The sequence below is a fragment of the Photobacterium angustum genome, from assembly GCF_002954615.1.
GTDB classification, from domain to species: domain Bacteria; phylum Pseudomonadota; class Gammaproteobacteria; order Enterobacterales; family Vibrionaceae; genus Photobacterium; species Photobacterium angustum_A.
Map to the genome: position 1 here is coordinate 1,441,789 of NZ_MSCJ01000001.1, position 115,343 is coordinate 1,557,131.

Sequence of the window (115,343 nt, forward strand, 5' to 3'; positions counted from 1 at the left end):
TGGCTAAGCCAAGGTAATTGTTGGCACAGAAATTTAAGACTTCTTGACCCGATTGGATATATACCGCTGCTTTTTGTGGTGATGTGATCACACGCTCAGATTTGTATAACCCTTCACTTTTTACATCTTCAATTTGTTTTTGGATTTGGGTATAGAATGCAGAAGTCATGATGTCCCTCACAGTATTATTATGGTTTATGTTAGTTAGCAAAAATTAGCTAACAACATTCTCGTCACATGATATAAACAACTATCATAGCGACCCTGTCCGAATAAAAATCGTAGCTATGCCTTGTTTTAAGCTATTTGTATTCCTAAATCACAATTAATCCAATACAGATAACTACAAGATAATATTGCCATTCTAAATCATGCTAAAAACAACTATTATCCCCTGCGATGGAAAATGATTAATGAACTGTAGGCACAAATAAATGGATACACATAAGCTCATCGCACTAATGCCAGATTTAGCTACCTTCATCGTTATTGTAGATGAAGGCAGTTATACTGCGGCTTCACGCAAGTTAGGTGTTACGCCATCCGCACTCAGCAAGCAAATCGCACGGTTAGAAAAAGCCTTATCAGTAAAGCTATTAGAACGTACAACACGTAAATTGATGATCAGTGAGTCGGGTAATCGTATTTATAAGCAATGTACCCAGATGATTGATGCGGCTAAACAAGCGATTGAAATATCAAGCTCTGAGCATACTGTGCCCTCAGGGACTGTCACAATTGCAGCCCCAAAAGCCTTTATGAACATTCTTCTTCAACCTTTAGTTAAACCTTTCTTAACACAATATCCTGAAGTAAATTTAAAACTAAAAGCCTGTGATGGTGATATTGATATTATCGCTGAAGGTATTGATGTGGTATTTCGTTTAACAGAAAGACCTTCTGAAGGCTTAGTGTTAAAAAAAATTGGCAAAGTAAATCTGACTTTGTGTGCCAGCCCTAATTATATTGCCCAGCGTGGTATGCCAATACACCCCCGCGATTTAAAACACCACGACTGTTTATATCTCGCTGAGACTAATATCGATCACATATGGGATTTTGATAAGAACGGGGAACAAATAACCGTTGCTGTTTCTGGTCGATATGCCGTCAATCACTCTCAGATGCGATTAAAAGGTGTAAAAGATGATTTGGGCATTGGTATCTTTCCTGACTTCGTGATCAAACACGATCTTATTGCTGGTAAGGTGATTCAGGTTTTACCGGATTGGACTATTCGAGGTAATTATCACGGAGACATTGCACTACAATACGCGCAAAGTAAGTTTATGCCAGCAAGAATTCGTGCAGTCATTGACTATTTTACGGCTCATTTGACTCTTTAATGAAAATTAAAGTTTAGTAATTTGCTCAATATCTCCTTTTTAGCGCTAGAATCATTATTTTAATAACAATTCATCGATTATTTCTTTGTGATGGTTGATACTCTATTAACACTAAGTAATTATAAATAAAAGCATTTTTATACAATTAGACGTTAAAAAATGCACTAATACATCAAGGATAGAGCATATGAATGCTAAAATTATCGAAAACCACGATGAGTTGATGTACTGGATGAATTTAGTTGAAAAAGAGTATGGACACTCAATTTTGATTAATACTTCGATTCATTTTGTATCTGGTACATATGAAGATGGCACCACAGGCCACGCGATTGAAATCACGAATGATCAAGAAGAGCTTATTGCACGCTCTCCAGTTAGCCTAGAACTAATGAATTTTGCTAATAAAATGCAGTCTGTAGTTTCGAATCAAGGCGTACAGAGTTTAAAAGGCAATACGACTAGATTACATTAATAATAAATTCATATTACCTTTTCTAATGAATTATAAAGAGCCACTAACCCAGTGGCTTTTTTGTTAGATGTAAAGCATGATTCAATTACTGATATGAAGTGATTACGATCTTTCAATTAGAAAAGTACGTATTAAGCAATTTATAACGAGGTTTCTTTCCCACACAATGAGTAAGAATAACAACAAAAGGCTCAGTATCCTTTTAAAGCTTAACACCTACATTACACCGTATAAGTGGCGTGTAGTTGCTGCTTTAGCTGCACTTCTCACTACAGCAAGTCTTACACTTTCAATTGGTTACGGGGTTCGGATTTTGATTGATCAGGGTTTTGCCCAACAGTCATTAACCGACCTTCGCCATGCCATTCAATTTATTATTGGCTTGACTATCTGTATCGCAATTGGCACATATTTCCGTTTTTATCTCGTCTCTTCCGTTGGTGAGAGAGTGAGTGCTGATATCCGTCTTGCCGTATTTAACCATGTGATCTCACTACACCCTAGTTACTTTGAAACCAACAGTAGTGGCGATATTATGTCGCGACTAACGACTGATACTACTTTATTGCAAAGTATTATTGGGTCCTCATTTTCAATGGCTATGCGCAGTGCATTATTATGTTTCGGCGCCATAATCATGTTGTTTGCGACCAACTTTAAACTGACATTTATTGTCCTTATTTCTGTTCCCTTTGTATTAATACCTATCTTATTTTTCGGACGACGTGTACGCGCATTATCAAGAAAAAGCCAAGATACGATGGCAGATATTGGCAGTTATGCGGGAGAAGCCATCGAGCATATTAAAACAGTACAAAGTTTTAGTGCTGAGCAGTATGAAAAGCAAGCTTTTGCAGATGAAGTGGAAAAAGCCTATGACGTGGGGCGACAACGAGTAAAACAACGCGCTATTTTAATAGCCGGTGTCATTGCCATCGTTTTTAGTGCAATTGCAGGTATGCTGTATGTCGGTGGCAGTGATGTGATAAATGGTGAAATGTCAGCTGGTGATTTAGGGGCTTTCGTTTTTTATGCCATCATGGTTGCATCTTCAATGGCAAATATTTCAGAAGTGCTTGGTGAGTTACAAAGAGCCGCTGGCGCGACGGAAAGACTCATAGAGATCCTTCAAGTAAAAAGTGATATTTGTACGCCACATGATCACGAATCAATTGACTGTTCTCACCCATCAGACATTCGCTTTAACAATGTGAACTTTTACTACCCTTCTCGCTTAAATCATCCTGCTATCAATCAATTAAACTTAGTTGCTGAACAAGGTAAAGTTTTAGCTCTTGTAGGACCTTCAGGTGCCGGTAAAACAACGCTTTTTGAATTACTTCAACGCTTTTACGATCCACAACAAGGTCAAGTTTTAGTTGGTAATAAAGATATTCGCCAATTTGCGCCAAATGAACTTCGTCAACACATGGCACTCGTTCCTCAGCAACCTGCATTATTCAGTAATGATGTATTCCATAACATTCGTTACGGCACCCCAGATGCAACAGATGAAGAAGTGATTGAAGCGGCAAAAAAAGCCCATGCCCATGAGTTTATTGAAAAACTACCTAATGGTTATCATAGCTTCTTAGGCGAGCGAGGCGTGCGTTTATCTGGTGGTCAGAAACAAAGAATTGCGATTGCGCGAGCTATCCTTAAAAACCCTAAAATTCTTTTACTTGATGAAGCAACCAGTGCGCTAGATAGTGAGAGCGAACACTATGTACAGCAAGCACTTGAAGAACTAATGAAAGATCGCACTACATTAATCATTGCTCACCGACTATCAACGATACAGCACGCAGATAAAATCGCTGTATTAGAGGGTGGAGAACTTATTGATGAAGGCGATCATGAATCATTACTTAAAAGCTGCGAACTCTACCAGCGCTTAGTTCATCTTCAGTTCAAGCATTTAGAATAAGACTATCTCGATTAGTCAATATTCACTCGTAATAACTTAAATAGCCGACACTCCGTCGGCTGTTTTTTACATCAATTTAAGACACTTTTAGTTATTCATCTGTGCATTGGCTTCACTTTTAAAATATAAGCCAATCACTTCGTTAAAATCTATTTGATTATGAAACAGTAAGCTCTAAAGTATAGCTATAGCTTTGTAATGTGTATGGAATTTGTGATGGAAAAATATATTGGCCTAATGTCTGGCACTAGCATGGATGGCGTAGATGCCGTTCTGGTTGAAATGAATGATCACAATATTAAGCTATTAGGTAATCATGACTACCCTATGCCAAGTGATTTAAAACAAGCCCTATTGGATGTTTGTATCGGTCAAAGCACAAACCTTCAACAAATTGGCGAGCTTGATCATCGCTTGGGTCAGCTTTTTGCCGATGCCGTTAATGCCTTACTAGAAAAAACACAGACACCTGCAAGTGCGATTAAAGCTGTCGCTAGTCACGGTCAAACCGTTTTCCATGCTCCAGATTCACCCTATCCTTTTACCATGCAATTAGGTGACGCCAATATCATCGCTGCTAAAACAGGGATTACCACCGTTGCTGATTTTCGCCGTAAAGACATGGCATTTGGCGGTCAAGGCGCGCCATTAGTGCCTGCATTCCACCAGCAGCTATTTAGCGATAAAAACATTAATCGTGTCATTTTAAATATTGGCGGTATTTCCAATATAACCGTTCTGACACCGAATAAACCTGTGATAGGTTTTGATACCGGTGTAGGCAACATGTTAATGGATGCATGGATCAATCTGCATCTTCAACAAAGCTATGATAAAAATGCACAATGGGCATTATCAGGCACAGTGAATGTAGAGCTATTAGCTAACCTACTCAGCGAACCTTACCTATCATTATCTGCACCGAAAAGTACCGGACGAGAATTGTTTAACTTGCCTTGGTTAGAGCAACATTTATCAGGTTTAACCATTAAGCCTGAAGATGTACAAGCCACCCTCGCAGAATACACTGCAGTAACCATTGCCAACGATGTAAGACAAACAGCGCAAGATACGCCCAATAACATGCCTAATGAGTTATTAGTGTGTGGTGGCGGAGCCCATAACCCATTAATAATGCGTCGTTTAACACAGCTGCTAACTGATTGGACAGTGACGACCACCAATGAGCGTGGTGTCGATAGCGATAATATGGAAGCAATGGCATTTGCATGGCTTGGCTATCGCACACTCCATGGTTTATCCGGTAATTTACCCGAAGTGACTGGCGCATCGCAATTAACCACATTAGGTGCGATTTACCCTGCACAGTGATTTATGACGCTGACCTAAAATAACGAAGAAACAATCTGTTATACTCATTGCCATCATTAAAAGCCACTTTTTTCAGTGGTTTTTAACATGGCACACGCTCAATTGAAGACAGATCTAATATGAATACAATGAACAATAATGCGTTAGATTCCGATCATATTTGCGCAAAAGATTTGAACCAAATCGCTCTAATTTCATGTTCAACTCAATATGATGAACAAAGCGTCAATAACGTGGTTGATACTTTTATTGCCCAGGGCTACATGGTTACCACCAAATATTTAAACCAAGTAATTTCTGACATCGGTTATGTGAATACAGATCAAGAACGAGCAAATAACCTTATCGCCGCCTTACTGGATCCAACGATTGATGTTCTATGGTTCTTCCGTGGTGGTGGTGGTGCATTAAACCTCTTGCCCTTTTTACACGCTTACAAAACACAGTTGCTGGAAATAAAACCAAAAATGATTGTTGGTTTTAGCGATGTTACGGCTATCCATAGTTTTATTAATAACGAATTAGGCTGGCAATCGGTACATGCTGTGAACGCTTCAACCAATCAAGCGACCAACGGCGGTAATGAGCAACCTATTCCTGATTTAAAAACCTTAATAAATGACGGTGTGAGCTACAACAACGTATTGCCTCTCAATGACTTAGCTAAGAGCGCATCTGTATCGGGTCAGCTTATCGGTGGCAATCACACATTAGTTTCAGCCACCTTTGGCACAAATTACCAACCTGATTTTTCAAATAAAGTCTTATTGTTGGAAGATATTGGCGTCACTTACCGCCAGCTTGATCGCTATCTTCAGCAATTACTGTTCTTAAAAGACTTTGACGTTAATGCGATTGTGTTTGGACAGTACTACAACATGGATCCTAACGATCAAGACCGTCTAATGTATAAACATGTGCTTGAACAATTTGCTAAAAAACTTGGCAAACCCGTGTATTACTTCCCTTTTATCGGTCACGGTAAATATAACCAACCGGTTATTTTTGGTCGTCAAGTTTCGTTACAACGTCACGAGATTAACGAGCATGGTATGCCATCTGATTACTGTAATTTGACGCAAAATTAAGACATAAAAAAACGGTGAGAGGCTATCAACCTTTCACCGTTTTTTTCTAAGCGAGAATGAATTACTTCGCTTGTGCCTTCAAGAATTTCTTCACTTTCTTCATTGCCATTTGGCGCTTAAGAGGTGATAGATAATCAATGAAAAGAATACCTTTCAGGTGATCAATTTCATGCTGTAATGCAATAGCAAGGAAATCATCACGCTCAAGGTGAATATCATTACCATCACGATCAAGCGCTGTTAATTCGATTTTTTCAAAACGCTCTACATCTGCGTAGTAATCAGGAACAGATAGACAACCTTCTTGACCAACAACAGGATTTTCACCACGAACAATCTTAGGGTTTACGAATACCTGTGGCTCGTTGCGCTCTTCAGATAAGTCGATAACAATGATAGATTCTTTACGGCCAACTTGAGGTGCCGCTAAACCAATACCATTACCCGTTTCGTACATGGTGTGAAGCATGTCATCAATTAGCGTTTGAATGTGCTCAGCTTTTACGTCTGCAACATCTTCTGCTTGAACGCGTAGCTTTGGATTTGGTTCGGTTAAAATTTCTAAAACTGCCATTTTCTCTCTACTTACTTAATGGTGTTAAATACCTTGCTGGGTCGTAACTTATCAGATAGGCGCTAACTCTCAAAGTGATAATTCATATCGTTACTTTATGATTAATAAATTACAGAAAATAGCGTGTAAAAAACAATCGTTTTTTTCAATTAGACTGATAGGCAGAATTTATAGGTAGGATATTTTTAAATATTGGCAGCCCAATATTCACCATGTTCATTATCAAAAGCACGTTGTAAGCTTTTATAAAGCATTATTTTTTCAATCGGTTTAGAGACATAATCATCCATACCGACACTTAAACAACGTTTCTTCTCTTCCTCCATAACGTTTGCTGTTAAGGCTATGATGATAGGTCGTGACATTGATGGCATCTCTCTAATTAATTCAGTTGCCTCTAACCCACCCATATTGGGCATTTGGCAATCCATTAATATCACATCGGCGGTATTTTCTATCATATACTCAACCGCCTGTACTCCATCATTAACAATGGTGATATTTTTTAAACCAAATGCTGTTAAAAATGCCTTAATTAATTGTTGGTTAACCATACTGTCTTCAACCACTAAAATCTTACGATCTTCATACATGCTAAGGTTGGTAATTAATGCATGATCTTCGCCATTTTCTTTTCTCTGAATATCCGACTGTTTTAGTGGTATATCAAACCAAAACTCTGTGCCATTACCAATAATGCTTTCGACCTGTAATTTTGCTGACATTAATCGACACAAGCTGTTAGATATGGATAAACCAAGCCCTGTTCCACCAAATTGACGAGAAATAGATCCATCAGCTTGTGTATAAGAATCAAAGATAAAAGCGAGTTTTTCTTCAGCAATGCCAATCCCCGTATCTTTCACTTTAAAACGCAGCCATTGAATATGTTTATCGTTATATTTTTTTAATTCTTCGCACTGCTGCTCAGGCGGATCTCGCTTTTCAACCACTAATTTCACAGAGCCTGTATGGGTAAATTTAACCGCATTACCAATAAGATTAATCAGAATTTGTCTTAACCGCCCTTCATCTGCGGTGTAGCTATCCGCCAGCCCCTCACCTATTTCTGTTGATAACTGTATTTTTTTTATCTTGGCTTGATGGATAAACGGTGTCGCACAACTATGTACAAACGGCTTTAAATTAAATGGCGTCATGTGTAATTCCACATTACCCGACTCTAATTTAGAATAATCCAATATTTCATTGATAATAACTAACAATGAATAAGCTGATTCTTTGATATAACCAATTTGGCGTTGTGATTCTTGATCTAAATTTCGTTCTTCTAAACATTGTACAAAGCCAAGTACTCCATTCATTGGCGTTCTAATTTCATGGCTCATATTCGCCATAAATTCAGCTTTTATTTTTATCGCTTCGCTTAAATCGTTGGCCTGCTCTCGTAATTTTCTATTTAAACCTTGTAGCTTACTTTCCGTATTATAAATACACTCATCAGCTTTTTTTAGCTCGCTGGCTAATAAGGATACTTCCCCTTCGGCATCTTCAACTTCTGTAATATTCACACCACCCGAACCAATTTTGGGAAGTTGACCAATCAAAAACGTTAGTGGTCTTGTCACTTTGCGGTACATGTAAACTAAAATGAAGATAATAAAAAACAAGAATGGGAGAATAAAAACAAAAAGCTGTATTAGTATCGTCCGAATAATGTCAGCCGAACTGTAATATATAACGTAATTAAAAATATTATCGCCATTAAAAGATACCGGATAAGTAAGTGTATAGTTTCCCTCATAAATAGATAAACCCGGTGCTTGTGCTAATGGTGTGTAACTGTTGCCATCATTTTTCTCATAAAAATGAATTAAATTTCCATCCAAGTCATACAGTGATAAAGAGAGTATTTTTTTATGGGTTTCCAATGAGCGATTTAATTCTATCGACGTTTCTGTATCTTTATAAATAGCAGCATCAATAATTAATGGTGAAAAGGTATTCATCATTACTTTGATGTCTTTGACGACCCGCTGGGTATTATTGTAATAACTAATATATAGCGCTGTTAACATAACACACAGTAGAACACTGCTCATTACCAGCGCTATTTTGCTGAATAAGCTCGTTTTATGGTATAAATGATGCACATCAATATCATGTGATATCTTGGCGTTTAATCGCTCATTCTTTCCATTTTTAAGACAATTATCGTCCAATTTATTTTTCATCATTAACCCTCTAGATAATATTACTTCTCTATGGGTAGTCCTTTTTCTGACCAATCTAACCACGAACCATCATAATGAGCGACATTAAATCCAGCTTGTTTTAATAAGAAATAAGATAATGTTGAAGCAGTGCCTTTATTACAGTATGTGATTGTTTTCTTGTTATGATCTAAATTACTTAGTATGTCAGACAATTCTGATTTAGTTTTTAAGGTTTTTTGACCATCTGAATTAGTTGTAAAAAACTCACTCAGCTCGATATATTTAGCTTTAGGTATCCGACCGTATTTATCAGTCACAGATTTTTTCCCTAAATATTCATCATACGTGCGGCTATCATAAATCTCATAATTAGGGTTATGGACAGCGACTTTTGCTACAGTCGTACTCGCATAAATATTTGATTTCAAGACAGGAACAAAATCAGATTTAGGTAATGTATTTACTGTTTGAGACAACGGATTATGTTGTTGCCATGCATTGAGTCCGCCATTAAGTATTGCGACATTTTTCACGCCATATAACTCTAATACCCAAAATAAGCGTGAGGCATGCATAAGCTCGCCTTGATCATAAACAACTATCGTAGCGTCTTTTGTTACCCCTTTCTCACGTAAAAGAGGGGCAATTGTGACCTTATTTTTAACGTAATAAACGCCGTCTTTAATAGCATAAGTATCATCAACAGGAAAACTGATTGCGGTAGGTATATGCCCTTTATCATAATCTTCTTTTGAACGAGTATCGAAAATCACAACAGGATGTTTATCTGCAATCTGCGCTTTTAACCAATCTGGCTCTGCTACCATATCTTGCTGTGCAAAGGCATTACTACTCAATAATGCCCAAGTTACAAACATAAAATACGCTACGAACTTCGATAGATCTCGCCATTGAATCATTCTTCCCATCCTTATCACCCTGCAATACTGAATTTTATCAACACACAATCAAGTGACTTACCTAAAAACACAGCAATTAACCAGCCAGTTTATTAAATAGACAAATTATTGATTTATCAGGTAGTTAAACCTTGTTAATTAAAACTGCTATTCCCAAAATGCATTTTGCAAAGCAAATTAGCGCTTTATGACTGTTTTTTTAGACATTGCCATTGCATAAAAATAATGTTTTATATCAATACGATATTTATCCATATCTTCATTTCATTACCTTTCATTAGTATAGGATGATTACCAATAGATATTTGTTTTATGCTGTTTTAGAATGCTGTTTTATCAAAAGTCTTTATGATGAATAAGAAGCCCGACCGTAAAACGGCGATGTTGAGTATTATCAGCCAAGTGAAACAACAATTTCCTCTTTATGACGAAAGTACTTTTGTCTGTGGTCCTGATAACAAATGCGTCGGTTGCCCTAAAAAACTGTTAGAGCTCGTTGATACTGATTTAACCTATTGGGAATCCGCTATTTCACGAGGTGAAACACCGCAATTTGACGAGATCCGTCGATTTGGCAAACTTTGTAATAATGTCCGCCGCGCATTAGTGAGAAACAACATCATTAGTAACTAGTTGTTTTTGTCTTCTCTGCCCGACTACATACAGCCGATTGTTAAGCGTGGTATAATCTGCACGTATTTGCGTTAGTTAGTGCGCCGCATTAGCTATTTAATGATTTATTTTGAGATTCTACATGCCATTCTCTAAGCTTGGATTAAACGATTCTATCGTTAAAGCCGTAACCGAAATGGGTTACACCTCTCCTACTCCTATTCAAGAAAAAGCCATTCCTGTTGCTCTAACCGGTAAAAACTTGATGGCAGCAGCACAAACAGGTACGGGTAAAACTGCCAGTTTTGTACTGCCTATTCTACAAATGCTAGATGATGGCACCAAAGTTCGCGCAAAACGTATACGTGCTCTCATTCTTGCACCTACTCGTGAATTAGCCGTTCAAGTAGAAGACAATATTAAGCAATACAGTAAGCACTTAAATTTAACGTCAATGGCAATGTACGGTGGTGTTGATTACGAACCGCAGAAACGTCGCTTAATTGAAGGTGTCGATATTCTTGTCGCTACCCCTGGTCGTCTATTAGATATGTACACTAAGCGTGCAATCCACTTTGATGCCATTGAAATTCTTGTACTTGATGAAGCTGACCGTATGTTAGATATGGGCTTTATTGAAGACATTAATAAGATTGTTGAGCGTTTACCTGTTGATCGTCAAAACATGCTGTTCTCTGCAACGCTTTCTGATCAAGTACGCTTTCTTGCAAAAACAGCGGTGCGCAATCCCATTGAAATCTCAGTAGCAAAAGATGCTTCTGCTGATCCAAAAATCGATCAATGGCTTGTTACTGTTGATAAAGACATGAAATCGGCTTTGCTGAGCCATTTGATCCAAGAACAAAAATGGGATCAAGCATTAATCTTTATCGAAACTAAACATGGTGCAGCAAAACTGGTTACCCAATTAGAAAAGCGTGGCATTTCCGCTGAATCTTTCCACAGTGGTCGTAGCCAAGCCGTACGTTCTCAATTACTGGAAGATTTTAAAAACGGTAAATTGCAATATCTTATTGCCACTGGCGTCGCTTCGCGTGGTATCGATATTGAGCAACTGACTCGTGTTGTTAACTACGATCTACCGTTCCCACCAGAAGAATATGTGCACCGTATTGGTCGTACAGGTCGTGCAGGAGCATCGGGTGAAGCGATTTCATTTGTTTCACGCGATAACTTTAAAAATCTATGCATGATTGAAAGCCTACTTGGCCATTTGATCACACGTAAAGAAATCGAAGGTTTTGTACCGAAAAAAGACGTACCCGTTTCGGTTTTAAACTACAAGCCTAAGTTTAAAAAACCAATGACACCTCGTGACAGTGATAGCGAAAATTCTGAGCGTAAACCTCGTCGAGATACACGCTCGAAAAACAATGCGCCACGTGGTGAAAATACAAAATCAACTAAGCCTAAACGTCGTAAACCAATTACTGATCGTGATACGGGCATTCCACGTAACCCACGCAATAAAGCGAAACCGGCTCAGTAAACACAGCGTTAAACTTTAAACAAAAAATGGCGAGATGGACTGAATATACTTTCTAATAAAGTGTATTCAATACATCCCGCCATTTTTATATCTGTCGTTATATTACGCTTTTGCTGTATCTAATGTTGTTGCCGAATTTTGCTCTGGACGCTTTAATATAGCGTAAGAAATACCCGTTACTAATGTACCTGCAATAATTGCAACAAGGTAAAGTAGTGGCGGTGTGATGGCGTTAGGGATCAACAGTACAAACAGACCGCCGTGTGGAGCCATTAGTTTTGCACCAAACAACATCGATAATGCACCTGTTAATGCGCCACCTAGCATACAGCATGGAATAACACGCATAGGATCACGCGCTGCAAATGGAATCGCACCTTCAGAGATGAAACATAAACCTAATACGAAAGAGGCTTTACCTGCTTCATTTTCACTTGCCGCAAATTTACGTTTTGCAAGGAACGTCGCTAAGCCCATGCCCATTGCTGGCACCATACCTGCAGCCATAACCGCAGCCATTGGCGCATAAGTATGTGACGCTAATAAACCCACACCAAAGGTGTAAGCTGCTTTATTCACTGGACCACCAAGGTCAAAGCACATCATACAACCTAGAATCACACCTAAAAGCACAGCATTTGCAGAACCCATCGTATTTAGGAAGTGGGTTAACCCTTCCATTGCTGCCGATACTGGACCACCAACAATGTAGATCATTACAAGACCGGTAATTAAACTCGCCACCAGCGGAATGATTAAAATAGGTTTTAATGCATCCATTGATTGTGGCAGTTTCACTTTTTCAGCTAAGAATTTTGCACTGTAACCTGCGAGGAAACCTGCAACAATACCACCTAAGAATCCCGCACCTGTCGCACTTGCTAACATACCGCCAATTAAGCCAGGTGCTAGACCCGGGCGGTCTGCAATGGAGAAAGCGATAAAGCCAGCTAATACAGGAACCATCAATGCAAAGGCAGATTCACCACCAATTTTCATTAAGGCCGCCGCTAATGTGCCCTGCTCTTTAAATGCCTCGATACCAAAAACAAACGACAGTGCAATAGACAAACCACCCGCAACAACTAATGGCAGCATGTAAGATACACCTGTCATTAAGTGTTTATAAACGCCTGCTTTTTCTTCTTTCTTCTCACTATTTTCTTTAACGGTATGTGTATAAGGCGTTGCTTGTTCAAACGATTTCTCTATTTCTTGAGCTGTTTTCTTTAGTGCCAATCCAGTACTGGTTTTATACAGCGCTTTGCCATTAAAACGAGATAAGTCGACATCAATGTCGGCGGCAATAATTACTAGATCAGCAGCTTCAATTTCCTCGGCTGTTAACTGGTTTTTAGCGCCTACTGAACCACGTGTTTCAACTTTAATTTCATAACCTTGACGTTTGGCTTCCGTCTCTAGCGCTTCTGCTGCCATAAACGTATGCGCAACACCTGTTGGACACGCGGTGATTGCTACAATCTTTTTCTTGGTCGATATAGCTTGAGATGCCACACTTTCAACAGTCAGCTCTGATGCCTGTTCAACCGCTTTTTGTAACCACGCGGTTGGGTTTTCCATGCAAGCGGTAACATCAGCACGAAAGACTCGCTTACCAACAAAACGTTGCTCATCAATAGCGAGATTTTCATTGGCGGCAATCACAATACAGTCAGCTTGTTCGATCTGTAGTTGTGTTAGCAAATTGGTTGCTTTTAACGAGGAATGGCGCTCAATATTGGCTTGCCATTTTAATTCGGCGGCAGCTTTTTCAAGTAAACCTGCAGCAATTAAACTTGTTGCGATACCGCTTGGACATGCGGTAACAATACTAATATTCATTATTCGACCCCTACACTTTTCACGTTATATTTTTATGAGTTATGAAAGTTGAACGTTATCTTCGATTGCTTTGACTGCGCTAATATCATCAACACCAACACCCACTTGTGTTACTGCATACGCCGATAGCGCCGTTGCAAAACGTAATGTCTCTGATTTTGTCCAATGCTGTAGGTGCCCCCAACACATACCAGCAACTAAGGTATCACCCGCACCAACAGTACTAACTACCGTCATTTTTGGCGGCTCGGCACGTAACCAGCCTTCAGAATTGCGCCACATCACTCCTTTCGCACCCAGTGACACCACCACATTTTCAATGCCTTTAGTAGCAAGTTGCTCTGCCACTTCAATGATTTCTTCATCGCTGTGTAATTCGCATTTTGCCCAGTCAGCTAATTCTTCATCATTTGGTTTAACCAGCCATGGTTTTGCGTCTAACCCTTCAGCAAAAGCCGCTTTACTGCTATCAAACAACACTTGCTTACCTTGCTGTTGAAGCTGCTCGATCCATTTCGCGCATTGCTGGGTTGAAATTCCACGGGGTAAACTACCTGCGATAACAAAAACGTCATGGCTATTCGCAAGTTCAAATAATGTCGCTTCAAATTTCGCAATGTCAGTAGCATTTACTTCAACACCGGGGAAGTTTATGTCGCTGACGCGACCATCTTGCTCTACCAATTTAACGTTGATACGTGTTGCGCCTGCGACCCTGACAAATTTATCAGTGACACCGATCTGTTTAAATAACTGACAAAAACCGTCTTGATTTTCACGCCCTAACAATCCCGTTACCGTTACTTCTGCACCTAATTCAGCGAGCACTTTTGCAACATTAACGCCTTTGCCTGCTGGGTGAAGTGAACCTGAATCCACCACATTTACTGTACCAGCAGTAAGAGATGATAAGTGCCCTGTTAGATCCAACGCAGGATTTAACGTCACGGCGACAACTTTAAGTGACGGTTTAATTACTGTTTCGCTCATTATCTTTACCCTTAAAGTTTCTCGCCTAAACCATCGGCAATAGCTTGGCCAATCGCCGTTAGTGCTTGTTCAGCATCACTACCACTGGCTGTAAATTTCAATTCGTTACCACATTTCACACCAAGCCCAATCACCTTCATTAAGCTCTTTGCATTAACCGCTTTGCTACCGCCAGAAACATTAACGACTTGTATATCTGCATCAAACTTCTTGGTGGTATTCACTAGCATTGCCCCCGGACGAGCATGTAAGCCATGCGGGTTTTTAATCGTAAATATTGCGCTATTGCCCTCTAATTGAGTTTGAGAAAGCACTGAACACATTTGCTCTGGGCTTGATGACAAAAACGCATCAACCGTTTGGCTATAAATTACCTGAGTCAATCGTTCAATATTGGCAACATAGCTACTGTTATTCGCCGCAATAACGATTAACCCTTTAACTGGATGACTCTGCTCTTCAAAGATTGCAGACGGTGTCACAACTGAAATCGCTGTTCGCTCAACCTCTTGATTACTACTTATTAGCCACAACCCCTGACCTAAATAACTCGGCTGTTTTGCGACAACATCCGCCACCATTTGCTTGTTAGCAAAACCTTGATGATTTATTAAGCCAGCACCAACCGCACTTAACTGCAATAAATCGGTTGCTGGAAAGTCTTTTAAAACAAGTTGAGCATTGCATTCTGCTTCCGACTGCTCTGAGCCCATTAAAATCGTAATAACTTCATCTGCTGAATCACAACGCTTTAATTTCTCTTCGATACCATCTGCTGACAGCACTTTGGTTAATTGCTTTAAAATCTCAAGATGCTCATCGGATTTAGCGGCGATCCCAATGGCTAAATAAACAATTTGCCCCTCGCCCCAATCTACGCCTTGAGGAAAATGATGAACTTTTACACCTGTTTTATTTACAAGATTTCGCGTCTCTGTTGTACCGTGAGGGATCGCTATACCATTACCAAGATAGGTTGAGTTTTGGGCTTCACGAGCCAACATACCATTCACATAACCCGTTTTAACTAAGCCCTCAGACTCTAACTCTGATGCCAGTACTTTGATTGCATCTTGTTTATTGTTTGCTGATTTACGCAAAGCAATATCGTGTTTTGATAATGACAACATCTCTAACTCCGATAGTATCGAATCTTATCCGTATTAGCTGAATCGTTTCAGCAAATGGTCAAATTAAAAGTTTCAGTCGAATTATAGGATTATTCTATACCTATAGATTCTGCTGAAACCTTTCAGCTTGAATACTGAATCGTTTCAGCATAAATTTCAATTGATCAACGCATAGCGATTATCAGATCTATGATGAAACGCACAAATTGGCCTTAAATCTATACCTAGCATTATGAAACAAGGATAGGAATTGCTATTTATAGCAAAAGGCGCTGCACAAACAGCTTTAAAGAGAAGTATCAACTGATGACATTAAATGAAATTGCCAAGCTTGCTGGTGTATCAAGAACCACGGCTAGCTATATTATTAACGGTAAAGCTGAGCAATATCGAATCAGTGAGAAGACACAACAAAAAGTCCTCGAAGTGGTCAATGCACACAACTATCGCCCAAATCATGCCGCTTCTTCCCTTCGTGCTGGAAGTAGTCAATCATTGGGTTTGATCATCCCCGATCTCGAAAACACGAGCTATGCAAAAATTGCTAAGTTATTAGAATTGAATGCTAGAACCGCAGGTTATCAAGTTATTATTTCGTGTAGTGATGATGATCCTGTCACTGAAATGGACGTAGCCAATCTGTTATTAAGCCGTAAATTAGACGCACTTATTGTTGCGAGTGCCCTTCCTGCTGATAATGAGTTTTACAAAACAGTACAGGCTAAAGGTACGCCAGTTATTGCCATTGACCGCGCGTTAGATGATGAGTACTTTGCATCCGTAATTAGTGAAGATCTTGAGGGTGCCTATGCATTAACTAACGCATTGTTAGATCAGCCTATTTCATCGATCGGATTAATTGGTGCAGTTGCGGATCTGGGTGTTTCAATTGAGCGAGAGCAAGGTTTTCAAGCAGCGATCAACAATCACCTCAAAACAGTGAATGTTAGCCTTGCCTATGGTGAGCAATTTAGCCAACAGCAAGGTGCATTGATTGCTCAGCAATGGATTGATGCTAATTGCTTTCCTGAAGCTATCCTTGCCACTTCTTATACCTTGTTTGAAGGTGTTTTAGATTGTTTATTAAAGCATCCAGAGGTGATGGCAAAAACATACTTGGCAACCTTTGGTGATAATCGCTTACTTGATTTTTTACCCAATAAAATCCAATCACTCCCACAACAATTCGATTTAATTGCTGATCATGCGCTACGACTCGCCCTCTCTGCGATTCAAGGCCATTATCAGCAAGGCGTTGAAGTCGTACCCAGAAAAGTGATCCGCCGATAAATAAGCGTGCATTACAAAATAACAGCATGATTTTTAGTAACTCGTTAGATATTCGATACCTACAGCACATAAATGGGTGGATACACTGTGATTTTAATCGCATAATCACAGAATGTAACTAACTAACCACTATGGCACGCTATGTATCTACGTTTTAAAAATTTGCTGTTAACGCACGCACAATTTGCTCATTCCCTTCGTGTCACTATGGCTATCGCATTTAGCTTGGTCTTTTATCACTTTATTCCTGTGCCTCATTCAATGTGGGGACCTGTTACGGTAGCTGTGGTGTTAATGCAGCCCTATGCAGGCGTGATCAAACAAAAAGGCTTTCAACGTGTAGGCGGCACTTTACTCGGTGCCGTTCTAGGTTTAGTTACTGTCTTTTTTCCACAAAACCTCGTTGCGTTCATTCCTGTTTGGATACTCACATGGTGCTTTTTGCTGTCACTCAAGTCGTATGGCAAGCATACTTATATCTTTTTCTTAGCGGTAATGACGCTGATCATCGTGGCGTATCAAGGTAACAGCGCACAAGAAGTCTCTGTTGCACTATGGCGAGTCACCAATATTATTATTGGTAGTTTAATCGCGATGTCTTTTTCAATGCTCTTTCCTATTCGTGCTAAATATTTATGGGATAAGCTATTTAATCAAAACATGCATGATTTACGTCAGCTTTATCAAGCACATGCATCTGCTCATATACCAAGTATTAAGATACTGGCACGGATCAAAAACCAAGTTAATGAACGCCAAATAAAAATGATCAGTTTGTTGCCGAATGTACAAAAGGAAAACCCAAAGTCAGCGGGACACTATAAAGCAATTGTCACCATTCAAAGTTCGATGATTAGCTTAATTGAACAACTCATTGAAACCCATTGGAGCTCTGATATCGGTCGCCGTAAGTTATTAGAGCAAACAGGATTGAAAAACTATCAGCAGCAAATAGTGCTGATTTTAAATCGATTAGCCGATGATAAAGATCTTAATATTGAATTGCCTGATATTCAGCAACTAAAACAGATGGCATTACAAATATCACAACCAAAAGACTCGATTTTACTGGGGCCTTATGGTTATCTATGGTTAACGCGTCAATTGGTTTACCGTTTAGATGAGTTAATTGTGCAATTGAAATTAATCAAGAATACAAAACGTTATCAGCATAACGATACGAATGGTGATTAATTTATACTAATGATTATCTTGACAATTACATTATGTATAAATAGTTATCGCATAAATCAAGAAAGAAATGCCAAACGGTAAACAACAACGTAAACTGACTCAATAATATATTTACAGCTATGTCGGGAGAATCAGCAATGACTCATAAAACGAAAACAATGGAAGTACCTGTAGCCATCGCCGATCGAGTACAGGCTTTAATTGATGCTTTTGAAGCCAAGCAAAAGTTTAATGCCGAGCAGAAAGTAATAGTAAACAACTTCCTTGCTATGGATGGTTTAAGTTGTGAAATGGCTGTATATAGCCTACCTCAAGCAGAATTAATGGATACATTACGCTTTGCTTATGAGCTATCAGGTACAAACAGTAAATTTGTCACCAGCATTTTGACGCTAACCCGAGAGAACCCAAAAAAAGTTTTATCTGACGCTCAACGTGCTTCGGCAAAAAGCTTGTTATTTAACCTAATAAACGATCCTTCTGTTGTTTCTGCTATGAAAGAAATGGACTAATTCAGCCTATTCTCTTTATAAAAGACAAAATAAAACGGCATGGTTAAAATTAACCATGCCGTTTTTAATTCTATAGCACTCACTATTGGCAGTAACTTAACTGATAACGTGAGTTACACCTTGCTCTTGTAACCATGAACTAAATCGTGGTGAGTCTTCAATAAAACGGCTATACACCAAACAGGGTTTATGCGAGCTTTCTACTGACGTTAATAACATTTTCACTAACAAAAGTAGGGCGTCATTTTGTGCATCCAACATGTAGTTTAGCGAAGTATTCTCAATATCTTGACCAAGTGTGAATTGCGCTAGTTGCTCAACATCAACAATAAAACCATCAAAATACTGCAAGAATGTTTCTGCTAGTAATGCATTTGAAGGGACGCTACACATCATAAAGACTTTTAAGTCATCAGCACCACGACATAAACCTTGCTCAGCCAATAAATCAATCACTGTTGCCGCTTCACTGAACGTACGAACAAACGGTACAACAAGTTCAATATTCTTCGCATCAAGGCGTGCGCGTTTAATCGCTTCACATTCTAGCTCAAACGCTTTTCGGTAATCCGCATGACCTAGTCGAGATGCGCCACGTAACCCCATTGCTGGGTTAATTTCGTCTGGCTCTACTTCCGCACCTAATAAATGGCTACGAGAATATGAGTTATCACTGGTTAAACATACTTTTAACGGTGCATCGCCTTGAGTGGCAGCCACTTCAATCAATAACTGGCTGAGTTTGGTTACAAATAATTCAGCGACAGGCGTTTGATTATCCGCTTCTTTAAGCGCATCAAAAATAGCAGCTGTTGTTTCAGTAGAGAGTGATTCAGGCTTTGTAACAGCACAAGGATGAACACCAATATCATGAGCAATAAGATCATCGAGTGAGACAATCCCCACCTCACCTTTTTCAAGTCCAGTTAACTGCACTGATGACGTCAACATTGCAGTTAACGTTAATTCATTTTCAGTTGTCATAAAGCACCAATACTTCCTTGTTAATAAGACGAGTATTTAAATAAATCGTCATCTAAACCCTGTGTATTCAAAAATACATTAAACACCATTACAGTATATCGACCTTACTTTGTGTTGAATTATGAGGCAAGAACTAAAGCTAATTAGTGATAACTTATTCATATCAATCAAACTTTAAAGCTTAATCATTTCTTGATTATAAAAGCATCATTAGCCTTCAATCGTAGTAATGGGATGGTTAAAAACCTAAGTGATATCACAAGTTTGGTTTATTAAAATCGATTTTTGGGCTATCTTAGCGGTGTTATTACAGAGATCCCCAAGGTAGGCAAACATATTATGCCAATGAAAACAGATGAACTTCGCACCGTGAGTTTAGGCTTGATGCCAACTCCTGCTGAAATTGAAGCAACATCACCAATGACTGATGAAATTGCGGCGCATGTAGACCACTCCCGCAAACAGATTGAGGCGATTTTAACGGGTCAAGACTCCCGTTTACTGGTGATTGTTGGGCCATGTTCTATACATGATACCGATGCAGCAGTTGATTATGCGAAACGCCTTGTTGCTGTACAAGAAACATATAAAGACCAATTGTTTATCGTAATGCGTACCTATTTCGAAAAACCACGTACCGTGGTCGGCTGGAAAGGTTTAGTTACTGACCCACATTTAGATGGCAGTTTAGACTTAGCAACTGGTTTAAAAAAAGCACGCAAACTATTAATTGATATTAACTCGCTAGGCTTACCCACTGCGACTGAATTCCTCGATATGATCACTGGTCAATACCTTGCTGATCTTATCAGTTGGGGTGCCATTGGTGCGCGTACTACAGAATCTCAGATCCACCGTGAAATGGCATCAGCCTTGTCGTGCCCTGTTGGCTTTAAAAACGGCACTGACGGTAATACCAAAATTGCGATAGACGCTATTCGCGCCACACGTGAATCTCACCTTTTCTGCTCACCGGCAAAAAATGGACAAATGACGATTTACCGTACTTCAGGTAATCCTTACGGTCATATTATTTTACGTGGCGGTAAGATGCCAAATTATCATGCTGAAGACATCGCAACAGCATGTGAGGCATTAGCCGAGTTTGAATTACCACAGCGATTAATTGTCGATTTTAGTCATGGTAACTGCCAAAAACAGCATAAACGTCAATTAGATGTTGCTGCTGAAATTTGTGAACAATTGAAAAGTGGCAGCCAGTCAATTGCGGGTATTATGGCAGAAAGCTTTATTGAAGAAGGGAATCAAGCAGTTATTGAAAACAAACTTGATGAGCTTGTTTACGGTAAATCTATTACTGACCCTTGTATTCACTGGAACGACACGCTTAAGATGCTCGATATGCTAGCGGATGCCGTTAAAACAGCACAACGCTAAAATATCAATAAAAACAATTTGATGATATATAATACCGAGATAAAAGAGAGGCATAGATTGCTTCTCCTTCATTAATAAGCGGTATACTATACGTGCTAATGTAGATGGGAAATATTCCCTTAGACTTATGATAAGAGGCCATAAACATGCCATCTTTTGATATTGTTTCAGAAGTAGATTCCGTAGAAATCAAAAATGCGGTAGATAACTCAAAGCGTGAATTAGACACGCGTTTCGACTTCCGTAATGTTGAATCAAGCATTGAATTAAACAAAGAAATTGTAAAAATCACATCTGAGTCTGAATTCCAAGTAGACCAAATCGTTGCTATTTTACGTAGTAACCTTGCTAAACGTGGTGTAGATGCTAATGCGCTTGAGCGTAAAACAGTCACTTTCTCAGGTAAAACTGCATCTCAAAATATTGAATTTAAGCAAGGCGTAGAAACCACAAACGCGAAGAAATTAGTGAAAGCAATTAAAGACGCTAAACTGAAAGTTCAAGTTTCTATCCAAGGTGAGAAACTGCGCGTAACGGGCAAAAAGCGTGATGATCTACAAGCGACTATGTCACTTGTGCGTGAACAAGAGTTAGGTCAACCATTCCAGTTTGATAATTTCCGCGACTGATTTTATCCAAATAGCTAAAAAAGGAAGGCTCTTTGCCTTCCTTTTTTTTAAACTTTTTTTGCGTACATTAAAATAATATTGTAAATAATATACTCGAGGTGTATTATTCAAAATATAGTTTAAAATTCATTTTAATCATACAAATTGCATATTTCACCCGCTATATACAGTTTTATTACATAAAAACCCCACCTTTCTCACTGCATAATAATGTTATTAATATAGTGTTAACGCACTTGTATGCTTTGTAAGCAAACGCAAATTTTTTCTCTGCAAAATTTGTTGAACCCAATATTTTTCCCCTATAATGCGCGCTCTTCGATAGGGGCACTATTTACAAGGTTATTGAACAGAGAGAATCACAGCAGACATTGTTTATAACTTGCTTGATGTAAGTATGGAAACACAAGAATGACAACGGACCCGTCACTGAATATAGAATGTATATCCTATATTTCACCATCAAATCGCACGTTCACTACTTCTTATTTTTTGAAGCTTTATCTGTTGCTCTTCGCATATGCGACCAAGGAAGATCAGAATAACTCAGCCCTTTGAAAGTTAAACATAATACTTATAAAGGAGATGTCCATTATGGGCACCGCACAAAATTTAACGGCGACGACTTCTGCACAAAGCAAAAAATTAGGGTGGAACAAAAGCGATACATTATGGATGCTTGGTCTATACGGTACAGCCGTAGGCGCAGGTACTCTATTTTTACCCATTAATGCGGGTGTTGGCGGTTTAATTCCATTACTTGTAATGGCCGTTCTTGCATTTCCAATGACATTCTTTGCCCACCGTGCGATGACACGTTTTGTGTTATCAAGTTCGAATCCGGGCGCTGATATTACAGAAGTTGTTGAAGAGCACTTTGGTAAGGGCATGGGTAAAGTGATCACATTACTTTATTTCTTTGCTATCTACCCTATTCTATTAGTTTATAGTGTTGCACTAACAAATACTGTTGAAAGCTTTATGCTTAACCAGTTAGGTATCGAGCCACCAGCACGTGCAATTTTAGCGTTAGTATTGATCCTTGGTTTAATGGCAATTGTTCGTTTAGGTGAGCAGTTAATTGTTAAAGCGATGAGTATCTTAGTATTCCCATTCGTTGCTGTATTATTAATGTTGGCACTGTTTCTTGTACCGTACTGGAATGACTCTATCTTCCACAACGTTATCCCAGCAGACGGTGGCTTAAACTCAGTAATGCTTGCAGTATGGTTAATTTTACCGGTAATGGTTTTCTCGTTTAACCACTCTCCTGTTATCTCATCATTTGCTGTAGCAACACAAAAAGAGCATGGCGAAAACGCAGAGCGTCAAAGTTCACGTATTCTAGCGCGTGCACACATTATGATGGTATTAACCGTAATGTTCTTCGTTTTCAGCTGCGTATTAAGCTTATCACCTGCAAACTTAGCTGAAGCTAAAGCGAATAACGTATCGATTCTGACTTATTTAGCGAACCACTTTGATACACCGATCATTGCTTACGTTGCGCCAATTGTAGCAATTATTGCAATTACTAAGTCTTTCCTTGGCCACTACTTAGGTGCCAGTGAAGGTCTAAATGGTTTAGTTATCAAAGTTACTCGTGATAAGAATAAAGAGATCTCAAATAAGGCATTAAACCGCTTTACTGCAATATTTATGCTAGTGACCACATGGGCCGTAGCGACATTAAACCCAAGTATTCTAGGTATGATTGAGAGCTTAGGTGGCCCTATTATTGCGATGTTGCTATTTATTATGCCAATGTACGCAATCAAAAAAGTACCATCAATGAAGAAATACTCAGGTGCAATCAGCAATGTATTTGTGACGGTTATCGGCCTTGTTTCTATCTCTGCAATCTTCTACTCATTATTTATGTAATTTATAAACAATGAGTTAAAAGGCTAGCTTAGTGCTAGCCTTTTTTATTTTTAACTCTTACCACTCTCAATATTGTTAAAAATTTGCTACATTATTCATAACGTATGCCATTTTTATGACTTAAATATTGGGTAGCCAATGACTAATCAGCCAATTGATTTTCAACTCGAACACGAGAACCCGCTTATTTGGCCGATCCTGTCCTTACTGCAACACCAACCAAAAAACTGGATGATCCACACCCTTAGTCAAGCATTACGTGAAAAAGAAATGTTAGATACGCTTGATAGTGACAGCAATAAGGATCTCTTCAAACGTAATTTCTTATTAATGAATGCACTCTACCAACTCCAGATTTTATTGTTTCCAAAACAGTGGCTACAAGTTCAAGCAATGGATATTCAACTGCTTAATATTGTTTATCAAACCCACCATTTAGAACAAGAAGATCCACTACGGGAGTATTATTTAGACTGGAAGAACTATCATGCTGATGGCGATGCGATAGAGCAACTACTGAGCTCTTTTTGGCGACGATACCAGCAACATATTAATAACCAAGCAATTAATATTACTACGACATCCATTGATGATGATTTTGATTTGTTTTCTTTATCCAATACAGCAACACTAGCGGAAGTTAGAAAACAGTGGCGTCGATTAGCACTACAATGGCACCCTGATCGTGAAAATGGCGATAGTGAAAAATTCAAACTACTTTATAACGCTAATCAACGATTAATTAGTTACTTAAAAAATAAGTAGTCGCACTGGTAATCATACGGCTGATATTTCACACATAGCTATCACACAGTTCTGACAGCACATTAACCTTCATCTCCTACATTGTCCGCGACATTTATTTTTGGCTGCAAGACAATGAAACGATACTCTATATTGCTACTTTCCCCCCTTTTGTGTCAGATGGCTTTCGCAACAACGTCATCAAATACAGCGCAAAGTACCCCCGTCTTTGATGGTTCAGCAAAGCTGGGCTTTATCTATTCAAAAACCACCAACACTTCTATGTCGTTAAATTCCGGTACTGATTTGAATTACGATAAAAATAATTGGTCTAATAAATTATCATTAAGTTCTTTTTATACTGATAGCACTAAAGAAGAAGATGGTGTTAATAAATACCAAATCGCGCTAAAGAATGAATATGCTATGGGCCCCCATTCTTTTACTTATTTAAGTAATACGTATAACCACGACCAATTTGGCACATACCGCACTGAGTACATTGTATCTACTGGTTTAGGCTACAAATTTTATAACACCAAAACAACAAAACTAACGGTTGGTGGTGGTCCGGGTTATCGTCATAGTCGTCGCCAAAAAAATGATCCAGATTATCCAAATCAAACTGAGAAAAACATGATTGCCAATGCATTCTTGCGTGCAAAAAAACAGTTTACCCCTACTTTTTCTGCTGGGCTTGAAAGTAATATTGACTATGGTCATTCAAATACAACCTATGATGTAAAAGGCTTTATAAAGAACCGATTAATTGATCATATTGCACTCATGTTAGATACCCAATATATCTACAATACAGAAGTGGCAAGTGATAAAAGTAACGATGAGATATACAGCACGGTCAGTATTACTTACGATTTTTAATCTTTTGTTGATATAAAAGAATCGGTCAGATATAAAAAAGCCGAAGATTAATAACCTTCGGCATTTCTATTCTCTCTTTATATATTCGCTATCTTTGTCTTAGCTACTTATATAAAGATGGTTCACCCTCTGGGCGGGTTTTAAAACGATGATGTAACCACATATATTGCGAAGGTGCCGCCAAAATAGAGTGCTCTACCGCTTTATTAATATAAGCCGCAGCGGCATCTGGGTCGTTGTGTGGAAACGCTTCCAAAGGTGGAAATATTTTCAACGTATATTGACCGCTATCAGTATCACGGATCATCGCAAAAGGTAATGGAACCGCATCAGTGTTATCTATCAATAAACTGGTACCTGTCGTTGTACACGCTTGCTCTACCGCAAATAAAGGTGCGAATGTGGAATTTCGGCCACGACCATAATCATGATCCGGCGCATACCATAGCATTTCACCCTGTCTTAAATCCTGAAACATACCTTTTAAATCTTTACGATCACGCATATGTTTATTTGAACGGACACGTCCTTTAAATTGAAAGTAATCAAAACAAGGATTGTTATTAGGACGATATACGCCGACACCAGGCGTATGTAAACCAAAAGCACGCGCACCTAATTCAAGGTTCAGTGAATGAACAGCAATCAACAAGATCCCTTTTCCTTGTTCTTGCAGCTTATAAACATGCTCTAAACCTTCAACCTTAACATGACGCTCAACCCGTAAGTTAGGCCAAAACCATGCCATACTGGTTTCAAATAGCGCTAGGCCAGTGTTATCGATATTTTGTTTAATAAGCTTATTACGCTCATTAATATCCATATCTGGAAAGCACAACTCTAAATTACGCTCAATCGTTTTACGTCGGTCACGCATAAAATGCATCACCAAACGTCCAACACCTTGTCCTAGGCGAAATTGTATAAAGTAAGGCAACCAACTAATTAAATACATCACAGCCATAGATATCAAAACAGGCCAATATCTAGGATGTAAAAAAGATGAAGTAAACGTTGGAGCTGTGAATTTTCTCATAGCGACGATAATCCCGTTACAATGTATGGCTGCTTAGTGAAATGTAAATTTCTAATTATATTGATAGTATTTCTAAGCAGTTAGTAACAGTATTTTATGTTGAGTTATGGAATAGTTGCAAGTTCAAGTGTGACCATCATCGCAAATAGACAGCTTGCATTAAGGTTTAAAATAATAAAAAGCCTGCAATTTTGCAGGCTTCAAAGTATTAATCAGCTCGTTTAGATTATTTATACAAACACTCTTGCCCTTCAGGGCGAGTTTTAAAGCGACGATGAAGCCACATATATTGGCTAGGCGCAGCCATAATCGATTCTTCAACAATTTTATTGATGAAGACTGCTGCAGCATCAGGATCTTTTTTCGGAAAACCTTCAACCGCTTTACGTAAGGTTAGTGTGTAATGTCCTTTATCATCTCGTACCATAGTAAAAGGTACGATAACGCAATCGGTATTATCAACTAACAAGCTTGTACCTGTTGTTGTACACGCTTGATCTACCGCAAATAATGGCGCAAATGTTGAACGACGACGACCATAATCATGATCCGGTGCATACCATACTCGCTCACCCGTTTTCAATGCATGCAACATTGATTTTACGTCTTTACGATCTATCAAAGTACGGTTTGAACGTGAACGACCTAAATACTGAAAGTAATCAAAACAAGGGTTACTATTAGGGCGGTAAACCCCCATACCTGACATTTTAATACCAAATGCACGCGCACCTAGTTCAAGATTCATTGAATGCACGGCAACCATTAATGCCCCTTTGCCTTCTTTAGCAAGTTGTTCCATTTGTTCAAGGCCAACGATTGTCACATGGCGATTCACACGTTCATCAGACCAAAACCATGCCATCCCAGTTTCAAACAGTCCCATACCTGTATTATCAATATTTTCTGCGATTAAACGTTGTTTGTCTTCTTCTAGCATCGTAGGAAAGCATAGCTCTAAATTACGCTCAATTGTGCGGCGACGCTTTTTCATCAATTTAATCGCTAAGCGACCGATATTTTTACCCATTGTTAATTGCCATGAGTATGGAAGACAACTCAGTAGGTACATTACGCCAACAAGAATAAGCGTCCCCCAATAACGGGGATGAAGAAGAGATAGCGTAAATTTTGGAGTGTTATTTTTTGTCATATTTATAGCCTTTCTGCCTCCTATCGTGCAAAAAGACAATAGAACGCATAATCATGTAGACGTACATAATAAGCGGTTAATAGCTAATGAGATAGTAAAATAATGTAAATAAATTATTTTCTCCTAATTCATTTGATATACATCTCAATATTTACTATTTACATCACACAAAAAGAATCATTTTTTTAAGTTAGCATTATTTAAAAAATCGTTAACCAATTAAAAAATAACTGTTTATTTTTGAAATTTGGCTCATAATTAAAGATATAAGTTCATTTTATTTTAAGTTCAATTTTTTACGTAAATAGAACATTAGTTTTTTGACTCATCCCCCAGAATAACTTTTCAAACCAAGGGAATACTTATATGGAATTAAGCAAAACCAAATCGAGTTTTTATCGTCGTCTTTATATCGCTTATTTAATCGAAAATGGCATTGATAGCGTCCCTAAAATTATTGCCTTTTCAGGTATGCCTCGCCGTACTGCACAAGATACTATCAAGAGCTTGATTGAACTTGATATTATTTGCCAATTTACCCAAACCAAGGGTGAGCGACATCAAACAGGTCATTACACCATTGAACAATGGGGAGCAATTAACAGAGACTGGCTTAACCAGAATATTGAACAGATAAAAGTAGCGCTAGATTATCCATAACTCGTTACACATTTACGCTATAACATTGTGCTTTTTTCCGTATAATTTTCTTATTCACCTTAGATAGACAGGTAACGCATTGGAACTGCTTCAACTAGATGATTTTTTAGGTAAACCGCTTCGTTTAGAAGGTTCACTTGCAGGCTGGCAACAGTTGTTCTGGGACAACACGCTAGTTTCACAAAAAGATGCTTCAGCATCAGACGATAATGAGTTTCACCACCAATTCGCACTTCAAAATGGCGATGAAACCATTGAATGCCAGCTATCAGGCAACCTTTCATGGCAACCTTTTTTGATCAGTTACCAAGCGCAAGTGAATAACCAAGTTATCGCGCAGGGTGAGCGCAACGAAAAAGATATAGAGCGCCAAACCCCACATACACCGATTGTTGCTGAAAGAAAATTTAGTTTAATTGGTCTAGTTTCACTCGGTATGAAGGCTCTAAAAAGCGCTAAGCTGATCAAAGTGGTATTAGCTTCAGCCAGTCTTGCTGCCTATTCTTGGCTTTTTTCATTTAAGTTTGCTTTAGCACTTATCGCTTGTTTAGTTTTTCATGAATACGGTCACGTCCGTGCCATGAAATATTTTGGTATGAAAACCAAAGGCATTTATCTTGTCCCATTCCTTGGTGGTCTTGCGCTAAGTGATGAAAAAATAAATACTCGTTGGCAAGATGTGGTTATCTCAATTATGGGGCCACTCTTTGGTTTGATCATGTCTTTGATCTGTATGGTTGCCTATTGGATCACTGGCGAGATGTTCTTTGCAGGTCTTGCGGTATTTAATGCTTTACTGAATTTATTCAATCTACTGCCTATTTTACCGTTAGATGGTGGGCATGTTCTGAAAAGTATCAGCTTTTCTATGAACAGTAAGCTTGGCATTATTCTGTGTGCAGGTGCGGCTATTGGTGGTGTCATTCTCAGCTATAAACTAGGGTTAACCCTCTTTGGTTTTTTACTTATCATGGGCTGTATTGAAATTATTTTTGAGTGGAAGCAGCGTCATCATAGTCATTTGCTACCACTTGATCGCTATGGACAGATTTTCTCTTTTGTATGGTATGTCGGTCTTGTTTCCTCACTAATGGCAATTATTTGGTACTTTGCAAGCATGGGCGATACCTTGCTGAGCTTGCCATTGCAGATTCTAGGCACCTAATAGATTTTCCTAAGCGATAGATACAATAAAGGGACGAATTATCGTCCCTTTATCTTTCCTAACGGATACAAGCAAGCTATTACTTTTTGCCTTTTTCCATCATTGCTTTTAAATCTGCAAATGGGTTGAACGTAGCAGCTTCATGCTCATTTTCGCCAGCACGGATCACACTACTTTGACCGTTATCCGCATCAGTGTATTTCTCATGCTCATGATCGTGACAGAACAAACAAAGTAGTTCCCAGTTACTGCCATCTTCTGGATTATTAGTATGATCATGATCTACGTGGTGAACGGTTAATTCACGCAGATTTGAATATACAAATTCACGAGAACAACGACCACATACCCACGGGTAAATTTTTAATGCTTTTTCACGGTAACCCGCTTCTTTACGCGCATAAGCGGCACTGGTGCCGTAGAAATCAGATGACATATCTTGACCTATTTTCTAACACAACAGCCCATACACTTAAGAGCTATCATGCTTTAGTACTAATTTTGCTGTATTGAACCACCACCAAAGTGGTTATATCAAGCAATTATTTTAAGATTAATGACCTTGTTATCGGAATTTAAACCATACCTTTTTAATACAATCAGTTAGCTTGAAAACGTCACCTTGCATCCCCATTTTAGCTACATGTCAGATCATCGATGTGTCAAATACGCTAAATACACTAGTATTTAACGTAATATATTGATTGCAAATTAGGCTAAGAGACCGTTTGTTCAGGCTTTTAAGCAAAAAAACACGCTCTTATAGGCATCTTTTGCATACGTCTATGTTAATATTCGACTAATTATTTGAAGCTGATTCACACTTAATATTTAACCGAATCGCCCTTTAACCGCTAAGAGTAAACAAATATGGCTTTTGATTTTTCTAAGATGCACGTTGATTTGTCGGCTGTGCCAACTACTATCGACATGGGTCACGCATGGTTAGGCGCTCTAGTTCTAATTCTATTGGTTATGTACCTAACGAAAAAAGGTAAGCCAGTCGAAGTTGAAAAGATTATCGAAAAAGAAATCGAAGTAGAGAAAATCGTCGAAGTTGAAAAACCGGTTGAGAAAATCGTTGAGAAGATTATCGAAAAACCCGTCGAAAAAATTGTCGAAGTTGAAAAAGTTGTTGAAAAAATCGTTGAGGTTGAAGTTGAACCTAAGCTAAAAACATCGACGCCTGATGCTGCATTGCAACTTCTTTCTCTGCTTCAACAAGAAGCTCGCTTTATCGACTTCATGCAAGAAGATCTTAAAGGCTATGCTGACGCAGATATCGGTGCCGCAGCACGTGTTATTCATGAAGGCGGTCATAAAGTATTAAATGAATACTTCAGTTTTGCGCCAGTTCGCACTGAAGAAGAAGAGACACGTATTACCCTACCACAAGGCTTCAACGCATCTGAAGTTCGCCTAACAGGTAATGTGGTTGGTGAAGCACCATTTAACGGAACTTTGATCCACCGTGGCTGGAAAGTAACAGAAGTTAAATTGCCTAAATTGGCAGAAGGCCACGATGCACATATCATCGCAGCCGCTGAGGTAGAATTATAATGCAAGACACACAACAACACCGTTACAGCGTTGGTATCGATTTAGGTACAACACACTGCGTACTTTCTTATGTTGATCTTCAAGATGAGAATGCTGATGTAACGGTTATGCCTATCCCACAATTAACTAATCCGGGTAATGTGGAAGAAAAGAACCAGCTCCCATCATTCATGTATCAAGCACATGAATCTGAACTGGCTGAAGGTGATACTGCACTTCCTTGGAATGCAAAACCGAATGCGATTGTGGGTGCAATGGCACGTTCATTAGGCAGTAAGACTCCTATCCGTCTTATCTCTAGTGCGAAAAGCTGGCTATGTCACGGCGGCGTAAACCGTCGCGATGCATTTTTGCCATTGAATAGCCCTGAAGAAGTGATCAAAGTATCACCTCTTGAAGCCACACAACAATATCTTGAGCACATGGCTGATGCATGGAACTTCCAGCATCCTGAAACGCCTATTTTTGATCAAGACGTAACGATTACTGTACCTGCTTCGTTTGATCCAGCAGCGCGTGATTTAACCGCAGAAGCAGCACGTAATGTTGGCTTTAAGCACCTTACATTGCTTGAAGAACCACAAGCGGCAGTATATAGCTGGATTAAAAACAACGATGAAAGCTGGCGTGATCAAGTATCCGTTGGTGATATCATCCTCGTGGTTGATATCGGTGGTGGTACAACAGATTTATCGTTAGTCGCTGTAACTGAAGAAGACGGCAACCTTACTCTGAATCGTGTTGCTGTTGGCGATCATATCCTGCTGGGTGGCGACAACATGGACTTAGCTCTGGCTTATCGTTTAAAGATGAAGCTAGCGCAAGAAGGCAAACAGTTACAACCTTGGCAAGTATTGGCGATTACGCATGCATGTCGTGATGCTAAAGAAGCATTACTTAATGATGCTGAATTACAAGCAATGCCAATTGTTGTTCCTAGTCGTGGTTCTAAACTACTTGGCGGCACACTTCAAACTGAACTGACTCAAGAAGAAGTACAACAGACACTTGTTGAAGGTTTCTTCCCACAAACATCTGTTGAAGAGCACCCAGTTCAAGCAGCACGCGGCGCATTAACCCAAATGGGCTTACCTTACGCACAAGATGCGGCGGTATCTCGCCATGTAGCAAGTTTCCTTAGCCGTCAAAGCCAAGCGGTTGATGAGCTTTTTGAGCAATTTGAACAAATGCATGACGGCTTCATCCGTCCTACTGCAATTTTGTTCAACGGTGGTGTTTTAAAATCTAACCTATTATCTGATCGCCTACTAGGTATCATTAATAGTTGGTTAACTACAGGTGGTTCAGAGCCAGCTAAATTACTTCAAGGTTTAGATCTTGATTTAGCTGTTGCAAGCGGCGCGTCCTACTACGGCTCAGTTCGCCAAGGTAAAGGCGTTCGTATCCGTGGCGGTATCGCAAGTAGCTACTATGTCGGCATTGAAAGTGCTATGCCTGCAATCCCAGGCATGGAGCCGCCACTTGAAGCGCTATGTGTCGCACCATTTGGTATGGAAGAAGGCTCTCAAGCTAACGTACCAAGCCAAGAGTTTGGCTTAATCATCGGCCAACCAGTACAGTTCAAGTTCTTCGGTTCTACAGTACGCCGTGATGATGTTGCTGGTACTCATCTTGATTGGTGGCAACCTGAAGAGATGGAAGAATTACCATCTATTCAAATGACACTACCAGTATCTGATGGTCGTACCGTAGGTGAAGTGGTTCCTGTTAAGCTAGCATCACGCGTAACAGAATTAGGGACACTTTGTCTTGAAGCAATTTCGACTGATAACGGTCAGAAATGGCAAGTAGAATTCGACGTTCGCGAAAGCTAATATCGAACTAACGGCGCATCTTTTGATGCGCCGTTTATCTATATACATACTTGTGGGTTTATAGTTATAACAATACACAATCATCTACCTTCTGTAGGGCTTTCATTTATTCCCACTTGTCTATTTTCCTATTTTACTTTGTGGAGTCGTCATGCCTTCATCTTCCCCTCGCTATTTAGTCGGTATCGACCTAGGGACAACGCACACCGTTGTAGCTTACGCTGAAATTACAGATGATCTTGAAAATAGCCCAATGCATATTTTCAATATCGATCAACTCATTGCACCGGGCGAAGTCGCTCGTAAACCTCTACTGCCCTCTTTCCGTTATCACCCCGCTCAAGGTGAAATGGATGCTACGCAACTAGTCTTACCATGGAACCCTGAACCGGTTAACGGCGAAATTGATACCGTGATCATTGGTGAATTAGCGCGTGAGCTGGGTGCAAAAGTTGAAGGTCGCCAAGTGGTGAGTGCTAAGAGCTGGCTATCTCATCCCAACGTTGATCGTAACGAAGCTATTTTACCTTGGTCATCAACCGCATCTAAATCAGATGTTAAGAAAGTTTCTCCTGTCATTGCTAGTGCCAGTTACTTAAACCATGTTCGTCAATCATGGGATTATCACCATAAGAATGCCAAGCTTGCCGATCAAGAAGTAGTGATAACTGTGCCTGCATCATTTGATGAAGCCGCACGTGCGTTAACACTACAAGCAGCAGAGTTAGCTGGATTAAAAAAAGTCTTACTGCTAGAAGAGCCGCAAGCAGTATGTTACGACTGGTACGCGCAAAATAAAGATAACGCTGATGAATTATTAAAAGACATACCACTCTTAATGGTATGTGACGTAGGTGGTGGTACAACCGATTTAAGCTTAATAAAAGTCGGTAGCAAAGATAATAAACTAACCCTTGATCGTATAGGTGTTGGCGATCACTTAATGCTTGGTGGTGATAACCTTGATTTATCCCTTGCTCATGTTGCCGAGCAGCGTCTGAACGGTGAATCAAACAAACTCAGTCAATCTGCTTTATCAAAGCTTATCCAGCAAACACGTAAAGTGAAAGAAAGCTTATTATCAGGTAATGCGCCAGATACAGCAAAAGTGACTATGCTTGGTAGCGGCTCACGATTGATTGGTGGTGCCAAAAGTATTGAGTTAAATCGTGACGAAGTGCATCGCATTGCGCTTGACGGTTTCTTCCCTATGACAGCATACAGCGAGCAACCAAGCCAACGTCAAGCTGCGATGGTCGAATTTGGTCTACCCTATGCGGCAGATCCTGCTATTAGTAAACATATTGCACAATTTATCGATCTTCACGATCATGTTTGTCGTGATGCTTTTAGCGAAAACGGCATTACTATAAGTGCGGATCAACCCGCGATCCCTGTTGCAGTTCTGCTTAATGGCGGTGTCTTTAACAGCCCATTACTGACAGAACGCACACTTAGCGTAATTTCATCATGGCGCGACGATAACAATATTACAGAGCTTAAAAACCTACACCCCGATCTTGCGGTTGCATTTGGTGCTGTTGCTTATGCCAAAGCACGTCATGGCGCACAGCTAAAAATTGGCGGTGGCTCTGCCCGTTCTTTCTTCCTTGTTATTGGCCAAAATAAAGATGTTAAGCAAGGTATTTGTTTACTACCTAAAGGTATTGAAGAAAGCACTGAAGTGAATTTAACCCATCGTAAGTTTGCTTTAACTTTGGGTGAACCCGTACGCTTTAATCTTGTTTCTACTACCGATGAGAAATACTCAGAAGTCGGTGAACTGGTTGATATTATCGGTGATGGTTTTGTTACTTTACCGCCGTTTATTGCGACTCTTGATAGTGAAAGAGATCGTAGTGAATTAGCAGCAAACCAGAAAGATCGTGAAGAGGTAACCTTAGCATGTCAGCTAACTGAAGTCGGCACGCTTCAGATCGAAGCGGTTAGCATTGCGGATCCCCAAAAACGCTGGAAAGTTGAATTTGCGGTCCGAAAAGATCTCGCGAAATTACATCGTGGTGATGTCGACAGCACCCTTGCTGAAAGTGAGCTTCCTCCACGAATGAATGACGCCATTGATGCTATCAAAAAAGTTTATGGTGGTAGCAAGAATAGCGATAACAGTAAAGCGGCGAAAACGTTGCGTAACGATCTGGATAAAATGCTGGGAAAACGTGATAACTGGGAAACCCCATGTTTACGTGAATTAGCAAACGCTCTGTTAGAAAGTAAAAAGCGTCGACGTCGTTCAGATCTTCATGAGCGTAACTGGTTAAAACTTATAGGCTTTACCATGCGTCCAGGCTTTGGCTACCCTGCCGATGATTTCCGCATGAATGAAATTTGGGCGTTGTACCAGCAAGGTATTCAATTTGAATCTAATACCCAAACTTGGTGTGACTGGTGGACCTTCTGGCGTCGTGTTGCCGGTGGTTTAACCCAAGAGCAACAATTAGTGATCTACAAAGACATTGCTAAATACATCACTCCTGGTGCAAGTCGTAATGCCAAACTGAATAAAGAACTTCAAGAACGTAGTTATGAAGACATGGTTCGTTTAGCCGCTTCGCTTGAACATTTGCCCTTTGACAAAAAACTTCAGCTTATTGAGTGGCTATTTGGGCGCTTACAGAAAGCTCAATACGCACAAGCACATTGGTGGGCGATTGGCCGTATTGCTACACGTACGCCTTTCTATGGTTCAACTCATAATCTTCTATCGGCAGAACATATCTCATTCTGTTTACCAGAGTTGATGGATTATGATTGGCGTAAAGAACCCTATATTGGCTTTGCGGCTGTTATGATGACACGTAAAACAGGTGATCGTAACTTAGATATTAATGATGATTTACGACAGCAAGTTATTGAGAAGCTTAAAGCAAGTCGTGCACCTGAAAGCTGGATTGAAATGGTATCAGAAATTAAAATATTAACTGAAGATGAAACCAAACGCGTCTTTGGTGATGCTTTACCCAATGGTTTAAGGTTAATTGGCTAATCTACTCATTAGTAAAATTGAACCTTAGTTTTAATTAAAAGGATGAGTTTTTTACTCATCCTTTTAATCATTTTTGAAATATAACATCTGTTTTTTATTACTTATTCGTTGATAAATATAAATAAACAAAGAGAATCCATTAAAATTCTGAATCAATATCTACTTTTAATAACGAAAGCCTAACCTATTAATCTTCTGTTAAGGTTAATCTTGTTATTGTCTTATTAACAGCATTTGTTTGCTTGTTTTATTAACAAGTAAAGCTTATTGAGGTCTGCTTTTAGCCCCTCAATAAAGACATTTAAATATATAGAAGAGTAGAAGTCGCTATGAATAATTCTCAATTCCACATCATCGCACAACGTATTTTTAAGTCTGAAAATCAACGTGTTGCTGTAGCTGCCGTTGTTTTTGATGGCCTATCAAGCTATGAGGCTGAAAAACGTTACGAACTTCCTAAAGGCACATTATCACGTAACGTGCGCAAATATAAAAATGAAGTAAAGTACATTGAATCTGTAACAGCAGCTTAATCTGCATTATAGAAATAATAAGCTTTCCCATACATATGTCTGTATAGATAAAAAAACAAACGAAAGCTTAATACCGGTGAGTATAAAAAAGGAGAGTATCAACTCTCCTTTTTTATTGCTCACTCTTTATTTACCGGATCTAAATCTGACAGTAAGAACAAAGAAACTAACCGCAATAATGAATAATCCCATTAATGTTGGGGTACCTATTGCCAATAATGTTCCCCATGGATGATCACTCATTAATATATTAATTGACAGATTGTTGACTTGACTTATCCAATCACCAATGGCTGTTGAATTAAAAACAATAGATCCCATTATTTTAATAAGTATGATAATCACAAATATTGTAATTAAGGGATGTTCATTAAATTGAGAAATAAAGAATATAATACAAGCGACAGGCAATAACGCTAAACTCATGGCTGCCATTGTCGATATAAATTCAACATAATGCTGACCCAATGCCACAAGATTAACTGAGTAATCCGCTAATAAACTTTGTGGAATAAACCATTGTCCGACAAACCAAACGGTTAGATCAGCAAACAACAATAAGAAAGAAGCAATGATCGGTATAATAACTAAGGCAAAAACAAGTTTGACAGCTATCGCTTTAGCATCCGTCACCGGCATTGAATGCCAAAAAGCTAAACTGCCCTCTTTTCTCTCTTTCGACAATGTTCTTGCTGTATAGGTAAAAAAGCAAACTAACGTCACCAACCCTGCCAGCATAAAATTAATTACCCCAACAATACCCGCAAATGAATCGCTATCAGTAAAATTTGGCGACCAATTTTCAAGCCCAGATGTTTGCACATTAAATGATAAATTGTGGCTATTACTTATAATTAATACGATGCAAATAATCGAAAAAGCAGCAAGAAACAGTGGCAAACGAGTGACAAGCTTATGCTCAAGCAATTCTTTAGTTAACAATGCTTTTATTGGGTTCATAAAGCCTCCTGTTGCTTGGCAATAAATATATCAGCAAGACTTGGCTTAGTAACTGTACCTAACATTGCTAATTCAGTTGGTGAAATATTTTCAAACAATAAACGGTGTTGGCCTAAACCTGCTTTACAGCTAATCGGTTTTAACTTTTTAGCTTGATCAATATGTTGATCTTCAACCGAAAGGATATCAAAACGCTCGGATAAATCGCTAAGTTGTCCTTGTAATACAGATCGCCCTTTTTTCAACACCAACACATCTGTCAGCATATGAGCTATTTCATCAACTTCATGACTTGCAATAATCAACGCTCTTTCACCGTCATGGAACCATTCCATTAAATAACGATAGAAGGTTTCACGGTACATTAAATCAAGACCTAGCGTCGGCTCATCAAGAATTAAAACATTCACATCTGTCGACATTACTAGCGCAAGGTGCAACTGTACTTTCATTCCTTTAGATAACGCAGCAATTTTACTTTTTAATGAAATATTGGTCTGGGCTAAATACGCTGTCATCTTTTGTTGATCATAACAAGGATGCACACCTTGTACATATTTCATTACTTGCTTAACGGTCATCCATTCCGGTAATACTGCAACATCAGATATATAGCCAAGACGCTCTACAATTTTTGCCCGTTGTTTTTGTGGTGATAAACCAAAAATAGTTAATTCACCGCTATGGTTATGCATACCCAGCATAGCTTTAATTAATGTCGACTTTCCTGCGCCATTATGACCAAGTAAGCCTAAAATCTGTCCCGATTTTAGCTCAAAGCTAATATCACTCAATACTTCATTATTTTGGTACGTTTTACTGATGTGTTGGGCTGAGATAAATGTAAGATCTACATAGCTTTTATTCACGTCCGTTTCCTTTGGAAATACCTAATAACGGTTATTATTGGCTTGTTTGTAGTAAGAGTAACGAGAAGATCGGCAAGGAACAACTGTTATAAAGAGAATGGCTTTGTATAGTTACATTTTTATAAAAAACCGGCAAAAACTGAACAGTATTTGTATTTAGGTGACATATATGAGGATAAAAGGTTGATAGAACTCAGGTTAGTAATAAAAGATCTCACTTATGCAAAGTGCTAAATATAAAACACTTTCATAAGAGTAAATAGCATTAACAACTTAGAGCTATTCTTTTCTCGATTATTTAACTAATGCGGAATCATCTTTATATTAAAAGAGATATCGCGATAATAGCAGTTTAAAGCAATATATAGGCTTATAGACAGCATCAACAAGCGTACACAGAGTATTGAATAAGAGCACACTCTGTATACGACAGCAATTTTAAAGTAATAAAGCAATCTATTAGGAATGCGATATATAATTTACATATAAAAGACGATACAAACCTTGTTGTATATTCTATATATAATTATAATTCTGTTTATAAATCAATAAACTGCTTGTTACTGTTTAATCTTCATATTCATCATCTAATAGCTCATAAGGAGAAACATTATCTTTTTCCATCATGGCTAATATTTCAATCATACGCGTATGGCGTGATTCTTGTTTAAATTCATGCAGAACAGCAATAAGATTGTTTATTTTTTGGAGTGGAATTCTTTTAATCACTGCTTTTTGACGACCAGGGACTTCATCGGCAAAATCAATCAAAATCTGACGGTAGTCGACACGTGTTTCTTTAACAACGCCCGTCTCTTCTACACTTTTTAACATTGCACTCAGCGCTTTTTCTGCAGCTGCGAAACTATCCATTAATTACCTCGAGGACACAAATTCGCTACGGTAGAAAGTACCGTATCATTTATTCGTAAAATTACTAATACCAAGCTTGATGTTGCATTAGTTTCTACATATTTAGTCTTAATGATATTAACATCCCAACAAAGAATCGTGGGCTGATAACTGTAAACACCAATGAGTTGTTCACCAAGTAGGTCTGATTCTTTAATTATAATTGAAATTTACAATTTCGTATAACAGGGAGTGTTACTTGGACAGATATTACTCTCTGTTGTGATGATTGTGAATACATAATTAAGTAAAAATTTAATTCGGAGCCTAGAACGAACAGACCCTTTATCGAATTGTACAAAAAAAAAAGGCACTATAATGACTCTTAACTCATATTTATAACCAAAATCACATATTCATATTTTTCACTATCACAATGTTTCAATTGAAATTTGTCTAAGAGGGCTTGTAGATACCTAAAATCTGACTTTTACAACTGCAAAAAGTCACAACTATTAAGGTTTATAAAATAATAGACTATAGTTAGCGCCATATCATCTTTGTTATAGGTTTTACTGTGCGTAAACATCAACAAACACTAACAGCACTTTGCTTAGGTACACTTTTCTCTTTCTCAAGTTTTGGCTCTTATGCCTCTATTTCAACATCTGGTGGTTTTACTGCATCACAAAATTGCGAAGCCTTCCAATCCTTTCGTAAGCAAACGAATCCTGATGACACTAAACTTATTGTCGGTAAACAATATCAAATAAAAGCACTCAATGAACGCGACTATAGCTGGGTTCATATTCTTGTGCCTGATGCTAAGCCTGCTATTCGCTGGGTAAGTAAAGACTGTGGTACTGTTAATTTAAGCCAAAATCTCACCGAGCCAGCCAAAAAGCATGACAACAAATATTCGAACTCACGTAAAAGTTGCAGCACTGTGGGAGATTTTGATTCTTATGTCTTAGCTCTTACTTGGCAGCCAGGTTTTTGTGAGCACTTTAGCTATAAAGGTACAAAGCCTGAATGTAATGCAATTAACGATGGTAAGTTAAAAATCACCAACCTAACATTGCACGGCCTGTGGCCGAATAAAGCAAGTTGTGGAACCACCTATGGTTACTGTGATCGTTACGCTCGATTAGACCTTTCTCGTAATACCATAAACCAAATTGCGCCGTGGATGCCTAACTTCTACTATCAAACAAAATTTGGTGAATATGAGTGGAAGAAGCATGGTACTTGTCAAACACGTAATGCTAACGACTACTTTATAACAGCAACGAAACTGGTTGAAAAAGTAGACGCCTCTCCTATCGGACTATTTATTAAAGATAATATTGGTCGTAATGTCTCTGTATCTAGTTTCAAGAAAAAACTCGTTTCCAGCTTTGGTAGTAATGCCGTCGATCGGATCAGCTTATCTTGTACTCAGGGTAAATACCTTAATGAAGTACGTCTTAATTTAGGAAAAGACATCGATTTGAGTAAGCCGATTGTTGATTTACTCAATGCAGGTCCTAAAGGCAGAGCATTTTACGGAAACTGCCGTAAAATGATTTATATCGAAGATTCTGGTAAGTAATATAACAAGGGATAAACATTGTTTATCCCTTACTTTTTTGTTTCTATTTTTAAGCTGTGTAAATACTATTCAATATAATAATGTAATGACTATTTATCTCCGTTTAAAATCATCTCAATCAACTGTTAATTCTCTTATCTCGCGTTTTATAAAAATATAAAATACCAACTGAAAAGTTAAAAACACTTGAATATTCTTAACCTATAATAATGCACAGCGTTTATTTGAGTAAGTTCAACATGACCGAGCATAAAAATATAACCAATTGATTTAAAGAACAAAAACACTATAATAAAGCACGGAATGTAACACGTTACATAGATTTGATTCTTTTTTTGTGATATAAATCCGCTTGGATTTTTAGTGATTCGTGCTACCTTGCATCGCCTTTAGAGCAGCTAAGTCGGTGAGATGTTAGATGGTTGTGATATGTTCATAATAGAATATTCATTCAATATTAATTATAAAAAATATCATCATACAAGCCGATAAATTAAGAACACTCACTAAATATGAATGTTCCTATTCACTTAATTATCTTGATGATTAAGTTTTATTTACAGGAAAAATTATGAATTCTACGAATGAAAATTTGCTTACAACTATTAACGATAGTCTGTTAGCAATCATTGGTTCAATCAATGGTGTACTGTGGGGACAGGTATTAGTGTACTTACTCGTAGGTGTGGGTATTTATTTCTCTCTACGTTTAGGGTTTATACAAATCCGTCAATTCGGACATGCGATTAAGGTACTTAAAAGTGGTCGTGAACTTGAAAATGGAATCAGTTCATACCAAGTATTTTGTACATCAATGGCTGCGCGTGTTGGTACCGGTAATATGGCAGGTATTGCAGTAGCCTTAAGCATTGGTGGACCTGGTGCTATTTTCTGGATGTGGGTTATTGCTTTATTTGGTATGGCAACCGCGTTTATTGAATCAACGCTTGCGCAAGTATACAAAGTAAAAGACGTTGACGGTCAATACCGTGGCGGCCCTGCTTATTATATGGAAAAAGGCTTAGGCAAGCGTTGGATGGGAACGCTATTTTCTATCTGCTTAATTATCGCGTTTGGCTTTGTATTTAACGCAGTTCAAGCAAATACGATTACAGATGCGCTTCACCACTCTTTTGGTTTTAATGAAACAACTCAAGGCATCGTACTCGTCATTTTTTCTGCTTTCTTTATTATGGGCGGTCTTCGCCGTGTTGCTTCAGCATCAGCTAAAATTGTTCCAGTGATGGCAATTGGTTACCTCGCTATTGCTGTTATCGTCGTAATAATGAATATCACAGAAATCCCTGCTGTTCTTTCTCTTATCGTAAAAAGTGCATTTGGTTGGCAGGAAGCTGCTGCTGGCGGTGTCGCATTTACAATTTCACAAGCAATGCAAACAGGTATTGCACGTGGTTTGTTCTCAAATGAAGCAGGTATGGGCTCGGCTGCTAATATCGCAGCAAGTGCAACACCAAACCCTAACCACCCTGCCTCACAAGGCTTCGTGCAAATGCTCGGTGTATTTGTTGATACCATTGTTATCTGTACTGCATCTGCTGCAATGATCATGCTTTCAGGTGTAATGGATATGCCAAATGCGGGTCAAGGTATTAGCTTATTACAAACCGCACTTTCTAACGAATTAGGTAACTGGACAACATACTTTATTGCCGCAGCAATCTTGTTATTTTGTTTTTCATCAATTATTGCAAATTACTCATACGCAGAAACAAACATCATGTTCCTAAATGGTAATACCAAAAAAGGTCTGATGCTTTTCCGCTTGTGTGTACTAGGCATGGTGATGTTTGGTTCAGTCGCTTCTCTACCAGTGGTTTGGAACTTAGCTGATGCATCGATGGGCTTAATGGCGTTCGTTAATATCGTAGCGCTAATTTTCTTATCAAAATTAGCTATCCGCGTTATTAAAGATTACGAGCACCAGCTAAAACAAGGAAAAACACCTGAGTTTGACCGTTCTAAATTCCCAGAGCTTGAAGATCTTGATGGTGCATGGCACCCAGATACAATTGCGAAAGCGCGCCGTAAACACGGTAACCATTTCGCTAAATAATCTGTAATCATTTTTAAAAGCCAGTATTGATATTCAATCCTGGCTTTTTTATGGATACGGTATTACATCTTCAATTGTTGCTTAATTGCAGCAACCATCTCATTACTTGTTGGTGATAGGCTTGATGGAAATACGCCTACTACTTGCCCTTGTTTATTTAACAAATACTTTTGGAAATTCCACCCAACCGACTTACCAGACTGTGCGATTAAATGTTTATATAATGGATTGGCCTTACTTCCCTTAACACTTGTTTTTGTCATCATAGGAAACGTTACGCCATAATTGCTATAACAGATATTAGCCGTTTGCTGATCGCTGCCTCTATCTTGTTTAAAATCATTAGATGGAAAACCAATAACCACCAATCCACTGTCTTTATACGTTTTATATAATTCTTCCAGCTGTTTAAATTGAGGTGTAAAACCACATTGGCTAGCCGTATTCACCACTAATACCACTTTCCCAGTTAAATGTTGGCAAAAGTCATAATACTCATCGCTGTTGAGTTTTTTTAAAGAAGATTGATAGAGCGTTGGGCAACTCGAAGCATTCGCGGATGTCGTAACGAGAGAAGTAAAAAGGATCGAACTGACTAATAAAATAAGTCGTAAGATAAAACGATTATTGCTAACCACTTGCATGCTATTTCCCTTCTATTTATCAATTAATTATTTTGCTAATTGACCAATAATACGAAAAAGGGCTAAAGAAAGTTTATTTCTTTAGCCACTATTGAAGAGAATAAAACATTAGATATAACCGTTTTGAAATTTCCACGCCTCACTCATCTTGTCAATAACACAAGCAGGCAATGGTCGATGTGCTTTAGCTGGCTGCGTAGCAATATTTCGATAACCGCACCGTTTTAAGCGCAAATCAAACGCACGATCGATTTGCATTCCAGCACGAGCGAGATCCCAACGAAATACTCGGAGTGCTAAATATTCATGTTGCTCTAATTCACCTCCAAATGGGTATTTAAGCACTTTATTGTACGCCGTTTTTGCTAAATCGAAGTTCACTTGAATCATAAGTTCCTCCTTAGCTTTCAGCCATTAATATAAATTATCGGCTAACTTCAAGCTAAAACGTTACAGTGTCGCAAGCAAGCTTTTTCACAATAGAAATGACAAGAAAGTGCAAATTAATATAAATAATGTGATGTAAATCTGCTAATAATTGGTTATTAATAGCAAATATGGCTAACAATCAAACAAATCAGAAAGAGATCTACCATCGATTTTGCTTTTAGGTAAGAAAGGCTTTTATCCGTAATTAAGCTGAATTATTATGCTTTATCGAACAACGCTAGGAACTCAATATGCAACAAATTAAAATCGCCGCTAATTCGCAGATTGCCGTTATTTTTAAGACTTGGTCATCTGAATGGGAATCGGAAGTTGAAGCAGATAAAAAAGATGCTGCGAACAAATTCCATACAGTTTATAACATTGCAGCTGAGTTGTTCGCAAAAGGCGGTGAAATTGAAATCTCTTTTATTTCTGCGCTATTTAATGATTGTAAGCAAAAAACTGAAATGGCAGAGCAAATGATCAACAAGATTAAAGCTAGCCTAAAAGATGATCCAGAACGAGCTGAGAAATACATAGCTAAAGTTAATACCGCGGCACAAGATGCTGCATTTTCGATGAACTACCTTGGCCAACTACTCTTAAAATCAGCTTAACCTCACCAATGTCTAGAGCCCTTGTATCAAGGGCTTTATTTGCTGCTATATTCAGCAATATTTAACTAATAAGCACTAAATCTACTTTATACTGTAAATCTTCTTGTCAGCTTTCCTCTATAGGCATACATTACGCCTAATATACCCTTTGCGAATACTTTGGGTTTTATACTGACTCATTTCTATATTTCTTGCGTTTGTACTGTAACTAATGAAAAAGCACTCTCTTCGCTCTCTATGGTCTCGTTGGTTTTCTAACGCGGCAGATATACCTGACTCTATTCGCATTACCATTCCAATGGTGATGTCACTCGGCTTATTCTATTTTTTTGGTTTTACCGCCGCAGGGATCTCAGGACTCATCACCGCTTGGTTACTCGGCACTCAAGCACGCGATCTCCCCTATTTAAAGCGCTTACAAATTTTATCGATCTCAGTCCTTTTAACCGCTTTATCAACCTACCTAGCTTTTAGTGTCTTTGATAACTTATGGCTTAGCTCTCTTACATTATGTAGCATTGCAATTGTATATGGCTTGATGTCTAACCAACGTCCGCATATTCGTTCGTTTGGTTATAATTTTGGTTTTACTTACATTATGTCCATTCACTTTGCGAGCACTGAAAATGCCTTTTTCATTATTCTGATCGCTAACCTGTTTGCGGCGGGAAGTGTAATACTAACGTCACTGACCTTATGGCCTTTTTTCAAAGGACGTATTTTACAAAATCATATAAATTCAGTGACGTTAACTCTTGCTGACTGGCTAAATACAGTACGTTTAACGAATGATGAATCTGTTTTAGAAGAGAAACGACAGCAGTTTTATCTATGTGCACGTAAGGTTGCTTATTACAGTAATTCAATTACTTCAGCTAAACGCACAGAACAAGTACGAATGGATTTACAACGCTCACTTGAAGTTGCTGAATATGTAATTAGTCTTGAGCGTATTTTAAGTTTCAATTTACAAGAAAATACGCGCAGCCGTTTATCTAATTGGATTGAACAAGCTGCGAGAGAAATCAAACAACATCAGCAAATTACAGCGATCTTTGATGTCAACGAGCATAAAAATAACCAATACATTGTTGATTTATTAGAACAACTTAAACGCTGTTATAACTTTTCAACCTTCTCTACACTCGATTACAGTAAAAATATTTATCTTTTCACCTCAGATACGGTGTCCTTTTTACGTAATTTTAAACATGCTTTACACCTTAAATCTAAAGAATGGCGACACGGTGGTAAAATAGCCATTACATTAGCGATTACGCAATTTTTAACGATTTTCTATCAAATCCCTCAAGGCTATTGGATCTCATTAACAGCCTTTATTGTATTACTCACCTCGTCAATAGGTGTAACTAACCACCGCATTTGGCATCGTTTTTATGGTACTGCATTAGGCGGTTTATATAGCTTTGTGTGCTTATATTTTTTCCCGAATCAACACTTGATTATACTAACCAGCATCTCTGTCTTTTTTGCTTTTACGACATACCATAAAGAGCGCTATGACATTCACGTATTCTGGTTAACATCGATGATTGTATTCTCTATCAGCTTACTCTCACCGGATAATACCTATGTGACGTTTTATCGTATCATTGATACCTTATTTGGAGTGACTATTGCCTTTTCTATTAATTATTTTGTCGCGCCAAGTTGGACAATGCGTTGGTTAGATCTCTATATAGCACGCATGATACGCTCACAAATTTTGTACGTAACAGTACTAAATAAGCCTCTCTTTGAGCAGAAACTAAACCTGTATAAAGCACAGGACAATTATTATGTCCTTAAAGGTGAGATATTTAATTTGCTCAAAGAGCCGAATCTTAGCCCTCGTACCTCTCAAGATTGGAAAAGTTTGTTGGTTATCTTACGCCGTTTAAGTGATTCGCTTTTATTGGCAACCAAACTTGGACTGAATACACCTGATGATAATAATTATACCCAGAAGTGGATTAAACAGCTTTCTGATATAGAGAAACGATTCCCACATCGTTATGAGATAAATCAACCAATTGAAATTGATACTGATAATTATGAACATTCAGCTGATATGCTATGTTCATTAATTGAAGAAGATATTAATCAATTAGAGTTGTGGCTATGCTATCAACAAGCATTTCCATTAAAGTAAGCTAGGTTTACCGTTCAGAAAAAATCTACTCTCACTGTTTATTTTGATAGTCATTCACCCTTCTTACGCTGCCAGTCGCAACATTCACTGCTAAGTAATGTTGCTGACTGTTAGCATTATCAAGTTCTTCATAACTAAATAAATAGCAGGTTTGACAATCAAAAATCGGCTGGTTGTAATCAAGCTCTAAATTAGTCCCGTTAGCTTGATAATATTCACTATCTATTGCTAATCCTACGGCTTCTAATGCTTGTGCTTTATCCGTATATTTAGGTGCTGTCGTTATCTTTTCATTATAGGTTTTATCTACATATTTAATGAGATACGTTTGATTATCAGATGTTAATAAAATATCTTTCCAACCGTTATTCGTATCATCACCTACCAACACAGGTTGTTGAATTTTTTCCCACTTTGCCATTATTTTATATTGGTCATCAAACAAATACGCTTTACACTCATTATTCTCACAATAGCTTTCGCTCTGCATAAGCACAAAGGTTTCTTCTTTACCGTTATTATTTAAATCCGCTCGCCCGTAGAGGTAATAAGGTAATTTCTGATCAGTATTAGGTAAGGTTTTATCTGAGGGTAAGATCTGTTTTTTTATCGCGGACGCTAACTTCTCGTCAATACTTTGTTCATGTACTTCCTGTTCTCTTACCCCAAACACAACAAGAGCAATTACAGTGATGACAATAGAATAAAATACAATGTGGCGGTGTCCCATAATGCCTTCCTATTGATAACAACACACTCGCTCCTATTAGTGTAAGTCTAATTCAGCATCCTTGCTTTTATTGCTATATGCACAGTTGCAATAATCTATCCATTCAACTGTTTTTTCTCATCAATACGTTTACGGTGCCAGATAGAATAATGACGTAATCCTGCTGGACCATGGGCAATAAAGACTGAAAGTAAAATCACTGTAATATAAATATGTGCTTGATGTGCAGGAAGCCAAATAATAGATAACAGCATGAATAATTTAACAAATGTTAAAATACCCTTAAGCTGAATGAGCCATAGTTTTGAACGATAAATTTCTAGCGACATCATAGTAACACCGCTCATCATGGCTAATAGCCACCAATTGAGCCAAATCGATTTATCAACATCAAACATAAAGCCAGCACTAGACACTGCAACTCCTAAAATATGCAGTGCTCTAATCGCTGTTTTTGCTAACCGCTGGCACCAAAATCGCGTTTCAGAAATAGTATAAGGCTGGCCTTTATTTGGGTGCGGTTTATGTGTTCCGCGTTGATGCGTTGATTTTTTATCAGTCATAATCGTCGGTATTAAACTAGTAGGCGCGCAAGCATAACTGATCTTCAGTTAACACTACATATTTACAGAGCGGAATTCTTTCATTTCTCCACCAGCCACTAGATAGCAGTCCATGCCTGCTGCTTTAGCTGCTTGGCAACCTAATTCAGTATCTTCAAACACCACGCAATCTTGTGCCGCAATACCTAACTTTTGTGCCGCTAATAAGAACGTTTCAGGAAGCGGTTTATGCTGTGTAACATCATTGGCAGTGACAATAACATCTAGATACGGCATTAAGCCTGCGCTGGTTAAAATTTCTTCTGTGTGGCGACGCTGACATCCTGTACCTATCGCGGTTGGAATACCTTTAGATTTTGCATGTTTTAATACTTCGAAAGTTCCCGTTATCACCTCACCTTTATGTGTAATATCATCAAAGTGATGGAGTTTTGATTCAGCAAGATAAACAGGATCTACATCTAACTGATACTTTTCAATGAGGGCTTTTGCCGTATTTAAGGTTGGTGATCCGCCCATGGTATAAAACCAATCGTGATCAAAAGGAATATTGTGTACTTCACACGTGAGTTGCCAAGCATAAATATGTGCTGGCATAGAATCCACTAAGGTTCCGTCCATATCAAAAATGACTGCTTTGTATTTACTAATATCCATGAGTTACAAATCCCTTCTCTATCATTACTTTGTTGCAGCGTAACCTGTCATAAACAAATCAACACAGCTTTCAATATAAGCATCATTTTCTTGCTCTGTCATATCACAAGGTTGACCTAGTTGCGCTAGAAATACCATCCGGCCATGTAGCATTAATAATAGCTGCATCGCTGCATCAGAGGCTGAAATTGGAAAACTCAACACACCTTGTTGTTGTTGAAAAGATAAGTATTGAGCCAACATTTCGATGGTAGTTTCAGGTCCGGCTGAGACAAACACTTTAGCCAGATCAGGATGCGATTCTAACTGACGAATCGCCGTTCTGTAGGTCAGGATAGCTTCTTCTGTTCGTAAAATCGATTGAAAACGTTTGGCAAAATCACACAATACATCTCGCGGCCTTCTTCCATCATCCAATGGTAAATTATCCATCTGGCTTTCCATACATTTAGCACGGATACAAGTTTCAAACAGATCATCTTTAGTTTTGAAATGCGCATAAACCGTTTGTTTAGAAACATTCGCAGCTAATGCAATGCTATCCATAGAAATCGCATAACCATGTTGAGTAAAGAGCTCAGTAGCAGCATCTAATATTTGTTGTTTCTTTAATTGACTTCTTGCTGTTAGCAACTTTCCACCTACGAGCACATAAATGCTAATTATTTACATAAATACACACAATCAAACTAGACAGTCCAGTTTGAATGGTATACTTTTTAATCATATGGACTTGTCAGTCTAGTTTAATATTAGGATAGCCAGTAATGCAACGGATAACCAAATCTTCTTTAGCGTTATATGTAATAATGAGTACAGCTACGCTAACTGGATGTGATGCACCAGCAAAAGAGGAAAATAAAGCATCATTACAATTGCTTAATGTAGACACTCATCAACTCAAGCAACAACAAGATTTTTCGATTGAGCGTGAATACGTCGGCTTTGTTCAAGCAGGTCAACAGGCCAACCTTGGCTTTGAGCTTAGCGGTAAAATTGACAGTATTTATGTCAATGTGGGTGACACGGTTAAGCAAGGTGATCCTCTTTTAGCACTTGATACTTTATTACTTGCTACTGAAGCCGACCAATTAAAAGCCCAACAAGCTCAAATATCAGCGCAACTTGAATTAGTTAATGCTAATTTAAAACGACAAAAATCACTTAAATCCAAAGGCTTTAGCGCGGCATCGGATATAGATAGCCTGACAAGCCAACGCAAAGAGCTGCAAGCGAATTATCGTCAACTCTCAGCGACCCTTGCTGCAAACCAACTACGGTTAGTTAAATCCACTATTATCGCACCCTACAGTGGGGTCATCAGCGCACGCCATGTTTCCCACGGTGATGTTGTAAACGCTGGCTCTCCTACTGTTACCCTGCTGGCGAATAAAAACAAAGAAGTACATATCGGTATTCCTATCGACAAGGTACAAAGCGTGACCCAACAAAAAGCATGGACAGTAAGAGTGGGCAAAGACACATACCCTGTCACCTTGCTCAATCCGGGTGCTACCGTGAACCTTAATAGTCGTGCAATAAATTTCCGTTTTTCATTACCAACGAATGCCAATGTTATTAATGGTGAACTGGCGTATCTCAATTACAACGATACACAACAGCAAGCAGGGTTTTGGGTTCCCTTATCTGCGTTAACTGATGGTATTCGCGGTACATGGAATATTTTTGCGGTTGTTGAAAATGGTGCGGGGCCGGAAGTTGAACGACGCTCAGTACAACTCCTCTATGCTGCAAATGACAAAGCCTACATTCAAGGTGCCGTTGATGAAGGCGAACAGATTATCGCAACGGGATTACATCGTTTAGTACCAGGTCAAATCGTAACCATAACCCCAAGCGTAACACCGAAACAAAAAACAGCCACCAAGCCAGCATTAACTGATGATAATGGGGCTTAAAATGAAACGTATTCTTTCTAATACCCGCCTACTGGTTTTGGCTGTCGCTTTATTGATCGTGAGTGGTCTTTCTGCTTTATCTTCGTTGCCAAGAGCTGAAGACCCAATTATTAATAATCGTAACGCTTCAATTATAACCCATTATCCGGGGGCAACTGCTGAACGTGTTGAAGCGCTCGTTACCGAAAAAATTGAAAATAAACTACGACAAATAGATGATATTAATAACATTACATCGGTTTCTCGTCCGGGTATTTCGCTTGTCAGTATAGAACTAAAAGACAGCGTTACCGATTCAGAACCAGTATGGTCTGATGCAAGAGATAAACTCTCTGATATCACACCGAACCTACCAGAAGGTGCTTCTGTTCCTAATTTAGACAGCGATCATTCTTATGCCTTTACCGTCATTACCGCGCTTACTTGGCAAGGTCGCTCTCCCACAGATTTACTCACTCTACGCCGTTATGCCATTGAACTAGGTAACCGCCTACGTGCACTTAATGGTACAGAGTTTGTTGATGAATATGGCTTACCCGAAGAAGAAGTGGTGGTAAAAATTGATCCTGTTGCTGTTAGTGCATTAGGACGCTCAGCTATTTCTATTTCTTCTGCCATACAAGGTGCAGATGCAAAAAATGCTGCAGGTGAACTGGTAAATGGACAAAGCCGATTTAGTTTAGAAATTGCCGATTCTTTAGACTCACTCGACCGTATAAGACAAGTACCTATCACTATTGATAGTAACGGTCATCTTGTGCGGTTAGAAAATATTGCCACCATTCAACGTCAGCAAACAAATCCAGCAGCTGAGATAGCTGTTATCGATGGAAAGCTCGCAGTTATTGTTGCTGCGCGTATGCAGCCTCATCTACGCGTTGATCAATGGACAAAGAGCGTTAATCACTTTCTGACTCAATTTGAACAAGAGCTTCCGAGTAATATAAAACTCAATCGTATCTTTGAGCAACAAGGTTATACCCAAGTTCGTCTTACTGATTTAGCCCAAAATTTATTGCTCGGCTTCTCGCTTATTTTAATCGTATTATTTATTACGCTTGGGATCCGTTCTGCGTTTATTGTGGCACTATCATTGCCACTTACTTGCTTATTCACCCTCGCTTTAATGCATTTTACGGGGTTACCGATGAACCAAATGTCGGTAACGGGGTTAATTGTTGCGCTTGGGATCATGGTCGATAATGCGATTGTAATGGTAGATACTATTCAACATTATCGTAAGAAAGGTCTTGAACGAATCGATGCAGCCTTAAAAGCTATTCAGCATTTATGGATACCATTACTCGGTTCAACACTAACAACCATTCTTGCCTTTGCCCCTATTTTCCTAATGCCAGGTCCTGCCGGTGAATTTGTAGGTGCTATTGCTATCACCGTATCTTTTTCTCTAATCGGTTCTTATCTTATTGCTCATACTCTGGTTGCAGGATTCGCAGCGCGTTGGCTTCCTAAACAAACCCAACATAATGCATGGTACCAAACAGGCTTAACCCTACCTTGGCTTGCGAATGTATTTGGCAATACCGTAAAAATGGCAATTAAGCGTCCGTTATTAGCGCTCATTACAATGTCAGTATTACCTTTTGTTGGTATCTGGAGTGCATCTCAGTTAACCGAACAATTTTTCCCACCTTCTGATCGCGATATGTTCGAGATCCAAGTTTTCTTACCGCCACAAGCGAGTATTAATGCAACGGAAGCAACCACGAAAAAAATCGATCGCTTGCTTAATGAATATCAGGATATCGAACAAGTTAATTGGTTAATTGGAACTAATTTTCCCTCGTTTTACTACAACATGGTCGCTAACCAACAAGGCACACCTAACTTTGCTCAGGCGATGATCAAAACCAATAACTTTAAAGTTGCTAATACGCTGATCCCTAAACTGCAAAAGCAATTAGATAAAGCGATCCCAGAGGCACAAATTTTAATACGTAAGTTAGAACAAGGCCCACCGTTTAATGCGCCACTTGAAGTACGTTTATACGGCAATAACCTTGATAAACTAAAAACCATTGGTGAAGATATCCGTTTATTGATGGCGAGTACGCCAAATGTCACGCATACCCGTGAGACATTATTATCAGGTTTACCGAAAGTTAGTGTGGATGTAAATGAACAAGCTAGCCAATTAAGTGGTTTAAACCTCACTGAAATCGCGGATCTCTTGCAAGCATCACTGATTGGGATCACTAACGGCAATATTATCGAAGGTGCAGAAGCAATCCCTATTCGTGTTCGAGTGGATAACCTCTCCCGCGAAAATATGACGAACTTAGCAAACCTTCATATTCCTGTAGTTAATAACCATGCAAGCGATCAGTTTTCAGGTATTGCTATTTCATCCATAGCTGATCTATCACTGACCCCAACACGTGGCGCAATACCGCATCGAAATGGTCAACGAATTAATGTTATTGAAGGTTATTTAGAAGCAGGTGTTTTGCCGCAAACAGCATTGAATGCATTTAAAGTAAAGCTCAATCAATACATGACGACATTACCCGCCGGATATACCGTTGAAATTGGGGGTGAATCTGCGGAGCGAGATAAGTCTGTTGGTAACCTCATCGCCAATCTATCCATGGTGTTTACACTGATGATCATGGTGGTTGTGATCTCATTTAATTCCTTTAGATTAAGTTTGATCATTTTTACTGTTGGCTTTATGGCATCAGGGCTAGGACTGCTCTCAGTATGGCTGTTTAATTATCCGTTTGGCTTTACGGTCATTATTGGCTTACTCGGTTTAATTGGTTTGGCGATCAATGCAGCTATTGTCATTCTTTCCGAGCTAAAAGCAGACCCTAACGCATTAAATGGTGATAAACAGGCTATTCATATTGCCGTAATGAGTTGTACGCGACATATAACATCAACAACGATTACAACCGTTGGTGGATTTATTCCTCTGATGTTAGAAGGTGGTGGTTTTTGGCCTCCGTTTGCCGTTACCATTGCAGGCGGTACAGTATTAACAACATTACTTTCTTTCTACTTTGTACCTGCTGCTTTTACACTATTAATGAAGCGTAAACAGCAACATGTAATGCCATTACAAACAGCCTAATAAAAACAAAGCCCAATGCTTATCACTTCAAGTGAGGCATTGGGCTTTATTTATAAGCCGTTATCACAACGCTGTTGCAGTATTTTATTAGTATTTAAAAAAGAGGTATTAGAAAAATACTCTCTATTAATTTTAATACTTTGACTATTTACCCAGTGATCCCGTTCTGAACCTATCCCATATGCAATGTTATAAACCAAAAAATTCTGCTGCTGGTACATAAAACGTAAATTAGCGGGCAATGCCGTTCGTTGCTGAGTCATATTGACATAATAATAAAAATGACGATCACAGCGCTGCACAATGTAAGAACCTACTTGATTACGTATTGCAATGTAAGGTGGTTGATCTGTTGGTTGGAATAAAGTCCATTCTCCGACTACTCGCGTTAGCTCTATTGGTCGATGTGTCGTTAATTCTTGCATAGGAGGAATGAGCTCTTCAGAAACAACTTTTTGAGCAACTACAGGTGGCTCTATCAACCTATTTTCTCTCTTTGATATTACACTTTCAGTATCATTAGAATTTAAAAGTGTTATTGCAGCGACAGCTAATCCAATATTAAATGCAACAGAAGATATAAATAATCCATATTTAATTATTCGATATCTGTTTTTTCTCATCTTATTTTCATAAGGAAGAACCGTACTAACAATATTTTTTCTTTGTTCCCTTTCTAACGTTTCCGTTAATCGTTTATTCTCACTCGATTGATAATCTAATTTTTTTCTTAGTTCTAAGACTTGTTTTTCTAATTCGACATTATTTATTTGTTGAAGCTCTAACTCTTACTTTAATTTTTGTGCATATTTCTTTGTTAATAATATTTTTTCATGGTTAACATTGGTTAATTTGCAAAGATTATTACCATTACCGCATAATATTTCATTATATGCATGCGAAATTAATTGCATTAGAATAACAGAACCTGATTTATCAGGATGCAGCCGATGAGATAACAATTTATAACGTTTTTTGATATCAGTGGTTGTTGAGTATTCTGTTGTTCCCAGAAGTTCATGGTATGTTGTCATTGTAAATATTAGTAACGGTGACGTTAAAATACTCTGCAATGAAGATGTTCAATTAGCAACTATTAATTAAACATACTACAAAAAATTTCATTTTTTTTGACGACTGGCACGAAATTCACCAGGGGAACAACCAATATGCTTTTTAAATACTCTCGAAAAATAAGACACATCTTTAAATCCGGCAGATGAGGCAACGGCTGATATTTTTTCTTGATCTGAACTTAGGAGTCCACAAGCTAAATCTAACCGCTTTTTTATAATGTACTGCTTTAATGTCACTCCCATTATATTGTGAAATAAACGAGAGAAATATGTTGATGAAAATTGACAAGCACTCGCTAATTCTTCTTCCCGCAGAGGAGCACTGATGTCTTTGTCGATAATTGTTAAAGCAGGAAGGATCGAAAGTTCACGCTGAGAAATATCTTCCACATTTATCATATTATCGTCATGAGTATGTAAACGTGTTAAACAGGCATCAACTTTTTGACGAACTGCGTTACTCGACAAAATATCTTCAGCACCCGCTCGCAAAGCAGACACCGCCAATTCGGCATCTAAGTCATGATAAACAATAACAATTTTCACATCAGGAAAGCGCTGTTTTATGGTACGTAATAATTTAAAACCATTTGATTGTGAATCTTGTATTTCAATGAAAATTAATTCAAAGCCAGTCATTGTTGATAGTATTTCAAATGGCGATACATCAACGAGATTATGATACTGCAATAGAATATCTTTGGTACTAGTATGTTTTTCTTTATGACAACAATTAACCCAAATCACATCATCACCTGTTGGTTATTCTCTTGATAGGTTTCTTTGATGATCATCCTTTATCACAAAATAATATAGTTCCTAATTTGTTCAAACATTAATTATTATATACTTATTAATATGGCTAATAATGGTTACAAACACTAATTTATCCAGTCACATTATATGTTCTTAATTATTAACAACGAGACAATTATTTTAGTCTACCCCTAATTAATTGATAGCCACATTGGTATATTCATCAACAATGACAACTCTTTTATAACATAATGAATCTCTAGATATTATTTAAAATAACAATTAAGTATAAAAAAAACGGAAATAGTTTGTAGCAAAAAAAAAACAAATACCGTATTTCTAATACAAATTTTTACATATAAAATTTGCGTTTTAGTGTATCTTTGTGATCATTGTCATAATGTATAACAATTCACATAACTCAATAAAAACAAACAACGATAGTATACTTGTTTTATATTAATTTATGTTTCGCGATTAGGGATCTATCAATGCGTTATTTCTCACGGAATTATTATCTTTCCGTTATTACCGCAACTCTTGTTAGTTGTTTTTTTTCCAATCAAGCTGCAGCTCAGCCAATAACGCATTCATCACCTGTTATTGCAGCCTATTATCCAGATTGGAAAGTGTATACCCCTAAAACGCCCTACAGTGCCAACATGCTTCCTGTTAATGATTTAACGCATGTTATTTATGCCTTTCTTGCTGTTTGCGGACCTGTTGATGCCTCTCCCGACAACATAAAAAAAATAATGAAAACCCAATGTAAAAATAAACCAATAGGTACAGCTATCGTCTTAGATGACTATGCCGCACTTCAAATGAACCTAAAAGGTAAGACATCAAGTAAAGTCAGTTACCGTGGTAACTTCGGTCAACTAAAGTTACTTTCAGACGAAAATCCAAATTTATCTATTCTTCCTAGTTTTGGCGGCTGGACATTATCAGAGCCTTTCCATACTGTGGCGTTAAACGATGAATACAGAAAAACATTTGTTGATAGTGCTATAAAATTAATCCAAAAATATGATTTCTTCGACGGCATTCAAATCGATTGGGAATACCCCGGTGGACATGGTTTATCAGGCTTAGGCAATGATAATGTGGAAAGTGAACGTCTTGCATACACAAAGTTAATTCATGAACTTCGTACCCAATTAAATACGTTAGCTATAAAAAATAATCGCACCTACCAACTTTCAGCGGCAGTAAATGGTGCACCTAAAACATTACCCGGTATTGATTGGAAAAAAGTATCACAAGATCTCGATCAAATATTTTTAATGAGCTTTGACTTTTTAGGCAGTTGGGGTCCTACGGTTGGTCACCATAGTAATTTATATAGTACCCCTTTAACGCCTGATGACATGTCAGTTGACAACCAAGTAAACGCTTTATTAAAACAAGGAGTTGACAGACAAAAGATCATTATTGGCAGCCCCTTTTATGGTCGTGGATGGAAAGGTGTCGACAAAGTTTCTGCTGAAAGACTCGAAGGGCTAAGTAGTAAAGGAACAATGGAGAAAGGTTCAGATATTGCTGACCCTGGTTATTTTAACTACTCAGATATTATGAAATATCTAATAAATAATAAAAAATTGGGTTACCAGTACTATTACGACGAAAAAGCTGAAGCTGCCGTCTTATTTAGCACAAAGAAAAATGAATACATTAGTTTTGAAGATAAGCGTTCGTTACAAGCTAAAGCTGATTATGTAAAGAAACATCAACTCGGTGGCGTTTTTGGCTGGGAAGCTACGTCAGATCACAACCATGAGTTAATAAAATTACTCAGCAAAAACTTCAAACAATAACGACGTCTTGTTTATATAAACTGATCCCACATACTCATAAGCTTACTTTCCTAATAAGTAAGCTTATTTTTTATCCATTAAAAAATTTCTGTTCCCATCACCCGCTTAATTTTTTTACTTTTAGACATTTTTTCACTGTTTGCACAATTTTTTTGCTGACAATCACATTTCATTACCCTAACATTGCAGTCCGAAATATGAGTTCCGATGAAGACAGCAGGAGAGCGGCAAAAGAAATTACCATGATGGTATCTCTTGCGCCCGCCGAAGAAGTAAGCGTTTTAATCTATTGAGCCCCTCAACTGGTTAAATCGTAAATCTTTCAGGCACCATGTCGTATTTTACGATAGGTATGGACTGTTGTTGGAGGAGCCTCTGGAGAGACTCGTTAAATCGAGCGCCGAAGGAGCAAACCCTATATGGGTGAAACTCTCAGGCAAAAGGACAGAGGAGATAAGAGCAGCAACCAGATATTATCTGCATCCAACATTTATGTTGTTCTATATCTCTTCCTTTGAAGTTTAAAGGAGGAATAATGAATCCACTACACGATACAATTTTTAATTTTCTTAAAACCTTTGACAGTCTTGTTTGGGGACCGCCATTACTGATCTTACTAGTCGGTACAGGTTTGTACTTAACCATCCGTCTTGGTTTTATCCAAGTCCGTTACCTACCACTGGCATTACGCTATGTATTTGGTGGCAAAAAAGATGCTGATAGTAAAGGTGAAGGTGATGTTTCTAGCTTTGCCGCACTATGTACTGCCCTTTCTGCAACAATTGGTACAGGTAATATTGTTGGTGTAGCCACAGCAATTAAACTTGGTGGCCCTGGTGCACTTTTCTGGATGTGGCTTGCTGCTGTATTAGGTATGGCAACTAAATATGCAGAATGTTTATTAGCTGTAAAATACCGCGAAGTTGACAGTAACGGCCAAATTTTAGGCGGCCCAATGTACTACATCGAAAAAGGTGTTGGTAGCAAGTGGCTCGCGAAACTGTTCGCACTTTTTGCTGTTGGTGTTGCATGTTTTGGTATTGGTACTTTCCCACAAGCAAACGCCATTGTTGAAGCCGCACAGCTTTCTTTCAATGTACCGAAAGAAATCACCGTTGTTATTTTAACAGTCTTGGTTGCGACAGTGACGCTGGGTGGTATTAAATCCATTTCAAGTGTTGCAAGTACTGTTGTTCCCCTCATGGCTGGTTTTTATATCATTGCTTGTATCAGTGTATTAGCGAGTAATTTTGACGCCATCCCAAGTGCTATTAGCTTAGTTATTGAATCTGCATTCACAGGACACGCCGCTACAGGTGGTTTTGTAGGTGCTGGAATCATGCTTGCTATTCAGTCTGGTATTGCGCGCGGGGTATTCTCGAATGAATCAGGCTTAGGTAGTGCACCTATTGCAGCGGCTGCGGCACAAACTGAATCCTGTGTACGTCAAGGTCTTATCTCTATGACAGGTACTTTCTTTGATACTGTCATTATCTGTACGATGACAGGTCTAACATTGATTGTTACTGGCGCTTGGTCTTCTGATTTTGCAGGTGCTGCAATGACAACGCATGCTTTTGCAGAAGGTTTACATTCAAGCTATTACGGCCCATTAATGGTCTCTATTGGCTTAATGTTCTTTGCATTTACCACTATATTAGGTTGGAATTACTATGGCGAACGTTGTATTACTTACCTTTTCGGTGTGAAAGCAATTTTACCTTACAAGTTATTTTTCCTTGTACTTATCGCTGGCGGCGCCTTCATGCAGCTAGATATGATTTGGGTAATTGCGGATATTGTTAATGGCTTAATGGCGATCCCTAACCTTATTGGTCTCGTTGTATTACGCCACGTAGTCATTGCTGAAACACAGGCTTTTTTCGCAAAATTAAAGCAAGAAAATAGCCAACCTATTTCTGCACTATAAAATAGAATATCTATGAGCCTTACGACTGTGAGGCTCATACTTCTCTCTTCCCCTTACTTTTAATACAGCAAAAGCCATCTGTTTTGACATTACTCGTGTAATATTGATTTAATCTATAAGTAGATTAAATCAACGGCTTTATCCATCGCTGGTCTATATTGGTAGATAATGCGACGGTTACTTATTAATTATCCCCTACTTTAATAATTGATAAGTTAAATGAGTTGAAACTCATATGCTTAAAAAAGGACATTGCGATGAAAAATCAATCTTCACGTCGGCGCTTTTTACAATTAACTGTTGGTGGAATTATTGGCCTGAGTATTGGAAGCAAGCTATTAGTAAAACCGGCTCAAGCGGCTGAGCTTCCACATTTGTCTATCGATGATCCACAGGCAAAAGCTCTAAGTTATGTTAACGAGTCTACTAAAGGCGAGAATAATTGTAATAGCTGTATGCTTATTGAAGGTGATGCAAGCGCGGTATGGCGCCCATGTAAAATATTCCCTGGTAAGCTTGTGAATGCTAAAGGATGGTGTTCTGCTTACGCCCCTAAACCTGCCTAACTCTTTTCAAATAAAAAGGCCATATCAAAGGCCTTTTTATCACTTTATTAGAATTAACGGTAACAACGTTCAGCCCAACGTGCTAATCCAGCTGTAACTGAACCAAAGAAATTACCACTCACAATAGGAATATCTGGCAACTGCTGCTCAATACACTGCCTCAAAATTGGAGAACGCGCGGTTCCTCCTGTCATAAACACCACATCTGGTTTTTTATTACTCTGCGCCAACACTTCCACGACAAGATCACGCATCTTATCTGTTGGGGTTGCGATAGCTTCTGCAAATTGCTTAGCAGTAATATTTACTGCAAATAAGTCGTTGATTATTGCCATATCAACACGATATTTATCTTGATCAGATAACGCTATTTTAGCTTCTTCAGCACGTCGTACAATTTGGTAGCCCAAGGTTTCATGATAAACATGTATCAAACGGCTTAGTTTTGCAGGATCTGCAGCGTCATAACGTAACTTTTCCAACGCACGTAAATTAGCCTCAGAATAAAACTCAGTTTGTGCCGCGACATTATTAATCGCGATAGGATTCCAAAATTGATTAAACGGCATATCAATGCCTCGTGCAGTTTTGCTCCCTAAGCCAAATTCTGGCATCAATTGTTTAAAAGCAAGATGAATGTCTAAATCATTCCCACCCACACGCTGTCCGCTATGTGCCAGTAGAGACTGTGTTCTATCTTGCTTATTAATCCATTTAGGCCCCATTTCTATGAGTGAGCAGTCTGTAGTACCGCCGCCAATATCAACCACAAGTACTGTCTTATTCTCAGTTAATGTTGATTCAAATTCTAAACCTGCTGCAACGGGTTCGAACTGGAACGAAACATCTTTAAAGCCAGCACGTTTTGCTGCTTGAGAGAGAATTTTTTCAGCCTGAATATTTGCAGCTTCCCCCCCCGTCCCTTGAAAATTGATCGGTCGACCAATCACTGTTTGCGTAATATCTGATTGAAGATGCTGCTCTGCATTACGTTTAATATTCGCCATCATAGCGCATACAAGATCTTCAAAAAAACTGATCTGTGCGTCACGTAAGCCATTCGCACCAAGAAAAGATTTAGGAGATTTAACGTAATAGACTTCTTCAGGATCAGACAAATACGTATTCAGTGCGGCTTCACCAAACTGTAAATCACCACGGAAAATTTCAATATCTTCTTCACGGTTTACAGCCATTGCGCGGCGTAATACTTGCTCCCCGACACTGTCTGTTGGGGATATGCCCATAAAACGGTATAGATACTCTGATACCGCCTCTCGTGTAGGGGCACACAATGTCGATGGAATAAAATGATTATTGTGTTCTAGCGGTAACAGTTCGGGGTTACCATTTACCATTCTTGCGACTGAACAATTCGCAGTCCCATAATCAAATCCAATAAACATTTGAAGCACTCAAAGCAATAATAAAGCCAGCAATAATACCCCATCAATATATGCTTTTCACTGAGTTATTCACGCTATATCTTTACCTATATCCATCAGCAAAATAGCGCTAACATTCGACAAAATAGTGTCATTTTGTAACTTTACGATGCAATATTATTTAATTATCGCCATAATACTCTTTATTTAATTCTATAAAGAAGACCACAATGAAACGTATTTACCAATCTTTCTTCGTTGTACTATTAGCAGCACTGACATTAACAGCATGTTCTGATTCTAAAACACCCCAAGAAGGTGATAAGTATTCCGTAATTCCAACCCCTATGCCTAGCATGCCTGCTGTCACAGAGATCTTTTCACTGTCTTGTGGGCACTGTCGTAATATGGAGGGTATGCTGCCAGAGATTCAAAAATTAACAGACACCAAAGACATTAATCAAGTACACGTTATTTTCAATGAAAGCGCTCAAAAAGCTGCTTTTATTTTCTACGCAGCAATGATTCAAACGAATAACGAACCTAGCCATAAACTAGTAGAAGCGTTATTTACATTTGTACAAGACTCACCAAAAGATATGACAGATGCTCAACGTAAAGTAGCATTAGCGAAAATCTTCCATGATAACGGCTTAAAAAGCCCTTATGAGTTAACAAAAGAACAGCAAGCTGAAATCTTTAAGCTATTCCAGCAATCTGAAGATATCGTTCGCAATGCTGCATTACAATCAGTGCCAGCATTCCTGATCAATGGCAAATACCTTGTTAATACAAGCGCTCACGATAGCTTACAAGATATGGCAAACACAATTACATACCTTAAAAACAAAAAATAAATACATGCTCTTAAAAAATACCTACCTCATTGGTAGGTATTTTTTTATCGATGCAACCCTCATTTTTATTCCCCCCAATGTAAAAGTCTGCAACAACCACACTATTAATTGAATAAATATCAAAGATACATCTATCAGTAATATTTTTCTCTTATCATTACATAAACTTATATGTGCATACTACACAGCAAACGCTCTCGTATGCATATCAGTGATTAATAATGGATAAGGCAAATGGAATTATGATCAACACACTTAAGCACAAATTATTACTACTAAGCTTATTGCCTATGATCGCTATTCTCGGTATAGCGATGTGTATCGTCATCTATTTAGAGAACCAATCTCTAACAAAAAATGTGGCACATTATAAGCAAGAGCTTATTTCAGAAAGACAACAAGAACTCAAAGACGCGGTTATTATTACCAAGCACGCCATCGAAAATATCATTTCTAAAAACAGTGATGAAGCAACGCAGCTTGAAGAAATCCGCCAACTTATTACGCCTATTCGATTTGCAGCCAATGATGCTGGTTACTTTTTTATCTACACAATGGAGGGAGTAAATGTTGCTCACCCTCTTAAGCCTTCAATTCAAGGTACTGATCAAATTGGCGCGACGGATGCTAACGGCGTTGCGTACATCAAAGTATTAATTAATGCGGCTAAAAATAATGGACAGTTTGTTAAATACAGCTTTCCTAAAAAAGCGAACCAGCCAGCCCAACCAAAAGAAAGTTATGCGATTACACTTAATAACAATAAATGGTTTATTGGTACAGGCTTATATCTAGATGACATAGATAACAGTGTTGAACAATACACAGCACAGATTCATGCTGATATGAAAGATCGTATCAATACCGTCGCTTTTATTTCGATCATTTTAGCCGTAATTTCTGCCATGATTATTTTATTGATCACAAGCCGTATCATTAAGCCAGTTGAGCGTATGGTTAAAACACTTAATGATATTGCTGATGGTGAAGGTGATCTAACCAAACGTCTGGTGGTTGAAGGTAATGACGAAATTGCACAACTTGGAAAAGCATTTAACCGTTTTGCTAATAAACTACAAAGCATTATTTCCCAAGTTTCAGCGACTACAGATAGCCTGACAACAACGGCGCATAATGTACACAATCAAACTAATGCCTTAACTGCTAAACTGAACGAGCATAATTGCGAGACTGAACAAGTCGTTGCTGCCGTTGAGCAAATGAGCCTAGCTGCTAATGAGATAGCAGAAAACACCAACGATGTTGCTTCTGGTACTGAAAAAATGAGTGATGTTGCGCTTATCGCTCAACAACAAGTGGATACATCATTAGTATCAATAAATACGTTAGTAGATGAAGTAACCCAAGCCTCTGGCTACATTGATGCACTAAATCAGCAATCGCATAATATTAACAATGTACTAAAAGTGATTGGTGATATTGCTGAGCAAACAAACCTACTAGCATTAAATGCCGCTATTGAAGCCGCACGTGCTGGTGAACAAGGTCGCGGTTTTGCCGTTGTTGCTGATGAGGTTCGTGGGCTTGCGAGTCGTACTCAAAGCAGCACATTAGAAATTAATGAAATGCTAGATCAATTACATAACTTGGTTACACAAGCCGTTCAAGCGATGGATAAAAGTCAGACATCTTGTAATGATGCGGTAAGTTCGACAAATCAAATCTCGAATAACCTCATTTCTGTCACAGAAGCCGTAACCGAAATAAATGGCAAGATTAATCAAATTGCAGCTGCCTCTACCGAGCAAAATGCAGTCACTGGTGAGATAAGCGGCAATATGGGCTCTATCCAAAGTATTGTGACCGACTTGATTCGCGAAAATAAAAACTCTGAACTTATCGTTAGCCAACTGGATGACGCGGGTCATAAATTACAGCAACTGGTTGGACAATTTAAAACACAATAATTGCCATTCAAGCTAATTATAAAACCGAATAAAGGCACTCTCTTGTGCCTTTATTTTTATCTAAAACTCACCAACGTTGTACATATTTCAGATAACTGACCAGTTCAGCTCACACAATTAAATAGTGACTTTCATCACATTCTTTGTATGATTTAGAAAATTTTAACGAATGTTTTGTATGAAGAATTATTCTCGCTTTGCAATCAAATATTTCCGCCAACTACTTGTGTTTCGCGTGTTTGTTGCACTTAGTATTATTGTCTCTATTATTCAAATATTTAGCTTACCTTATGGCTCATGGGCGCTGATTACTACAGTAACAATCATGGGCAGTATTCACTTTCTTGGTGGTGTTTTATCCAAAGCTAATCAACGAATAACAGGAACTATATTAGGGGCGATTATAGGTTTATCTCTCTATTTAATACCCACTTCATACAGTTGGCTCCACCACATTATTTTAATCACTACGGTGGTTACAGCAATTTACTATACACAAGGTAAGTATTCTTATGCGGCACTTGTTGTTGCTATTACTGTTGTTGTGGTTGCTGGCGGTGGCCCAGAGGATTTACATGCTGCAATGTGGCGCACAATCAATGTGTTTTGGGCCGCTATCGTTGCTATTTGTTGTAGCTTATATATTTTTCCTGCTCGTGCAACGGATCATTATCTTAATTACACTCATCAGTTCATCAAGCTCTGTTGTAACTATTATCATCAGCATAACCAGCAAATAGCGGCAGAAAACTTTCAACTTATAGATATCAATCCCCTATCAAACATCCTTGATAAACAAACTAGCCTTCAGCCACATACTAAAAATGAGAATATTGCCAGTAAACAGCTCTTAACTGAGATCATGCTGACAGAAGAACAAATATTTACCATGATGGGTTCAATGCTGCACACGCGGTGGGATAAACAGTTAGGGCAGAATAAAATTAACGATATGCTAGGTCTAATGGAGGCCAAAGAACAATTAGCAGATCGATTCTCACGTCTTGCTATTCAAATAGAAAACCAACATATTTTACCTGTTAAACAAGAAGAAATAAAAATGCTCTCACTTTTACCTCCTACGGATAACCATGAGCAAAGTGATACCAGTAATATTAGTTATTATGGTTATTTATGGCTTAACCGTGAGATAGCTCGCCAATTTTCACAGCTCACTCATTTATTAAGTGAATACTACTCTCACTTGAATAACAAATAATAATAAGGGCATAACTTTATGCCCTTTTATCTTCTAAACGTTACTATGTTCAAGTAGCACCATAACTTCAACATGCTCTGTGTGCGGGAACATATCAAACCACTGCAACTTTATTACCTTATATCCCGTTAACCTCGCTAAGTCTTGCTCTAGCGTATAAGGGTTACAACTTGAATAAATAATATGTTTTGGTGCAAAATCATTAAGTTGTTGACACAGTTGTTCACCAATCCCCCGCCTCGGTGGATTAACCAATACTAACTCTGGCGCACTTTCATTTGATTGTGAAAAACTGGTTGAATCTAAAGCCGCAAAACGTAAATTCGTCACTCCCATAATTTCAGCAGAATGCTTAGCACTCTCAATGGCTTCTGGCTCTATTTCGATACCCGTAACATGCTCTACCTCTTCAGCGCAATGTAACGCAAAACCACCAACACCACAGAATAAATCCCACATAGAAGTTGGCTTTATCTCACTGACCCAACGTTTTGCTGTTGCATAAAGGCTCTCTGCCACTTTTGGATTGGTTTGAAAGAAGCTTTTAGGTCTTACAACCAAAGGAACATGATTAAATTGTTCTAATAAATAATGATCAGAGGTTAAGAAAATTTCTTCTTCCCCTTCTAAGCGTGCCATGTGTACAGGTTGAATATTCACCGAAACGACTTTTACCGAAGGAAATGCCGCCATCAGTTCCGGTAAATTATTAACGATACGCGCGATAGCATCATGGCTTCTTAATACAAATCGAAGCATAAACTCACCTCGGCTATTACTGCGTGTTAATAACACAAATTTCAACTCACCTTTCTTTTTCTTTACGTTATAAGGTGGAATACCTGCACAACGAATCCAACGCTCAATATAGATCAACAACGCTTGCATATCAGCGGGATATAAAGGACAAGTACACAAACTAATCGGTTTAGATCCTGACGTTGATAAATCCTCAGTCTGTTTTTGAATACCTAAACATGGCTCATGAGCTGCGCCTAGCACCACCATTTTTGCTTTATTACGATAACCAGAAATGGCACTTTCTACTGTTGCTAACCATTGCTGTGGATGATGTTCTGAAAACAAACCACGTAACACATCATCTTTTTGTTTAATCTGCTGCGGATATGAAAGCGAAGCTAAAGGGCATGATTGGCATACCCCTTGAAGTGAGAATGGACACTGCATAGTTCAAACGTTTACAGGAAAAAATGTTAGTCTAACCTGCGAAATAAAAATGACTATTTAGGTTATAAATCATAAAGATTAAAATTTTTTATCGCTGACTGTAATAGCGCGCTTTGTTGCTTTTATATCATCAATAAACCAATAGTATTTACCTAATCAACAAATACTAAATTTTCGATGCCTTGATAGTTCACTTTCACAATCCCAGTATCAAATACCTTTTCTAACTGCGAAACAATCATTACCTCCTGAGCCCTACCAACAGCAATACAATGGCCCGCTTCAAGCAATATCACTTTGTCGGCTTCACGTAATGTTCGATTCAAATCATGGTTAGCCATAATCACAGCAACCCCTTGTGACGCAATCTTTCGTATCAATTTATACATAGACGCTTCTTGACCAATATCTAAAGATGCCGCCGGTTCATCAAGTAATAGATATTTAGCGTCGGGATTTAATGAAGGCCAAACTTGTAAACAAGCGGAAGCTAATCTCACTCGCTGCCACTCACCACCAGAGAGCTTTTGAATACTTCGCGATAATTTATCAACAATACCTAAATATACACACACTTCATCAATAGCAGCTTGTTTACTCACGTCTTTTACTTCTCCTAGCGCCGTAAAAGACATTAAAAGATACTGGTACACTGGAATGGCAAAATTTGGCTTATCTTGCTGAGACATATAACTCCGCACACGAGCTAATGAAGCAAGATCATAATCTGCTAGCTCAATACCTTCCAAAGTAATATTGCCACCCGAAGAAAATAACCCAGAAATAAGTCCTATTGCGGTACTTTTACCACTACCATTAGGACCAATAAAATGCACGATTTCACCACTATCAACTGAAAAGGACAAAGGCTTTAATCGATTATCAGCAGCAATACGATTAATCATTAACATTGGCATATTATTAATCCAACTCAGCTCGCATAAGCATCCAAATAAACACTGGCGCACCAAGCGATGTAGTCACAACACCAACAGGAAGATCGGCTGAAGGCAGTAAAATACGTGATAACGTATCAGCGACAACTAATAATCCCCCTCCAGCTAAAGCAGATAGCGGCAATAAAAAACGATTTTCTGTGCCTAACATTAAACGTATTAAATGCGGCACAACAAGCCCAATAAAACCAATAATCCCCGCTAACGCGACGGCACTACCGACTAATAACGATACCATTAAGATCAGTTTCCAGCGCAGCGTTGTTACATTCAAGCCAAGTTGTCTCGCATGAAGCTCCCCCAACATTAAAATATCGAGTTTTTCACCCTGACAACATAAAACAGCTAACACAGGAACAATAAAAAACAGCAAAGATAGTTGCTGCCAATTAACCCCGCCAAGACTTCCCATAAGCCAGTACATTAACTGTCGCATACTAAGATCATCACTGAAATAAAATGCCCAAGTAATAACAGCACTAGACAAAATACCCAACGCGACACCAATCAGTAATAATCGAGTCATTGAAACACTACGTCGACGTGAGAGACCAACAAGGATCATTGTAAATAATAATGCGCCTCCCATCGCTGTAAACATGGTAAGCATAGGAGATGGTGCAAATGGCAAGAAAAATAATACTGCAACTAAGGCTAAACTTGCACCACCGGAGATACCCAATACGCCCGGCTCAGCTAATGGATTACCAAGTAAAACTTGCAGCACAGCACCAGAACTGGCTAAAGACGCTCCTATAGCCAGTGCAGCTAATAACCGAGGTAAACGTAACTGTAGGAGTAATTGTTGCTCTAAGTCCCCTTCAGGAGCCCATGGTTTGATCCACAACTCACCAACGGATAAGGAAAAAAAACAAACAACAATAAGTAATGAAACGATTAGCCAAAAACTGAACCGCCAGCGTGATTGCTGACGGGCTAGTAATACATTAAGAGACATACGATCCATCGTTAAAGTGGTAAAAGAGCCTTACCTTACAACCTCTCGTAACAGAACAAAAGTAAGAGATTGTAGTTATGAAAAACATAAATTAAAAAAAATTAGCCACATAACCGTACCTGCTCATCAAAGATGATATGTGCTTTTTTTACCATTAATGCTGCTCGTTGACCTAACGCCACATTCGCATTAGGAAAAACAACAGCCTCTCCTTTTTCATCCGCAATAAACTCTTGTTCTTTATCGCTACCTAAATAAGTACCTTCTTCGAAAAATGTAAAGTTTGGCAAGTCATTAGGAAAAGAAAAAGTGAATGATTCTGATTGTTTCAGTAATGTCCTATTTACACGATAGACTTCAACATCATTATTCCAACTAATGGGTAATGTACTTTCCGTTATTAACTTCATTAAAGAATGACTAAAATACGACAATAGTGTTAAATCATTTTCTCCAAAATCCGCTACTTTACCTAACTCAATCGTTAATGATTGCGCACCATGATATTCAGCACTAAACCAACTAAAGGTAGAGGATGGATCATTCGCTAACAGTACCGCTTCAATTTTTGCATATTGAATAAAACTAAACAGACTATTACTACGTGATAACTTATGGCTATATGGGCTAATTGCAAAGGTATAGTGCTCTGAGCGTCGAATTGCACAGTGAAGGTCAAGATGCCACTTTTCTGGCTGAATCGCTGTAGAGGAGCCATAAAAACTGTTTACAGCCTCTTGCAGTTGATTTGCAACCTTACAATCAATATTCCTTTCTTGATTCCGAACTTTGAATAAACGATTCATGTTTTCATCAATGAAGCGTGTTTTGTTATTAATAGCTTCAGGGTGAGCAATAATTAACAGTAACCGATGAACAGGTTCAATATGCCCAAGTAAAATACCTTCCGCTAATTGCTGTATTAATTCAATTGGCGCCGTTTCATTGCCATGTACGCCAGAAGATAAAACAATATCTTTTGCTGTACTCATTTGCTCTATCGGCGTGATTTGCAGTACACCACGTTGCAACAATTTACAATGAATACCAGATTCCAAGATCCATTCGCCGACCGTGAATGGTAATGATAAATCACAAGTTGCCGATAAAAAACGGCCTTTTTTCACTTCATCAACAAACGTCATATTACCTCCATGTACATAAACGTTATGAAATACAATCGCCAAATAGCTTTAACCTCCAGTATAAAACACCAAACTTTAAACACAATAGCAACATAATGACAACCTACAGCCTCATGAAGGTTCACTTCTCTCGGCAAGAGGTAATAAAAAACCCAAGAGAATAAATTCACTTGGGTTTCGATTTGACTAAGCGTTAAACGGGCTTATTTAGGTACTTCTAATGTTTCTACTCGTGCTTTTAGTTTCTGACCTGGGCGGAAAGTAACTACACGACGCGCAGAAATTGGAATATCTTCGCCAGTTTTCGGGTTACGCCCTGGTCTCTCGTTTTTGTCTCGTAAGTCAAAATTACCAAAACCAGACAGTTTTACTTGTTCGCCATTTTCTAGAGCCTTCCTAACTTCTTCAAAGAAGACTTCCACCGTATCCTTGGCGTCCCGTTTGCTTAATCCAACATTCTCAAACAGGTTCTCAGCCAAATCGGCTTTTGTGAGCGCCATAGATAACTCCCTCAAGACTATGTTGAATGTATAGTAACAATACTGGCATCATTCCAATTCGTTACTGTGAATAAGGTTACGTTGATAAGGTTAACAACACCTATAATTGGTGCTTGAAAAGATTAACATCTCTACTTCCCTATCAACTAGAGTCAAGTCTAAGCCAACTTGCTGATTTCCGCCAACTTTTTTACGTAAACTTCACGTTAATTTCTAATTTATTTTTTGCTTTACGCGCACTCTATTGTGCAATCAGTTGAAATAATAGCAAAACAAAACATCAACAAAACCTTTTAAAAACATACATTTAACATTTTATTTATTTTATAAAACATAAAAAAAGTAAAAAATATCTATTAATCAGAGTCTTATTATTTTTTGGAGAAAGATCAAAAAAAAAGCAGCCATGATTGGCTGCTTTTAAAAAACAAAGAGTTAAATGCGTCAATATTTTTGTAATTAACGTTATTAACCTTTATTAACTCGTCTTAGTCACGTAGTGATGCACCGAACTTTTCAGCTAATGCAGCAACAATAGCTTCTACTGCTGATGCAATATCTGCTTCTTCTAATGTGCGCTCTGCTGATTGTAGCGTCAATGCGATTGCAAGACTCTTGTTACCTTCTTCAACGCCTTTACCCGTGTAAACGTCAAATAGGTTAACATCTGTCAGTAGCTCACCACCGTTTTCACGACAAGCAGCAACAACATCACCAGCTAATACATCTTCGTTTACCACAACGGCGATATCACGACGGTTTGCAGGGAACTTAGATACAACAACGGCTTCAGGAAGCATACGAGAGTTAATTGCAGCCCACTCGATTTCAAACATGATAGTACGACCATTCAAGCCAAACTTACGTTCTAGCTCTGGGTGTACGGTACCAATGAAACCAACTTCTTTGCCATCAAAAACGATTGCTGCTGATTGACCTGGGTGAAGTGCTGGGTGCTTAGCTGCTTTGAAGCTAAATGCGGCTTCATTAGCTGTTAACTCAAGCACTGCTTCTAAATCACCTTTAAGATCGAAGAAATCTACAGTGTTAGTTGCAATATCCCAGTGCTCATCACTACGGTTACCGGCAATAACACCAGCAAGCATCATTTCTTGACGCATACCGTTTTCTGCTGATTGCTCAGGAACAAAACGTAAGCCCGCTTCAAATAAACGAACACGTGGTTGCTGACGCTTCTGGTTAAATACAACTGTATTTAGTAGGCCAGTCCACAAGCTTAAACGCATTGCTGACATATCCGCAGAAATTGGGAAAGGCAGAATCAATGGTTCAATTTCAGGCACGATAAGTTTTTGTTGCTCAGGCTCAACGAAGCTGTAAGTAATCGCTTCTTGGTAACCACGATCAACAAGCAGATCACGTACACGCTTAAGCGGAAGGTTCGCTTCTTTGTGTAGATTCATGCTTAGCGCAGCAACTGGCGATTGATTTGGAATATTGTTGTAGCCGAAGATACGACCCACTTCTTCCACTAAATCTTCTTCAATTGCCATGTCGAAACGCCATGCTGGTGCTGTTGCTTTCCAGCCAGCATCAGTTGTTTCAACGTCACAGCCTAGGCGTGTTAGGATTTCAACCACTTCCTCAGAAGCAATTGAGTGGCCTAATAGGCGATCTAGTTTAGTACGACGAAGTTCAATCGTTGCTGCTTTTGGTAAATCAGCTTCTGATTCAGCTTCAACGATTGGTGCAACTTCACCACCACAAATTTCAACGATAAGTGCTGTTGCACGCTCCATCGCCTTCATTTGTAGTGTTGCATCAACACCACGCTCAAAGCGGTGTGAAGAATCAGTGTGTAGACCGTAGCTACGAGCACGACCACGGATTGCATCTGGTGCGAAGAACGCACACTCAAGTAGTACGTCTTTCGTCTCAGTGTTAACACCAGAGAACTCACCACCGAAGATACCAGCAATCGCTAGTGCTTGCTTGTTATCAGCAATTACTAGAGTGTTGTCATTTAGTTCAGCTTCGTTACCATCAAGAAGAGTCAGCTTTTCGCCTTGCTCTGCCATACGAACAACAATGCCACCGTCGATCTTAGCAAGATCGAATGCGTGCATTGGTTGACCCATTTCAAGTAATACGTAGTTAGTGATGTCTACAATTGGATCAATTGAGCGTGTACCACAACGACGTAGTTTTTCTTGCATCCATAATGGTGTTTCAGCTTGAACATTAACATTACGAACAATACGGCCAAGGTAACGTGGACATGCAGCAGGTGCTTTAACATCAATAGAAATAGTGTCAGCAGCTGTAGGTGCAACGATCTCAAATTGAGGCTCAGTTACTTCAGCACGGTTAAGTACGCCAACTTCACGAGCAAGACCTGCAATACTTAGACAGTCAGCACGGTTAGCTGTTAGATCAACGTCGATAGTAACATCGTCAAGACCTAGGAATTCACGGAAGTCAGTACCTAATACTGCATCTTCTGCAAGTTCCATGATGCCGTCAGACTCAACATCGATACCTAGCTCAGTGAATGAACACAGCATACCGTGAGAAGGTTGACCACGTAATTTTGCTTTCTTGATTTTAAAATCACCAGGTAGCACAGCACCAACTGTTGCAACCGCAACCTTGATACCTTGACGACAGTTAGATGCGCCACAAACGATGTCTAGAAGCTCTTCAGCACCAACATCCACTTTTGTAACACGAAGTTTGTCAGCGTCTGGGTGTTGTGCACACTCAACCACTTGACCAACTTTAACGCCAGTGAATTCACCAGCTACTGCTTCAATACCGTCAACTTCCAGACCAGCCATTGTGATCTGGTGAGCTAGTTCTTCGCTGTTTACTGCAGGATTAACCCACTCGCGTAGCCAAGATTCAGAGAATTTCATAGATTTCTAGCCCCTAGTGCTTACTTAAACTGTTTTAGGAAACGTAAGTCGTTCTCGAAGAACGCACGTAAATCGTTAACGCCGTAACGAAGCATAGTTAGACGCTCAACGCCCATACCAAATGCAAAACCTGAGTACTTCTCAGGATCGATGTTAACTGAACGTAGAACATTAGGGTGTACCATGCCGCAGCCTAGTACTTCTAACCACTTACCATTCTTACCTTTTACATCAACTTCAGCTGAAGGCTCTGTAAATGGGAAGAAAGAAGGACGGAAACGTACTTCAACTTCTTCTTCAAAGAAATTACAAAGGAAATCGTGAAGAATGCCTTTTAGTTGCGCAAAGTTTACGTTTTCATCAACTAACATACCTTCCACTTGGTGGAACATTGGTGTGTGAGTTTGATCGTAGTCATTACGGTAAACACGACCAGGTGCAATGAAACGGAATGGCGGTTGACCATTTTCCATTGTACGAATTTGAACGCCTGATGTGTGCGTACGTAGCATTAGATCTGGGTTAAAGAAGAACGTATCGTGGTCGGTACGTGCTGGGTGATCTTCAGCAATATTTAGCGCATCGAAGTTGTGGAAAGCATCTTCGATTTCAGGGCCAGCTTCAGTTGTAAAACCAAGCTCACCAAAGAAACTTTCAATACGCTCAATGGTACGTGTTACTGGGTGTAAACCACCATTTTCAATACGACGACCAGGAAGAGAAACATCGATAGTCTCAGCCGCAAGCTTAGCTTCAAGCTCTGCACGTTGTAGGCCATCTTTGCGCTCTACAAGTAGTGTTTGCACTGCTTGCTTTGCTTTGTTGATCTCTTGACCAGCAGTACGACGTTCTTCTGGTGGTAATTTACCTAAGGCTTGAAGTTGAAGAGTTAAGTGACCCTTCTTACCTAGGAATTGAACTCGGACTTCGTCCAGAGCGACTAATGAATCAGCCTGCTCAATAGCTGCCGTTGCGTTGGCAATAATCTCGTCTAGATGTTGCATCGTATCCTCATCCACCCACAGGTGGCGTCCTTAAGGGAGATATAAAATCGCGTATCGATACATACTAAAGAAAGCAGCGTCTAAATCCAAATTGAATCGTAATAAAAGCGCAAGTTTGGACGAAAAAAAAACGTCTTTATCAGTTGAACAGCAAAAATTGAGGATTTCAATCAATTAGCATCTAACAATAAGAAGATCACAGCATGGTAGGAGCATTCCTTTTTCTCATTTTTCCACATCGCAAATCTTTACTACTGAGAGTAATTTTATTACATCTTTTTTAAGGAGATCACAGTCGACATTAAAGATTTCACAGCACTATTAATATCTTTATAGTCGCATAATTGCTTTGTATTACGCTCATTATTATGGGTAATATGGAGAGCTTCTCAGCATACCTATTATGGTACAAAATCAGTAAAAACCCAGCCTCAAACCGACTATATACATGCGTTGTATTACTCTGTTTTTAATGGTTTATTTTTAAAATTACTGATCTCCTTAGTAACTAGTTTTAAACACATTAAAACTAGTTACTATATTGAGCAACATTAACACCCCCTTACTTGTTACAAAACAATCAAATTTGATAACAAAATGACAATATAGATATGCAATCATTATTGTCGTTTTTCTTATACTTATGACGATAAATAATGAAATAAATCATCAAACCTGTTTTAAAATTACATTTTTCAGTGTAAATTATGATCAAAATCAAAGTTAGGAAGTTTCTGATGAACAATAAAGATCTAGCTGCACTATTAAAAATCTCAACACTTGCAATGATCCTTTGCACTGCATTACTTGCTCTTGGTAACTACGGCCTAGCGCATTCAATGCCTATTAACTCAGCTGCAGGATTTAACATTGTTAACCTTGTATTCTTCATTGGTCTTAACGCTCTTTTAGTACCGTTCCTTGCGTTTCTATTTAAAACTCGTGCTCGCGCAAACAAACAGCGTCGTATGATTAAAGCATAAGTTTTATTTTCTTTAATTTTAAAACCAGCCCTCTACTTCTAGAGTGCTGGTTTTTTTATATCCAATAAAAATAAAATACACCGTTGCATTATAAGGCAATATCAAATAATATAATTGAACAGTGTTTTATTGTATTGGAGTATCAAATGAAAAAACAAGATAACTATTGGTTAACGTACGCTAAGGCGACTTTTATTATTGCGACAATTGCAATGATCATCAGTATCGTCAAATTACCGGGCGATTTAATCGTGAAAGGCTATTACAGTATTTGTAGCTTGTTTCTTGTCAGTGCAACGATCACTTTAAGTAAAGCTATTCGTGATGAAGCTGAGTCGAACCGTTTAATCAATCGAATAGAAGAAGCGAAAACAGCTAAATTACTTAACGAGCTTGATGAATAAGATAGATTTTAGCTATGACGAATTTATCGTTCAAATATCTCTATTTTCAATATTTGAAAATGAAGAAAATCATAACGACGTTGGAAGTAAAACAGGGGCAGTTGCTTGAGGATGAAAAATGCCTCAAGCAGCAACTTCTCGATGCTGATCAACATTTCTTAATGCTTATTGATAATTCACTACCGGATCCCCACCCTTCTCAACCACGAAGACTAAAAGATAAACCTCAATTAACCCCTAAATGTACAAAGTCTATTCACCGCACTTTATTTACATTAAATAAACAGCAACAACAATTAAATAAAGATCTCATTAAGCTACAAAAATATCAGGATAAGACAAAACATCTTTTAATTCTTTTTAAAAAAGCGATATGTAATGAAGCTTACTTAGATGTGGAATATAGACTACAAATAGAGCAATTAAGTTTGCAGTTAGAGCTAGTACTTGCAAGCTATCTATAAAGTAATAGAGAACTGAATATTTAAAAGAAATAGATATGATATACAACGAAAAAAGGAGAGCCGAGGCTCTCCTTTTAACTTAAAAACTAAACTGATAAATTACAGTGCAGCTTTTGCCTTTTCCACAAGAACAGTGAAAGTAGCTTTGTCGAATACAGCGATATCTGCAAGGATCTTACGATCGATTTCGATAGACGCTTTCTTCAGACCGTTGATTAGACGGCTGTAAGACATACCATTTTGACGTGCAGCAGCGTTGATACGTGCAATCCAAAGTTGACGGAAAGTACGTTTCTTCTGACGACGGTCACGGTAAGCGTATTGACCAGCTTTAGTAACAGCTTGGAAAGCTACGCGGTAAACACGTGAACGTGCACCGTAATAGCCTTTAGCTTGTTTAAGAACTTTCTTGTGACGTGCACGCGCTTGTACACCACGTTTTACGCGAGGCATAGGAGACTCCTAACTAAAATAATAAAATATAAAACTAAAAACGATTAAGCGAACGGAAGCATACGAGCAACTGCAGCCACTTCACACTTAGGAAGGATTGCATTTGGACGAAGCTGACGTTTGTTCTTAGTAGTACGTTTAGTCAGGATGTGACGCTTAGTAGCGTGCTTAAACTTAAAGCCACCAGCTGTTTTTTTGAAGCGCTTAGCTGCGCCACGATTTGTTTTCATCTTTGGCATGAGATGATAACTCCGCATTGTTGATAGTTAATAATCACAGTAATAGGGCGAACAAAAAGCGCTACTTAAAAGCAGCGCTTTTTAGCTACTTGAATGCCGTTATTACTTCTTCTTTGGGGCAAGCATCATGGTCATTTGGCGACCTTCTACACGATTAGGGAAGCTCTCACAGACAGCGATGTCTTCAAGTTCACCCTTAATACGGTTAAGAAGTTCAATACCAAGACCTTGGTGAGCCATTTCACGACCACGAAAACGTAGTGTTACTTTGCCTTTGTTGCCCTCTTCTAAAAAGCGAGTCAGGTTGCGTAGTTTTACCTGATAGTCGCCTTCGTCTGTACCAGGTCGGAATTTAACTTCCTTGATCTGGATTTGTTTCTGGTTTTTCTTTTGCTCTTTAGCAGCCTTGCTCTTCTCGAACAGGTACTTGCCATAGTCCATCACGCGACAAACTGGTGGCTCGGCATTAGGGCTAATTTCAACTAGATCCACACCAGCGTCTAGAGCAACTTCCATTGCTTCATCAAGTGAAACAACACCAACTGATTCGCCATCAAGGCCAGTCAGGCGAACTTCACGTACGCCACGAATTTCTTCATTTAGACGATGCGCGTTTTGCTTAACTGGTGCTTGGGTTCTTTTTCCGCCTTTAATACCTTATTCCTCCACAATATTGAGCTTACGACTGCTAATTTCTTCTTGCATAAATGCAACAAGTTCATCAATCTTAAATTTACCCAAATCTTTACCCTTGCGAGTACGAACTGCTACAACGCCTGCTTCGACTTCTTTGTCGCCACAAACGAGCATGAAAGGCACTCGCTTCAAAGTATGTTCGCGGATTTTAAAGCCAATCTTCTCATTTCTCAAGTCCGCATTGACTCTAATTCCACATTTTTTCAATTTTTCTACAATTTCTTGCACATATTCTGACTGAGCGTCAGTAATATTCATCACTACAGCTTGTTGAGGCGCTAACCATGTAGGGAAGAAGCCTGCATAATCTTCGATAAGAATACCGATGAAACGCTCTAGTGAGCCAAGAATTGCACGGTGAATCATAACCGGTGTGTGACGTTCATTATCTTCACCTACGTAAGTAGCGCCTAAACGCTCTGGTAAAGCAAAGTCTAGCTGAACTGTGCCACACTGCCATGCGCGATCAAGGCAGTCGTGAAGAGTGAACTCGATCTTAGGACCGTAGAACGCACCCTCACCTTCTTGAATTTCAAATGGAATTTCCATTGATTCAAGCGCGGTAATTAAGTCTGATTCTGCTTTATCCCACATTGCATCAGAACCTACACGTTTTTCAGGACGCGTAGATAATTTAACAACAATGTTGTCGAAGCCGAATGTCTTGTACGTATCATACACCATTTCGATGCAAGATGTAACTTCTTGTTGTACTTGAGCTTCTGTACAGAAAATATGCGCATCATCTTGAGTGAAGCCACGTACACGCATAATGCCGTGAAGTGAACCTGATGGTTCGTTACGGTGACATGAGCCAAACTCAGCCATACGCAATGGAAGATCACGGTATGATTTCAGACCTTGATTAAAGATCTGTACGTGACCTGGGCAGTTCATTGGCTTGATAGCGTATTCACGGTTCTCAGAACTAGTTGTGAACATCGCATCAGCGTACTTATCCCAGTGACCAGAACGTTCCCAAAGTACACGATCCATCATTAGAGGACCTTTTACTTCTTGGTAATCGTATTCATTTAGTTTTTCACGAATGAATACTTCTAGCTCACGGAAGATAGTCCAACCGTTGTGATGCCAGAACACCATGCCCGGTGCTTCTTGCTGCATATGGAACAAGTCAAGTTGCTTACCGATCTTACGGTGATCACGCTTAGCCGCTTCTTCTAAACGAGTAAGGTGAGCTTTTAATGCTTTCTTATCGTGGAATGCAGTACCGTAGATACGTTGAAGCATCTTATTATCGCTATTACCACGCCAGTATGCACCAGCAACGCTTAATAGCTTGAAGTTTTGACAGAAGCCCATGTGAGGTACGTGTGGACCACGACACATATCAATGTATTCTTCGTGGTGGTAAAGACCTGGACGATCATCACGCGCTACGTTCTCATCAAGAATTTCTATTTTGTAAGTTTCGCCGCGTGCATCAAATGCATCACGTGCTTCTTGCCAGCTTACTTTTTTCTTAACAACCTGATATTTGGTTTTAGCAAGCTCAACCATGCGCTTTTCAATCACTTCAAGATCTTCTTGAGTTAGTGATTGCTCTAAGTCGATATCGTAGTAGAAACCGTTATCGATTGTAGGACCAATAGCCATTTTCGCATCTGGGTAAAGCTGCTTAATTGCATGGCCTAATAGGTGAGCACATGAGTGACGTACAATCTCTAAACCATCGACTTCATCTTTTGCAGTGATGATTTCAAGGCTTGCGTCGTTTTCAATTAGATCACATGCATCTACGCGTACACCATCAACACGCCCTGCGATCGTTGCTTTAGCAAGACCAGGACCGATTGAAAGTGCCACGTCCATAGTTGATACAGGCGCGTCGAATTGACGTTGACTACCGTCAGGAAGAGTAATTACAGGCATGAATAATGTCCTTTAACAGTGGTGCCACACACCAAGTAGCACATGTTGAATTTATAAAGCTTTCAGAAGCTTTTACGAATAAAAAACGCTTTACTTTCGATACCGCAATACTGAGCGGCACACTAAAAGAAAAGCGAGGCTGTACTATAGCAAACGGATTAAAAGGATTGCAAAGAATCCTCTTAAATTAATAACAATAATTTAGTCAACGAGTGTGTAACTAACCACGTACAGTTTTTCTATACCAGGATAGATATCTTGAATAACGCTTTTAAGCACATCGAGTGTCATATTTTCTTGTTTAGCATGAAAATCATTTAATTCAGAAAATAAGATAGGCTCAACCTTATCGATTTGTAATGTACAAAATTCACGGCAATCTTCAAATGTGGACACTTTTACTTGTGAACCTGGAACATAATGACTTTCAGATTCATCACGAATAGTGATTGTCTTTTTTCCTGAAAGAATATCAGTTTCAAAACGTTCAAAAAACGTCATTTCTGTTGGTGTGATTTTCTGGCTCATATTTTATTCTTTTCATAAAAATAGTGTGCTTGTAGATTACCTGCATTTGCATCGTGAATACATTTTGTTTTGTAAGTATCTTTATCAAATAATGTTTAATTACCTTTCAGTGAGCCACTATCTAACATTTACGCATATTTTTACGGTGGGATTATTTTTTATTTAAAAAAGAAGAACATATATTTTATGCGTTAGTTTTTTTTAATACTTTGTTTTTGTTGTTCTTTCTATAGCCTGAATTCTAAGTTTTTAAAAACAGTAACTAAAATCACACTGAGTTCACATTTCTTCACACGATATATAGTCTAAGATGTTGATAGACAAGTTGTATACAGACGTTTCAGTGCGGAGGATGATTATGTGGCAAGCCATTTCTCACCAACTGTCAGATGTACTAGGTCGACCATTTAAGATTGTTGAACGACAAACGCTTGAAGGCGGCGATGTCAATGAATGCTATTGCGTTAGCGATGGTGATCAACGTTTCTTTCTCAAACTCAATGATAAAGAGCAATTAGTTGTCTTTGAAACTGAATCAGAAAGTCTACGCATTCTTAATGAAGCAAATTGTGTTCAAGTACCTCAGTATATCCATGTTGGTACATGCCGCGATAAATCCTTCCTCACACTTAATTATTTACCAACAAAAAAAGTCGATGATAATGCTGGTTATCAATTAGGGCAGCAATTAGCAAAACTGCATCTATGGGGTGAACAAGCTGAATACGGCTTTGATTTTGATAACTATGTTGGTTTAACACCACAACCTAACCGTTGGCATCGCCGATGGTGTCGTTTTTTTGCAGAGCAACGTATTGCATGGCAATTACAACTGTGTGAAGAAAAAGGCATTCTATTTGGGAATATTGACACTATTACGAGCAATGTCATTAAACGCTTAGTTAACCACCAGCCTAAACCTTCCTTATTACATGGCGATTTATGGCATGGTAATACTGCTCTAACCGTATCGGGTCCAATTATTTTTGATCCTGCCACTTACTGGGGTGATCGCGAGTGTGATATAGCGATGACAGAACTGTTCGGTGGTTTCCCCAACAGTTTTTATGAGGGGTACAATTCTGTCTATCCACTCCCCCCTGAGTATCAAGAGCGCAAAGAGCTTTATAACCTTTACCATATTCTTAACCACTGCATACTCTTTGGTGGGGAGTATATGGGTCAAGCTGAATACATCATTGCCAAGCTTAATCTCTTAGATGAATAATTAGTCTAAGCCGACTTCTGTTTATGAGTCGACGTAAGATATGCATTAACCTTTGCATATCTTACGTCGTAGATTGGCTTTCATTGATGACTATTATCACCACAGTAAAATAAGTTTACCTGCAAATGCTATTAGCAGCGACTAGGCTATCAATAGTGTTTTTGGTTATAGCGAAAGTTATCAACATAACCTAAATTAAATTTGCTGATGGTAACTGACTGCGGGTGAAGGAGTACAACAATGAGAAACTATTCAGAACAAAACGTTAGCTGTCCCCATTGCGGACACATCATACGCATAGAATTAGATGCAAGCGCTGGAAGCCAAGAGTTTTATGATGATTGCTCTGCATGCTGTAATCCGATTCATATCAATATGCAGGTTGATGAACTCCACAAAACCATTAATTTATTTATAGATGCTGATGATGAACAAATTTTTTAGTGCGAGTTCCATAAACAATTAACTAGACCAATTGTGCTAAGCGGTCTAGTTAATTTCTCGTTTATGATTTTGCTGCCATTACACGCTCAACAGTATCAACTATAGCTTGGGTTTGAGGATCTATTTCAATATTAATCACATCACCAATAACGCGACTTTTTAAATTTGTACGCTGTAATGTTTCAGGGATTAAATTCACATTGAAACGATTTTCGACCACATCACCTATGGTGAGGCTTATACCATCAATCCCTATATACCCTTTAGTAAAGACATACTTCATCTGTTTTTGCGGTAAGGTAAACCAGATCTGATGATTATTTTCTGATGTAACAACATTTGATACTTCTGCTGTACACATAATATGTCCAGACATAGAGTGACCACCGATTTCATCGCCAAACTTTGCTGCACGCTCAACATTAACGACATCACCTTCTTTGAGTAAACCAAGGTTAGTGACATTAAGCGTCTCTTGCATCAAATCAAATGACCACAAATCATTATTAATATCCGTTACTGTCAGACAACAACCATTATGAGCAACCGAAGCCCCTAACTCTACATGACTTAATAAATTAGCAGGCATACGTATCACGTGAGTTTGAAAATCTTGTTTCTTAGTAATCGAAATGATTTCTGCTGTTCCTTGTACGATTCCCGTAAACATAATGCTCCTAACTGTGTTAATAATTAACTTAACCGTTAATAAATATATTGATTTTATTGCTCTTTTTTATAGCAAACTTTTCAAATAAGCCAATACTTAAAAGTAAGCATCCAATGTCTTAGCTTTACTTTTCTTATACAGCATTGATTAACCTTTTCTATGTTATTTGCCAATGACAATTAATTGTCAAAAAAACAACTTGGCAATGAAATCTATATCCCTTTTTGGAATAAAGATATAAAGTGTATTTTTACAGCAATAAGATAACGAATACAAAATCATATAGGTATGTTATGACTGTTGACGTCGCTAATGATGCCATGCAAATAAAAACTAAAAAAAGCCATTCATCTACAACACTACGTATTACGCTAATAACGTTAATTACGATCTTATCGTGTTATTACCTTTGGGTTTTATATAAAGCAGTGACTCCAAACGTAAGTATTGCGTACAAGGCTTATTACATTAAAACTCAGACTCTTTTTTGGCAGCCTAAAGAGCCAGATCTTGCTCTAAAGATTCCATCATCGTTAGAACTTTCAACAAAAGTTCCATATTTATCACGCAAAGGCTGGAATAAAGATGCTGATAACGGTGCTCGATTATTAACAAATAGTGGTGGGCTTTATTTCACGCTGCCGCATAAGGTAAAGCAAGATGTAAAAGTCAGTATCACACTAGCATCTTCACTAGCCTCACCATTGCACTTTACTGTGAATCAGTGGGATGGCGTTTTTGCATCGACAAAACAATCTAATGTGTTTGATGCCATCATCCCAGCATCTGCATTTAAGTCTGGCGATACATTACAAACATTGCAGATAAATACGTTAACACCGTTAGCATTTAAGTTAGTGGATTTCTCATTTCTATCTTTATCTAAAAACGATAGTCATCAAGCAACACCAACATACGCGTCATCTTCAATGACCCATAACTAAGGTAAATAATATGAATAATAACCTTAAAAAAACAGACTATACATTGTCACTTATCGTTCCTGTATATAACGAAGAAGTTGCTATTGAGCCATTTGTTAACGAAATCAATAATAAGCTTTCCTCTATTCGTTCACATATTGATATTGTTTTCATTAATGATGGTAGTAAAGATAAGACACAGTCTGTAATTGAAGCTCAAATAGCTAAAGATGATTCTATTAGCTTAATTAACTTTGCACGTAATTTTGGCAAGGAAGCAGCTATGACCGCAGGTCTTAACTATGTAAAAGGTGATGCTGCTGTTATTTTAGATGTTGATTTACAAGATCCACCAGAGCTCATTCTTGAATTTGTCAAATTATGGCAAACAGGTGAATACGATACGGTCTATGGTGTTCGTGTTGACCGTTCACAAGATACGTTTTTAAAGCGTGTGACTGCAGGCGGTTTCTATCGTTTCTTCAACTTTTTATCTGCAGAAACAATCTTGCCTGAAAATGTCGGTGATTTTCGCTTAATTGACCGATGTGTTATTGAAGCGGTAAAACAATTACCTGAACGTAACCGCTTTATGAAAGGTTTATTGGCTTGGTCTTCATTCCGCTCTATCGGCGTCGATTTTCAGCGCCCAGAACGAAATGTCGGTGATACTAAGTTCAACTATTGGAAGTTATGGAACTTCGCAATGGATGGTATTACGAGTTTTACCGCTTGGCCTTTACGCGTATGGGGGTTTGTTGGTTTTGGTATCTCGTTCTTATCTTTTATCTTTTTAATGTATGTATTAATCAGTACTGTTTTCTTCGGTGTTCATACACCAGGATACGCATCAACTATTTCTGTTGTTCTGTTCCTTGGAGGGATTCAATTAATCTCATTAGGCGTAATTGGTGGCTATATCAGCCGCATTTATACCGAACTAAAACAGCGCCCTATTTACCTTGTTGAAGGTGTCTACGGTAAATATAGTGAAAAAAACACACAACCTCTTGTTACAGAGACAGAAAAAGAGTTAGAAACCACAAATGAATGAGTCATTTTTAAAGCACTTTTGGCAATTAAATCGATTTGCAATTATTGGCTTACTTGCGACTGCAGTGCACTTGTCCGTTGTTAGACTATATTTTTTCCAAATCCAAGATCCATCAGAATACAGTGCCAACGTGATCGGTTTTAGTATTGCTTTTTTAGTGTCTTATTTTGGACATCGCCACTTTACGTTTGGACAGAAAGGCTCATTTTTAAAATTCTTGGCCGTATCACTTATGGGCTTTTTTATTAACAATTTGATCCTTGCTTCATTATTGAAGTCTGCAATGTTCTCAGGTTGGCTCGCGGTAACAATATCAACCCTTTGTGTACCCGTAATTACCTTTATCTTGGCTAAATTTTGGGTGTTTAAATGAGTTCGTTAAGCTTACCTTCAATCAAAATTAGTCAACGAGAATGGCTAACCATTATTTTTGCCGTTATTGTTAGTCGCACCGTTATCTACTGTTTAGGTTTATGGGGAGTAACTGAGTTTGCTTCTGGGCATTATGCTGAGCAACCTTTATTACAAACTATCTGTCGCTTTGACTGTGTCTGGTTTTATCGGATCATCGAAAATGGTTATGATTTAGTGCCACAATGGCTAAGTCAGAAAAATGCGGCTAACTGGGCATTTATGCCTCTACAGCCCTTTCTTGGTTGGATCTTTTCGAAATTTTTCTTTTTTGAAAATCCAATTAACAATGCCCGGTTAGGTTTAGTTATAGCGTCAAACTTAGCGTTTTTATTCAGCTTACCTATTATTTTAATGGCGTTAAAGCAGCTTAATTTCAGCAAGGCAACGCAGTCTGCTGCTATCTGGCTATTGTGTTTTTCACCTTATACTGTGTATTCAACCGCAGGCTATACCGAACCGCTCTTCATTGTTTTTGTTACTGGTGTATTCCTATTTAGTTATCGCCAACAATGGGGATGGGTCGCTATTTTAGGTCTATTAGCCGCTATTACCCGTAACCTTGGCGTTTTCTTGGTTTTTCCTGTACTCATTATTGCGATTCAGCACTACGGTATAAATAGCTTTGTTCGCTTAAAAACCCCTGCGCTAAAAGCAATTTCAGCCATATGGGTGATCCCTTTCGGCTTTTTCACCTATATGGCTTATCTCTATTTTCATGTAGGTGATGCGCTGGCTTTTGGACACATTCAGATCGCATGGGGACGTCAATTAACTAATCCGTTTCACTGGATCCTCTATGGTTTTGAAACAGGCGGTCCTAAGCTTTACTTAGCCATTATGGCGATACTCGCGTTTATACTAAATATCTATTTGGTCGTGCGTAAATACTACGCTGAAGCCATATTTATGTTCATTTGTTTGGTATTACCATTGTCATCAAATTTAAATGCGATGCCTCGTTATGCATTTGGGTTATATCCAACCTTCCTTGGCTTACTTTTACTTATTGAACGTTATCCGCATATTAAAACACCGATGCTATGTGTTTTTAGTGCAGCAAGTACCTTTATCGCAATTGGCTTCTACAGCCATATGATGTTTACGGTTTAACTTTCTAAATAAAACAGCAGCTTAATGAGTAAAACACTATTTACTAAGCTGCTGTTATTCCTTCCTTTGAATAATAATTATGCAATTTGCCAATATTCTATTTTGGTTATGAGCTTTTTGTTTATATAATCCTGAAAAATCATTGGCAGTACAAAATAGAATGCCACAGAAGCATTTTAATACTTGACTCCTCCCCTTTATTTACCTCTTTTTGGAGCCAAAAATAGTGCATAACTATAAAAAAGAAACAGCGCAGCTTATAAAGCTTGCCGTGCCTGTTCTCATTGCCTCTGTTGCACAAACATCAATGGGCTTTGTTGACACAGTGATGGCAGGTAGTGTCAGTGCGACTGACATGGCAGCAGTCGCTGTTGCTGCAAGTATTTGGTTACCTTCTATCTTATTTGGTGTTGGTTTACTTATGGCGCTTGTGCCCGTTGTGGCGCAGCTTAGCGGCTCTGGTAAAAAAGAACGTATTCCGTTTGAAGTTCAACATGGTTTCTATCTGGCGATCTTAATATCCATTCCAACCATGTTGATATTGTATAACGCGGGTTCTTTAATCCATTACATGAATGTAGAGCCTGTATTAGCGGAAAAAACGGTCGGTTACTTATATGCCGTACTTTTTGCTGTACCTGCTTTTTTGTTTTTCCAAACACTAAAAAGTTTTTCTGAGGGGTTATCTTTTACCATTCCAGGCATGGTGATCGGCTTTTTAGGCTTACTTGCCAATATTCCACTAAACTGGATTTTCGTATACGGAAAGTTTGGAGCCCCTGAATTAGGCGGTATCGGTTGTGGTGTAGCAACTGCCATCGTCTATTGGTTCATGTTTTTTGCGTTACTTGCCTATGTATTAATTAATAAACGGCTAAAGAGTGTTGGAGTATTTAGCACATTTTATCGCCCTCAACTAAAAGCGCTTTCACGTTTATTTAAACTAGGCTTTCCCGTTGCAGCTTCGCTTTTCTTTGAAGTTTCACTATTTGCTGTTATTGCATTACTGATTTCACCATTAGGTCCAAATAAAGTGGCATCGCACCAGATAGCAATGAATTTCTCATCACTGGTGTATATGCTGCCAATGAGTATTGGTGCAGCGGTGAGTATTCGTGTCGGCCACAAAATGGGGCAACAAGATATTGATGGTGCGCGTATTGCAAGCCATTGCGGTTTAATTGTCGGTACGGCTTTAGCTATTTGTACCGCTATAATGACGGTTATTTTCCGCGAAGACATTGCCGAACTCTATACTCATAACCCAGAAGTTATCGTACTTGCTGGCCAATTATTACTACTCGCAGCGATCTATCAATGTAGTGATGCTGTTCAAGTCGTTGCTGCTGGTGCGTTACGTGGTTATAAAGATATGCGTGCCATTTTTGTTTGTACATTCATTGCTTACTGGCTGATTGGACTGCCATCTGGTTATGTCCTAGGCCTAACAAACTGGATTGTGCCAGCAATGGGCCCGCAAGGTTTTTGGATTGGTTTTATTCTCGGCTTGAGTGCGGCAGCCGTCATGCTTGGCTGGCGAATACACCATGTGCATAAACTTGATGCTGAAAAGCAACTTGAAATGTCATACCGATAAGACAAAAAGGCGATCATCAGATCGCCTTTTTTGATCTAATATTGATAATAATCAGTATGATGAATATTCACTTAATGCTTTAAGAGACGCCTATGCCTGTATCTATCTCTATTTTCCCACATAGATTGTCTCTGATTCTTTTCATTTCAATACTGCTGATAGGCTGTAAGCAAAATGACAATGAAAAAGCCTTTGATACGTATCATCAGCGTCTGGCTAATGTACTCGATATAGATAAAGCCCACTTTCCTGAAACGCCATTACTACTTTTACCCGCTAAACGAGAGCTTACTCAGCCTTTAGCTGATATTAGAATTGGTCTACTTGATGCCTATGAATTACGGCAATGTGGCCTATTCCAACTGATTGCTGAGCGAAATTCGATTTTGGGTAAAGTTCAAGATAAAACCCGCAGTCTTCACTATGAACTTTTACTATTAGATGGGTTACAGTATTGTTTAGAAGCACTGCCTAAAGACTCTGATTTATTAACCGAGTTAGCACCTATTTATCAGCAAAAGAAACAGCAACTGCCACTCGTTTTTTGGAATACGCTTTTTACTGGAGAAGAATGGCGTAAACAATTAACGCTAGGCCATCAACTACTTGAAAGTAATCAAACCACTCAATTTAACGCTAGCCTAAGCGCATTTAGCTATATCAATAATTTACTTTCAAATAGCATCAAACGCACAAATAACATCACTGCACCTTATTCTAACAAAGATAAATATCAGGATCTTTTTGAGCATCAACAACAAATTTATAATAGCCGATATATAGGTGATCTTTTCTATTCAATGCAACGCACCACGACATTGCTGAACACGATTACAGAACAACTTACTCAGTCACAAGATTCAATTTTGTGTGGCAAAAATATGAATCAGCAAAAAGCACAATATCTTCGTAATGTTTTCTATAAGTTTTATGTTCCAACTATTCAGCCTTATTTATCAACACTTGATTCACAATATCGACAAATACAGCCCGTTTTACAGCAGATACTTCAACAATTGAATCAACCGAATATTCACCTCTCCTCACCAATGCAAACCTATATAGCATTCTATGTTGATGGCGATCTGTATCAGCAATTTCATGAAGCCACATTAGCGCACGTTAAATTCTGGCAACGTCTGTTTAAACAATGTAAATTCAAAGTTGGACAATAACTTTATTCTAATTTGATAGAATAACTTTGCTTCAAAAATTTGAGCTTTAAACTAAAATTTAAACTCAGCTTCTACAGTCGCGAAGACAATAAATTTGTATATATTTTCGCTAAGGGATATAGGAGATACGCATGAAGAAAACCAAGAATGAAGCAAAACTTCTCAAAAAAGCATTAGAAATAGGCTTTGCATTCGCGAAAAAACAAGGATTTGGCGATTTAGACCGCAGTGTTGGCTCTACCGACCGTGTTGAGTGTATTTATCGCTTACTGGTTGATTGTAAACAAATCACCCCTCTTGCCGTGGATCAAGAGGACGGCGTTCATATGAAACATAAGCTGGTTTTATGGATAAGCCGCTTACTCCCACCTGATCACGAACTTTTAAACTAAATTATCTTCCTGTGTAGCGCACGTTCTGTTGCGCTACACATTACATTTACTTGGCAATGCCCTGCTTAAAAAATGACTTCGACTATTTCATCATCAAGATTTTAAGATAACTGGCTATTGTTCAAGCAAACGCACTGAAATTACTAAAAAACTCTGTTTAAACACTTGCCTAGACGAAAGTGACTCGCTAATATGCTTGTCATTCGCTAATGACGATTACATTGTTATTCAGTTAGATTGCTCGCTTAGCTCAGTTGGTTAGAGTACTTGCATGACATGCAAGGTGTCACTGGTTCGAGTCCAGTAGCGAGCACCAGTTATTAAATAAATGGCTTCTTTAAGCGGTTTATCGCAGTACAATTTGCTCGCTTAGCTCAGTTGGTTAGAGTACTTGCATGACATGCAAGGTGTCACTGGTTCGAGTCCAGTAGCGAGCACCATTTTTAAATAAACGGCTTCTTTAAGTGGTTTATCGCAGTACAATTTGCTCGCTTAGCTCAGTTGGTTAGAGTACTTGCATGACATGCAAGGTGTCACTGGTTCGAGTCCAGTAGCGAGCACCAGATTCAAACAAAAAGCCTGCTTATAGCAGGTTTTTTTGTGCCCAAATATTAAGTCTAACCTTGTGCCTAGTTAGGTATTAAACCACTAAAAATAATTTCTAGTTATCTCGCTATTCCCTACCTCATTAGTAAAGCACACCGCACATTATAATTTATTATAAACATGATAATTCATACGAGCCCATTTTCGGTTATGAGCTGATTAACACCTCATTTTATAAGTACGTGACAACAAACGGTTTATCTATTAGGATTTGAGAATTAGTCGGGGGGCATTACGCTGAGATCACAATTAAGTGGGACCCGTTGAACCTGAACCAGTTAGCACTGGCGGAGGGAACTAAATAAACAATATCAGTATTGTTTAGGCAAGTTATCAATGGATCTCATCATTTCACATTAATCGATCCTTTCATTACTTGGCACCAGTTCCTAACGCTCAATTAGGAATCTGTTATGTCATCAAAAACAAGAAATAAATCCCATGTTACACCCCCTATAGTTTTAACTATTGCAGGCTCTGACAGTAGTGGTGGCGCGGGGATTCAAGCCGATATCAAAGCTATTTCAGCAACAGGTGGCTATGCTTGTTCGGTGATCACTGCAATTACGGCGCAAAACACCCAAGGTGTTAGTGGTATTCTTCCTATTCCCCTTACGATGATAGAACAACAATTAGATGCTGTTTTTACTGATCTCAACATTCAGGCAGTTAAAATAGGCATGCTTGCTGATAGTGATATCATCACGCTGGTTGCAAATAAAATAAAAGAGTACAAGCCACGCTATCTTGTGATTGATCCCGTAATGGTTGCCACCAGCGGTGACTTATTATTACAAGAGTCAGCCATTAGTACGCTAAAGCAAAAACTACTTCCACTTGCTGATCTCATTACACCTAATTTACCTGAAGCCGCTGCACTGACAAACAGCGAGATCCCACAAAATCTTACAGATATGTTGGGGTTAGTCAGCAAACTGCGTGATATACAAACTAAAGCAATACTTCTTAAAGGTGGACACCTAGAAAACGATTCAGAAAGTAATGATTTATTGATCTTAAATGACAATATCATAGAGCTAAAAACAAAACGTATTGAGACACAAAATACGCATGGTACAGGCTGTACCCTCTCTTCAGCCATTGCTTCTTACCTTGCTCAAGGTTATCCAATCGAACAAGCAACACAACGTGGCAAAGAATATATTACCTCTGCCATTTCAGCGGCTGATCTACTCAATATCGGTAGTGGTCATGGTCCTGTTAATCATTTTTTTACTCAGGATTAAAATAGCTAACAAGGCATGAAACATCACGCAACATGATATAAAAAAGCGGTGATTGAACTCACCGCTTTGATTTATAAATAAAATATTATGTGATTACAGTTTTGTCCAAGCATCTTGCCAATAAACACTGCTTGCTGGGGCATAAGAAGCACTTGAGCACCAACCTGAATTAGGCCAAGGTTTACATTGGTATAACTGCTCATCGCTAGCACGAACAATATCCCCTTCTTGGTAAACTGTACCCGCTTGATACGTTGGATATTCTCCCGGCGCAGGTGGCGTCACTTCTGGTTTTACTGACGTACAACCTTCCGTTGCAATTTGTTTCCAAACGCCCCACTCACCTGTTGTTCCCGGCTCTTCGCCTTGTGTCCACCAACCAGCTTGCCATACCACACCGTTGTGGCTGACTTCATCACCTGCCACATAAATACTTTGTGCACTCCATGTGTTTTCACACACAGCGCTACCTTCAACCGTCACAACACGTTGTGCCTGTGTTGTTTGTTGTGCGCTGTCAGTAATACGGTAATTTAAGGTGTAGTTACCTGCTAGATTAGTATTTACTTCACCTTCGATAATAATATTGGCCGTTATATCACCATCTTCAGCATCTTTTGCTGTGATGCCTGTTTTTTCATCAAATGTATCACCAAGTTGAATGGTCGTATCACCAATACCTTCTAACACAGGTTTTGCACTAAACACTTCAACATTACGCACAACAACAGATTCACTTAAAGCACTGTCATAGGCTTTGTAAGTTAGCGTGTAATGACCCACTTTATTCGTATCTACAGTACCTTCAACCACGATAGAGGCAGTGACATCACCATCGTAATCATCTGTCGCTGTAACACCTGCAAGTGGTGCAAATAAATCACCATGTGTAACAACAATATCGTCAATACCAGTGATAACTGGTGCTTTTCCTGCTTCCGTTGTCACAATACTTGCTTTTAACGTCGCTTTTGCAGGTACTATATCCATTGTATTAAGTACTTCACCACCACAGCTAACTTCTGCACGGTATGGTTTCAGTACACTTTCAACATTGATGTGGAAACGGTTCATATGACCATCTTGCAAACGACGGTTATACAGGTTAAACGTTTTGGTACCACCATTTTGCGTCAACACATCTAATTGACATGTTGAAGCAGTGAAGTTATCAACATAAACATTACCATATGCACCATGCAAAGCTGGGTAGATATAGCTTGGTAGTATTTTCTGTGGATCGTAATACCCCACTAACGTTGTTACCTGTACGCCTTGCTTGTATGGGATCAAATCAACTTTGCGCTCCAATAGAGTATTATCTGTTAACTGCCAAACACCATTTGTAAATCTAAATGCATGTTTTTGACCATGACTTAATGTCATTTGTTGGTCGTTATAATGAATAGTTGAATTCCAACCTGCCCACGATTCAAATAGCGCCACTTTTCCTTCTAATTCAGCATCAGTCGGTAAATAAAAGTCACGAGCCCAAGCGGCATTAGCCGTTGTTAAGTGAACCACTTGATGTTTAGCAAATAACTGTTGAAATTTATCGCTATTTTCACCGAACTCACTAAGTGGGCCGTTACCACTGACCTTAGCAACCGAGAATGCTAAATCATCAGCCACTGAATGCGTCCATGGCTTCATCACTTTTTCTATTTGATCCCACTTGCTATAACCTGTTGGTGACGCTGAATCAAAATTCGCTTTATTTTCTACGAAATCTTGAAACACACTCAGCTCATACGGTGCATGTAATGTGTATGCATTGTATTTAGGGTAAAGCGGTTGACCACCAGACATGGTACCAAAACCAAAACTATGTCCTTCAAAAGGTGCAACACATTCACCTTCATAACATGAATCTTGATTCGTTACGCCTTTAGTAAAGTTAGGAATAAAGATATTTTTATAAACATCCCACCCCCATGTAGAGTTCGCTTCGGTAGAACTTTTGTGAATCGATCCCATAAAGCCACCAGGATAATGTGCACCGACCCCTAGTTCATGACCTACTTCATGGCTAAATTCGTTACCCGTTGAGCTCACGACAGAAGCAACACCTGCGTAAGAACCCAACATACCGTGTGTAATTAAACCATCAGTATAATTACCAATTGAGTTATTCACTGTTACTTGTGCTGCATGGTATGGCGCTTCAATATTCCACTGACTTGCAGGACGTACTTTTGATGAATTCACACCATAGTTAGCACTGTTAATACCTGAAGAGATCAGTTCACGTGCAATACGGTAATGTGAATCACTGCCGTAACCGTCTGCATCACTAGGATCAACACCTTCAAGTAAGCGACCATCTGGCAACATGATCTCTTTAAGATGTACTGATTCATAAGGGTTAACGATCAATTTACTGATCTGAAGACTTTGGAAATACTGACGGTGTAATTCTGGATCATCGATAAAGATAAATTGATCTCTTGGCTCTGTTAATAAACCAATATCGATTGCATTTAAGATCATACTGGTATTAGCACCGATCTTAATATCTGAAACCGTCCCTTCTTTCTTATTTCTACTGGTGAAAGTTAAGCGTAAACCCGATTTAACGGCTTCTGCTGGAAGTACGGCAGAATAAGCTTTATCGCTATATGAAATTCGGCTGATTGCCATATCCGACTCACCATACCAAACGCCTTCAATATTCTGGTAGGTAAATTGGTTACCACGGCTGATCGTATCTCTGCCTTGTGCATATTCAATTTGAGAGTTGTAGCCAGCATCTGAAATAAAGGTGATCTTCTTATTACTAAAGCTTTTATCATCAGGCAAAATAAAATGCCCCGCCCAATGACCATCTCCAGTTTTAACTAAAACGGTATCGTGCTGATCAAGTAGTACTTTAAAATGTGTTGTACCCGCTTCGCCAGAGATGTCATGAAGATCGTTATTGCTAGTAATAGTTAGAGAGAACTGCGATGGCTTCGTTATCTCAACATACTTATCAAGCTTACCCGCTACTTGCGGCAACTGTTGTGGTTGACGCATCACCGTTTGATAAACCACTTCGTTTTGCTTATTTTTAGCAATAACAGTAACAACTTCGTCTTGCTCTAACATATCTGCGTGAGGCTCAAACAGCACCAATGTACGACGAAGAGAAACAAGATGTGGTTGGCGATCATTTTCAATCTTATTGCTCGTTTGCATGATCACGCTTTGAGCGACACTAACACTACCCTGCAGCGTACCTTGAGTGTCTGATGGCAACGCTTTTTTATTAAAATAAAGTGTTTCTGGTACTGTTGATACAATTGTTTCTGCCTGTCCATATTGCGCCATAAGCAATACTGGTATCAGGCTGACTAAATACTTCTTTTTCATTATTTTCGCACGATGTTAATAGTATGTAATCGGCGAAATATAAACAATAAAAACATGATTTAGAATGGTTTTATCTTCTTGATTTGTAACAATTTATTTTTAAATTAAACGTCAAAAAAACCACTTTATAAACACTATTTTCTTGACGCTTAGGATTACTGATGAACATCTATTTCACGTTTATCACATACTCCGTTAATACAATCATTTATATACTTCCAGCCAAAATAGCTCACTACTTTAAAAATTGAGGTTTTATTATCGAAATAGATTCAGGATAAATAAAAAAGCCACTCCTAATATGAGTGGCTTTACCTTGTTTGGCTTATGCTTTAGAGGTTCGTAACTGTTTCAAACGTTTAATAATATCTTGCTCTCTTAGTTTAGCCATCGCCACATAAGCAATCGGTACTAAGAATAAAGAGAATACAGTACCGAGAATTAGCCCTCCGACCAACACTAAACCTATGTTAATTCGACCCACTGAGCCGGGCCCTACCGCAAATGCTAAGGGTAGTGAACCAATAATCATGGTTAATGATGTCATCAATATCGGTCTTAAGCGTGACTTGGCACTTTCAATTGCTGCATCATAAGCACTCACCCCTTTCTCTTTTTGCTGCTTATTGGCGAACTCAACCAACAAAATACCGTGTTTAGTGACTAAACCAACTAACGTTAGCAAGCCAATTTTTGAGTAGATATTTAAGCTTTGACCGAAGACTTTAAGCGTTAATAACGCCCCAACTAAACATAATGGAACGGTAAGCAAAATGATCAACGGCTCAATAAAGCTTTCAAATTGCGCCGCGAGGATCAAGAAAATAAAGATCAATGCCATACCAAACAATAATGTCATTCCATGGGATGATTCATGTAAGTTTTCTATCACACCATTGAATTGATAGCTTTGTCCTGATTGCAACAACTCAGGCACGTGTTGATTAACATACGTTTCAACATCACTTGCACTGTAGCCTGGCATAATATCTGCAGTAATTTCCGCATTATCTAGCCCCATAAAGGTTTTGATATGCGATTCAGAAGTCACTTGCTTAATTGAAACAAACTGCGACAACGGCAGTTGCTGACCCGCTTTAGACATAACATAGAGTTTATCTAACACTTTAAAGTCACTTAATGACTTACGGTTAACCTGTACTTGTATTGGGTAGGTATAACCATCTTTCATTTTTAAATCAGCGGCTTTCACTGAACCTAAAAATGTTGATAGTGCACTGGTTATGTCGGAATAATCCACGTTTGATAAAACGGCGGCATTTTGATCGATTTTCAAATCAAAACGAAGTTGATCTCGTTGCATCGAGTTATTCACATTCGCAACACCAGGATAATTTTCTAATGCCTCTTTAACTTTTGCTGCGGATACACCCAGCGCCTTGATATCTTTATTTACTGTTGTCAGTTCTAGAACCAGCCCTGTCGGCAAATTCAAGTTATCAGCAGCGCGAACAGACATAGACACTTTGTAGGCTAATACTTGCTGTTTTGCTTTCGCCATTAAACGAGAAATGATTTCCTCAATTGAGTCTTTACGTTCATTCCAAGGCGTAAGGAGTAAGTGATTTTCAGGCTCACTTTCTATGTAAGACATATTGGCAGCAATGTCAGGATCACCTTTAAAAATACTATTTAATTGTGCGTTATTTTGTAGATGGTAATTCCGCCCAACGCTATTTGATGCTTTAGCACTGACACTGATAAATCCTGTATCTTCAACGGGTAATAATGTTTTTGGCATAAACCATGTCGCTGCTGATGCCGCTGCTATTAATATAACGGCCACCACCATTAAACCTGCTTTCTTAGTGAAGGCCTTTTTTAATAATGCTAAGTAGTAATGCGTTGTTTTATCGAGCTTATCATCAACCCACTTAAACCACTTAGACGTGTGTGAAGCAGGTTTTAAGATAAATGCACTCATCATTGGTGAAAGTGTTAATGCGACAAATCCAGAAATCAACACAGAGGAAGCTAACGTAAATGCAAATTGATGAAATAAATCTGCAGTTAGCCCTGACATTAAACCAATGGGGAAAAATACTGCTGCCAACGTTAATGTCATTGCAATAACTGGCGCAATGATTTCTCGACTACTCTCTAATGCGGCTTTAAGTGGTGGCTTCCCCTGTTCAATATGACGATAACAGTTTTCAACGACGACAATCGCATCATCAACCACCAACCCAATCGCCAGTATGATCGCCAATATTGTTAGCACATTGATCGTAAATCCAAGAGCTGCCATCACAGCAAACACCCCAATAACACATACAGGGATGGTAATTAATGGAATAAGCGCAAAACGGACGGAACCAAGGAAAATAACAACGACAATACCGACTAACACGATAGCTTCAACTAGCGTTTTAAATCCTTCATCAATCGAGGCCTGAATAAAATCCGCTTGGTTATAAACCATTTTCATTTTAACGGTATCTGGCAATTTCATGTTTGCCATGGCGGCCTTTACACGTTTTGCGACAACAACGGGATTTTCACTTTTTAACGGTAAGGTCTGAATCGACATGCCAAGTTTGCCATTTATATGCAAAATAGAAGGCGTATCAGTTGCATCGTCCATCACAACATTAGCAACGTCACCAACACGGACAATATTGCCGTTATCGTATCGAAGCACTAGGTTGCGAACATCTGCAACAGAGCTAACAGAGTTGACAGGGTTTATAGAAAAGTCACGAGCTTGGCCTTTAATAGTACCAGCCGTAAATGTTGCATTGTATTTACTCAATGTGCTGACGACATCATTTGCAGTGATTCCTAATGCCATCATTTTTTCAGGGTTTAGCCATACGTGAATAGCTTGGCTACTACCACCATAAGGCCCCCAAACACCACCAACTCCTGATATGTGTCTAAACTGAGGGATCAATTGATCACTGATCAAATTATACATTTGCCTTTTTGTAATATTACCTGTCGCTTCAAAGGTAATAATATTACTTGGTAATGCATTTTCCGATGAGTCATCAGTCACAACGGGCTTATCAATCATACTCGGTGGGAAGTTATCAATGGCTTCCACTTTACTACGCAAGTTATTCATTAAACTTGCATATTTCACTTCAGATACGTTGTCTTTGAAGAATATTTGTAACTTACAGCTTCCCTCCTGACAGTCAGTATTCATGGTTTTTACAGACTCTAACCCTGTGGCTGCAGAGATAAGTTTATCTGCCACATTATTAGACATAAAATCAGCACTGGCACCAGGAATGCTGGCACTCACTGTCGCATTAGGAGAACGATGATCTGGAAAATACTGAATTGGTAGGCTTTGAAGTGATACTAAACCAATCAAGACAATCGCAATTGACATCACACAAGCAAGAACTGGGTGTTTTATACAGATTTCAGGCAGTTTCATTGGTTGCATCCCCTTTGACTTGCTTTGAAGGAGATGATTTTAGTGTGGCTTTATCTTGAGTGGGTTGAGGTTGAGGTTGAGGTTGAGGTTGAGCAGTTAACTTTGGTTTATCTAGATTTTCAACTTCAACAATAGAGTTCGTGTTTAAGTTTTGCTGACCAGATACAACAACATGATCACCAACTTTAAGCCCTTTGGTAATTGCTACAAAACCATCATTAGTATTCTCTCCTAATGTCACAGCTTGCTTTGTGACACCTTTACCATCGTAAAGCCAAACATAACGCTGTTCACCATCAACGACGATCACCGTTTGCGGCACAATTGGGAAGGTATGGCTATCATGTGAACGTTCAGTCACTTTAGCAAACATGCCAGGGACTAACAGCTTATCGCTATTTTCAACCTCTGCATGAACATCAATACGACCTGATGATTGATCAACAAGTGGCGCAATATATTTCACATCGCCAGTAAAACTTTTATTCTTGTACGCATCAACAGTGATAGTGACCTTCTGACCAACTTTGGCATCTGCCAGTTCCTCTTGGCTTATAGAGTAATCGACTTCGACTGGGGTATTTTGAATGATAGAGACAATTGTATCGCTATCACTAACTCGACTCCCTATCGAGTATTTAAAGTTGGTCAATTGTCCATCAAAGGGTGCAATCAACTCATAGTTAGACAGCGAATCTTGTTTTTGTTGTTCATCCACTTTTGCTAAGTGCGTTTGTAATTGCTGATTCTCTAAATCCTGCTTTGAAATAGAGTCAGGTTGCTTTTTAACCAGTGCCTGCATTCGTTGCAATTTTGATTGTTCTATCTTGTACTGTGTTTGAGATTTTCTCAGTTCGTCTTTTGCTTGCGTATTATCTAATGCAGCAATAAGCTCCCCTTTCTTAACGTAAGCCCCATCTTTGAAGTATTTCTTTTGCAGTATTTCTGAAGCACTAAACGTTAGAGCCGTCGAATCAACAGCCGTAATTTTTCCGACTTCTTGCATGTCTTGGTTGAACTGTCGATTTTTAACATCTTGAATTTTAATGGGAGTTGGTGCTTTCTTGGCAGGCTCTTCAGCCAGAGAAGATAATGTTGTTAAAAAGAAAGAAACTAACAACATACTAGACAAAACTCGGCTCTTGCTATTCATTGCAATACTCTGTTTCACTTGTGAAGGAAGATCACACAATATCACTCTGAATTTTTCTTTCGTTAACGTTATGTCAGAACATAAATGCCATTTATTCCTTTGATAACAACAATTTACACTCAAATCAAACTCGTAAAATATAAAACATTATTCAATAGTAATTTGAAATAGATAAGATGATGATTTGCAATAATATTATTAAGGAATGATGTTTTGTATAATTAATGAACAACGATTTCACGTTTATCACATACTCCGTTAATACAAGCAGTGATGCGCACCTTACCCGAGTAATTCACTAATTTAATTTCATTACCAGTAAATGGTTGGTTATTTACATACCAATCAACCTTTACGTTTTCATCTAGCGTTTGTAGCGGTAATACGTCTAATTGATCTTTATAGTAATGCTGCCCTGTTACTATTTGCTTGATATATGGCGCAACATTTCCGTTATCCTTATGTGAATCATCTTTCCCTTTAGACGTTGAAATACCTCCACGTTGCTGTTGCCAATTTGCTAGAAGTTTCGGCCACGTTGTTTGAGCCGTATCCAAACTTGGACGTAAAAAACGCCCATCGGTTTCCAACGTAGGTGGCGTAATTCCTCTTACGGTATAGGCTTTTCTTTGCGAAATACATTGTGCAAGAGGCGTAATTTGCTTATCACGCCCACTCGGCCAACAAATGGTCTTTGTCACAACGTCTTTAGGTTTTATTCGTTGGTGTTGATCGCGGGGTAACTGATCAAAGGCGTCAAACATAATAGGTGCGGCTTGTGTCGCTCCTAAATAACCCACAACAGGGCTAGAGTCTGGGCGTCCTATCCACACGCCAACGGTAAAATCAGGGCTAACACCTATCGACCAAAAATCACGATAACCATAGCTGGTTCCTGTTTTCCAAGCAATTTGACGTCTTATCGATGGTACTACTCTATCTGGTGCGCTTATTTCACTCAGTGTTTTAAAAATAATCCAACTTGAAGCCGGTGAAAGTAGTGGTTTACTCACAACGGGCTTGGCATTTTGTAGCAGTTGTAAAGGCTGATATTGCCCATTCGTTGCCAGTGTTCGGTACATAGCTGCCAGTGTGATTAAATTGGTTCCTGTCCCACCTAACCCTACCGCTAAATTTGGCTTTTTATGCTGTAATTGAATCCCAGCGTGTTGCAGTTTTTGATCAAAAACCTCTGGTGTTTCTTTATTAAAAACTTGTATTAAAGGAATGTTCAGTGATTGTTTTAATGCCTCACTCATACTCACTGCGCCTTGAAATTTGCCATTTAAGTTTTGTGGCTTATAACCTGAAAACGATGACGGAATATCACTGAGCAAACTTTGAGAATGAATGATCCCAAGATCAAGGGCCGTACCATAAATGAATGGCTTTAAGGTTGAACCTGGCGATCGAATCGCTTGCACCATATCAACATAAGAAAAACGGCTAACATCATTAAAATCAGCTGAGCCTTGATAGGCAATAACATTGGCAGAAGCATTATCAACCACAACGATAGCCGCAGAGCTTTTTGCAGGTAAGCGTTGAGAAACAGTCGTGAGCAGACGATGAATTCGCTTTTGAATATCCGTTCGAATAGTGGTTTTCATCACCGCTTGGTGTGGATAGCTTTGCTGTAGCATTCGGCTCAATAACGGTGCTTGCAGTGGTTGAAAATAAGGGGCAACAACGACGGGTTCCTGTTGCATAAAGTTCGCACTGTATTGATCGAGCTTGTTATAACGCACTAATCGTTCAAGCACTTTATTACGCATCGCTTTTGCAAGTTCAGGGAAACGGTCTGGGCGATATAACGATGGTTTTTGCGGTAATACCACCAGTAATGCCGCTTCTGACTTTGTTAGCAATTGAGCTGACTTTCCAAAGTAACGTTGCGCAGCAGCCTCAACCCCTTCGATATTGCCACCAAACGGGGCGAGATTTAAATACAAGGTTAAGATCTGATCTTTACTAAAAAACCACTCTAATTGAAGTGCTCGAAATAACTGGGTTAGTTTGCCTGATAATGAACGTGAATGCGGTGATATTAAACGTGCAACTTGCATGGTTAATGTTGAGCCACCAGAGACGACATGCCCATTAACACCCCATTGCCATGCAGCACGAAAGATCGAAAAAGGGTTAAAACCGGGATGGAAATAGAACCAACGATCTTCATAGGTTAATAACGCTTGTCGATAAAAAGGATCAACTTGACCCGGTGATGTTAGTTGCGTTCGACGAACCCCTTGCATATCTGCAAATGCTCGCAGTACCTCTCCCTCTTGGCTTTTAATAACAACCGCAGAGCCGTTCGGATAAAGTGGCGGTAACGGAAATACGTAATTAAGCACCACACCACAAGTAGCTAATAACACAATGGTTATACAACAAGCCCGCATCCACGTTTTATAACGTGATGCAGGCTGTTGAATAGAGTGATTACTTTTCAATGGTTACCATGTCTTGCTTAGGCCAGTACACAGCATGTTGTGATGGCTGGTACATCGACTCCATGTAAATTGGCGGAATAGTAAAGGTTCCCGGTACTTCAGCACGAAGTAAATACGCAAATGAATAGGTTTTATCCTTATCAAATGACTGAGAAATTACATAACGGTCATTACGATATTCACTATGTTCTGGTGAACTTAATGTCACATCGTTAGGCGCTAATGCTGCTACATCAAGCCCTTGATTAAGTGCAGGGTTTTCTAACACAAAGCCTGCTGGGATCATCTTTGACAGTAACCCTTCATTTACTCGTTGGTTGAGACTAACATTCAATACAACCAATAATCGCTGACCGACTTTTACCGTATTTCCAGTAAATGGCTTGCCGTCTAATTGAAAGACAGAGCGTGAAAGCGTATTCACTTTTAATGTATTCAACGGATTATCACTATTTGATTCCGATTTATTTCGTTGCTGGTACCCCTCACCCTGTAATTTAACGTACAGCGGCTTGGTATTATGATTGGTAATTGTTAATCCTTCCGTTAATGGTACTGAAAATGGACCCGTATGTTGCTGATCATGACCATTAATTGTCACATCAAACTGCTGATCTTTATTCAATGTTTGGGTTAATATCGCAGCTTGTAACAATGCACCACGCTCTTGGGTGCTCAACCACAATTTATCGCCCGACTCTGCAACAAGTTGTTCTAATAACTGCTTTTGAATTTCCGCCGCTTTTTGAGCCAAAATACTATTCGATTTTAGTTGCTGCAAAATCAATACAGACAAGGCGCTATCACGCAGGTTAGATCCATAATCTTGAAAATAGCTGCTGTAACGTTTAACCGCATGGTAATTATTTAACAGTGCTAATGCCTTATCACTATCTCCCACATTGGCATAACTTGCCGCAAGCTGTAATTCACTTAGTACAGATGGAAAGAGTTTAAGACCTAAATTATCAATATCGCTCCACTGGATCAGTCCTTGTTGAGACAACACATATGCCGCATACGTTAATGCACTATCCGCATTTTGTTGGTTATACGCCCATTGCTTCATTCGTGTTGGGTTCTTCACATATTCGAGGATCTCGTCTTGCGCTCGTTTCAGCATGGCTTTCGGTACTATATTTGGAAATTTTTTATCAGCACGTAGCAAAAAGTCCGTCACATAAACGGTTAACCAAGGCTGATCGTTAACACGACTGCTATAGCCATCACTTGGCCACAACGAAAAACCACCTTGTGATGTTTGCATAGGTTTCAAATTCATTATCGCTTGATAAACCATATCTCTATCAGATGGCATCGCTTCAGCATTAGGTGCTTTTCCTTGCGCTTTCAATCGCTGTTCAAACGCTGCTTTTTTAAAGCGGGTTAATTCTGGTAAATCATATAAATACGGTAATGCTTTACTGGTTGTTTGCTCTGCACAACCATACGGATATTGATAAAGATCTCTTGCTTGCTCTATCACACTTAACATCGGTGTTTGACTGATATAAGCAAAGCCTAATTGATCTGGAATCGTATCAAGCCCTTGCCACAACGAAGGTGTCACTGTCAGCTTTTGTTGCGGCTCTAACAGATCCGAATGCATCTTATAAACCCACGGCATTACTGATTTGATCGGCGTTGTCCACGAACGATCAATATGGATCCTGTTGTTGCTATTTTGTGAAAGCGAGTCCGCCTGCAGTTTGAACTCTGCACGGTTAACAACTATTGGTGAGTCAACCGTAAACGGGACGTTGTAACTTATATGCTCGCCATCTTGTAATGTTACCTTGGCAGGCAGAAGTGCTATCGCTAAGTTCACGCCTTTGTTGGCGCTCAATGCCATTGATAACGTCTGCGCTGTTCCACTAATATTGTGAATATCTACCGTTACGCTCGATTTATCTCCCGCTACGAGAAAACGAGGAATACTTAATTCAGCGACAACAGGCGCTGCAATTTTATTACTTGATACACTTCGACCCACTTGTGAATCGTTAAATGTCGTAATGATTAACTGACCTTCACCATTGTAATCAGGGATAGCTAATTTCGCATTCGCCTTGCCGTTTTTAACCATTATCGGCTTGGACATTAAAATTACGGTTTTACTTTCAACTAAATTGTCATTTTTATTATCAGTACGCGTAACGCTATCGCTACCGAAACGAGATTGAGCAAAGGGATTTGGACGCAAATCATAGAGACGTGAATATAGATCAACCACATCCGCGCTATAACGACGCTGTGCAAAGAAGTAATTAAATGGATCTTGTGGTTTAAAACGGCTGAGGTTAATAATGCCTTTATCCACCAGCGAAACCGTTACCCAAGTATTGTTTTGCTGTTCACTAGCAATACCAGCAACAGTAATTGGGATATCTAAGGTCGTTAACGGGCGAATAATTGGCGGCACTGTCGCTTTTATTGAGAGCTTTCTCGCATCACGATTAAGCTTAACAGGCTTAATTCCAAAATAACGTTTTGGCGCATTATCAACATTACCTGTTAACGTAGCGGTTAAATAAATATCGTGACGATTTAACCCCTGTGGCAGTGGGATCTCAATATCTTGTTCGCCTTTCGTTACATTAGTGCGTTGCGACCAGATCACTTTATCTGTTTCTAACGTCACCAATAAGCTACCTGCAATTGGTGCGGTGATCGCTGAACGGATATTCTCTCCTGCGTAATAACGTGATTGATCAAATGCAATATCAAGATGTTCTGGCTTGGCTTTTATTTGCTGATAGCCATCATACCAGCCTGCATAGAATTGATATTCAGTGACTGTTTTACTCGCTTGATCTGTCACTGTAATACGGTACTGACCCCATTTAGTCGCAAAAGACAATCGATGACTTTTTCCTGCTTCAACATGAATAGTTTGCGAAGAGATCGATTTCCAACGCGCCTGTTTCTTACGCTGCCAACCAACACCTTCCTCATATAACCAATAATAAGGCCCCTGATCGTAATCCACTTTTACGGTCAAATTACCAGCAAGACGATGTTGACCATCATGGCTTAATAGCGCGATATCAAATTGAGGTTTAGCATCATAACCGACACTTTTTTGCAGCGGCTTAACACCAGCAATTGGGCTATCTTTCCACACCGTGTAACGTAAATCCCGTTGTACAGCAGCCCCACCCGTTTCTAATAAACTGAAATTAACGACCGCATTAACTGGGGATTGAATTTTAGCTGCTGAAGGTGTCGGCAAGACAATCTCTGCTTTCCCTTCAGCTGATAATATTTGCTTATCTAATTGCTGATAACTGCTTACCAATGAAAATCGCTTACCGACTCGATAATCACTGTATTTACCGCTAAAGCTAGACGTTGGGCTATACATTACTTCAGCAGTAACTTTATTACCTGCCGCTGGGCTACCAAATAAATAGCGTCCACTCAGTCCAACCTTGGTTTGACTTCCCGCTATAACAAATTTCGCAGGATCGGTAAAAGTTAAATCCATTCGCTCAGGAACAAACTCTTCTAGTTCGAAAAAATATTGGCTGATCGGCTTTTGAGCTTCAGGATCGAGCCTTACTTCAACGGTATAGCGCCCCGTACGCCAACTAGATGTAGTGTTCAACTGCTTGGAATAAAAACTAGCCGCTTGCGGAGAGAGTTGCTCGGATAACACAACATCATTACGTGGATCTAATACCGTTAATGTGATCGGCTGCTCTTTAATCGCCAGACCGTCTTGATCACGCAGCAAAATATTTAACGGTAATGATTCACCCGGCTTAACCAAATCACGGTTGCTGTAAATAAACGCTTCATAAGGTTGATAAGCTCGCCCTCCTACTTTGCTATCCGATAAATCTAAGGGCGCTTCACGCAGAGGTAAAATACCGATCTCTTGTTGTGACTTATGTTGTAATGAAGGAGCGAGTTGGCGTTCTGCTTTTGTTTTATTGGTACGAGCAATAACGATATCGGTGTTTTTCGCCACAATATCAAAATTAGCTTCACCTTTATGGTCAATGGGTGCTGTTCTAAACAGTTTATGGTCGCGATAAATATCGACGTTACCTGAAGTAACAGCTTCACCCGTTGATAAACGTGACACAGAAAAACTCGCTTGGTGGGTATTTAACCTTGCTTGAATACCAATATCGGTTAGTAACACATGTTTAACTTTCAGCTCATCAAACGCGCCAGGTGCCTTTAACACCACAACATACCAACCTGAAGGTAAATGATCTGAAAGAGGGATACGTGCTGCAGTTTGTTGATTTAACTTGCTTGGTGGCAGTGTAAAACGATCAGCATAAACACTTTCATAAGCGTGTTGTAAACGCTCTAATCCATAAGGGCCTAGGTTATCTAACAGGTAACTGTCATTTAAAAAGGTGTCGGGATCGGTAATATGTAAAATTTCAACATCAACTTTATCAAGATTCATAAAGTTAATTGGAATTGATTGGTGTTGAGATTGAGGAACTAAAGGGCCATTACCAATCACTTCCACCATCGGTGGCTGACGAATAGGATCTTTATCTTGATTAGCGTAAGCGGTACCAGATAACATAAAACTAAAAAATAACGCTATTAAATATAATCCAGCTACCGATCGTTCTGATCCCATTATTCGCATAACTTTCCCCTTTAAGAACTACTCAAATCTATGCACTGCATACGGTGTAATTCTATACAGAAAAGCAGATATATTCATCCGAACATCGCTATATGTTTTCTAAAATGTTCTAAATTTTCTAATAAAATTAATAATATATTTCGCCATGACTTCGTGGCTGGCTGTATATACAGGAAATTGTCCTTTTTATCTTGGTGACATTATCCGTTATAATCACTATCACTTATTTAAAGATATTACCTACAGGTGTAGCGACAATATGGCTAATCAACCTAATTTTACTGATGAAGAATATAAAGCATTCGCGGAATTAATGGACTCATACAATCGTACGTTCGCCGTATCTATCACGACATTAGTATTAGCCGTAATTGGTTTTATTATTGCAGAAGTTCAGGTTGGTTATTTAATTACTAACAATATTCGTTGGCTGTACGGCTTACTGGTTATGCTCCCTCTTGCTGTTACCTCTATTGGGACGAAATATGACTTTAACCACCTGACTTTTAGTATGCCTAAAACTATCTTATATAGCGTACTCAATGTTATTGCTCTCATTTCAATTATCGCGATCGTGGTTATGCTTAACAGCTGAGTTTATATTGATAAATATCGTACAGACAAAAATCTCCTTGCTGATAATTTAGCTTTCAGCAAGGTTTTTATTACTTCCTCCCCTTGAGTAATATTAAGCCTAAGAAACTGATTTAATTAATGTAAGTAATATTAGTTCATGCCAATAAGCATCATTATTGACAATGAATTCTCTAGAAATTCAACTGACGCTGACATTCACACAAGCCATATCCATATCATCAAGCAGAATTTTGAATGATGTATCAGGTTGCATTTATGATCTGATCAGGGAGTTTGTTGATGGCATTTGACTATGGGTCAATTGATTTAGGGCTTAAAAATCCTTTTAAAACTGAAGGAAAAATAACAGCGGCACGTGGCATTATTGTTATTTGTCTTGGTGCTTATGGATTATTTTCAGCAGCAAAAACGGTAACGCATAGTACGGTAGCGGGTTGGATAATGATCCTATTTGCTTTAGCTTTACTTATCAGCGGATTAACAACTGCCTACCGTGGTATTTCAGCAACACTTAAGTATTTTGTTGGCCGTAATCATCCAACATCTTTAGCGCATAATCATAGCAACACATCAGAGCACGCTTTCCAAGAAAATGCTTATGTCGCCTACTCTGAAGAAACAATTACCGATATGCTCATTGGTCGTAAAAATACGACTTTTGCCGAACCAACTGGGTTTATTGCACATGCATTGCACAGTATTTTCCCTAGCCTAATCTACATGCCCTACCCTATCCGCAATTTAGCTCAACGTTTATGTGCCGCTTGGACTAATACGATTGTCGCTTTATTGTGTTATGGCTTTATCGCTTTTATTTCCCTAACTGGCTTTATTGGCTCACTTGGTAAACAAGTATTTCCTGTTTATTCCGTGGTACTGACATTGGGGTTATTATGCATGTGGATTTTAACCAGTTTACGACTTAACCGTATGTCGCAAACACGTGTACCTCGTTTATCTAACATTGAATTTATTCGTACTCTGATTGCTGCTGTTGTATTACCCATTGCAATAGGGTTAGCACTGAAACTGGCGATGCTTGTTGTTGGGACAACTCGTGTTAGCCATTTTATTAGTTACTTCGCCAACCTACATAATACGATGTTTATCTGTGCGATTATCATAGGTGCAGCGATTGTCACCATTATTGTGGCACTCATGCTTAATAAGCGTTTATCGCTATCCAACCCAAACGTGGAAGTTTCCGAACTACGTGAGAACTGGCAAGAGTCCGTCCACCCAAACGAAGTATTCATCAACCTTGATAATCTTGTTATGGCAAATCGCCGTTATAAAGAGGTGCCTAACCGCGTTTATAAAGAGCTAAAGCCAACATTAGAAGAACAAGTACAAGCCAAAGGCAGTTTTGCAGGAGAAACACTTCAAGAAGTACAACCAAAGTATAAAGCGATTGAAGTCGATCAAGCATTAGATAACACTCGAATGTTTAGCTTAATAACTGGCAACCTTCTTCTTATTGGCTCCGCTATTACCGTTTTGTTTGCCGCACTATCAATAACAGGCATTGTTACAGGTAGCCACACTGCAACTAAGGTGACACAACTTTTCTTTGTTGCTTGTATTTTAAAAGCACTAGGTAGCATTTTATCTAATGCTAGCCATTTGTTTTTTGCTGAAATGCTATTTGAAAGCAATATTATCTATTTAAAAGTAGAGGGTACGTTTACTGAATCAAAAATCTCGACAGGTAATAGTATTCACGACTCGACTCGTTCTGAGAATATTTTAGTCCGTTCAAGCCTTACACCCTGGATTATTGTTAGCCGCATTATTAGTAGCTCATTTGCTTCATCTGGGACAAATAACCTTGAGCACCCTCGATTTATTTTAGAAATGCACAAAAATGATCGTGAGCTAGAGAGTATCCGAGGTGATTTAGTCAGTTTCTTAAAAGACAGAGAATCGATAGCGGCCATAACAAGCCAACGTGATTTGATGAACACTTCTCAAATTCATGAAATTAACCAGCAAACTCGCGCAAGCAATATGTCGATTAATCATCATGATGAAGAAATAGGTGGTTATATTCATCGTGAATACGAAGAAAAATACCCACAGTAATTTTCTATGTTCAATTCATATAAAAAGGAGAAAGTATTTAATTATTTTCTCCTTTTTATTTTTATTCGTCATGTTTAATTAAATCATAGTCACGCTATACAAAATAATTACGCATTTTTACTCCCGCAATCCATGCAATATTAGTGTGCATCAAGCTAAAAAATTTATATGACGAACATCACGTTTTATATTTCATTCAACTGCAAGAATATTCGCTCAATACATATAACTTAACGATAATTAATGAAAAAGATAACGTTACTTTCCGCACTTATTACTTCAGCTATTACTGTACCAGCTTTTGCCTGCACGACCATCTTAGTAGGTAACCAAGCAACAACTGATGGGTCTTTTATTGTCGCACGTAATGAAGACTATCAAGCCACTAATGCAAAACAGTTTATCTACCATCCCGCTGAAGCTAAACAAAAAGCTGATTTCAAATCTAACGCCAATGACTTTACTTATCCTGCCGCAGAAAATGCACTGGAATACACTTCATTGTCAGATTTTGACACCCATGGTACCAGTATGGGTGAAGCTGGATTTAACTCTGCTGGGATTGGTATGTCTGCAACCGAAACCATTTATAACGGTACTCAAGCACTCGCGGTTGATCCGTACGTAACCAAAACAGGTATTGGTGAAGATGCGATTGAAAATGTCATTTTGCCACGTGTAAAAACAGCTAAAGAAGGCGTTGAACTGTTAGGTAAGATCATTGAGAAACAAGGCGCATCTGAAGGCTTTGGTGTTGCCTTCGTCGATAAAACCGGTATTTGGTATTTAGAAACTGGCAGTGGTCACCAATGGATGGCACAAAAGATCCCAGCCGATAAATATTTCGTTTCTGCGAACCAAGGTCGATTAACTACCTATAAACCGCATAACCCAGATTATTTAGCTTCTCCAACACTAGTTAGCTTTGCCGAACAACATGCTTTATACACTCCTGTTACAGGAGAGGCTTTCAACTTCCACAAAGCTTACTCGCAAGATACCAAGAATGATCAAACGTACAATTACCCTCGCGTTTGGACGTTACAACATATGTATACAAAAGGCTTAAATACCAAGATAACGCAAGGTGAGAGTTTCCCTGTCTTTTTAAAACCAAGCCATAAATTATCTGTTGCAGATGTTGAACAAGGGCTACGAAACCACTATCAAGGTACGTCACACGACCCATACGCGAATAGCAATCCTAAAGAAGCATACCGACCAATATCTGTATTTAGAACTCAAGAATCACACATATTGCAAGTTCGTCCTAATCTGCCTATCGCTATCGGTGAAACCGAATACATGGCATACGGGATGACAGCACTCAGCGTTTATATTCCTTACTATCAAGGTATGACAGAGGTGCCTAAAGCATTAACCATTGGCACAGATAAAGCAGACAACCTATCTGCTAACTGGCAATTCCGTAAGTTACAAACCATTGCCATGACCAACTGGAATGAGTTCTCGCCAATTGTTCAAAAAGCCTATCAACAATTTGAGCAGCAAACGGCCGTTAAGCAACAAGAGCTTGAAAAGCAGTACCTTGCGATATACAAAAAACAACCTAAACAAGCACAAGCATTAATCAATCAATTCGAACAAAAAACAGTTGATAACGCATTGGCATTAACCAATGAATTAACCAATACCTTATTAACAAAAATGACCCATAACACCGATATGCTGTATCACTTTGAAGGCGCATAAGTTGATAAAACATAATCACTAGCAATAATCGAGAGATAACCAAAGGTTATAAAATTAAGGGTTATTTCTCGTTTTATCTTTTCAATGTCGCACTTTGAAACAATATTTATACCTATTCTTTTTCCGCATCTTATATCATTTGCTCATTCTGTTATGAGCACTCTCGACAATGCGAATACTACTCACCTTTCTTAGCCTTATTGTTCTTGTCTTTATCCCTTGTTCTGCATTGGCAAAAACAAGTGAGCAACAAGCTCAGATCACCTTAGGCCGCTATTTATTTAATGATGTTCGCTTATCAAAGCTCGGCAATCGCAGCTGTGGCCTTTGCCATGCTGTCGATCTTGGTTGGACAAATCGATTTAGCAAAGTTCCTGATATCAATGGCAACCCAACAACGCTAAACACGCCAGCATTACTTAATGTTGCCCAATATGACCAATTCATGCAAAGTCGCGAAGGATTACAGACACTAGAACAAGCTATTTTGTTGCCTTTATTTGGCACAACCCCAACAGAAATGGGGATGACAGAGCCGTTATTATTACAACGTTTACAACAAGCGTCTGATATCTATACCCCACTATTTGAAGCCAGTTATCAATCAGCAGATATCACAACCCAGAAAGTCATTGACGCATTAGCGAAGTATGTAGAAACAATTCAAAGTGTTGATACGCCCTATCACCGTTATTTATCTGGTGATACTGATGCGCTAAATAAAGAGCAAAAGCTAGGATTAGCACTGTTCAATAGTGATCGCCTAAAGTGCTCACAGTGCCATGGTGGCGAGCTATTAAATACCCCTAAAAACAACACCGATCCACTTTATGTCAGCACAGGGTTGTACGGTATAAAAAATAAAGATGGTAAATACTTATACCCTGAAAATGAACGTGGCAAAGCCAGTTTTAGCCATAAAGAAAGTGACGACGGAAAATACCGTATACCTTCATTGATCAATGTGAGCGAAACAGCACCTTGGGGGCATGATGGCAGCGTACAATCACTCGAGCAGTATATTGAACATTATGCTGCCGGTGGACGAATGCTGACGATAGGAAAAAATGCAGGAGATGGTCGTTATCATCTCAATAAAGACAACAAGATCTCAGGCTTTAGTTTATCGAATAAAGAGAAAAAAGCGCTCGTTGCTTTTCTCAACAGCTTAACCATAAATCGACTACCAGCACAGCAACACCAAGATCCCTTTTGCCAGTTAGTCCCATTAAAAAATAAAAAAGACAGCCCGAACTGTCTTCCACCTTTTAAAGTGAAGTCATGAACACCATAAACAAGACCATGAAAAAGACGATTCAGCTAATAACAATAAGCACCTTGCTAAGCCAATCAATGGCCGTAAGCGCGAACACCGACATTAACCCTGAACACAAAGGACGTAATGATTATTTTGCCAAAAGTTATCAGCCATTATGTAACTTGCCAACAAAGACTATTGCTACAGCTTCAACACTTGAAGAGGCCAGCCAGCAAGAATTTATTTTAAATAAAGAATTAGGCTTATCCACCCAGCTAAATTCCCAAGGTGAAGCTTATATTCAACTGGCGATCAAAGAGTGGAATGAGAAGTTTATCGTCGGTGTTACACCGAAAACCCAAGTATCGATGGCGGGTGCTGATATTCAAGGCGCAGATATTGTTAACTTGCAATGTGCCGAGCAATCACAATACCTTACCCACTTAAACACCCACGAATGGGGAAGCTATACTCTGAAACTCACAGGTAAGCCAAACCAGTTAGTGAAAGTACAAATCACCACAACAGATAAGTAGAAACAAGCCTGAGCAATCTTTGCTTAGGCTTATTGTTTCAAACTTATAAACCTGTGTTGCGGTGGTATTCTTGCTCAGCAAATTCTTTGCCTTTTTGTGCCGCCGCCGCACAAGACTCTGGTGCAATATCACCACGCTCAGTCACATATTGCTTAAGCTCCGCCGCTTTCTCTGTGCGATTAAAAAATTCATGATAGCCAATATTTTTACATAGCTCCCATGACGATACACCCGCTGCATTTTTTAATGTATAGCTATTTGATGGCGTTCCAGCACACCCCACTAGCCCGAATGCAATCAGTGAAAATAACACCTGCTTTTTCATCAAAAATCCTTTGTTTCAACTTTATCTCAATGATTTGACATACAATATCACATCATCTCTTACTTATGTTTTAGTATAAACATGATACTGATTCAAAGCCTCATTATTGATTAGACGTTAATAGGATAATTTCCTAATATACGCATGGTTCAAATACGTTTATGATCGTTGCTAATGTAACCTTCATCGCTAGAGCTATTTTTAGGATTCACCATGAGCAATTTTAATCTTTATACCGCCCTTTTACCTTGTTTCGATTGCCGTCAACAAAAAGCAGAAGCAAGCTTAGGTTGGCTAACCCCTGCTATGCATGAAGCGGTTCTTGCGCAAGTTAATACCATCATTACAGCGAGCAATGATTACCCTGATGATCTTGTTACCACTATCACTTGTTCTGTTGATGAAGCTAAGTATTACCTATTGTTAAATGCATTTGCTTATTCAGAAGAAGAAATGCAAACAACAGGCGTAGATCCAGACGACCTTGTTGAAATTGAAAAAGAAATCAAAGCAAACAAGAATGCTGATGGCATGATTGAGCTTGAACATGACATTGCGCTACAAGGCTGTACTACTTGCTGCCCTGACGCATAATTCCATACTATTTACTATGGTGTACGCTATGTGCGCCATAGTCATATTCCCCCTCTCGCCTCAACCATACCGCCTTAAGACTTGAAATTACGCTGACTAGCCCCATTTTATTAATACGACAATTAATAATAAGAGCAAAAATAAGATGAACAGCCCTATTTTAGATGACTTAAATTGGCGTTATACCACCAAGAGTTACGATCCTAATAAAACCATCTCAGCAGAAAATATTGCCATTATTTCAGAAGCACTACGCTTATCAGCATCATCAATCAACTCGCAGCCATGGCGCTTTATTATTTTAGAATCAGATGATGCTAAACAACGATTTAGCAATACCTTTGAGACTAAGTTTTTAGCCAATAAACCTCACGCAACTAACGCCAGCCATATCATTTTATTTACTCACAACCCTCATTATTCGATTGAAGATTTTGAAGCTGTGATAGATAAAAATATTCTTGATGGCCGAATTAAACCAGAGAAAAAAGACGATGCAGTGAGCAAGTTTAGCTTTGCGGATTTATACACCGAGCCGAGTGGTTACAATGCTAATTGGACAAAAGCACAACTGTATCTTGCTTTCGGTAATATTCTGCATGTTCTTGCACGATTAAAAATAGACTCAACACCACTTGAAGGTATTGACGTAAAACGTGTTGAGAAAGAATTCAGCCAAGAGTTAGATGGCTTCTCATGCCCTGTCGCACTAGCGATTGGCTACCATGATGAATCTGATTTTAATGCTCGTTTACCTAAATCTCGTATGCCATTAGAAACTGTTGTTCATAAAATCTAACAGCATGTGGAATGATAAAGTGATAGGTGAACCTTAAATAATAAGCCAACACACTAATAACATTATTCAACCAGTTGATGGTTTATTATCTATTAACTATAAAAAAGCCGCTGATTAATCAGTGGCTTTTTCTTTTAAAACTTGGCGAAGAGATAGGCTATGAATTCTCGATACGCGATAAAACAATAGTAACCACCAAACGTTACGCATAGTAAAAATGCCACGCGTGCAAATCACGCTTTAGCTATTTGTTATGTAAATTATTTCAGCGCAATGTAGACGCTAACTTTACTAGCACTTTCGTAATGCTCAAAATCTGTTGTATAAGCCCTTTCATGCGCACAATTAGAAGAAGCAAAGTACGACCAAACAGACTGCCACGCGGCGATAACGGCAGCAGGAAACTCACCTTCGGATTCAAACTTAAGGTAAGAGCCAGATAGAACAGATACCGATGACAGCGCAACATTTGAAGAGGATATTTCATCCGCCCCCATCAAAACATCAAAGTAGCCATCAACATCAGACTCGTAATTGCAGTAGACACTATAAGCCCTTGCCCCCGATTGATAATTGATGACTAAGTTCGCATCAACGTATTCAACATGTTTTGGTATATTCGCCGTTTCAGGATTCATCTCAATTTCATTGCGGGTTCTTAGAACTAAACCTTGGATTTCAAAACCTTTTACTTCAACAACTTCCATTTTTTACTCCATTGACATAACGACTGCAATAAGGTGTGCCCCGCTGAACTAACCAAGCACACTGAACTCTATACCCAACAACTACCAAGTTGTAACGAATCATCTTAATTGCTTTGCTATGCCCGGCAAAATAGTAGAGCAACAACAGGGTAGTACTTGCCGTCATGACTTGAATGTTTTTGGGACATATTTGGACAGCACCAGGCTATAGCACCTACGTTAAATGACGGTAAGGCTTCAATAAATTTACTCACGTCTTCATCATTAGCTCTATCTGACTGAGAGTATGGTGCTACAAATACTACTCCTATCTTTTCACCTTCATCTTTAATCTTTCGGACATCAGAAAGTGCACCAAACAACTGCGATTTAACCAAATTTGTATATTGTTTTTTATTTAGAATATTTGGAAAAGAGACTTTGGCTTCAATAAAAGCACCGATTGATTTATCTGCTAAATAAAGGTCATTCCTACCTTTAGAGTCTTCACCGTCATCTGCGACTTTTATGGTCTGAAACTCTTCAAGAGCTATCATGCCACTTCTCCAAGCAGCCCCAGCCAATATGCCTACATTTGCCCTTTCGTTATACCAATAAGGAAGATCATCTCCATCCCATACTGATATATAATCTTGTATGCACTCAATCCAGCTTAAAAGAAGTGACCTATACGACAAAAGGCTTTCATCACGAATATGAACACCTGAACTAACCATTTTTATCCTCATCGTTTTAAGGGGCGAAAAACGATAGCTTCACGCGAAAATACCACATTAAATGCCATAAATTAATTTAACAAAAATAGCGGAGCGTTTTTCGTCAGCCTGAAACCCCTAGTTATACTTATTTTTTCTCGACGGCTTTAGTAGCTACAACAGCTAAACCCAACGATAGAATCAAAAATGCCAAGCGTTGGAAAACACTCTTAAATGCTTTGTTAGCTTTTAGTTGTACTCTCCAACCATGAATTCATCCGTGCAATATAGTTATCAAGCTCTGCATTTTGCGAGGTAAATAGAACTAAGGTTGACTCCCAATACTCTAAGTCAGATTCATCGTGACGCTGAGGATAGATGTCTTTGCACTCAAAGAACATATAATTTAGTCGAGATATGAAGTAGAGATCATTGAACACTACCATCTCAACAATATTTTTATAAAACACATCTAAGTCAAAGAAATCATTAAAGATTACACTAAGTATATGAGGTACTTTTTGTCTTTCGACATCTATGCTTTTAATACCAAGCTGACTACTTATTGCATCTATTTGATGCTTGTTTCCAACTTCAACCTGACGATAAAGCATATCAAAATAAGGAGATTTGTTTACCAATGGAGTGATAAGTTCTTCAAACCTACTTACAATTTCCATTCGCTTTTCTGTGCAGTAAGGAAGCCTTTTGTAAGTTATAACGATGTCCCCCTCATATGTATAACCTTCTTCACTACAAGCTTGTTCTAGCAAGCTATTAAACTTTTTAACAAACGAAGGAAAAAGAAAATTTGGAGCAACTTCTTCGATTATTA

99 protein-coding genes, 3 tRNA genes and 2 riboswitches (2 of these 104 only partly in view) are annotated in these 115,343 nt (G+C 38.8%); of the genes, 56 read left to right on the top strand and 46 right to left on the bottom strand.

All coding sequences use genetic code 11. From position 1 onward, the window contains the following. On the bottom strand, positions 1–169 hold the start of the coding sequence (locus BTO08_RS06270; protein ID WP_105060340.1) for a glycine C-acetyltransferase. The gene continues 1,025 nt to the left of window position 1, outside the view; 169 of the gene's 1,194 nt are visible here — the first part of the coding sequence; the start codon lies at positions 167–169; the stop codon falls past the left edge of the window. Between the two features lie 265 nt (positions 170–434). Here BTO08_RS06270 and BTO08_RS06275 point away from each other — a divergent pair, with 265 nt between their 5' ends. From BTO08_RS06275 to BTO08_RS06295, 5 genes are all read left to right on the top strand, one after another. Next, positions 435–1,346: a LysR family transcriptional regulator gene (locus BTO08_RS06275; protein WP_105060341.1), complete on the top strand. Its 912-nt coding sequence runs from the start codon at positions 435–437 to the stop codon at positions 1,344–1,346. 187 nt (positions 1,347–1,533) lie between these two features. Beyond that, positions 1,534–1,821, top strand: coding sequence for a hypothetical protein (locus BTO08_RS06280; RefSeq protein ID WP_045082896.1), 288 nt, complete (start codon positions 1,534–1,536; stop codon positions 1,819–1,821). A 166-nt stretch (positions 1,822–1,987) separates the two neighbouring features. Further along, a complete protein-coding gene (locus tag BTO08_RS06285; protein ID WP_105060342.1) occupies positions 1,988–3,748 on the top strand; it encodes an ABC transporter ATP-binding protein/permease in 1,761 nt (586 codons plus the stop codon). 216 nt (positions 3,749–3,964) lie between these two features. Then, a complete protein-coding gene (locus tag BTO08_RS06290; protein WP_105060343.1) occupies positions 3,965–5,080 on the top strand; it encodes an anhydro-N-acetylmuramic acid kinase in 1,116 nt (371 codons plus the stop codon). A gap of 119 nt (positions 5,081–5,199) precedes the next feature. After that, positions 5,200–6,168 (top strand): LD-carboxypeptidase, encoded by a 969-nt coding sequence (locus BTO08_RS06295; protein ID WP_105060344.1) that lies wholly within the window; start codon positions 5,200–5,202, stop codon positions 6,166–6,168. 61 nt (positions 6,169–6,229) lie between these two features. Here BTO08_RS06295 and def read toward each other — a convergent pair whose 3' ends face one another. From def to BTO08_RS06310, 3 genes are all read right to left on the bottom strand, one after another. Then, positions 6,230–6,742: a peptide deformylase gene (gene def, locus BTO08_RS06300; protein WP_105060345.1), complete on the bottom strand. Its 513-nt coding sequence runs from the start codon at positions 6,740–6,742 to the stop codon at positions 6,230–6,232. 185 nt (positions 6,743–6,927) lie between these two features. Further along, a complete protein-coding gene (locus BTO08_RS06305; RefSeq protein ID WP_242446240.1) occupies positions 6,928–9,000 on the bottom strand; it encodes a response regulator in 2,073 nt (690 codons plus the stop codon). Beyond that, positions 8,958–9,848: a sulfurtransferase gene (locus BTO08_RS06310; protein WP_242446241.1), complete on the bottom strand. Its 891-nt coding sequence runs from the start codon at positions 9,846–9,848 to the stop codon at positions 8,958–8,960. Before BTO08_RS06310 ends, BTO08_RS06305 begins: the two co-directional genes overlap by 43 nt. A 342-nt stretch (positions 9,849–10,190) precedes the next feature. On the opposite strand from BTO08_RS06310, the gene BTO08_RS06315 reads away from it, so the two are divergent. Both BTO08_RS06315 and BTO08_RS06320 read left to right on the top strand, forming a co-directional pair. Further along, positions 10,191–10,472 carry a hypothetical protein gene (locus tag BTO08_RS06315; protein ID WP_198038452.1) on the top strand — a complete coding sequence of 94 codons (282 nt, stop codon included), beginning with the start codon at positions 10,191–10,193 and terminating at the stop codon, positions 10,470–10,472. Between the two features lie 121 nt (positions 10,473–10,593). Then, complete coding sequence (locus tag BTO08_RS06320; protein ID WP_105060348.1) at positions 10,594–11,961, top strand: DEAD/DEAH box helicase; 1,368 nt, start codon at positions 10,594–10,596, stop codon at positions 11,959–11,961. Positions 11,962–12,063: 102 nt separating this feature from the next. Here the strand turns inward: BTO08_RS06320 and fruA are convergent, their stop codons facing one another. From fruA to fruB, 3 genes are read right to left on the bottom strand one after another with little or no spacing between them, the layout of a single operon-like run. Next, a complete protein-coding gene (gene fruA, locus BTO08_RS06325; RefSeq protein WP_105060349.1) occupies positions 12,064–13,803 on the bottom strand; it encodes a PTS fructose transporter subunit IIBC in 1,740 nt (579 codons plus the stop codon). Between the two features lie 39 nt (positions 13,804–13,842). Continuing rightward, a complete protein-coding gene (gene pfkB, locus BTO08_RS06330) occupies positions 13,843–14,793 on the bottom strand; it encodes a 1-phosphofructokinase (RefSeq protein WP_105060350.1) in 951 nt (316 codons plus the stop codon). An 11-nt stretch (positions 14,794–14,804) separates the two neighbouring features. Continuing rightward, positions 14,805–15,923 carry a fused PTS fructose transporter subunit IIA/HPr protein gene (gene fruB / locus BTO08_RS06335; RefSeq protein WP_105060351.1) on the bottom strand — a complete coding sequence of 373 codons (1,119 nt, stop codon included), beginning with the start codon at positions 15,921–15,923 and terminating at the stop codon, positions 14,805–14,807. 306 nt (positions 15,924–16,229) lie between these two features. On the opposite strand from fruB, the gene cra reads away from it, so the two are divergent. The 3 genes from cra (at position 16,230) to BTO08_RS06350 (ending at position 18,919) form a co-directional block, all read left to right on the top strand. Then, on the top strand, positions 16,230–17,213 hold the full coding sequence (gene cra, locus BTO08_RS06340; RefSeq protein ID WP_105060352.1) for a catabolite repressor/activator: 984 nt from the start codon (positions 16,230–16,232) through the stop codon (positions 17,211–17,213). Positions 17,214–17,354: 141 nt separating this feature from the next. Next, positions 17,355–18,407, top strand: a complete 1,053-nt coding sequence (locus BTO08_RS06345) for an FUSC family protein (protein WP_105060353.1) — start codon at positions 17,355–17,357, stop codon at positions 18,405–18,407. A gap of 137 nt (positions 18,408–18,544) precedes the next feature. After that, positions 18,545–18,919, top strand: a complete 375-nt coding sequence (locus BTO08_RS06350) for a hypothetical protein (protein ID WP_045131781.1) — start codon at positions 18,545–18,547, stop codon at positions 18,917–18,919. 96 nt (positions 18,920–19,015) lie between these two features. Here BTO08_RS06350 and BTO08_RS06355 read toward each other — a convergent pair whose 3' ends face one another. Beyond that, entirely contained in the window at positions 19,016–19,903 is an 888-nt protein-coding gene (locus BTO08_RS06355) for a putative PEP-binding protein (RefSeq protein ID WP_105060354.1), read from the bottom strand. Positions 19,904–20,242: 339 nt separating this feature from the next. Between BTO08_RS06355 and BTO08_RS06360 the strand changes: the two genes are divergently transcribed. The 5 genes from BTO08_RS06360 (at position 20,243) to BTO08_RS06380 (ending at position 25,440) form a co-directional block, all read left to right on the top strand. Then, complete coding sequence (locus tag BTO08_RS06360; protein WP_105060355.1) at positions 20,243–21,301, top strand: 3-deoxy-7-phosphoheptulonate synthase; 1,059 nt, start codon at positions 20,243–20,245, stop codon at positions 21,299–21,301. A gap of 146 nt (positions 21,302–21,447) precedes the next feature. After that, positions 21,448–21,930, top strand: coding sequence for a YajQ family cyclic di-GMP-binding protein (locus tag BTO08_RS06365; RefSeq protein ID WP_105060356.1), 483 nt, complete (start codon positions 21,448–21,450; stop codon positions 21,928–21,930). A gap of 594 nt (positions 21,931–22,524) precedes the next feature. Then, positions 22,525–23,814, top strand: coding sequence for an HAAAP family serine/threonine permease (locus BTO08_RS06370; RefSeq protein WP_105060357.1), 1,290 nt, complete (start codon positions 22,525–22,527; stop codon positions 23,812–23,814). A gap of 138 nt (positions 23,815–23,952) precedes the next feature. After that, on the top strand, positions 23,953–24,579 hold the full coding sequence (locus BTO08_RS06375) for a DNA-J related domain-containing protein (RefSeq protein ID WP_105060358.1): 627 nt from the start codon (positions 23,953–23,955) through the stop codon (positions 24,577–24,579). A gap of 114 nt (positions 24,580–24,693) precedes the next feature. After that, positions 24,694–25,440, top strand: a complete 747-nt coding sequence (locus BTO08_RS06380) for a DUF481 domain-containing protein (RefSeq protein ID WP_105060359.1) — start codon at positions 24,694–24,696, stop codon at positions 25,438–25,440. Positions 25,441–25,543: 103 nt separating this feature from the next. On the opposite strand, the gene lpxL is transcribed toward BTO08_RS06380, so the two are convergent. Continuing rightward, positions 25,544–26,476: an LpxL/LpxP family Kdo(2)-lipid IV(A) lauroyl/palmitoleoyl acyltransferase gene (gene lpxL, locus BTO08_RS06385; RefSeq protein WP_105060360.1), complete on the bottom strand. Its 933-nt coding sequence runs from the start codon at positions 26,474–26,476 to the stop codon at positions 25,544–25,546. A 226-nt stretch (positions 26,477–26,702) separates the two neighbouring features. After that, complete coding sequence (locus tag BTO08_RS06390; RefSeq protein WP_105060361.1) at positions 26,703–27,629, bottom strand: LpxL/LpxP family Kdo(2)-lipid IV(A) lauroyl/palmitoleoyl acyltransferase; 927 nt, start codon at positions 27,627–27,629, stop codon at positions 26,703–26,705. A gap of 366 nt (positions 27,630–27,995) precedes the next feature. On the opposite strand from BTO08_RS06390, the gene BTO08_RS06395 reads away from it, so the two are divergent. After that, positions 27,996–28,289: a winged helix-turn-helix domain-containing protein gene (locus BTO08_RS06395; RefSeq protein WP_005367491.1), complete on the top strand. Its 294-nt coding sequence runs from the start codon at positions 27,996–27,998 to the stop codon at positions 28,287–28,289. Positions 28,290–28,368: 79 nt separating this feature from the next. Then, a complete protein-coding gene (locus BTO08_RS06400; RefSeq protein WP_105060362.1) occupies positions 28,369–29,454 on the top strand; it encodes a site-2 protease family protein in 1,086 nt (361 codons plus the stop codon). A gap of 79 nt (positions 29,455–29,533) precedes the next feature. Here BTO08_RS06400 and BTO08_RS06405 read toward each other — a convergent pair whose 3' ends face one another. Then, positions 29,534–29,890: a YajD family HNH nuclease gene (locus tag BTO08_RS06405; protein ID WP_005367488.1), complete on the bottom strand. Its 357-nt coding sequence runs from the start codon at positions 29,888–29,890 to the stop codon at positions 29,534–29,536. 455 nt (positions 29,891–30,345) lie between these two features. Here BTO08_RS06405 and BTO08_RS06410 point away from each other — a divergent pair, with 455 nt between their 5' ends. The 4 genes from BTO08_RS06410 (at position 30,346) to BTO08_RS06425 (ending at position 36,386) form a co-directional block, all read left to right on the top strand. Beyond that, positions 30,346–31,014, top strand: coding sequence for a DUF2760 domain-containing protein (locus BTO08_RS06410; RefSeq protein WP_045127347.1), 669 nt, complete (start codon positions 30,346–30,348; stop codon positions 31,012–31,014). Then, entirely contained in the window at positions 31,014–32,849 is a 1,836-nt protein-coding gene (locus tag BTO08_RS06415; RefSeq protein ID WP_105060363.1) for an Hsp70 family protein, read from the top strand. Before BTO08_RS06410 ends, BTO08_RS06415 begins: the two co-directional genes overlap by 1 nt. Before the next feature lie 151 nt (positions 32,850–33,000). After that, a complete protein-coding gene (locus tag BTO08_RS06420; RefSeq protein ID WP_105060364.1) occupies positions 33,001–35,853 on the top strand; it encodes an Hsp70 family protein in 2,853 nt (950 codons plus the stop codon). A gap of 329 nt (positions 35,854–36,182) precedes the next feature. Next, positions 36,183–36,386, top strand: coding sequence for a hypothetical protein (locus tag BTO08_RS06425; RefSeq protein ID WP_005367479.1), 204 nt, complete (start codon positions 36,183–36,185; stop codon positions 36,384–36,386). Between the two features lie 126 nt (positions 36,387–36,512). Here the strand turns inward: BTO08_RS06425 and BTO08_RS06430 are convergent, their stop codons facing one another. The 3 genes from BTO08_RS06430 to BTO08_RS06440 form a co-directional block, all read right to left on the bottom strand. Continuing rightward, positions 36,513–37,346, bottom strand: a complete 834-nt coding sequence (locus BTO08_RS06430; protein ID WP_105060365.1) for an ABC transporter — start codon at positions 37,344–37,346, stop codon at positions 36,513–36,515. Beyond that, a complete protein-coding gene (locus BTO08_RS06435; protein WP_105060366.1) occupies positions 37,343–38,215 on the bottom strand; it encodes an ABC transporter ATP-binding protein in 873 nt (290 codons plus the stop codon). Before BTO08_RS06435 ends, BTO08_RS06430 begins: the two co-directional genes overlap by 4 nt. A gap of 567 nt (positions 38,216–38,782) precedes the next feature. Beyond that, the gene (locus BTO08_RS06440; protein WP_005367470.1) at positions 38,783–39,088 is read right to left on the bottom strand and encodes a hypothetical protein; all 306 of its coding nucleotides are present in this window, start codon (positions 39,086–39,088) and stop codon (positions 38,783–38,785) included. 556 nt (positions 39,089–39,644) lie between these two features. Between BTO08_RS06440 and BTO08_RS06445 the strand changes: the two genes are divergently transcribed. Further along, positions 39,645–40,658 carry a ribonuclease T2 family protein gene (locus BTO08_RS06445; protein ID WP_105060367.1) on the top strand — a complete coding sequence of 338 codons (1,014 nt, stop codon included), beginning with the start codon at positions 39,645–39,647 and terminating at the stop codon, positions 40,656–40,658. A gap of 571 nt (positions 40,659–41,229) precedes the next feature. Continuing rightward, the gene (locus tag BTO08_RS06450; protein ID WP_105060368.1) at positions 41,230–42,732 is read left to right on the top strand and encodes an alanine/glycine:cation symporter family protein; all 1,503 of its coding nucleotides are present in this window, start codon (positions 41,230–41,232) and stop codon (positions 42,730–42,732) included. Between the two features lie 62 nt (positions 42,733–42,794). On the opposite strand, the gene BTO08_RS06455 is transcribed toward BTO08_RS06450, so the two are convergent. Beyond that, positions 42,795–43,376 (bottom strand): glutathione peroxidase, encoded by a 582-nt coding sequence (locus BTO08_RS06455; protein WP_105060369.1) that lies wholly within the window; start codon positions 43,374–43,376, stop codon positions 42,795–42,797. Between the two features lie 108 nt (positions 43,377–43,484). Beyond that, positions 43,485–43,766: a hypothetical protein gene (locus tag BTO08_RS06460; RefSeq protein WP_005367462.1), complete on the bottom strand. Its 282-nt coding sequence runs from the start codon at positions 43,764–43,766 to the stop codon at positions 43,485–43,487. Between the two features lie 290 nt (positions 43,767–44,056). Here BTO08_RS06460 and BTO08_RS06465 point away from each other — a divergent pair, with 290 nt between their 5' ends. Further along, positions 44,057–44,422 (top strand): hypothetical protein, encoded by a 366-nt coding sequence (locus BTO08_RS06465; protein ID WP_005367461.1) that lies wholly within the window; start codon positions 44,057–44,059, stop codon positions 44,420–44,422. A gap of 211 nt (positions 44,423–44,633) precedes the next feature. Beyond that, a complete protein-coding gene (locus BTO08_RS06470) occupies positions 44,634–46,574 on the top strand; it encodes an FUSC family protein (RefSeq protein WP_105060370.1) in 1,941 nt (646 codons plus the stop codon). Between the two features lie 31 nt (positions 46,575–46,605). Here BTO08_RS06470 and BTO08_RS06475 read toward each other — a convergent pair whose 3' ends face one another. From BTO08_RS06475 to BTO08_RS06490, 4 genes are all read right to left on the bottom strand, one after another. Then, a complete protein-coding gene (locus tag BTO08_RS06475; protein ID WP_105060371.1) occupies positions 46,606–47,304 on the bottom strand; it encodes a hypothetical protein in 699 nt (232 codons plus the stop codon). A gap of 95 nt (positions 47,305–47,399) precedes the next feature. Then, positions 47,400–47,867, bottom strand: a complete 468-nt coding sequence (locus BTO08_RS06480; protein WP_105060372.1) for a hypothetical protein — start codon at positions 47,865–47,867, stop codon at positions 47,400–47,402. 54 nt (positions 47,868–47,921) lie between these two features. Continuing rightward, positions 47,922–48,524 carry an HAD family hydrolase gene (locus tag BTO08_RS06485; RefSeq protein ID WP_105060373.1) on the bottom strand — a complete coding sequence of 201 codons (603 nt, stop codon included), beginning with the start codon at positions 48,522–48,524 and terminating at the stop codon, positions 47,922–47,924. A 24-nt stretch (positions 48,525–48,548) separates the two neighbouring features. Continuing rightward, on the bottom strand, positions 48,549–49,157 hold the full coding sequence (locus tag BTO08_RS06490; protein WP_105060374.1) for a TetR/AcrR family transcriptional regulator: 609 nt from the start codon (positions 49,155–49,157) through the stop codon (positions 48,549–48,551). Between the two features lie 134 nt (positions 49,158–49,291). Between BTO08_RS06490 and BTO08_RS06495 the strand changes: the two genes are divergently transcribed. Together BTO08_RS06495 and BTO08_RS06500 are read left to right on the top strand one after the other, a co-directional pair. Further along, entirely contained in the window at positions 49,292–50,443 is a 1,152-nt protein-coding gene (locus BTO08_RS06495) for an efflux RND transporter periplasmic adaptor subunit (RefSeq protein WP_105060375.1), read from the top strand. A 1-nt stretch (position 50,444) separates the two neighbouring features. Next, the gene (locus tag BTO08_RS06500) at positions 50,445–53,537 is read left to right on the top strand and encodes an efflux RND transporter permease subunit (RefSeq protein WP_105060376.1); all 3,093 of its coding nucleotides are present in this window, start codon (positions 50,445–50,447) and stop codon (positions 53,535–53,537) included. A 50-nt stretch (positions 53,538–53,587) separates the two neighbouring features. Here BTO08_RS06500 and BTO08_RS06505 read toward each other — a convergent pair whose 3' ends face one another. From BTO08_RS06505 to BTO08_RS06510, 3 genes are all read right to left on the bottom strand, one after another. Then, positions 53,588–54,160 (bottom strand): hypothetical protein, encoded by a 573-nt coding sequence (locus BTO08_RS06505; protein WP_242446242.1) that lies wholly within the window; start codon positions 54,158–54,160, stop codon positions 53,588–53,590. Between the two features lie 165 nt (positions 54,161–54,325). Then, entirely contained in the window at positions 54,326–54,571 is a 246-nt protein-coding gene (locus BTO08_RS22525; protein WP_347337942.1) for a J domain-containing protein, read from the bottom strand. Positions 54,572–54,658: 87 nt separating this feature from the next. After that, on the bottom strand, positions 54,659–55,360 hold the full coding sequence (locus tag BTO08_RS06510) for an AraC family transcriptional regulator (protein ID WP_105060377.1): 702 nt from the start codon (positions 55,358–55,360) through the stop codon (positions 54,659–54,661). Positions 55,361–55,860: 500 nt separating this feature from the next. On the opposite strand from BTO08_RS06510, the gene BTO08_RS06515 reads away from it, so the two are divergent. The 3 genes from BTO08_RS06515 (at position 55,861) to BTO08_RS06525 (ending at position 59,682) form a co-directional block, all read left to right on the top strand. Then, positions 55,861–57,186, top strand: coding sequence for a glycoside hydrolase family 18 protein (locus BTO08_RS06515; protein WP_105060378.1), 1,326 nt, complete (start codon positions 55,861–55,863; stop codon positions 57,184–57,186). A gap of 365 nt (positions 57,187–57,551) precedes the next feature. Then, a riboswitch (glycine riboswitch) is annotated at positions 57,552–57,644 on the top strand. A gap of 77 nt (positions 57,645–57,721) precedes the next feature. After that, the gene (locus BTO08_RS06520) at positions 57,722–59,116 is read left to right on the top strand and encodes an alanine/glycine:cation symporter family protein (RefSeq protein ID WP_105060379.1); all 1,395 of its coding nucleotides are present in this window, start codon (positions 57,722–57,724) and stop codon (positions 59,114–59,116) included. 257 nt (positions 59,117–59,373) lie between these two features. Continuing rightward, positions 59,374–59,682, top strand: a complete 309-nt coding sequence (locus tag BTO08_RS06525) for a high-potential iron-sulfur protein (protein ID WP_105060380.1) — start codon at positions 59,374–59,376, stop codon at positions 59,680–59,682. A gap of 53 nt (positions 59,683–59,735) precedes the next feature. Here BTO08_RS06525 and yegD read toward each other — a convergent pair whose 3' ends face one another. Continuing rightward, positions 59,736–61,088 carry a molecular chaperone gene (gene yegD / locus BTO08_RS06530; RefSeq protein WP_105060381.1) on the bottom strand — a complete coding sequence of 451 codons (1,353 nt, stop codon included), beginning with the start codon at positions 61,086–61,088 and terminating at the stop codon, positions 59,736–59,738. Between the two features lie 209 nt (positions 61,089–61,297). On the opposite strand from yegD, the gene BTO08_RS06535 reads away from it, so the two are divergent. The 3 genes from BTO08_RS06535 (at position 61,298) to BTO08_RS06545 (ending at position 65,071) form a co-directional block, all read left to right on the top strand. After that, complete coding sequence (locus BTO08_RS06535) at positions 61,298–61,924, top strand: thiol:disulfide interchange protein DsbA/DsbL (protein ID WP_105060382.1); 627 nt, start codon at positions 61,298–61,300, stop codon at positions 61,922–61,924. Between the two features lie 242 nt (positions 61,925–62,166). Then, a complete protein-coding gene (locus BTO08_RS06540; RefSeq protein WP_105061317.1) occupies positions 62,167–63,852 on the top strand; it encodes a methyl-accepting chemotaxis protein in 1,686 nt (561 codons plus the stop codon). A gap of 178 nt (positions 63,853–64,030) precedes the next feature. After that, positions 64,031–65,071, top strand: a complete 1,041-nt coding sequence (locus BTO08_RS06545; RefSeq protein WP_105060383.1) for an FUSC family protein — start codon at positions 64,031–64,033, stop codon at positions 65,069–65,071. 33 nt (positions 65,072–65,104) lie between these two features. Here the strand turns inward: BTO08_RS06545 and rlmC are convergent, their stop codons facing one another. The 7 genes from rlmC to pheS form a co-directional block, all read right to left on the bottom strand. Further along, complete coding sequence (gene rlmC, locus BTO08_RS06550) at positions 65,105–66,259, bottom strand: 23S rRNA (uracil(747)-C(5))-methyltransferase RlmC (protein WP_105060384.1); 1,155 nt, start codon at positions 66,257–66,259, stop codon at positions 65,105–65,107. Positions 66,260–66,411: 152 nt separating this feature from the next. Then, the gene (gene btuD, locus BTO08_RS06555; RefSeq protein WP_105060385.1) at positions 66,412–67,176 is read right to left on the bottom strand and encodes a vitamin B12 ABC transporter ATP-binding protein BtuD; all 765 of its coding nucleotides are present in this window, start codon (positions 67,174–67,176) and stop codon (positions 66,412–66,414) included. A gap of 4 nt (positions 67,177–67,180) precedes the next feature. After that, positions 67,181–68,173 carry a vitamin B12 ABC transporter permease BtuC gene (gene btuC / locus BTO08_RS06560; protein ID WP_198038418.1) on the bottom strand — a complete coding sequence of 331 codons (993 nt, stop codon included), beginning with the start codon at positions 68,171–68,173 and terminating at the stop codon, positions 67,181–67,183. 101 nt (positions 68,174–68,274) lie between these two features. Next, positions 68,275–69,318 (bottom strand): succinylglutamate desuccinylase, encoded by a 1,044-nt coding sequence (locus BTO08_RS06565; RefSeq protein WP_105060387.1) that lies wholly within the window; start codon positions 69,316–69,318, stop codon positions 68,275–68,277. A gap of 203 nt (positions 69,319–69,521) precedes the next feature. Beyond that, entirely contained in the window at positions 69,522–69,818 is a 297-nt protein-coding gene (gene ihfA, locus BTO08_RS06570; protein ID WP_005367406.1) for an integration host factor subunit alpha, read from the bottom strand. A 488-nt stretch (positions 69,819–70,306) separates the two neighbouring features. Further along, the gene (gene pheT / locus BTO08_RS06575) at positions 70,307–72,694 is read right to left on the bottom strand and encodes a phenylalanine--tRNA ligase subunit beta (protein ID WP_105060388.1); all 2,388 of its coding nucleotides are present in this window, start codon (positions 72,692–72,694) and stop codon (positions 70,307–70,309) included. 20 nt (positions 72,695–72,714) lie between these two features. Then, positions 72,715–73,698, bottom strand: a complete 984-nt coding sequence (pheS, locus tag BTO08_RS06580) for a phenylalanine--tRNA ligase subunit alpha (protein WP_005367402.1) — start codon at positions 73,696–73,698, stop codon at positions 72,715–72,717. A 737-nt stretch (positions 73,699–74,435) separates the two neighbouring features. On the opposite strand from pheS, the gene BTO08_RS06585 reads away from it, so the two are divergent. From BTO08_RS06585 to BTO08_RS06595, 3 genes are all read left to right on the top strand, one after another. Further along, positions 74,436–74,681, top strand: a complete 246-nt coding sequence (locus BTO08_RS06585; protein ID WP_045082934.1) for a hypothetical protein — start codon at positions 74,436–74,438, stop codon at positions 74,679–74,681. A 146-nt stretch (positions 74,682–74,827) separates the two neighbouring features. Next, complete coding sequence (locus tag BTO08_RS06590) at positions 74,828–75,085, top strand: YiaA/YiaB family inner membrane protein (protein WP_005367398.1); 258 nt, start codon at positions 74,828–74,830, stop codon at positions 75,083–75,085. Positions 75,086–75,099: 14 nt separating this feature from the next. Then, positions 75,100–75,549 carry a hypothetical protein gene (locus BTO08_RS06595; RefSeq protein WP_105060389.1) on the top strand — a complete coding sequence of 150 codons (450 nt, stop codon included), beginning with the start codon at positions 75,100–75,102 and terminating at the stop codon, positions 75,547–75,549. 99 nt (positions 75,550–75,648) lie between these two features. On the opposite strand, the gene rplT is transcribed toward BTO08_RS06595, so the two are convergent. The 5 genes from rplT to yqfB all read right to left on the bottom strand — a co-directional run bounded on the left by rplT (position 75,649) and on the right by yqfB (position 79,358). Further along, positions 75,649–76,002, bottom strand: coding sequence for a 50S ribosomal protein L20 (gene rplT / locus BTO08_RS06600; RefSeq protein ID WP_005367388.1), 354 nt, complete (start codon positions 76,000–76,002; stop codon positions 75,649–75,651). A 44-nt stretch (positions 76,003–76,046) separates the two neighbouring features. After that, a complete protein-coding gene (gene rpmI / locus BTO08_RS06605; RefSeq protein WP_005367387.1) occupies positions 76,047–76,241 on the bottom strand; it encodes a 50S ribosomal protein L35 in 195 nt (64 codons plus the stop codon). A gap of 102 nt (positions 76,242–76,343) precedes the next feature. After that, entirely contained in the window at positions 76,344–76,895 is a 552-nt protein-coding gene (infC, locus tag BTO08_RS06610) for a translation initiation factor IF-3 (RefSeq protein WP_105060390.1), read from the bottom strand. Between the two features lie 3 nt (positions 76,896–76,898). After that, complete coding sequence (gene thrS, locus BTO08_RS06615; RefSeq protein WP_005367384.1) at positions 76,899–78,830, bottom strand: threonine--tRNA ligase; 1,932 nt, start codon at positions 78,828–78,830, stop codon at positions 76,899–76,901. Positions 78,831–79,031: 201 nt separating this feature from the next. Further along, the gene (gene yqfB / locus BTO08_RS06625; protein WP_105060391.1) at positions 79,032–79,358 is read right to left on the bottom strand and encodes a N(4)-acetylcytidine aminohydrolase; all 327 of its coding nucleotides are present in this window, start codon (positions 79,356–79,358) and stop codon (positions 79,032–79,034) included. A 358-nt stretch (positions 79,359–79,716) separates the two neighbouring features. Between yqfB and BTO08_RS06630 the strand changes: the two genes are divergently transcribed. Together BTO08_RS06630 and BTO08_RS06635 are read left to right on the top strand one after the other, a co-directional pair. Beyond that, positions 79,717–80,586 (top strand): fructosamine kinase family protein, encoded by an 870-nt coding sequence (locus tag BTO08_RS06630; protein WP_105060392.1) that lies wholly within the window; start codon positions 79,717–79,719, stop codon positions 80,584–80,586. A 240-nt stretch (positions 80,587–80,826) separates the two neighbouring features. Continuing rightward, positions 80,827–81,030, top strand: coding sequence for a CPXCG motif-containing cysteine-rich protein (locus BTO08_RS06635; protein ID WP_105060393.1), 204 nt, complete (start codon positions 80,827–80,829; stop codon positions 81,028–81,030). 61 nt (positions 81,031–81,091) lie between these two features. Here BTO08_RS06635 and BTO08_RS06640 read toward each other — a convergent pair whose 3' ends face one another. Beyond that, on the bottom strand, positions 81,092–81,700 hold the full coding sequence (locus BTO08_RS06640) for a riboflavin synthase subunit alpha (RefSeq protein ID WP_105060394.1): 609 nt from the start codon (positions 81,698–81,700) through the stop codon (positions 81,092–81,094). A gap of 293 nt (positions 81,701–81,993) precedes the next feature. Here BTO08_RS06640 and BTO08_RS06645 point away from each other — a divergent pair, with 293 nt between their 5' ends. The 11 genes from BTO08_RS06645 to thiD all read left to right on the top strand — a co-directional run bounded on the left by BTO08_RS06645 (position 81,994) and on the right by thiD (position 90,218). Next, the gene (locus BTO08_RS06645) at positions 81,994–82,644 is read left to right on the top strand and encodes a riboflavin synthase subunit alpha (RefSeq protein ID WP_105060395.1); all 651 of its coding nucleotides are present in this window, start codon (positions 81,994–81,996) and stop codon (positions 82,642–82,644) included. Positions 82,645–82,654: 10 nt separating this feature from the next. Continuing rightward, positions 82,655–83,677, top strand: a complete 1,023-nt coding sequence (locus BTO08_RS06650) for a glycosyltransferase family 2 protein (RefSeq protein WP_105060396.1) — start codon at positions 82,655–82,657, stop codon at positions 83,675–83,677. Beyond that, the gene (locus tag BTO08_RS06655) at positions 83,670–84,050 is read left to right on the top strand and encodes a GtrA family protein (RefSeq protein ID WP_005367375.1); all 381 of its coding nucleotides are present in this window, start codon (positions 83,670–83,672) and stop codon (positions 84,048–84,050) included. The genes BTO08_RS06650 and BTO08_RS06655 overlap by 8 nt, the downstream gene beginning before the upstream one ends. Next, positions 84,047–85,201, top strand: coding sequence for a hypothetical protein (locus BTO08_RS06660; protein ID WP_105060397.1), 1,155 nt, complete (start codon positions 84,047–84,049; stop codon positions 85,199–85,201). The genes BTO08_RS06655 and BTO08_RS06660 overlap by 4 nt, the downstream gene beginning before the upstream one ends. Positions 85,202–85,427: 226 nt before the next feature. After that, positions 85,428–86,798, top strand: coding sequence for an MATE family efflux transporter (locus BTO08_RS06665; RefSeq protein ID WP_005367371.1), 1,371 nt, complete (start codon positions 85,428–85,430; stop codon positions 86,796–86,798). Positions 86,799–86,890: 92 nt separating this feature from the next. Further along, positions 86,891–87,973, top strand: coding sequence for a DUF3080 domain-containing protein (locus BTO08_RS06670; RefSeq protein ID WP_105060398.1), 1,083 nt, complete (start codon positions 86,891–86,893; stop codon positions 87,971–87,973). A gap of 131 nt (positions 87,974–88,104) precedes the next feature. Then, positions 88,105–88,365, top strand: a complete 261-nt coding sequence (locus BTO08_RS06675; RefSeq protein WP_005367367.1) for a DUF5062 family protein — start codon at positions 88,105–88,107, stop codon at positions 88,363–88,365. 239 nt (positions 88,366–88,604) lie between these two features. Then, positions 88,605–88,681, top strand: a tRNA-Val gene (locus tag BTO08_RS06680). 47 nt (positions 88,682–88,728) lie between these two features. Further along, positions 88,729–88,805 (top strand) — tRNA-Val (locus BTO08_RS06685). A 46-nt stretch (positions 88,806–88,851) separates the two neighbouring features. Beyond that, positions 88,852–88,928, top strand: a tRNA-Val gene (locus BTO08_RS06690). Positions 88,929–89,184: 256 nt separating this feature from the next. Next, positions 89,185–89,284: riboswitch (TPP riboswitch) on the top strand. 100 nt (positions 89,285–89,384) lie between these two features. After that, entirely contained in the window at positions 89,385–90,218 is an 834-nt protein-coding gene (thiD, locus tag BTO08_RS06695) for a bifunctional hydroxymethylpyrimidine kinase/phosphomethylpyrimidine kinase (RefSeq protein WP_105060399.1), read from the top strand. Between the two features lie 93 nt (positions 90,219–90,311). Here thiD and BTO08_RS06700 read toward each other — a convergent pair whose 3' ends face one another. The 5 genes from BTO08_RS06700 to BTO08_RS06720 all read right to left on the bottom strand — a co-directional run bounded on the left by BTO08_RS06700 (position 90,312) and on the right by BTO08_RS06720 (position 105,202). Beyond that, positions 90,312–93,569, bottom strand: a complete 3,258-nt coding sequence (locus BTO08_RS06700) for a M66 family metalloprotease (RefSeq protein WP_105060400.1) — start codon at positions 93,567–93,569, stop codon at positions 90,312–90,314. A 325-nt stretch (positions 93,570–93,894) separates the two neighbouring features. Further along, complete coding sequence (locus BTO08_RS06705) at positions 93,895–96,978, bottom strand: efflux RND transporter permease subunit (protein WP_105060401.1); 3,084 nt, start codon at positions 96,976–96,978, stop codon at positions 93,895–93,897. Then, a complete protein-coding gene (locus BTO08_RS06710) occupies positions 96,965–98,131 on the bottom strand; it encodes an efflux RND transporter periplasmic adaptor subunit (protein ID WP_198038419.1) in 1,167 nt (388 codons plus the stop codon). The genes BTO08_RS06705 and BTO08_RS06710 overlap by 14 nt, the downstream gene beginning before the upstream one ends. A 221-nt stretch (positions 98,132–98,352) precedes the next feature. Further along, positions 98,353–100,584, bottom strand: coding sequence for a penicillin-binding protein 1C (pbpC, locus tag BTO08_RS06715; protein ID WP_105060403.1), 2,232 nt, complete (start codon positions 100,582–100,584; stop codon positions 98,353–98,355). Further along, a complete protein-coding gene (locus BTO08_RS06720) occupies positions 100,574–105,202 on the bottom strand; it encodes an alpha-2-macroglobulin family protein (RefSeq protein ID WP_105060404.1) in 4,629 nt (1,542 codons plus the stop codon). Before BTO08_RS06720 ends, pbpC begins: the two co-directional genes overlap by 11 nt. A 259-nt stretch (positions 105,203–105,461) precedes the next feature. Here BTO08_RS06720 and BTO08_RS06725 point away from each other — a divergent pair, with 259 nt between their 5' ends. From BTO08_RS06725 to BTO08_RS06745, 5 genes are all read left to right on the top strand, one after another. After that, positions 105,462–105,797, top strand: coding sequence for a hypothetical protein (locus BTO08_RS06725; protein WP_105060405.1), 336 nt, complete (start codon positions 105,462–105,464; stop codon positions 105,795–105,797). Between the two features lie 281 nt (positions 105,798–106,078). Beyond that, on the top strand, positions 106,079–107,881 hold the full coding sequence (locus BTO08_RS06730) for a hypothetical protein (RefSeq protein WP_105060406.1): 1,803 nt from the start codon (positions 106,079–106,081) through the stop codon (positions 107,879–107,881). Positions 107,882–108,124: 243 nt separating this feature from the next. Then, positions 108,125–109,594, top strand: coding sequence for a C69 family dipeptidase (locus tag BTO08_RS06735; protein WP_105060407.1), 1,470 nt, complete (start codon positions 108,125–108,127; stop codon positions 109,592–109,594). A 169-nt stretch (positions 109,595–109,763) separates the two neighbouring features. Next, positions 109,764–110,879, top strand: coding sequence for a cytochrome-c peroxidase (locus BTO08_RS06740; RefSeq protein WP_105060408.1), 1,116 nt, complete (start codon positions 109,764–109,766; stop codon positions 110,877–110,879). Beyond that, complete coding sequence (locus tag BTO08_RS06745) at positions 110,876–111,388, top strand: hypothetical protein (RefSeq protein WP_105060409.1); 513 nt, start codon at positions 110,876–110,878, stop codon at positions 111,386–111,388. The genes BTO08_RS06740 and BTO08_RS06745 overlap by 4 nt, the downstream gene beginning before the upstream one ends. Before the next feature lie 43 nt (positions 111,389–111,431). Here the strand turns inward: BTO08_RS06745 and BTO08_RS06750 are convergent, their stop codons facing one another. Continuing rightward, positions 111,432–111,713: a hypothetical protein gene (locus BTO08_RS06750; protein ID WP_005367305.1), complete on the bottom strand. Its 282-nt coding sequence runs from the start codon at positions 111,711–111,713 to the stop codon at positions 111,432–111,434. A gap of 213 nt (positions 111,714–111,926) precedes the next feature. Here BTO08_RS06750 and BTO08_RS06755 point away from each other — a divergent pair, with 213 nt between their 5' ends. After that, positions 111,927–112,307, top strand: coding sequence for a hypothetical protein (locus tag BTO08_RS06755; protein WP_105060410.1), 381 nt, complete (start codon positions 111,927–111,929; stop codon positions 112,305–112,307). A 145-nt stretch (positions 112,308–112,452) separates the two neighbouring features. After that, the gene (locus BTO08_RS06760; protein WP_045147859.1) at positions 112,453–113,106 is read left to right on the top strand and encodes a nitroreductase family protein; all 654 of its coding nucleotides are present in this window, start codon (positions 112,453–112,455) and stop codon (positions 113,104–113,106) included. 260 nt (positions 113,107–113,366) lie between these two features. Here BTO08_RS06760 and BTO08_RS06765 read toward each other — a convergent pair whose 3' ends face one another. The 3 genes from BTO08_RS06765 to BTO08_RS06775 all read right to left on the bottom strand — a co-directional run. Further along, entirely contained in the window at positions 113,367–113,813 is a 447-nt protein-coding gene (locus BTO08_RS06765; RefSeq protein WP_105060411.1) for a GyrI-like domain-containing protein, read from the bottom strand. A gap of 116 nt (positions 113,814–113,929) precedes the next feature. Then, positions 113,930–114,529, bottom strand: coding sequence for a hypothetical protein (locus BTO08_RS06770; protein ID WP_105060412.1), 600 nt, complete (start codon positions 114,527–114,529; stop codon positions 113,930–113,932). 221 nt (positions 114,530–114,750) lie between these two features. Continuing rightward, a protein-coding gene (locus BTO08_RS06775) for a hypothetical protein (RefSeq protein ID WP_105060413.1) crosses the window boundary here: on the bottom strand, positions 114,751–115,343 show its 3' portion. 550 nt of this gene lie beyond the right edge of the window; the window shows 593 of its 1,143 coding nt (coding positions 551–1,143); the start codon falls outside the window, past its right edge; its stop codon occupies positions 114,751–114,753.

What these genes read in the sequence shown, in the direction of transcription:
- BTO08_RS06730 (WP_105060406.1), top strand. Translation starts at nt 106,079, where the DNA reads ATGGCATTTGACTATGGGTCAATTGATTTAGGGCTTAAAAATCCTTTT.
- BTO08_RS06540 (WP_105061317.1), top strand. Translation starts at nt 62,167, where the DNA reads ATGATCAACACACTTAAGCACAAATTATTACTACTAAGCTTATTGCCT.
- BTO08_RS06390 (WP_105060361.1), bottom strand. Translation starts at nt 27,629, where the DNA reads ATGACAAAAAATAACACTCCAAAATTTACGCTATCTCTTCTTCATCCC.
- BTO08_RS06525 (WP_105060380.1), top strand. Translation starts at nt 59,374, where the DNA reads ATGAAAAATCAATCTTCACGTCGGCGCTTTTTACAATTAACTGTTGGT.
- BTO08_RS06485 (WP_105060373.1), bottom strand. Translation starts at nt 48,524, where the DNA reads ATGGATATTAGTAAATACAAAGCAGTCATTTTTGATATGGACGGAACC.
- BTO08_RS06415 (WP_105060363.1), top strand. Translation starts at nt 31,014, where the DNA reads ATGCAAGACACACAACAACACCGTTACAGCGTTGGTATCGATTTAGGT.
- pheT (WP_105060388.1), bottom strand. Translation starts at nt 72,694, where the DNA reads ATGAAATTCTCTGAATCTTGGCTACGCGAGTGGGTTAATCCTGCAGTA.
- BTO08_RS06495 (WP_105060375.1), top strand. Translation starts at nt 49,292, where the DNA reads ATGCAACGGATAACCAAATCTTCTTTAGCGTTATATGTAATAATGAGT.
- BTO08_RS06290 (WP_105060343.1), top strand. Translation starts at nt 3,965, where the DNA reads ATGGAAAAATATATTGGCCTAATGTCTGGCACTAGCATGGATGGCGTA.
- BTO08_RS06370 (WP_105060357.1), top strand. Translation starts at nt 22,525, where the DNA reads ATGGGCACCGCACAAAATTTAACGGCGACGACTTCTGCACAAAGCAAA.
- BTO08_RS06350 (WP_045131781.1), top strand. Translation starts at nt 18,545, where the DNA reads ATGACTCATAAAACGAAAACAATGGAAGTACCTGTAGCCATCGCCGAT.
- BTO08_RS06670 (WP_105060398.1), top strand. Translation starts at nt 86,891, where the DNA reads ATGCCTGTATCTATCTCTATTTTCCCACATAGATTGTCTCTGATTCTT.
- BTO08_RS06630 (WP_105060392.1), top strand. Translation starts at nt 79,717, where the DNA reads ATGTGGCAAGCCATTTCTCACCAACTGTCAGATGTACTAGGTCGACCA.
- BTO08_RS06420 (WP_105060364.1), top strand. Translation starts at nt 33,001, where the DNA reads ATGCCTTCATCTTCCCCTCGCTATTTAGTCGGTATCGACCTAGGGACA.
- BTO08_RS06765 (WP_105060411.1), bottom strand. Translation starts at nt 113,813, where the DNA reads ATGGAAGTTGTTGAAGTAAAAGGTTTTGAAATCCAAGGTTTAGTTCTA.
- BTO08_RS06365 (WP_105060356.1), top strand. Translation starts at nt 21,448, where the DNA reads ATGCCATCTTTTGATATTGTTTCAGAAGTAGATTCCGTAGAAATCAAA.
- BTO08_RS06425 (WP_005367479.1), top strand. Translation starts at nt 36,183, where the DNA reads ATGAATAATTCTCAATTCCACATCATCGCACAACGTATTTTTAAGTCT.
- BTO08_RS06345 (WP_105060353.1), top strand. Translation starts at nt 17,355, where the DNA reads ATGTATCTACGTTTTAAAAATTTGCTGTTAACGCACGCACAATTTGCT.
- BTO08_RS06590 (WP_005367398.1), top strand. Translation starts at nt 74,828, where the DNA reads ATGAAAAAACAAGATAACTATTGGTTAACGTACGCTAAGGCGACTTTT.
- BTO08_RS06455 (WP_105060369.1), bottom strand. Translation starts at nt 43,376, where the DNA reads ATGCAAGTGGTTAGCAATAATCGTTTTATCTTACGACTTATTTTATTA.
- pfkB (WP_105060350.1), bottom strand. Translation starts at nt 14,793, where the DNA reads ATGAGCGAAACAGTAATTAAACCGTCACTTAAAGTTGTCGCCGTGACG.
- lpxL (WP_105060360.1), bottom strand. Translation starts at nt 26,476, where the DNA reads ATGAGAAAATTCACAGCTCCAACGTTTACTTCATCTTTTTTACATCCT.
- BTO08_RS06750 (WP_005367305.1), bottom strand. Translation starts at nt 111,713, where the DNA reads ATGAAAAAGCAGGTGTTATTTTCACTGATTGCATTCGGGCTAGTGGGG.
- BTO08_RS06375 (WP_105060358.1), top strand. Translation starts at nt 23,953, where the DNA reads ATGACTAATCAGCCAATTGATTTTCAACTCGAACACGAGAACCCGCTT.
- BTO08_RS06735 (WP_105060407.1), top strand. Translation starts at nt 108,125, where the DNA reads ATGAAAAAGATAACGTTACTTTCCGCACTTATTACTTCAGCTATTACT.
- BTO08_RS06565 (WP_105060387.1), bottom strand. Translation starts at nt 69,318, where the DNA reads ATGACGTTTGTTGATGAAGTGAAAAAAGGCCGTTTTTTATCGGCAACT.
- BTO08_RS06745 (WP_105060409.1), top strand. Translation starts at nt 110,876, where the DNA reads ATGAACACCATAAACAAGACCATGAAAAAGACGATTCAGCTAATAACA.
- yqfB (WP_105060391.1), bottom strand. Translation starts at nt 79,358, where the DNA reads ATGAGCCAGAAAATCACACCAACAGAAATGACGTTTTTTGAACGTTTT.
- BTO08_RS06645 (WP_105060395.1), top strand. Translation starts at nt 81,994, where the DNA reads ATGACTGTTGACGTCGCTAATGATGCCATGCAAATAAAAACTAAAAAA.
- BTO08_RS06320 (WP_105060348.1), top strand. Translation starts at nt 10,594, where the DNA reads ATGCCATTCTCTAAGCTTGGATTAAACGATTCTATCGTTAAAGCCGTA.
- rpmI (WP_005367387.1), bottom strand. Translation starts at nt 76,241, where the DNA reads ATGCCAAAGATGAAAACAAATCGTGGCGCAGCTAAGCGCTTCAAAAAA.
- pheS (WP_005367402.1), bottom strand. Translation starts at nt 73,698, where the DNA reads ATGCAACATCTAGACGAGATTATTGCCAACGCAACGGCAGCTATTGAG.
- BTO08_RS06285 (WP_105060342.1), top strand. Translation starts at nt 1,988, where the DNA reads ATGAGTAAGAATAACAACAAAAGGCTCAGTATCCTTTTAAAGCTTAAC.
- BTO08_RS06380 (WP_105060359.1), top strand. Translation starts at nt 24,694, where the DNA reads ATGAAACGATACTCTATATTGCTACTTTCCCCCCTTTTGTGTCAGATG.
- BTO08_RS06395 (WP_005367491.1), top strand. Translation starts at nt 27,996, where the DNA reads ATGGAATTAAGCAAAACCAAATCGAGTTTTTATCGTCGTCTTTATATC.
- thiD (WP_105060399.1), top strand. Translation starts at nt 89,385, where the DNA reads ATGTCATCAAAAACAAGAAATAAATCCCATGTTACACCCCCTATAGTT.
- rlmC (WP_105060384.1), bottom strand. Translation starts at nt 66,259, where the DNA reads ATGCAGTGTCCATTCTCACTTCAAGGGGTATGCCAATCATGCCCTTTA.
- BTO08_RS06740 (WP_105060408.1), top strand. Translation starts at nt 109,764, where the DNA reads ATGCGAATACTACTCACCTTTCTTAGCCTTATTGTTCTTGTCTTTATC.
- BTO08_RS06640 (WP_105060394.1), bottom strand. Translation starts at nt 81,700, where the DNA reads ATGTTTACGGGAATCGTACAAGGAACAGCAGAAATCATTTCGATTACT.
- BTO08_RS06515 (WP_105060378.1), top strand. Translation starts at nt 55,861, where the DNA reads ATGCGTTATTTCTCACGGAATTATTATCTTTCCGTTATTACCGCAACT.
- BTO08_RS06720 (WP_105060404.1), bottom strand. Translation starts at nt 105,202, where the DNA reads ATGCGAATAATGGGATCAGAACGATCGGTAGCTGGATTATATTTAATA.
- BTO08_RS06725 (WP_105060405.1), top strand. Translation starts at nt 105,462, where the DNA reads ATGGCTAATCAACCTAATTTTACTGATGAAGAATATAAAGCATTCGCG.
- BTO08_RS06770 (WP_105060412.1), bottom strand. Translation starts at nt 114,529, where the DNA reads ATGGTTAGTTCAGGTGTTCATATTCGTGATGAAAGCCTTTTGTCGTAT.
- BTO08_RS06430 (WP_105060365.1), bottom strand. Translation starts at nt 37,346, where the DNA reads ATGAACCCAATAAAAGCATTGTTAACTAAAGAATTGCTTGAGCATAAG.
- BTO08_RS06675 (WP_005367367.1), top strand. Translation starts at nt 88,105, where the DNA reads ATGAAGAAAACCAAGAATGAAGCAAAACTTCTCAAAAAAGCATTAGAA.
- thrS (WP_005367384.1), bottom strand. Translation starts at nt 78,830, where the DNA reads ATGCCTGTAATTACTCTTCCTGACGGTAGTCAACGTCAATTCGACGCG.
- BTO08_RS06595 (WP_105060389.1), top strand. Translation starts at nt 75,100, where the DNA reads ATGACGAATTTATCGTTCAAATATCTCTATTTTCAATATTTGAAAATG.
- BTO08_RS06405 (WP_005367488.1), bottom strand. Translation starts at nt 29,890, where the DNA reads ATGTCATCTGATTTCTACGGCACCAGTGCCGCTTATGCGCGTAAAGAA.
- BTO08_RS06440 (WP_005367470.1), bottom strand. Translation starts at nt 39,088, where the DNA reads ATGGATAGTTTCGCAGCTGCAGAAAAAGCGCTGAGTGCAATGTTAAAA.
- BTO08_RS06355 (WP_105060354.1), bottom strand. Translation starts at nt 19,903, where the DNA reads ATGACAACTGAAAATGAATTAACGTTAACTGCAATGTTGACGTCATCA.
- BTO08_RS06755 (WP_105060410.1), top strand. Translation starts at nt 111,927, where the DNA reads ATGAGCAATTTTAATCTTTATACCGCCCTTTTACCTTGTTTCGATTGC.
- BTO08_RS06295 (WP_105060344.1), top strand. Translation starts at nt 5,200, where the DNA reads ATGAATACAATGAACAATAATGCGTTAGATTCCGATCATATTTGCGCA.
- BTO08_RS06315 (WP_198038452.1), top strand. Translation starts at nt 10,191, where the DNA reads ATGAATAAGAAGCCCGACCGTAAAACGGCGATGTTGAGTATTATCAGC.
- BTO08_RS06650 (WP_105060396.1), top strand. Translation starts at nt 82,655, where the DNA reads ATGAATAATAACCTTAAAAAAACAGACTATACATTGTCACTTATCGTT.
- BTO08_RS06460 (WP_005367462.1), bottom strand. Translation starts at nt 43,766, where the DNA reads ATGATTCAAGTGAACTTCGATTTAGCAAAAACGGCGTACAATAAAGTG.
- BTO08_RS06475 (WP_105060371.1), bottom strand. Translation starts at nt 47,304, where the DNA reads ATGGGACACCGCCACATTGTATTTTATTCTATTGTCATCACTGTAATT.
- BTO08_RS06275 (WP_105060341.1), top strand. Translation starts at nt 435, where the DNA reads ATGGATACACATAAGCTCATCGCACTAATGCCAGATTTAGCTACCTTC.
- def (WP_105060345.1), bottom strand. Translation starts at nt 6,742, where the DNA reads ATGGCAGTTTTAGAAATTTTAACCGAACCAAATCCAAAGCTACGCGTT.
- BTO08_RS06310 (WP_242446241.1), bottom strand. Translation starts at nt 9,848, where the DNA reads ATGGGAAGAATGATTCAATGGCGAGATCTATCGAAGTTCGTAGCGTAT.
- BTO08_RS06410 (WP_045127347.1), top strand. Translation starts at nt 30,346, where the DNA reads ATGCACGTTGATTTGTCGGCTGTGCCAACTACTATCGACATGGGTCAC.
- BTO08_RS06635 (WP_105060393.1), top strand. Translation starts at nt 80,827, where the DNA reads ATGAGAAACTATTCAGAACAAAACGTTAGCTGTCCCCATTGCGGACAC.
- BTO08_RS06465 (WP_005367461.1), top strand. Translation starts at nt 44,057, where the DNA reads ATGCAACAAATTAAAATCGCCGCTAATTCGCAGATTGCCGTTATTTTT.
- rplT (WP_005367388.1), bottom strand. Translation starts at nt 76,002, where the DNA reads ATGCCTCGCGTAAAACGTGGTGTACAAGCGCGTGCACGTCACAAGAAA.
- fruB (WP_105060351.1), bottom strand. Translation starts at nt 15,923, where the DNA reads ATGTTGTCATTATCAAAACACGATATTGCTTTGCGTAAATCAGCAAAC.
- BTO08_RS06280 (WP_045082896.1), top strand. Translation starts at nt 1,534, where the DNA reads ATGAATGCTAAAATTATCGAAAACCACGATGAGTTGATGTACTGGATG.
- BTO08_RS06500 (WP_105060376.1), top strand. Translation starts at nt 50,445, where the DNA reads ATGAAACGTATTCTTTCTAATACCCGCCTACTGGTTTTGGCTGTCGCT.
- BTO08_RS06505 (WP_242446242.1), bottom strand. Translation starts at nt 54,160, where the DNA reads ATGAGAAAAAACAGATATCGAATAATTAAATATGGATTATTTATATCT.
- yegD (WP_105060381.1), bottom strand. Translation starts at nt 61,088, where the DNA reads ATGTTTATTGGATTTGATTATGGGACTGCGAATTGTTCAGTCGCAAGA.
- BTO08_RS06705 (WP_105060401.1), bottom strand. Translation starts at nt 96,978, where the DNA reads ATGAAACTGCCTGAAATCTGTATAAAACACCCAGTTCTTGCTTGTGTG.
- BTO08_RS06710 (WP_198038419.1), bottom strand. Translation starts at nt 98,131, where the DNA reads ATGAATAGCAAGAGCCGAGTTTTGTCTAGTATGTTGTTAGTTTCTTTC.
- BTO08_RS06760 (WP_045147859.1), top strand. Translation starts at nt 112,453, where the DNA reads ATGAACAGCCCTATTTTAGATGACTTAAATTGGCGTTATACCACCAAG.
- BTO08_RS06660 (WP_105060397.1), top strand. Translation starts at nt 84,047, where the DNA reads ATGAGTTCGTTAAGCTTACCTTCAATCAAAATTAGTCAACGAGAATGG.
- BTO08_RS06585 (WP_045082934.1), top strand. Translation starts at nt 74,436, where the DNA reads ATGAACAATAAAGATCTAGCTGCACTATTAAAAATCTCAACACTTGCA.
- cra (WP_105060352.1), top strand. Translation starts at nt 16,230, where the DNA reads ATGACATTAAATGAAATTGCCAAGCTTGCTGGTGTATCAAGAACCACG.
- BTO08_RS06520 (WP_105060379.1), top strand. Translation starts at nt 57,722, where the DNA reads ATGAATCCACTACACGATACAATTTTTAATTTTCTTAAAACCTTTGAC.
- btuC (WP_198038418.1), bottom strand. Translation starts at nt 68,173, where the DNA reads ATGTCTCTTAATGTATTACTAGCCCGTCAGCAATCACGCTGGCGGTTC.
- ihfA (WP_005367406.1), bottom strand. Translation starts at nt 69,818, where the DNA reads ATGGCGCTCACAAAAGCCGATTTGGCTGAGAACCTGTTTGAGAATGTT.
- BTO08_RS06700 (WP_105060400.1), bottom strand. Translation starts at nt 93,569, where the DNA reads ATGAAAAAGAAGTATTTAGTCAGCCTGATACCAGTATTGCTTATGGCG.
- fruA (WP_105060349.1), bottom strand. Translation starts at nt 13,803, where the DNA reads ATGAATATTAGTATTGTTACCGCATGTCCAAGCGGTATCGCAACAAGT.
- BTO08_RS06470 (WP_105060370.1), top strand. Translation starts at nt 44,634, where the DNA reads ATGAAAAAGCACTCTCTTCGCTCTCTATGGTCTCGTTGGTTTTCTAAC.
- BTO08_RS06655 (WP_005367375.1), top strand. Translation starts at nt 83,670, where the DNA reads ATGAATGAGTCATTTTTAAAGCACTTTTGGCAATTAAATCGATTTGCA.
- BTO08_RS22525 (WP_347337942.1), bottom strand. Translation starts at nt 54,571, where the DNA reads ATGACAACATACCATGAACTTCTGGGAACAACAGAATACTCAACAACC.
- btuD (WP_105060385.1), bottom strand. Translation starts at nt 67,176, where the DNA reads ATGCCAATGTTAATGATTAATCGTATTGCTGCTGATAATCGATTAAAG.
- BTO08_RS06545 (WP_105060383.1), top strand. Translation starts at nt 64,031, where the DNA reads ATGAAGAATTATTCTCGCTTTGCAATCAAATATTTCCGCCAACTACTT.
- BTO08_RS06535 (WP_105060382.1), top strand. Translation starts at nt 61,298, where the DNA reads ATGAAACGTATTTACCAATCTTTCTTCGTTGTACTATTAGCAGCACTG.
- BTO08_RS06450 (WP_105060368.1), top strand. Translation starts at nt 41,230, where the DNA reads ATGAATTCTACGAATGAAAATTTGCTTACAACTATTAACGATAGTCTG.
- BTO08_RS06480 (WP_105060372.1), bottom strand. Translation starts at nt 47,867, where the DNA reads ATGACTGATAAAAAATCAACGCATCAACGCGGAACACATAAACCGCAC.
- BTO08_RS06360 (WP_105060355.1), top strand. Translation starts at nt 20,243, where the DNA reads ATGCCAATGAAAACAGATGAACTTCGCACCGTGAGTTTAGGCTTGATG.